A 112,833-nucleotide genomic window follows, 5' to 3' on the forward strand; every position below is an offset into this window, starting at 1 on the left:
TGAGGCGGTTGCCGCGTCTATGAAGTGGAGCGAGGAGTACAGGAGGGCGTTGAAGAGCGCCACTCCCAACAAGCCTGAGACGGCTAGATCTTTCAACTGCCCCTTGTACCTGGGGAGGCCGGCCATCAAGAAGAGGACCGGCGTCGCTATGGCGAAGCGGACAAGCGTAAGCCCGAGGGGATCCACGCCGGCCGTCCCCAGGGCTCTGCCGACAAGGTAGTTAGTGCTCCACGCCGCCACCGAGAAAAGGCCGTAGCCGACTCCCTTGAGGTCGATGTTGCCCACCACCGCCCCCTATGTTACACCGGCCTTCCCTGGGCCGCCGGGGCGTCCCCAAAGCCGCAACCTTGGGCGAAAAGGCATCCGGAGAACGGGCTCGGCGACCGGCCAAGTCCCCAAGGCCTGTTGGCACATGGGCGGAGGGACTTACGAGTTTAAAAGCGTGGTGGAGCAGAAAAACGCTGAGAAACTGACCGGCCTTGGAGATCAGCCGGCCGCCGAGCCTGTCCGCACGGCCGGTTGTAAACCGCACCCCGCGGCCCCAGTCGCGATTGCGCTGGAGCCCCCAGGTAGACCGAAAGCCGAAAAGGGGGCTACTGGACAAGCGGAACTTTTGCCCTCCTCATGAGCTCTCTAAAGTCGTCGAGGTCAAGCCCGCTTATCTGCTGCGCCCTCCTCAAGTCGCCTGTCTCGATGTAGTACACAAGGGCCGCTCTAAGTCTCGGGGGCAGGCTCTCTATGAACTGCCAGTCCGCGTGCCTCCGCCTGAGGTCCCTAGCCTCTTCTTCAGACTCCATACATATTCCCAATCTCTCCTCCTAAATAAGTGTAGCGTCTCCCGCTCGTATCGCCTGAGCTCTTCCTCTATGTCTCGCACTAGACCTCTTCTCCAGCCCTCGACTAAGACCTCGAAGGCCCGCCATACTGTGACGTTGAGGTTTAATACCTGCGGCGCAAAGTAGGCGCCGCCGTTCTCTGTAAGCACAACATAGCCGTACATAAGCCCGGCGGCTAAACACACCGCCTCTGGGTAATCCACCGCCTTAAGCGGCCTCCTTCTGCTGGCGGCCATGACCTCCCTTGCCCTAGCCTCCACCTCCGACGTCTCGGTGAAGAGGGCGAGGGCCCCCTCGGCGAGCTTCTCCGCCACCCAATCCACGGCCGGCGGGTGTTTTATCTCCCTAAGGACCGACTCCGGTATGTGTACAACGTCGAAGATGCGAAACAGCAGATCTCTGCCTCCGTACCTACTCCAGTCTATTAGGAAGGAGGCGTCCGCTATGGCCTCCATTAGGTGACGCTTGGAATCCTCGCTCTGATCCTCAGCTCGTTGAACTCGTCCACCGTCATGCCTGCTATTCGGGAGGCGACGTATATATCGCCGGTTTCCACGTAGTATTTAAGAGCCGCCCTCAGCTTAGGCGGCTGGCTCTCTATGAACTGCCAGTCCGCGTGCCTCCGCCTGAGGTCCCTAGCCTCCTCGAGGGCCTTTAGGGCCTCCTCCACGTGTTCTCCACCGCGCGTGTCTTTAATTCTTTTGTCTGGAGGGCGAAGTCGTAGCCGTCTACGAGGGCCTTTATGGACGCCATGACTATGTTGCTGGAGACCCCCACCGTCCGCCATATCCTGTCGCCGTTGCCGAACTCCACGGTGACTCTGACGATGCTCTCTGTGCTCTTCACCGAGCTGGGGAGGACCACCCTGTAGTCCCTTAGGGCCACCGGCCTTAGCTCTGGGAAGGACACGGTGAGGGCCCTCCTCAGGGCTACGTCAATGGCGTGGACCGGCCCCACGCCCTCCCCCGCCTCCAGCCTCTCCTCGCCGTCGACCCACACCTTAACTATGGCGTAGGCCGCCTCGCCCGGCCCAGTCACCACCCTCCACTCCACAACCCTGAACCTCTCCCTGTAGAGGCCTAGGTGCCTCATGAGTATGAGAAGGGCGGAGGCGGGGGCTAGGTCGAAGGAGTAGCCCTCCCTCTCCAGCCTCTTTATCTCTTCCAGCGCCTTCCTCACAGCGTCGTGCCGCTTGTCCAGGGGGATCCCCAGCTCCTCGGCAGCCTTCACCACCACGCTCGCGCCCCCGGCCACCTCGGACACCACGAATACCCTCCTGTTGCCCACCAGCGCCGGGTCTATGTGTTCATACGCCCTCGGCACCTTCATGACGGCGTCTGCGTGGACGCCCCCCTTGTGGGCAAAGGCGAACTCGCCTATGTACGGCTGGTAGGGGTTGGGCTGCGCCCCCAGCGCCTCGTAGACAAGCCTAGACACCTCCCTGAGGCGGCTGTACTTCACGGGAGGCGGCTCGTCCCGCAGAACCCTAAACCCCATCTTGAGCTCCAGCGTTGGGAGGACGGCTGTGAGGTCGGCGTTGCCCGTCCGCTCGCCGACTCCGTTGACGGTCCCCTGGACGTGTCTAGCGCCGGCGGCCACGGCCATGAGGGTGTTGGCCACGGCGCAACCGATGTCGTTGTGCATGTGGGCGCCCAGCGCCATGGCGGGGAACCTCCTCCTCACCTCGGCAGTGATTCTGTACACCTCATGCGGCGGGGTGCCGCCGTTTGTGTCGGCGAGGACCACCACCCTGGCGCCGGCTCTCCACGCCGCCTCTATGGAGGCGAGGGCGGCCTCGGGGTCCTCCTGGTACCCCTGGTAGAAGTGCTCGGCGTCGTACACCACCTCCATGCCGTGCTCCCTCAGGTACTCCACGCTCTCCGCGATCATGGACAGGTTCTCCTCCCAGGTGGTCTCCAGCACCTTCTCCACGTGGAGGGTCCAGCTCTTGCCGAATATGACAGCAACAGGCACGTCGGCCTTAACGATGGAGTTGAGGCTCTCGTCGTCTTTCGGCCGCACGTTTTTACGCCTGGTGCTCCCGAAGGCCGCCAGCTTCGCCCGCGTGAGGGAGTACTCCCTCATAGCCTTGAAGAAGTCGTAGTCCTTGGGGTTGGAGTAGGGCCACCCGCCCTCTATATAGTCCACCCCCAGCTCGTCCAGCTTAAGGGCGACCCTTATCTTGTCCTGGAGGGTGAAGGAGACGCTTGCGCCTTGTGAGCCATCTCGGAGGGTCGTGTCTAGAACTTCTACATAATCCCCGGCATAGCTATAGAGAAAAAGTGGGATATATAAACCTTTGGAAAAAGGGGGGGTTACTCCACTGTGGGCACCTCGGCGAGGAACCTCCTATATAGGGCGTAGAAGGCGGCAGTGGTGAACACCACTATCGCCAGAACTAGAAAAGCCAGTATTACGTTGACGGCGGGCATCGGGATGTCCATGTAGAAGTTGGCGAAGAGGTCGGCGGGGAGACCCTTGTCGCCCACGATCACGAGGTTGGGGTAGCGGGCGCCGTCGTTGAGTATCTCACCGAGCGCCACCACGAAGAGGGCCAGGGGGCCGAGGAACTTCACATGCGGCGCGACTGCGCCGGCCTTAGCCGCCCTAAGCGCCGTGTATCCCAGCGCCAGTAGGGCAACCACGGCGGCTAGCTTCACGGCGAAAATGGGCAGGAAGGTGGAGTTGACCGCCTGGTAGAGAAGCGGCGAGTAGACGCCGAGGGAATACCAATACAGTGGCCCGAATAGGAGCTGGGCTGTGAGCAGGCCGAAGCCGAATGTGAGGCCGACCTTCACGCCGCGGGGGTCCTTCTCAAGCGCCATGAGGCTGGCCACCACGAAGCCTCCGGTTGATATGACGGCGGCCACCGTATGTAGGTAGAGCGTCCAGAAGAGCGGATTGCCGTAGGCCATCCAGCCGGGGTTTGCCCCAGTCTGGAGGTAGTAGCCGATGGCCTGTGGATGGTTGATCTCGGCGAATATGGCGCGGAAGCCGAAGGGAATGCCGAAGCCGGATAGAGCCATTATCCACATGACGATGGAGTGGGACCTGGGGGATATCTTGCCCCATGTGTACCAGCTGATGGCGATGGCGGGTATCCTCACCATTATGGAGGCTATCGCTATGGAGATGGGTATAAACAGCGTGTTTGTAGCCAGAGTGGTGACGGCGGTGAAGAAGCCGGCGAGGAAGACCGTAATTATGGTGCCCCACACGCCGCTGAACAGCTCAGACACTATGAGCACCTTGAAGGCCTTCCTGGCGAACAGCTCGGCCCACGCGTCGTTGTTCTTGTACGCGATCCACCTGTACAGAGCCGCGATTATGCCGGTGCCGAGCGTCATCGCGGTGAAGATTATATGTAGCGTGACGGACAGCCCCAGCCCTACGAACCCGACAAATACCGCCTCGTTCATGGGCTCTGCCCGGCGCCCTTCTTCAGAAGTTCTAGGAACTTGTACTCCCTAGTGGCCACCAGATACATGGCGTACAAGCCGCCAAGGTTCACCGCCAGGACCACCAGGTATAGAATAGCCAAGAAGCCGGGGCTTGTGGCGTAGGGCACCGGCGTCACCAGCTCAGAGGGGTAGAGCAGGCCGTATACCGTCCATGGCTTGCGGCCGATCTCTCTCACCGCCCACCCAGCCACAGCCGGGATGACTGTGCCGAGGACCAGCAGGAGGGCCAGTATAAACACCCTCCTCCTCTCGTCTCCAAACAACTTGGCGATGGCTGTGGCTATGGCGGAGAGGCCCGGCACTCTGTAGAAGTAGAAGAAGAGGACGGCGGCCGCCAAACCGCCTATGATGGCGAATGCTACCTTTGTGTAGTACGTGGTGTGGATTAGCGGCATGTAGGCCTCGGCCCTCTGGACGTCGGCGAGGCACAGGTCGGCCAGCTTGACGGAGGCGACTCCGGATAGGTCGATGGACTTGCCCGCCAACTGTAGCGTCGAGGGTAGGCCGAGCGCCTTGGCTAGATCGCCCACAGTCTTGTTGCCGTGGCTGAGGCACGCTTGTTTAAACTGGTCGAAGCCCACGATGGGCTTGTTGGGGTCGCCGTAGGCGATGAGGCCGAGGATGGGGTCGGTGAAGGTCTTCTCGGCGCCCTCCATAAGCGCGAACTTGGTGGGGTTGTACTCCACCACCATCTCGCCCATGAAGTGGGCCACGATCGGAGCCTGGATAACGAACAACACGGCGAAGGCCCCGGCGAGCGGCTTCACAATCTTCAGGTACTTGGCGTCCCCAGTCTTGAAGTACCTATAGGCCCAGCCGGCCGTCGCCACTGCCATGCCTATCAAAATAGCCGCCAGGATGTTGTGGAAAACCGATGCAAGGGCGTATGGGCTGTACATAGCCACCATCGGGTCCTTGAGCACTATGCCCACCTCCTTAGCCACGCCGGGCTTCTCAACTATGAGCGAGATGGGCTGGCCCGTGGCCACGGCTGCGAGCTTCACGGCCACGAGCTTGGGCACGTCCACGGCGGTGGGGCCGTACTCCGGCATGAAGGGATACAGCGCCTTCGCCACGGGGCCTGTGCCCCAGGGCGCCTGCATCCAGCTGTTCACAGCTGTGATCAAGACGCCGGAGAAGTAGGCGAAGGCCGCATACAGGGCGAGGATGGCCATGCTGACCGGCGGCCTCACCCTGCCCAGCGTAACTATAAACAGGACCAGGAAGGCGATCTCGTTGGCGAAGGCTATAAGCTCAAGAGCTAGGGGGGCGAAGGCGAAGGTGGCTATCGCCAAGTTTACGCCGGGCCAGATCTGGACAAGCCCGAACTCCACAAGGGTGCCCGTGATGGCGCCGAGGGCGAAGTTTACGCCGAGGACTGCGGTCATCAAGCGGGCCGCCTTGTAGTAGTCCTTGTCGCCGGTCCTCCACCACTTCCAGAGCATTATGCCGATCGCCACCGGCAGGCCAAAAGTCAGCGATATAAACACGCCGTGGAAATATATCCCCAACGCGCTTACATGTAGAAGCGGGTTTGGATCCGGCATGTATAAAGAAATGAACGGTTTTTTTAAGTTTTTCCAGGAAAATGTTCAGCGAACTCGGCAGTCTTCACCACTCTGGACAACCTACTCATCACAACAGAAGTGAGCATATGTGCCTTATGAACAGTTGTAGAACATCCTGGCATCAAGAAACGGCATCTCCCTTTTCCGTGGACGCTGGCAAAGGGCTTGAACAATGCCGTATGCCTACGGCGGTGGGGGGCACCCCGGGAGGCTGGCTTTGCTCCCCACGCCTGAGACATCTTGCGCGCAGATAGGGACGTGGGCGATGGGCCTCAATACGCGTGGCGACAAATACGGCCTGGATAGACGGTAAGACTTAGCGAGATCTATGCCCTGTCGCCTAAGGCTTTTCTGTTTTCCATAGCCGCGTGTCGCACGGCCACGCGTCGCGGCGGGCATCTATATAAATCCGGCGTCTCATGGTGGCGTGCAGGTGGTTGAGTCGGGCGAGTTCGCGGTTGGCAAGCCCCCGGAGGAGGTGGTTAAGGTCCTTAGCGACCCGGCGGCAGTGGCCCGCCTTATCCCGGGCGTTGGCGAGGTGAGGGAGGCAGGGGGGGAGTATGTGGGGGAGGCGGCCGTGAGGTTGGGCCACCTTTCTGGCAAGATGAAGGCGAGGTTTAGATATGCCGAGGTGAGGAGAGATGGTGTTGTCGTCGTGGGGAGGGCGGAGGGGATGCAGACCACGGCGGATTTCAAAATCGCAGTGGACGTCCAGCCAGGCGGGGGCGGGGGGTCGCTGGTGAGGTGGCGCTTCGAGGGCAGTGCGAGGGGGCTCGCCGCCTCCCTCGCGCCCTCCCTCGTCAGAGATGCGCTGAGGAGGATCGCCGCCGAGACGGCTAAGAACCTGGCGGCGGTCCTCTCGTAGCCATTTATAAACCTCCTCTTCTTGCGGAACGTGAGCGTCGATTGGATCTCCAAGCTCCGAGAGATCGTGGTGGAGTCTCTCGAGAGGAGCTGGCTCCCCTTTCCCGTCGAGGGGGACATCTGCGAGGGCTGGAAGAGGGGGCTGGAGGTGGGGGGTGGACGCTCCACAGTCCTCTACACCTCCTGTATGTACCACCTAGCTCCCGTGGTGGAGAAGGCCGTGGAGGCCCTGGAGAAGTACGGCGCGGCGAGGGGCGGCGTTAGGAGCTCCCTCGCGGCTTTTGCGGCTAGGGCCTTTGGGGGCCTCCTCCTGAAGCCGGAGAGGGAGGAGGTGGAGAGGGCTGACGCGGTGGTGAGGAAGATATATGGGCTCTTGAGGAGGAGCGGGGTGGAGTTCGGCCTCCTTGACAGGGAGGTCTACTCGGGGGCCCTCCTCTACGAGCTGGGGCTGGTGGACGACTTCGCCGCCTATGCGAAAAAGGTGGCGCAGTACTTCAGGGAGCGGGGGGTGAGGAGGGTCATCACCGTGGACCCCCACACCCACCACCTCCTGGAGAAGGTCTACCCCCAGTATGTGGACTTCGACGTGGAGGTGGTGAGCTACATCGACCTCGTGAAGCCGGTCGGGGTCACGCAGAGGGGGTTCGCCATACACGACTCGTGCCTCTACGCGAGGTTTCTCGGGAGGTACGACGCCGTTAGGAAGCTGCTGGCCGCCGGCGAGCCCGTGGAGGACCCCTATGTGACTGGGAGGGAGACGGCCCAGTGCTGCGGGGGGCCTATCGAGTCGCTTTTTCCGGAGGTGGCGCGGAAGATAGCGGAGGCGAGGGTTAGGGACCTCTCCCGCCTGTCCAACAAGGTGGTGGTCCAGTGCCCCATCTGCTACATAAACCTGAGGAGGGCCTCCGGCGGGCGGATAGAGCTGTACCACCTAGCTGAGGTGCTGGAGTGATGGAGCCCAGGGCGGAGGCTACGAGGTGTGTACACTGCGGCTTCTGCGAGATGGTGTGCCCCACCTACCGGCTGTACCGGATGAGGCACTACGGCCCCCGGGGCCGCCTGCACATAATCGCCAACTCCGACGGGCTCCTCTCGGGGGAGGCCTACAGGTCTGTCATGACCTGTCTAGCCTGCGGCGCGTGCGACACGCAGTGCCCCGCCGGGATAAAGATAGCGGAGGTGATCCGCGGCTTCAAGGCCGAGCTGGTGAAGAGGGCGTTGAGGTAGCGCCGTGGAGGCTTGGCGGAGGAAAGCCGCCGTCTTGGAGAAGCTCGCCGCTCTACTGGAAGACGTGGGGAAAGCAAGGCGCGACCACCACGCGAGGAGGCCGCCGAGGCCCTGCGGAATCACCGTCCACACCGGGGTTGGGTGCCCCCTGGCCTGCGCCTACTGCTACATCTACGACATGGGCTTCCCCGGCTCCGTCAAGCCGTACCCCCTCACGCCTCTGGAGATGGCCTACGCCATAGCGGCGAACCCCCACGTCGCCGTGGGGGAGCTGGGCACTCTAGTAGCCGTGGGCTCAGTCACAGAGCCCTTCCTCCCAGAGACAAGGGAGCTGGCGCTCGGCTACATCGCGGCCTTCGTGGAGCACCTAGGCAACCCCGTCCAGGTGGCGACGAAGTACCCCCCTCCCCCCGAGCTGGCCAAGTACAGGGCGGACGTCTTAATCAGCGTGACCGACGTGGAGGGGAGGCTGGAGCCGAAGGCGCCTAAGCCCGTTGAGAGGATCAGAGGAGCCGGGGAGCTCGTCAAGAGGGGCGGCTCGGCCACCCTCTTCGTGAGGCCTGTGGTGCCGGGGGTCACCGACCGCGGCCTAGAGCGGCTTCTGGCCTTGGCGTGGGACGCAGGAATTAGGCGCGTGGTTTTCGGCACGCTACGGGCCACGCCGGCTATAGCCGCCAGGCTCAGATCCTTCGGCGTAGACATCACGCCGTATGTACGCAGGCTGGAGGAGGGGAGGCAGATCCCAATCAGGTACCCCAAGGGGAGGCTGGCTGAGGCCGCGAGGAGGTGGGGCTTCGAGGTGCTCCCCGCCTCCTGCGCCTCCAACGTCCTCGCCCACGGCCAGAAATGCGCCCTGTGTAGCTGGGGCCCATGCGGCGGCGTCCTGGAGGTAGACGTGGAAGACGTGCGAGACTTCCTAGAGCACAGGGGCTACAGGGGGGCCGACCCCCACTTCGACGGCCGGCGGGTCGCGGTTAAGGTCAAGCTTAGGCGGGAAGACAAGATCTTCCTAGAGCAAGCCCTCAGAGTGCCGGTGGTCAGCCAGGGGAAAGCACGTCACCAGTCATAAACGGGTCGCCTCATCACAACTAGCTGGTTAGAGCTTTTCGTACTCCCTCCCTAGGAGGAGCAGTATGTCCATCTCCTGGGCCTTTCTGCGTAGGTACTCGGCGACGTCTTGGCTTGCGAACTCGACGGCGAGGACCCTCATGTAGGTCTTTCGGCCGGTGAACCTCTCCGCCGCCCTCTCCGCCTCAAGCAGTTTTCCAACCTCCCTCTCCGCCTCCTCTATGCTCCTCACGGCAACCGTCACCTCGCCTACGACCAACGGGTCGTAGCATATCAGATCCACCTCCTTAAAGCCGTCGATAGGCAACGTCACGTTAACTCTGACGTCGCACTCCACCCCCCTCTCCCTAAGCAGTAGGCCAACGACCCTCGCCGTGTAGTACTCAAAGCCGCCCCCCAAAGCCCTCCGGATGTCGTCGAGGGCGCTCATGAGCCACCTAAACTTGTTCTCCGCCTCCTCCCACCTCCTCTCCTCCATTTCAACGAACTTGTTGAAGTCTTCCCTCAGCCTCTTCAGCTCCAGCTCGATGGCCTCAAACCTCCTATACGCCTCCTCCCACCGCTTGTTGTTTTCTTCCCATCTCCTGTTGTTCTCCTCCCATCTCCTCTCGTTTTCCGCCCACCTCTCCGCCTGCTCTTTGGTAAACCTGTTGAAGTCCTCTCTCAGCTTCCTAAGCTCCTCCAAGACCGCGCCTAGCCCGATCAAGCCGGCGACTGCCAGCCTAAACTCCTCATCGCTCCTCAGCAGATCCAGCACCACCCTCTTCAAGACGTCGCGGTCAACAGACATCACACTTTGGCGTTGGCTCACGAATATAAATCGTTTTCCCCACCCTCAACAGCACCGCGCCTGAGGGCGCCCTGGGGGCAGCTTGCCCGAGGCGCCCAGGCCAAGCACCCGGCCCCAGACGGCTGGCTTCGCCCCCCAACTCCTAGAAGAGTAGTGTAGGCAACGAGTGAAGTGCGGTGAAGGGGTTGCCGTCGCGTAGGATTGCGCTGGCACGCGGCGGGAGATCTCAACGGGCCCTCTCCGCCCTCGGCTGGGACATCTCCAGCGTGTAGAGGGCCGCCGGGGGCGGTCGGTGGGGCGTACTCGGCGAGTAAAGCACTGCGCTTTCGACGCAGGCGGTTTGTAGATGTGTGCATTTACCGACGTGGTGGGGGCGTCTCACGAGGCGCCTCGGCATGGTTAGAGGCGGGCCGTGCGCCGCCGGCCAAAACCCCAACTGGGGTATCTTGCTGTGGGGACGTGGGCGAGGGGCTTGGGCGTGGTGGCGAGGTACATACTGCTATGGGGGCTCCCCCTGCTTCTGGTATATGCGCCTTAGTAGGTCTAGGTAGCGCCTTACGATGCCCCTCCCCTTGTCGGTGATCTTCGCTACGGCTCTGACTCCCCTCTCGGTGATAGCCCTCCTGTACTCTATGTAGCCCTCCTCGGCTAGGATCTGGAGATGTTCGTGGAGGGTGCTCTTGGGGAGGTCGAGGGCCCTCTGGAGGTCGGAGAAGGTTATGTAGCCGTCTACCACGTACAGAGCGATCAGTATTCCCAGCCTCACGCCGCTGGAGAGCGCCCTTGTCCCCAGGAGCCTCATCAGCTCGTCGAACTCGGTCATTCCATCGCGTCGAGGAGGGACTTAACGCCGGCGTAGACCCAAATAATTCCGATGACGTAGTAGAGCGCCACGACGTATACGCCGAGTGGGAGAAGCGCCGAGAAGGATATGAGGGCTAGGTGGTCGTACCACCTGGGCTCCGTGGCGTTGCTCCGGAAGAGGAGATACGTGAGGAGGGCTACGCTGGCGGCGTATGCGGCTGCGGTTGCGAAGGCCAGCGTTTTTATGAACGCCATGGCGAAGAGCAGGACGGCGAAGTAGGCTAGCATCATGATCGACCACGCGATCCCCCCCTTGCGGCGCCTCGATGGGAGTCTCATGGCCTTGAAGAAGGTCGCGAAGATCCTCCCCGTGAGGACAATGTAGGGGACGGCGGCGGAGAGCGCAACTGCGGATTCGGGAGCTCCAGCGACTAGTTTCTCCACGACATAGTAGAGAACCACCACGGCCATTGGGTAGGTGCCCCACGCCGCATAGTAAAGCCCCAACGCCTTCCTCAGCTCCCTTCTGAGGATCTTCCTCGACACCGCCAGGCTCTCCTCCAGAATTGCTCTTGTGGCATCCACCTCTCCAGGTGGAGCTCTATTTATAAGCGCCTTGCCTGTTCATAATTCTGAACTTCCGAGAGCTGTTTATATCGCCTTGTTCTCACTACACATGATCGAGATTAGGGGCGTGAAGGTGAGGGCGGGGACCTTCGAGGTCCTCGCGGAGGGGGCCGAGGTGGTGGGAAAGGCGGTGCTACTGGGGCCCAACGGCTCTGGGAAAACCACCTTGTTGAGGGCTGTAAGCGGGGTGATCCCCTACGAGGGTAGCATCAAGATCGACGGCGTTGAGGTGGACTCCGCCAGGGGGCTCCACACAGTTTCGTCGAATCTCCCCGAGATATACCGCATTGCCTACGACGTGGCGGGGCTCCTGGAGGTGTTTGAGGACTTGAAGGGCGTTGACCGGGGCGAGTTCGAGGCCCTCATGGGGCGGCTGGGGCTGGGGCGCGAGGTCATGAGGAGGCCGGTGCACGCCCTCTCGGCCGGCCAGTGGTCTCTTGTGAGGCTCGCCCTCGCCCTGTCCTCTAGGCCGAAGACCATCTTGGTGGACGAGCCCTTCGAGAACGTGGATCCCGCGAGGAGGAGCGTCGTGTTGAAGCTTCTGGTGGAGCGCGGGGAGTCTGGAATCGTCGCCACCCACGACCTCGACGCCCTCAAGGCCATGAGGGGCTGGGACGCCTACTTCATGCTGGAGGGCAGACTCTACGGCCCCGTCTCAGTCGACGATCTGCTGGCCTCGGGGCTGGTCAGAGGGAGGGCCGGCGGCGCTCTCCTAACGCTTAAGGTGGGCGGCGTGGAGTACTCGGTAGTCAAGGGCGCCGGGGTTAAGTTCGGCGAGATGGGCACGGTGAACAGGATCTACGGCCTGGCGGAGTAGCCATGGGCCTCGCCAGATATCTAGTGGTCAGGACGTTGAAGAACAGGTGGGTGTTGCTGTGGGGAGGTCTCTGGTCTCTCTTCTGGGTGGCGATGGGCGCGTTTATCTTCACCAAGGGCATCGCCAAGTCGCCCTACGCCGCTCAGTACGCCAGGTCCTATGTCGCAGGCTGGCTCGACAGCGTTGTGATCACGGTGGTCGCCGCTGTGTCCGTAGCCCTGTTGTACTCCATGATCTACAGCACTGCGGCTGTGCCCTATCTGCTCCGCTTCGGGAGACTGAGGCCGTTGAAATACGTGGCCTCATACTACGGCGCGATGTTTACCACAAGCCTCATCTTGGTGGCGGCGGTTGGGACGGCCAACTGGTTGCTCATGTGGCGCGGCTTAAAAGACAGCGGGATCTCGGTCTCTTTAGCCGACGTAGCTCCAAAGGACGCGCTGGCTCTGCTCCATACGGCCGGGGCGGTGGCGGTGTTTACCGCGTTTGCGGCGGCTCTTCTCTTCCTCCTATCTCTCCTCGCGTTGAAGGCTGTTAAGGCGGCCAGTTGGCTCCCCTTCACCCCGCTGATCTTCAACATGCTCTTCTACTATAGCTATCTCTATGTGGAGCACAGCCCTCTATCTCTTGCGGCCAACCCATTCACGGCGGCCCAGGCCCTTATTATCACGGCATACGCCGGGCTAGAAAGGCCGTACGCCGCCATCACGAGCTCAAACGCCTTAGATGTGCCCGCCTGGGCGCTGGCTGTGAGCATCTCGGGGTGGGCCGCCGCGTTGAGCCTAGCCGCGGCGCTTTTGGTCTCGAAGGTGAGATACGCCCCTCCCGATCTGTTGAGAGAAGGGATCTGACCCTCCGCCGCCTGGCTGCCTAGTCGCTAGGTAGAGGCCGATATTCCCACCCTCTTTTTCATGCCCCTCTCTATCTCAGGGTCGGCTATAGCGTTGACGAGCGCCATGAGGAGCCGCCTAACAGCCACCGCCAGAGCGGCACCGCGTCGACTCTAAGGCCGCCCCGCGCGATATGGCCCTCTAGGTCCCAGGTGATCAACAGCGGTCTTCCCCCAACGGCGGCCGCGGCCTCGGAGAGGGCATCAAGCTCTCTTCTGTCGACCTCATCGGGCGCCGAGGCGTAGGTCACCTGAATCAAGAGGGGCGGCTCGCCCTCCACCACGAAGTCCACCTCCCTCCTCCCCCTGTAGTAGTAGAACTTCGCGCCCCTCCGGAGGAGCTCCACGGCCACCGCCGCCTCCATCTTTCTGCCGATCTGCCCCTCGGGTATGTAGCCGGGGTCCACTGGGTAGATCTTGTGGGGCTGCGTCAGCGGCGTCTTGCCGGGCCCCCACTTGGGGACGGCCACCACGTAGAAGGCCTCCTCGAGGTACTTTAGGTAGTTGGCCAGCGTCTTCTTGCTCTTCTCCAGCCCCAGGGAGGCCAGCCTCCTGTGGGCTGAGGATATCGAGAAGACGTTGCAGAAGCTGGACTCCACCATGGAGAGAAAGACCTCGAACCCCCTGGCGTCTCTGACCCTGTGTCTCTCCACGACGTCGCGGTAGACCACCGTGTCGCGGTACGTCCTCAAGAGCTCCCGCGCCAGCTGAGGCCTTAAGACGGCCTCGGGGTAGCCGCCCCGCTCCAGGTAGTCCCTCAGCGCGCCCAGTAGCCTGCCTCGGGAGGCCGGGGCGTGCCCCGCCGACGCCGGTATCCCCACGGCCCTCAGATACTCCCTAAAGGAGAAGGGCAGTAGGAGGCGGGATAGATACCTCCCCCTCAGCTCCGTCGGCACCTCCCTGGCGCCTAGTTTCGACGTCGAGCCGGCCACCGCCACCAGATAGCCCCTATCCAGCAGAGATCTGACCCACCTCCCCCAGTGGGGGACGTTCTGCACCTCGTCTAGGAGCAGGAGCTGGAAGCCCCCTCGCTCCGCCAAGATCTTCAGAAACGCGCTGAAGTCCCCCGGCCTCAAGCCCACGAATCTCACGTCTTCGAAGTTGATGTAGAGCGCCCCCCCGCGTCTCGCCGCCAGCTGGTACAGGAGATATGTCTTACCCGCCCGCCTCGGCCCCACCACCGCCGTGGCCAAGCCCGCCTCTAGAGGAAGCTCCAGCTCCCTCTCCACCATGGGGGGAGGCCTCCAGCTGAGCCACTCCTCCACCACCTCTCTAAAGACGCGCTCCACGTAGTAATATACACCCTAAAATTTGTTTCTCGTGAGAAACAGATATAGCGGAGAACTGTTTCCTATAGGAAACAGAACACGCCGATGTGTATAAGCAGAGGCGCCCAAACCCGCCGCACCTTAAAAGCTCACCTTAGGCGTTCGCCAGGACGAGGCTGAGAGCCGTCCGGCGTTTTCTGTATCACCCCCGCCGATCTGCCTCACGAGCGTCTTCCACAGCCGCCGTCTCGCGTGAGGCGCGGCTTTAAGGGGGGCGCCGGGGCTGGCTCCGATGCTCCTTTGCGGCCCCCTTTTTAGCCTAGGCTAAGTTTTTATAGGGAGGACGGCTCTTAACCTGTGAGAGGTCTTCTCAGGCTGATAGGGCCGGCCACCATCGTGAGCGTGGCCTACATAGACCCAGGCAACTGGGGGGCCAACATAGCGGCCGGTAGCCGCTTCGGCCTTGACCTCCTCTGGGTCGTGTGGCTAAGCGGAGCCATGGCGATATACTTCCAGTACCTCGCCGGCCTCCTGGGGATAAAGGAGGGGGGCCTCCTCGAGCTTTTTGAGACAAGGCTAAAGAGGTTCAAGCCGGCGCTGGCCCCGCCCCTCGTCGCCGTTGTCCTAGCCACAGACATGGCCGAGTACATGGGCCTCATCATTGCGCTTCACATACTCCTGGGCCTCGGCTTCGCCGAGGCGGCCCTCCTCGGCTTCGTAGACGTGGCTCTTCTGGCCCTCATCGCCGACCGCCGCGGCCTCTATTCGGCCGTAATCGGCGGCATGGTGGCGGCGGTCGGGCTGAGCTTCCTGGCGGAGCTGGCCATCGTCGGCGTGAACTGGGGCGAGGTTCTGAAACACAGCGTCACGCCCCAGCTGGACAACGGGGCGGGGGTCGTGGCGGCGGCCATACTGGGCGCCACGGTGATGCCCCACGCCCTCATCCTCCACTCCCACCTCGCCAAGGGCCTCCCCAGGAGGTGGCACAGAGACCAGACCGTGGCCAACCTGGCGGGCGCCTCGCTGATAAACGCGGCGATACAGATAACGGCGGCGGCCGCCCTAGGGGGAAGAGAGGTGGACCTAGCCGCCGTCCCCAACGTGCTGGCCCCCCTCTACGGCCCGGCGTCTGCGGTCCTCTTCTCCACAGCCCTACTCCTGTCCTCCCTCTCCGCCTCCGCCGTCTCCGCGGAAGCCGGCGCCCTAGCCGCCAGATACATAACGGGCAGGAGGCTCGAGAAGTGGCAGACGAGGCTAGCCGCGAGGGCCGTCAACGCCCTGCCCGCCGCCGCGGCGCTCGCCGCAGGAGCCAGCCCCCTAGACCTCCTAGTGTACAGCCAGTACGCCCTCTCCCTAACCCTACCCCTCTACCTCGCCCTAATAACCGCCTGGACCTGGAAACACCTAGCCCCCGCCGGGAGAGCCGCCGCGCTGGCCGCCACAGCCGCGGCGATCGCTCTCGACCTCTACTCCCTTTAACACCTCCCCAAGCCTCCTAAGCGCCTCAGACAGAGCCTCGATCCTCCTCACCACCACGGGGCTCACCACGTGCTCAAGCTTCTCCGCCTCCTCCTCAGCCACCTCAGGCGGCACGCCGATCAGCTTGAAAAACTCGGCGAGAGCCGCGTGGACCCTATTCATCTCCTCAACCCTCCTCCGCCCCTCCTCAGTCAACCGCACGCCCCCCGCCCCCTATACACCACCAGACCCTCCGCCTCAAGCTCCCTCACCACCTTAAGCGCGCTACTCGGCTTAACCCCCAACATCCCCGCCACCCTAGAGAGGCTCGCCCCCTCGCCCAAGATGTATATCGCCTCCAGGTAGTGCTCCCGCCTAACACGGAGAGGGCCGTGGCCCCTCACGCCCAAAAACAAACCACCTAGGTTAAAAATCTACACCGCTGGGCTATGACAAGCGCCGGTCTCGGGCTCCTCTTCTTCCCCAAGACTTCGAGGGCAACCTCTTCGCAACGGCCTCCAGTGGATACCCCCACGCAGAGGTATACCCTCTCGGGGTTGCAAACCTGGGCCAGCACCTGGCCCACCTCCCCCAGCCTATCCCCCATCATGAATATGACCACGGTGTCGGCCTTAACCTCCCTCAAGACGTCCGCCGAGAAGTGGGGATAGGAGAGGAGGGCTACGTGTCTAAGACTTTCGCCGTCTGTAAGCTCAATCTGGAAGAGGGCGGCCGCGGCCGTAAAAGAGCTGACGCCGGGTACAACCTCGCAGGGCACCCCCCTCTCCTTCGCCGTTTTACATATCTTGACCCCCCTCCCAAATATCGTCGGATCGCCGTTTTTCAAAATCACCACGGTGCTCCGCCGCGCCTCCTCAATCAGGGCGTCCACAGCGGCGTCGTGCTCCACCCTCCTATGGCCTATCTTTACAACACGCGCCCTCCCCGCGATCTTCACCACCTCCTCCGGCACGAGATCGCCGTATGCCACCACGTCAGCCTGCTCAAGTAGCTCCCTAGCCCTCACCGTCAAGAGCTTGGGGTCGCCTGGGCCAGCCCCCACTACGTAGAGCGGCATAGCGCCCTCAACACGCTGTAGGTGTAGGGATGTATGTGGAGATACTGCGCATGCATGTTGCCCTTCACAACGCCGTCTATACCGCCGCCAATTCCAACCCCCCTCTCCAGCCTAATGGCCGTCTCCACTCTCTCCCTCAACACGATCTTGGAGTAGTGGAACTCGTGCCCCACGAGCTTGGTCCCCACCGGCGCGACGGGGGTCCTCCCCTCCACAACCCCCCAGGCGTACCCCTTCCCCACCGGCCTCTTCAACATGACCGTGACGGCGTCTACGGCGCCCACCATCTCGTACTCAGACCCCCCAACCACGATGGAGGAGGTGAGGTACATAAGGCCGCCGCATTCGGCGTACAGCTTGCCGCCCCGCTCGACGTATCTCAAGAGGGCGGATCTAAAGGCTCTGTTTCTCTCCAGCTCCTCGGCGGAGGTCTCGGGGAACCCCCCGCCTACGAAGACCACGTCCACCGGGGGCAGCTCCTGCATATTTAGCGAGTCTAGAAACACCACCTCCCCCAGCGACTTAGCCTCCTCGAAGACCTCGGGGTAGTAGAAGGTGAAGGCCCTATCGAAGACGATGCCGACTCTACACGTCCCCCGCGGCGTCTCGCCCCCCTCGTCGGCGTCATAGGGCAGATCGCCCGCCGATTTCGCCAAGGCCACGACGGCGTCTAGGTCTATGTTGGGGAGGACGTATTTCACGAGAGCTTCCACTATGTTGGGGACATCGCCTCTCTCGCCCACCGGCGTGAGGCCGAGGTGTCTGTAGGAGAAGACCTCCGCCAGCTTCTCGCTCTTTGGCACAGCCCCCAGCACCTCCACCCCCTCCTCGGGAAGGGACTTCTTCAGCTTCTCCGCCTGGCTCCTCGTCACGTTTGTCAAAATAACGCCGGGTATCTTGACCTCTGGGTCAAACTGCCTCAGCCCCCTCACCACGGCTCTAAGAGTTCTGTTTACCCTCTCCCCATTTAGCACAAGCACCACGGGGGCCTTAAGAAGCTTAGCGACCTGCGCCGTGGAGCCCAGCTCAGAAACGCCGTCGAAGGAGTCGTAGAGACCCAACACGCCCTCCACAACGGCTACGTCCGCCCCCCTTGAAAATTTCACAAAACGCTCCACCACCCCCCTCTCTCCCATCAAAACCACGTCGAGGTTTCTGCTGGGCCTCCCAGCAACCGCCGCGTGGTAGCTAGGATCGATGTAGTCGGGCCCCACCTTGAAGGGGGCAACTCTAAGCCCCTGCCTAAAGAGGCCATATATCAATGCAAGAGAGATAATAGTCTTCCCAGACATACCTCTGAAAGATGAGATGACTACGCGCGGGATCACATAAACTCCGAGGACTTCTATTATAAGAATTTGTTACACTGACTGCAGTAACAACAGTTTCATAAATTTGTGTAATAATATTTTTATTTAAAATAAAGAGAGTTTGTCATGTCATATAACATAGAATCAATAATGCTTTATATATCATATGTAACATTCACAATATTTATAATAGGCATCATACATAAATGGAGTCGTTGGGCCTCTATGCCTATTCATCTCAGATGGGAGCTATATCCAGTTTCACATGAAAAAAAAGCTGAATACGGCGGTAGCTACCTAGAAGAAGTCGACTGGGCTAAAAAAACACGCGAAGTTACAAAAATAGGAGAGCTAAAAGAAATGTTAGAAGAAATGCTCTTTATAAAAAGAATATACCTAATGAATAAGAGACTATGGTTTTTATCATGGTTTTTCCATTTCGGAATATACTTAATATTAGTGTGGTTCCTTGCGCTTTTCCTCAGTGCGATAACTATGTCGCTAGGTGTGCAAATACCTTCAAGCAACCCCTGGGCGTACTTCTTATACTATGCCACGTTGATAACCGGCGGTCTAGGCGCCATAATGACAATAATAGGTGGCATAGGGCTTCTCATTAGAAGACTGTCAGATCCCGTGCTGAGAGACTATACAACTTGGCCCGATTATTTAAACACAGTCCTAGTGTTAATAACTGTAGCCACAGGCCTAGCCGCTTGGATTTACGACCCCGCCTTTGACTTAGCTAGAAAGTTTATGCTAAGCCTAGTTACATTTTCACAACCCCCGCCCCTACCCACTATAACAACGGTGAATATAGCACTAATACAACTACTTCTCATATATATACCGTTTTCTAAAATAACACACTTCATAGGAAAATACTTCACATATCACAAAATTCTTTGGGACGATGAGCCTAACACAGGCCAGTTAGACGGCAGAATAAGTGAACTTTTAAGACTCCCATTGAGGTGGTCGGCGCCTCACATAAGGTCAGGAGAAACATGGGAGAAAAACGCAGCAGGGCTATGAGCCGTAAGGAAGTAGTTAAGATTAACGATATAAGCAAACCGGTCAAAAGGCTAGTTCAACTAAAGCTAGGAGATCTAATGCCCCTCCCGCCGCCCTACGACAAGCCAAGCTCAGAGCCCCCCTTAACAACGCCAAAGCCAGAGTGGGAAGAAACCTATGTAACAGAGCTCGACGGCTATATCGCTATAGATCTGCCGTGGAAGCCGAAGACTAAAGAAGAAGAGGAGAGACTTATACAGAAGTTTCTCGAAGGGCTGAAAAAGCTGACTTCTAGAGAGAGCAACTGGACGTTTCTCCAACCGCTACTCTTATCACTAGAATACTGTGCAAAATGTCAAAACTGTGCAGAGGCATGCCCCATATATATAGCCAGCGGCAGGAAAGACATCTATAGGCCGACATATAGAGCAGAGGTTCTGCGGAGGATATACAATAAGTACATAGCTAAAAAACCCGGAGGAGATATAGAACTAAATATATTCACCTTGATGAGACTTGCTGAACTGGCATATAGATGTACCTTATGTAGACGTTGTGTCCAAGTGTGTCCGCTTGGCATAGACAACGGCTTGATCGCAAGAGAGATAAGAAAATTATTCTCCCAAGAACTTGGCATAGCTCCGAAAAATCTCCACGAAAAAGGCACAGTACAACACCTAAAAGTAGGCTCATCAACAGGAATGACTCCCAAGGCGTTGTTAAAAATGGTAAAATACTTAGAAGACTTCATATACGAAAAAACCGGCAAGAGGATAAAAATACCCGTTGACCAGAAAGGTGCAGACATATTATTAATCCACAACGCCGGCGAATTTCTATCCTGGCCTGAGAACGTCGCTGCCTTCGCCATAATATTCGAAGAGGCGGGCTTAAGCTGGACGTTAAGTAGCGAGCCTCTGGGATACGACGTAGTTAACTACGGCGCATGGTATGACGACGTACAGTTAGCTAGAATAGCTCTAAAACACATAGAAATCGCCCGCAAGCTTGAAGTTAAGAAGATAGTAATAGGAGAGTGTGGACACGCCGCTAAAGTTCTCGTTGTGGTTGCAGACAGAATACTCACAGACGAGAACAGAATACCGCGGGAAAGCGCTCTGCCGCTGTTGAGAGATATCGTCATGAGCAACAAGCTGAACTTAGACCCCTCGAAAAACAACTTTCCTGTGACTCTACACGACCCATGTAACATGGTGAGGCTTTCAGGTATTGTAGAGCCGCAGAGAGAGATCTTAAGGAAAATAGCACCTATGTTTAGAGAGATGGAGCCACATGGCGTGTATAACTATTGTTGTGGCGGTGGGAGTGGGTTTGCGATAATGCAGTCGTTAAACTTCCCCGAATGGAGAAATAAAGTTGCCAGCAGGATGAAGTTTAAACAGATACTAGAAGCGTTCAAAGATGTATTAGATCCAAAAATACCGAAGTATGTATGTGCGCCTTGTTCCAATTGTAAAGGCGCTATCAGAGACGTATTAGCTCACTACAGAGCCACCGAGCTCTATAATATCCATTACGGAGGCTTAGTAGAACTAATAGTAAACGCCATGGTTGACTTAAAAGAGCCCTATCTAGACTTTCTTAAAGAAAAGAAATCTTAGCTTTTTTGAATCTCCAAAAATTCTCTCACCGCCAATTTCAACTTACACATTTCAAGTCCACAGTTACTATACCTACATGTACAAATCTCCGTGCCATTCCTTTTTACATACACCATATGCGGCGTCATTACTAACGTAATACCCAAAATGCCCGAGAGCGCCTTTAAAAATTTAGCTACAACACTATTTTCACAATGTAGAAGACTCCATACAAACAAATCGTAAATATCTTTTGGAGTTGTACCACCGTCTATAATAAGTGAGAGAAGTGTTTTTGCATCTCTCAAATCCATAGGAGGAGAGCCAAAACCCAGCTTTCTAAAGAATAGATACACATACTTGTCGTAGTCTTTTACAACTTTTAGAAAAGCTAACAACCCGCCAACTGTTGTCGAACATTTTTTACCTCTCCCCGCCTCTTTACAGACTAGATAGTTACGTCTTTCTAAGACTTTGATATTTTTATAGAGGAAGGAGGGGTACAGTCCAAGTTTCCGCATTATTTGATATGGCGTTACACCCGGCTCCCCCCTAAGCTCCTCGCTAAGTACAGTGTCTAAAATTTTAATTGTAAAATGGTCGGGAGCTTCATATGCCATAATGCCGCTAAATAATAGAGCTACAAATATCTTATTCTTATGTTGCTTGTTGAGAAAGATAAAAAAGTATTCGTTGTGTACAAAATGTATACTAAATTACAAGTGCTCTATATACTAGATCCATCAGCCCGCCATATGTTATATTACGTCCATACATTTTGTTAAGATCGCCAATTATACCATTTAAAGTACCTTTACACATCGAACACGGTCTTACGACGTGTTGTGCGCCTGCGTTAATGACGCACTCGTACCACAGCCTTCCGTACTGGAGCCTCAGAGGCTTCATCTCGTCCGCAAGCATGCCTGCCTGGCCGCCGCAACACCAGTTGAGCTGGCGGTTCTGCGGACACTCGACCCACCTCTTTACTACGCGGCTTATAATAAACCGCGGCTCCTCGTAGAGGTCGCCGCCTCTGCTATACTGACATGGGTCCTGGTACATATACACTTTATCTCCGTTGGCCTCAGGATCCAGCTTTATTTTGCCCTCCTTAATAGCCTTGACAACGAGATGGTGTATATGGTAGACCTTGATGCCATCCTTCTCAAGCCTCGGAGCCACTACGTTTTTAAACGCCCTCCAGCCGTGTCCGCACTCGCCGAATATCGCATATTTTGCTCCGAGCTCTTTCGCGGCGTTGTAGTATATGTTGCCGATGTACTCCATGTGTTTCTCGTGAGTCCATAGCCCGAAGTTCGCCACCTCAGTACATCCGGTGTGGACGGCAAATCTTATTTTTACAGCGTTTAGAAATGTGAGATAGCCTTTGAGAGTCTCTGTGTTGAGGAAGAGATCTGCAGAGGAGGGGAAAAGGATCGCTTCGGGCCACTCGGGGCTGTCTCTAGGTATTTCGCCCACTGCGTTTTTGCCGACAAACTTTATCATCTTCTTCTGGTCGTGGCGGTATACATAGTAAGTAACCTCGACGCCTTTCTCGGCCTTTATCTCTTCTGCGAAGTAGTTCAATATATTAACTGCAGCCGCCGGCGTTATCCTCATAGCATTGCCGCTAGTCTCGTGGGCGTCTATCGTCATAGCCGCAAATCTGTTTACCATCCCAATTTCATACAACACGCCACGGACAAACCTAGTGATATCCGCTTGATCGATGCCGAAGGGACAGACATAGCCGCACCTCCTACAAGTGAGACACTGCCAGTAGTAGGTGTAGATCTCCTCAAGGTCGGCGTCTGTAACAGAGCCTTTCTTCAATACACGTCTAATGAGCTCAGCACGTCCCACAGGCGAGTTCTTCACATCTTTGGTGGTTAAATAGGTGGGACAAGCGTCTATACATGCGCCGCAGTGTACACATGTATCTACGGCGATTTTGATATTTCTATTCTTCCTATACTCCTCCCTAAGTCTACTCAGGAAGTATGTGTGCTTATCCTCAGGGATTTTAAGCCCGATGCGTTCGTGGAGCTTCTTAACTAAAGACTCCGGGGCTTTAAGAGGCTTGATAGCTGAGGTATCTCCCAGCTTGAACTCTGCCGCATGCATAATTGAGACCACCTATTCATTATTTCTTTATTCTTATTCAACTACGAGAAACTATATCCCAAATAGCCTATAGCAAGTTTTACAGACATCTGGAGGCTCACCTATGGTGCCAACATCCATGTTGTACCTCCTATATTCAAACATTGACCTAAACTCCTTTGCTTTCTTTGAATTTATTATTTTTTTCAAGCTTATCATTTTTAAGTTTCCCCAACACGTCTTGGGGATCATATAAAAACGCATATTAAACAACCGGGGAATCTCAGGCAAGGGAAGCCCAAGGTAGACGCATGGGCATATATCGCCGTCGGCGGTTATAAAAACGGCCTTAGTCGGCGTTTCGGGGCACTCCGCCAGTTCAAATGGCGCTATGTTATCTGTCACAAAGCCGACCCCCACCTCCCTCGCGATCTGTTGTGCCTGTGCGAGAGCTCTCTCGATCTCTCTAGGCTTCTCCCACCTGTCTGAAAAAGCTTTTAACGATGCCACGTCGACGTTGAATAGATAGTTTAGGTTGCTTACTTTTACCCGGTCTACCCCGAGTCTAGCTGCCATTTTTACAAACTCGGGAAGCTCCCTGTAGTTATCGCCAAGTAGCATATATACAGCCACCGCCTCCGGCTTCTCATGCCTGATTCTTAACAAATATTCTACATTCTTAAAGACCACGTTGAAGTCGTTTCCAACTCTATATCTGTTATGAGTTTCGGCTCTAGCCCCGGCGAAAGTGACAGCGACGAGATCTATGGGGATCTCTACAAGTGTGCGAGCCACCTCCTCTCTCAGAAGCGTTCCATTTGTCGTAATTCCGACATTGGCTATCTTTTTTGCAGAAGCCGCCATTTCTATAAGACGCGGATGTAAAAGCGGCTCGCCCCACCCCTGCAGATGGATATATTCAGCCTCTTCTACCTCGGCAAGAAACCTCTTGTAGAGGTCAAAATCCATGAGCTTCACAGGCCAGAGGCCCCTCTGCCTAAAGTAGGAGACTGGGCAATATACACAGTTGGCGTTACATGCCGTAGAGACCTCAACCTGGTATATACGAGGTTTATACACGAGATATTACATCGGCTACGATATCTATTTTGTTACTCAAAAGTGAAAAACAAGATAATAAAAGAGATGTGTAAAAATGTAGTATGCTAGACGCCGTGTTGTTCATAGGCGTCCCATATCTCGCACTAGTAGTACTTATTATAGGAGTTCTAGCCAAGATAGGCGCCTGGATTTCGCCACGTGGGCTAACCTCTCTAGCCTCCGTAGCTGTAGTTTCCTACAACTGGAGCGCAGGAGCTAGAGCTGGAGAGGTGTTAAAACGGATATTGACATTCTACACACTGAAATACACCAACGACAAGTTGCTCTACTGGGGTGCGCTCCTCTTCCACTGGGGTATATTTCTAACTCTCTTACTAGGCCACACAGCTCTCTTCTTCTCCCCTGAGCAGCTTGCGGCAATGGGCATAGACCCATCCACTAGAAAAATAATAGCTATAGGCCTAGGGACGCTATTTGGCATTGTGGTAGTTATAGGATTAATCTTGCTCTGGGCTAGGCGGCTGACAAAGCCTGAGGTAAAAAGCTTTACCTTCGCCGACGATTGGTTTGCACTAGTCTTAATAACGGCGATAGTACTCGTAGGCCTAGTTAACACCGCAGTCATACATCCACATTATGACAAAACAGTTACGCCGTGGCTACAAAATCTACTGACAGGCAATGTAGCCGCGGCGTTAGAGGCCATAACTAAGGCGGAGCCGCTGGTTAAATTACACATATTCCTCGCAGAGGTGCTAATGATATACGTCCCATTTGGAAAAATGATACACCCATTTACAATATTCTTTGAACCTACAATTACATCTGCACCATATAAAGTATCTGGAAGCGAAGTTATTTTTTCAAAGTAAGTAATAAGGCTTATTTAAGACTAGACGTTTTTTCCACATGGCTGCACCCCCAAATCTACCGCCGCCAGATAAACTGCTCGAGATGGCTGAGCAATACCTCAAAGAGCTAGAGAAGGGGCCGTGGCCAAGCCACGTGGCGGAGATAAGGAAAACAGGCTACCCACTCCACGTATATGGCGTTGGTCTAGTCGCTAGAAAAAGCCCGTGGGGGCCTAGCGCGGTAAAGGCAAAGCGTCTAACGGGAGTATTGGCGAGAATTGCTAGAGATTGGGTGCCGAAGGGCGGAGAGGAGGTACACTTCAGAGTCTTCCACACCCCCGGTAGGTTTCTACCAACGAGCTACCTAAGGGGAATTATAAAAGTGGCCAGGGAGTACGGAATCGGCCTTGTGGAAGTGGTAGGTCAGACGGGCGCCATGGTGATTAATGTGAGGAGCAAAGAGGTGGGAGACGCCATGATTGAGGCGTTGAGGCAGGTTGGTACAGACGTAGGCGGTAGCGGCGACGCCATTAGAGAGCTGAATACATGCGTAGGCCCCGCCCTCTGCGAATTTGCGCTCTACGACACTCTGAAGTGGTTTACGGAGTTTAGAAAAGACAAGAAGATCCACGACGCAATTGCAGTGCCGGGGTTCCCCTACAAGTTCAAGATTAAATTCTCGGGGTGCCCCATGGACTGCGGTAGAGCAAACAGAGCAGACCTCGGCTTCATTGGAACATGGAAGGGCGCCCCCGAGGTAGACCAGGAGCTACTGAGGAAGAAGATAGAGGCGGGCGAGGTGGACCCCAACGACCTCGTTTCTAAATGCGCCGGGGGGGCGATAAGTTGGGACGCCGAAAAGAAAGAGCTGAAAATAGACGGCTCTAGGTGTAAGAAGTGTATGTACTGTATTAGGAAGGCGTACCCGGCCATCAAGCCAGGGAAAGAGAGACGTGTGGCTGTGGTGGTAGGTGGTGGATCAAAGGGGAGGTACGGTCCTAAGCTCGGCTGGTTTGTGGGGTACCTGAAGCCAGACGAGGTGCAGAAAGGCATAGAGTTGGTGTTTAAAGTTATTGAGCCGTGGGATAAGGAGGCGCAGGCCAAGGTACGCGTAGGAGACTACATCCTAATGACTGGGCTTTACCAATTCATAGAGAAGACAGGCATACAGCTAGAGGACACTCCGAAGCTTGTCGAAAAGTTGCCAGACAATGTGCCGTACCGCGTCTTGCCGGAGGAGGAGCGTAAGAAATATGCCCAGTTTGCAGAAGAACTAAGACGGGCGGTGGGGATATGAGCGCGATACAGTTAAACATACCCAACGAGCTCGACAGATTCTTGCCGGATATAGTCAAGAGGAACTACGGCAAGTGGAAAGAGAGGAAGTTCCACGGCCCCGGCATTATAGAGCACGTCTCCGAGACAGGCGAAAGGGTGTTCACCGTGAAAGCGGCTCTGCCGCCTAACGCCAGAGTTAGCGTAGACACGTTGGAGAAGTTTGCGGATATCGCCGATAAACTGGGCGTAGGCGCCCTGCGTATAACTATTGCGGGCAACGTCGAGTTTATCACAGACTCGCTTGAGAAAGCGCTGAAGATCAGAGAGGAGCTGGAGAAGCTGGGCTTCCCAGTGGGAGGCTGGGGAGGAGCGCTGTGGGGCATTAACACATGTACCGCGTTTCTCACATGTCAAATCGCGGTGATAGACGCGCCGAGCATCGGCAAAGCGCTTGGAGACGCCCTCAAGCCCTACTTCACGGGCGAGGAGAAGCTTCCCGCAAAGCTGAGGGTCTTCATATCTGGCTGTCCCTCGGGTTGTGCAGGAGGCACTGCTATTGACATAGCAATTGTCGGCATGTGGGGCGCCCCGCCCAAGATAAGAGAGGAGGTACTGCCGCTGTGTATGCCTCCTCCCAAAGCCCTTGCTAAAATACCAGAGAGCCAGGTATTCCTAGTGCAGGTGTGTCCAACCGGCGCGTTGACGCTAAGGAGAGAGGGAGAGAAGATAAAGCTTGTATTAGTGGGCGAGAAGTGTATCAACTGCGGCCGTTGTAAGGACAACTGCGACGCGTTTGACTACGACCCGAAGGACGTAGGCGCGGCCATATTGATAGGCGGCAAGATGGCGAATACAGGAGTTGGGCCTAGACTCGCCAGAGTACTTATACCGTGGATTCCTGCAAATCCGCCGAGATATGATGAAATAATCGCGGTTGTGAAAAAGGTTGTTGATGTGTGGAAGAAGCATGGCAGACCTGGAGAGAGACTTGCAGACTTCGTCGAGAGAATAGGCTGGGCAAAGTTCGTCGAGTTGGTGGGTGCGCCGAAAATGGCGGCGCAGTATCTATGGTGGCCAGACGCCGCAAGAACCTACCTGACATACAGGGCCAGGGGCGAGGTTATATTCAAAGGATTCAGAGATGCGCCATAGGGAGATACCCCCTGGAACACTACCCTTTTTCCTTGCCTACCAGACAGAAAATAGAGAGTTTTTCCACATCCCCCACTTCAAGATGTATGTAATTTCAGACCTCTCCCCCTCCTCGTACACGCTCAGTTTTATATGGTACGGAGTGAAGATACAGGGAGAGAAAGAGACCGCTATAGAGTTCACTGCGGATAATATACCGTGGGTTGGTAGAAAGACAAAGTTTGTACTTGTGCTCTTCCCCACAGAGGGGGGTTACCAACCGCTTCTCCGCGTTGAAATACCGCTAGGAGATGCCATGTTTCACTGGGACCGCATAGCTTATGCAATACTACAGGAGAGGCTACACAACCTCCTAGGCGATGGATATATAGTTTCTCAGATTTAAGTAACTAAATTTTTTATTTCATATAGTGATTAACGACATGCCGGTAAAATGTCCAGGGGAGTATAAAGTAGACGATGTAACAATAATATTAGACGAAGAATGTTTTTTATCAAATCCCGAGGTGTGGAATGAAAAAGTTGCCGAGTGGATGGCACGGGAGCTTGAGGGCATACAGAAGATGACCGAGGACCACTGGAAGGTAGTTAAGTACCTTAGAGAGTATTGGGAGACCTACGGCGTGTGTCCACCTATAAAGATGTTGCTAAAGGAGACTGGATTTACTCTTGAGCAGATCTACCAGCTATTTCCCTCGGGGCCTGCCAACGGCGCTTGTAAAGTAGCAGGAGCGCCAAAGCCAACAGGCTGCGTCTAGTCAAAACTTCTCTCACAATCGTCCACCAGAACCGTTTTTGGCGGCCTACCGGTATACAAAATGTACACTGCGTATTCTATCTGAACAACATGTATTTCATATGTACATTTTGTATTTGTAAAATTTATCTATATGTTACAGAGAGCTAGGTAATAAATTACTTAAATCTATCAATGAGAGACAGTTCATGTCTCAGCCAAAAAAGATAGACTGGTCCTCTCTATATAAGAAGGAGGATTGGTGGGCGTTGTGGCTAGGGCTGGCGCTCTTTTTCTATGCGTTTATAGGCTTCTACGCGTATAGAGACGCCCTGGGTTGGGTGCCGATGTGGAAGGTGTGGACAGATATCTCGTCGCCTGTGGCTGTGCCCAACCCCAAGTTGGTATTTGGCTCGCCTTGGGTAAACCTCATAGTGGCTTGGATAGTGATGATGTTGCTATTGATGGGCCCCGCCAAGCTAATTGGCATAAAGCCACTGGACTGGGTAAAGGGTTTCACTGTGATTTACTGGCTGTGGTGGATATGTGCAATAATTACAGGCTACAAACCTATCGCCAGTGTAGTGACTACTGAATTCGCTTTTACACTGGCATTGTTCATAGGCATCTTAATTGGCAATCTGCCCAAATTGCCACAGTGGCTGTTAGGGTCGGCGAGGGGCGAGTGGTTTATAAAAACTGCAATTGTCCTCCTGGGTGCTAAGATCCTTTTCACAGACTGGATTAGATACGGCGGCTCCGTCCTCACAATGGTCCTAATGGGGTTCCCCGTGTTTATGTTATTGGCCTTCCCCATATTTAGACTCTTCACAAAGAACACAGACTTAAGCGTTGTTTCAGCTGTCGGCGTTGGCGTCTGTGGAGTCTCTGCTGCTATAGCGGCGGCGGGCGCCATAGGGGCGCCTGCCATATACCCCACGATGGTTTCCGCTGCCATACTTATCTACGCTGCTGTCGAGTTGATAATACTGCCTATGGTTGCGATAAGTCTTGTTAAATCTGGTGTAATATCGGAAGCTGCCGCAGGCGCTTGGATGGGCCTTTCTGTGAAGACTGACGGTGCGGCGGCCGCTTCGGCAGAAATTGTCGCAAGAGGTATAGGCTCAGACACGCCGCTTAAAATAGGCGTAATGAGCAAAGTGCTCATCGACATCTGGATCGGCACAATCGCCTTCGTGCTTGCGCTAATTTGGGTATTCCTAGTCGAGCCTAGACGCGCCGCAGTAGCAACACAGAGGAAGCCGTCGCCGCTGGAGCTGTGGTTTAGATTCCCCAAGTTCGTCCTGGGGTACTTCTTCACTAGTCTCGTGGTCTCAGCGCTTATCTTAAGCCTTGCGGGCTCTGTATATGCAAAAGCGGCGAATCCCGTCGATGAGGCCACAAAAGCTGTTGTCCCCATAGTGGTAGGCCGCGGCACCGACCCGTTTAGAGTTCTGCTCTTCGGCCTCACATTTGTAGCTATTGGAATAAACACACGCTTCTCGCTGATGAAGCAGTATAAGGTGTGGAACCTCTTCATAGCCTACGGCATAGCGTTACTTGTAATAATAGGCGTTGCCTACCTCCTAGCCACTTCCTTCTTCCCCAAATAATCCCACTTTTTTCAATACCTTTTTCCAATTACACATAAACAAGTAAGTTATGTTAAAATACGTTAAAAGAAACTAGCTATGCCAGAAGTAAAAGGCCCGTATCTGGGGATGAAAATTCCGGAGGATTTATGTTTTGATACAGACGCCGGGAGGAGGTGCTTCCGCGACTACAAGGGCAGGTGGCTGTTGTTGTTTAGCCATCCCGGCGACTTCAGACCGGTCTGCACGACAGAGTTTATCGCGTTTGCGAAGAAATACGACGAGTTTAAGAAGAGGGGCGTCGAGCTACTCGGCCTTAGTGTAGACACCGTCTATAGCAATGTAGAGTGGAAGAGGCAGATAAAGCAGCTGTGGGGCGTCGAGATTCCATTTCCAATAATCTCTGACGTGCCAGATTTCCAAGTAGCAAGTTTGTTTAACGCAATTCCACCAGGCACGACAGTGACGGTGAGAGCCTTGGCGTTGATCGACCCAGAGCTAAAGCTAGTTTGGTTCGCCCTATATCCACTTGCAGTTGGTAGAGGCGTCGATGAAATATTACGTGTAATTGACGCAATACAATTTAACTATAAACATGGCTATCTGGCGCCTGTCGATTGGAGGCCAGGCGACCCAGTAATAGTCCCACCGCCTCAAAGATACGAGGGCGCTGAGAAGAGACTAAAGGAGACCGGAATCGAGTGCAAGACCTGGTGGTTCTGTACAAAGAAGTATGAAGAAGTAGTGGGATAGTTTTCTACTTCACGACTATAGGAAGAGTTTTTTCTTTTTAAGTCTCTGTTGTTTTTACCGACTCCCCAAAGGGTTCTTTGGATTGTCTTAAATTCTTTAGCGCCATTTACTTGGTATATTCGGGAACGTTGTCTAAGAAAACCATATCTCCCTCTACTCTAACTTTGTATCCAATGCCCTCTAGTATACCCCTTAATGTTTCTCTAATTGTTGCATTGTTAACACGGAAGGCGTTCGGCCCTACTCTATTTGCGTGAAATACCTTAGGCCCGACTCTTGTTAGTATTTCAAGAAACTCCTCTGGGCTGTAGTAGGCTCTTAGGAGGACTCCAGCCTCTTTGCCAACTTCATAGCCGCCTCGGCCAAGGCCTAGACTTCTCGCTAGGCGACATATGTGAACCATATCTATGGGGTCTACGCCGTGGTTTATTGAATCTACTGCGGCTTGTATTATAAACTCCAATACTTCGCTAGGTTTTCTCCCCAAGTTTTTCACTGCGCGGTAGAATTCTTCGGCTAGGTCTTTCCTGAGTGCAAGACGTGAATATTCTCTAACCATGTCAGAAATTGTACAGAAGTTATAATGTTTTTCCCTGACATTCTACTTCTACAGCAATTACTGGATTATATTGCGTCTTTGTTACACATCCAAACTGCTTGATTACCTCTTCGGCGAAGCGGGCGAGACACCTAGCTGAAAGGGGGCCGGCTGGTGCAAAATATATTCTCCAAACATTGCCTGTTTTATTAATTGTAAAACGGGCGGTGGGAAATTGTGCAAAGAGAAGAGACGCTACTCTTATAAATTCGTTAAAGTTTTTAAACTCTGAGAGGAGAGTTTTGCCAAATTTCTCCCCAGTTTCTTTCAGATAGTGTTCTATCTCAGGGTCGTTACAGATATCCCACTTTTTAGCTAGAAGTTCGAGGAAGGAAAGGGAGACTGGCACTACGTCAAATGCTATTATTTTTTCAAGTAGTTTATACATCTCAAGAGCGTTTACCGGTGTTAGACCTCGTTTCATCAACTCCATAGCTAATTTAAGAGAGTCTGTAGCTAGTCTAACAACCGAAAATCCGTGGCTTTTTGCTAGAGACGCCACTTCTCTAGCTACATCTCCCTCTACTGGTACTGTAGATCTAGACACGATCAGGAATGAAAGTTATTATTTATATCTACTACAGCTGTGGTGTGTCCCTTCTGGAAACTTTAGTAGCGGTCTAATCGTTTCTTCTACCGCGGGAGGTAGCCTCAGCCGGTCGAGCTGAGTTATTATATAGGCTTGGCTGGCAACCCAGTCGCATATATATGCTTCTCTTATAGTAAAGCTCAGCTTCTGTATTGCGGCTCCAAGCGCGGCTAGGTAAAACGTTGCGGCTGTGTCGCCTAGTCCTACCCCCCAGATCTTTCTAACTGCGTCAAGCCAGCGGGGGTCTTCCTCTTCTACAAGGAGGGCTATGGCCCCCTTCACTGTGGCTTGGTAGCCTCTGCCTGCCGGGAGGATCAAGCGATTTTTGGCGAGGGCATAGACGGCGCGGTAGACGGCAGAAGTGCTTAACTCCACCTCTTTTGCCACGGCGTATGGGGTAAGCGGCTTGGGCCAACGCTCTACGTATCTCTTCAGTACGGGGCGCCACCCCTCCGGCAGAGGCGGTGTGAGGTCTTGCCAAAAATATCTAATGAGTCCAAGCATAGGTTAATTTAGCTCTTTATATAAATCCTTTTCGTTTATACGTATTGTACAGTTTTTATATCTCTTGTACTCTTTATTTATATTTTGTAATTGATATATAACTTATGTACACTATTCTTTCGGATATAAAAATAATAAATTTTTTAAAACTATGACAACCATCTTTTCCAATGGCGACCAATAGGCGCGACTTTATAAAACTCTCTGCGACAACTTTAATTACAACTTCTACACTTGGCGTATTTACATATGGAAGTACACATGAGACAACTAGCTCGTTGACTTTTGAAAAAGTAGTTCCCGTTATGTGTGGGGCATGTGGCGCAGGTTGTGGTCTCTTATATATAGAGCGGGGGGGCCGCCGTTATTTATTACCCAACTCTGGACACCCATCGCCTGGCCTATGCGCAAGAGCGGCTTCGGCACTTCAGATGTGGAACCACCCCCTCCGTCTCAAGAGGCCTCTGAAACGTGTCGAGAGCGGCTTCGTGGAGGTCGACTGGGACACGGCCTTGAACGAAATCGCAGCAAAGCTTAAGGACATCGTTTCGAAGTACGGCCCCGAGAGCGTAGTGATCACAAGACACGACGTCCACTCCTGGTTCCTCCCACTCTTCGCCGCGTTGATCGGAACGCCGAATCTCATAGGCCACGAGGGGACGTGTCACTCCGCCTCGACGGCGGCGAGAAGGGCTGTGTTAGGTGCGAGCGGGCCTCCGACGGTAGATCCCGATTATAGAAATGTAAAATATCTAGTGTTGCTAGGCCGTGTTTTAGATGCAGCTATGGGACATGTGAGGAGTTTAGCCAAGGCTAGAGAGAGGGGGGCAAAGATCGTTGTTATAGATCCTAGAGCTCCTAACATTGCCTTTGGCGCTGTGGAATGGGTGCCGATTATTCCTGGGACCGATGCTGTTTTTCTAGCCTCTATGGCCTATGTGATAATTTCAAAGAAGTTGTATGATGTAGAATTTCTTAAGTTTTATACGAACGCGCCTATGTTAATAAAGCCAGATGGCAAACCTCTGAGAGGCAAGGAGATAGGTGTTGAGGCAGACTACGTCGTGTGGGATAACGCGACACAAGCACTGGCGCCGCTTGGAAAAGCAAAGGACCCCGCTCTTGAGCTTACAGACGAGGTAAGACAGAAGCTAGGCGGGGCTAAGACCGTCTTCGAGCTGTTTAGAGAACGTGTTTCTAAATACCCGCCCGAGAAGGCTTCTGAAATTACAGGAGTGTCGGCTGAGGTAATTACTAAAATTGCAGAAGAGTTTGCAAAAAACAAGGGCGTTATTGAAGATGGATGGTTTACCTCAAGAAATGGCAATGAATTTGATACATACCGCCTAGTCCTCATCTTAAACGCCTTAGTTGGCAACATAGATAAACAAGGCGGCCTTTGTTTCCAAGAGTCAGCTAAGTACCCAAATGTGTGTGACCCCGTGGGACCTGACATTATGACAGTTACCGGCATGAAAATACCTACGCCGACTGCCAAGAGAATAGATACATCAAAATACCCGCTAGCTGTTTCGACGTTTAACGCAGTGTATGACGCAATTTTAGCTGGAGAGAATATAAAGGCGCTGTTTATAGTTGGGACTGCCCCTCTACAGAGAGATACCAACTACCAGAGGGCGGTGGAGGCGTTAAAGAAATTGGAGCTGGTAGTTGCGATCGACATCTTTCCGCATGACCATGTGGACTACGCCCACTACATCCTCCCCGATCTTATGTTTCTAGAAAGGGAGGAGGTGGCGGTCGTTAAGTGGACTCTCCACGCTGCTATCCAGATGTCGCATAAGGCTCTCGACCCGCCGCCGGGCGTAGACGCCAGACATGCTCCATGGATCTTGATGGAGATCATGAGAAGGGCCTTTCCGGAGAGGGCTAAGCTTGTTGGCTACGACGAGAGATATGCCGACCCCCACGCCTTTGAGGAGTGGGAGAGGCAGCTGGTGGAAGCCGCACTGAAGAAGGTGGCCGACGCGTTTAAGATGCCGCTGGACGAGATCAAACGGCAACTAGAGGAGAAGGGGTTCGTGGTGCTGAAGCGCAAGGAGTACGGCGTTAGGCCCTACAAGACGAAGCTCGGCACGCCCACTGGCTTGGTGGAGATATACTCTTTCACTGCGCTTAAATACGGCCTCGACCCCCTCCCCGACTATAGACCTCCGCTGTATACCCCGCCGAAAGCTCCCAACGAGTTCTACCTAGTCAACGGGAAGGATCAGGTGGTTTCTGCACACTTCGCCTTTACGCCAAACGCCAGGTTCCTCGCCGATAGATCTGTCTGGATGAATCCAAAAGATGCGGAACGTCTGGGTATAAGAGACGGCGATGTGGTAGAGCTCGAGGGTATCGACACAGGTTTTAAAGCTGTGGCTAGAGTCAAAGTGACAAATAGAGTTAGGGAGGGGGTTCTCTTCACGTATTCCTTCATAGGAGGCAGGAGATCTGGCTTTATTAACGGCGACCTCGCTTGGCTGAGGGAGGGCGTTAACCCGCAGTGGTTCGCCACTGGGAAGATAGAGCCGGTGGTTGGGTCCGCCCCCACCAACGCCACGGTTAGGGTGAGGAGGCTATGACGCGGCTAGTCCTCCTCTGGGATCGCTCAAGATGTGTAGCTTGTGGCGCTTGTGTTGTAGCATGTAACGCCGCTAATTATAATAGTAGTGGCGAAATGAATAAAATGTGGGGGTGGCTTAAAAGCAATATTAAAATGGTCGAAGTTAAATCAGGGCCTAAACCAACGTTATATCTTGTCTATTGTCAACACTGCGATAAGCCGTATTGCGTTGCAACATGTCCTACAAATGCTCTGTATAAAGATAGAGATGGCTTAGTAAAACTACGGGAGAGCTCTTGTATAGGCTGTAAATACTGTTTAGCCGCTTGTCCATATGGAGCGGTGTGGTGGGATGAGAAAAATAACAAACCTGCGAAGTGTGTGGGGTCTGAATGTTTAAGAAGAGTATCAGAGGGGTTAAGACCTGTATGTGCAGAGGTCTGTCCCTCCGGCGCGTTGGTATTTGGAGATATAGAGAGTCCCTCTAGTGAGGTATCACAGAGATTTACTAAGGGAGAATACATTAAGCCGCCAGAAGACGAGGGGACAAAAGCCGTTATAGAGACGAGAAGTACGTTAAAATCATTAACTACAGCAGGAGGCGCGGCGCTCGCTGGCGCCCTCGCCGTGTTGGGCTTAGCCGCCTGGCGGCGGGAGAGAGTACAGGAGAAAAAACAATAGAAAAGTTTTTAAACTTCTACCTAGCTATTATACATGGATAAAGTAGAAGTTGTAAGTATCGGGTATAGGATAGCCCACCACTGGAATTTGCTTTTGTTTACTGTGTTGGCGATAACTGGGGGCGCCCTATTCGCCATCGAGGTGCTGGCCCCGCTGGTGTACGCCGTGGGCGCCCCCCTGGCGGCGGCTGTGGGCACCGACGCCGTCACGGCGGGGGCGCAGCTACTGAGGACATCCCACAGATTTCTGGGGCACATATGGGGGGCGTTGCTCCTGGTGTACGCCGTCAATCTGCTATTCTTTAGAAAGGTGAGGATTTTCGACGCCCTCCGCAAGCCGCTTGGCCGGCAGATTAGGGAGGCTAAGGCGCTGGCGGGGCACTACCTCCTCGGCAGGCCGCTTCCCGAGGACGTCAAGGCGTCTATGGAGAGGCACAACGTGTTCGTTGCCTACATGGCGCTTCTGCTTATCGCGTCCGTGGTCCTCCTCTCCATAAGCGGCGTGGCGCTTGTCTATAGAGATGCCCTTGGCCTATCTGTGGAAGAGGCGAGGCTTATGCTGTTGCTACACGACGTCGGCTTCGCCCTTGGGCTACTCTTCGTGGCGCTCCACGTGTTCGCCGTGTTGCACCCCGCCAACAGGCCGTTGCTCAACGCCATGTTCGGCGACGGGACCATCCCACTAGACTGGGCAAAAACACACATGCCAAACTACCTGAGGAGACGTGGAGCCGCTGTGTAAATAATCACTTTTTCCTATAGTTTTAATAACGTGCCCCGCCTTTTAGGCGGGGTTTCTCCTCACGCCTCTCTTCATTGAGGGCCAAGTCTCTTCCACGACTTCACGTCCGAGCTCCGGCCGGCCCTCTCTAAGACATCGCTCATTTAATCAACACGCGGGATTAGCAGAGTGAAGCAAGTTCTATTGTAGAGGTGTGTCCCGCCGGCGACATCAACGATCAGTCTCGCGGAGACTGGTATGTGGCGAAGGCTACTGGAGGTCAAGGGCCTAAGTACTTTGTGGACGGTGACATATTGGAAAGAACAAAGAAGGAGGTGGAGAGTGGAAAAGCCTTATCGTCGGTGAAATGATTGTTTTAAATATGGGCGGAGAGGGTCCGTGGTCGTGGCGGTCTCTGTCAAAGCCAGGGTGGCATCCCCGTGTCTCCTCACGGGCTGGTCCGGGTCGCTGGTGTACAACTTCTTTCTAACTGCCATTAGGAGGTCTGCTGAGCCCAAGGGGAGGGTCTACGCCCACCCCCTCTACTACGGCGGCGCGCCCGTCCTCTCGGGGCTGAACGGGTCCCAGAGGGCCTTCGAGCCGGGGGCCGCCTTCGAGCTCCGGGCCCTCCTCTCCGACCACGACGCGCGGCTTCTTCTGGACTCCCTCGCCGCAGAGCCCAGGGTGGAGGCCGGCTGCGTGTTCGAGGCGGTGGGGGTCGACATCGCGCCGGCCGACGGGAAGCTGGAGGAGGGCCACGGCATGGCCGCCGTCGACGTGGCGTTTTACCCCACCGCCTTCATGTTCCACGGGAGAGACGTCCTCTACCCCTCACCCCAGAGGCTCGCCTACAGCCTAGCCAAGACTTACCGCCAGCTCTACGGCGTTGATCTAAAGGAGTTGGCTGACCGGGCCCCCACGGCGCTGGAGCTCGTCGGCATGCGCGTCAGAACTGGGTGGCTTAACATAGGCGAAGCTAGGAAGGTGCCAGTATTCCACGGAAGAGCACGCCTAGCCATATATGGAGACGTCGGCAAGTGGCTATCCCTTCTAAAGCTGGGCGAGCTAACCGGCGTAGGAATTTCAAGAGCAATAGGGCTCGGCAAATACAGAATTGAAAAGGTGGAGATCCTCATATAATTTTTAACCCCCCAGATGTCCCCATGCTGATGGTCACATGGCGGAGTATAGCGTAGATGCCGCCGGACGCGGGACGCCGTAGCTAGCCCGGCGCAGGGCTTGCTCTAGAGACACCGCGGCGTGTGTGGCGGAGAAGAGTTATATAGGGACGGCGTTTTTCGGCCGTGCCGGTTCTGCTCAGGGCTAAGGCCCACGGGCTTGTTGTCACTGGGAAGAACCTTTGGTACGAGGGGTCGCTGACGTTGGGAAGAGACATAATGGAGGCCGCCGGGTTCTACCCCCTGGAGAGGGTGGAGGTCTACAACGTGACAAACGGCGCTAGGTTCTCCACATATGTTATACCGGGCGCCGCGGGGGAGGTGGTGCTCAACGGCGCCGCGGCGAGGCTCGGCGAGGTGGGCGATGTGCTCATCGTCGCCGCGTACGACTGCGTAGAGGACCCAACTGCCCACGTTGCGACAGTAGCCATATTCCAAGGCAACAGGCTGAAGGAGGTGAGGAAGATTCCGACGGGGGTCCCCTAAACACAAACATACATAAGTAACTCGATTTGTATATACAAAGATGGATATAGAAAATTTTATATGTACATATCAAGATTTGGTATATGAGGTGTAGCAAGGCGGGCATGTGCGTAACGCCCCTCGGCCTGGGGACCTTCGGGGTGGGGGGCGACTTCTGGACAGAGGATAGGGGGCGGGACTACGAGGCCGTCACAGCCCTGAGGAGGGGCCTCGAGCTGGGCGTCGGGCTTGTGGACACTTCGGAGCTGTACGGGAGAGGCCACGCCGAGGAGCTCGTCGGCGTGGCCGCCGGGGGGCTAGCCGGCGTTGTAATCATCACGAAGCTACAGCCCACCTCCGTCACGCTGGACGAGGTGGTGAAGAGGGCTGAGGCCTCCGCCAGGAGGCTGGGGAGGAGGCCCACAGCCGTCGCCATCCACTGGGTGCCCCCCAACGTCTCCGTATGCGACGTGGTTAAGGTGCTGGAGGCGGCGGTGGAGAAGGGAGCCGCCGACTACTACGGCCTCACCAACGTCACAGCCGGCATGCTGAAGACGGCGCTCGTGTGTGCAAAGAAGACCCAGCCCGCCTTTGTACAGAACAGATACAGCCTGCTACATAGACGCGACGAGATAGACGTGATCCCCCTGGCCAAGAGGGAGGGCCTAATATACATGGCCTACAGCCCCCTGGAGAGGGGGGCCCTCGCCCTCGACTCCTACCTAGCCCAGGTGGGGCAGAGGTACGGCAAAACCGCGGCCCAGGTGGCTCTGAACTGGTACATAAAGGCGGGGATAGTCCCCATAGTAAAAGCGGCCAACGTAGAACATGTGGAGGAGAACGCCGGAGCCCTCGGCTGGGCCCTCTCAGACAGAGACTGGGAGGAGATAAACAAGTTCTACATACAGTACCGCTACGTCAACGAATAAGATATAAAACCGCATCCTTTTTCCGCGGTGGTCCGCGTTGTAGTGGTGGGCGGCGGCATTGCCGGCATATACTTCACATACAAGCTACTCACTCTCACGAAGAAAGCCGAGGTGGTGTTGGTGGAGCCGAACCCCTACCACAACTTCGTAATCGGCGTCCCAATGGCCTACGCCGGCTTGATCAACTTCTCCGATCTCCTCTTCCCACTCTCCTCTCTAAAGAGGGTGAGGCACGTCCGCGACCGCGCCGTCTCTCTAGACGCCGGCCCCTCCATTAGGCTTGAAAGAGCTTTCACGCTTAGGGGGGACTACATCGTGTTGGCGCCGGGGGCATACAAGGTGGGCACGGCGGACTACTGGACGGTGGAGGGGGCGGAGGCGCTGTATCAAAAGATCGTGAGGGCCCCCGCCGTCAGGTTCGTGGTAAGCGAGTTCACGCCGGTTATGGGCTTCCAGGAGCTGGCCTACTCCATCAAGACCCGCTTCCCCGAGAAGGACGTGTCTATACACCTGGTCTATATATCTGACGACTACCTCTTCCTCCTGGAGCCCTGGCGCGCGTCTGCGGCGAGGGTCGGCGTTCAAGTGTCTATGGACCCCCCGCCCCCCGACGGCCTACACATCTCGGTGCCAGCCGTGAGGCCCCACCCCATCGCCCACGACCTAGAGGTCAACCCGGCTACTATGGAGACGCAGATAGAGAGGGTCTTCCTGATAGGGGACTCCTCCCTCCTCCGCCTCGGCCTTCCCCCGGTGGGCTGGGGCGCCCTCTGGCAGGCCAGCGCCGCCGCCCAAGCCATCGCCAGCGAGGTGGAGAAGGGCTACATAGAGGTGGAGGCTGAGGAGTGGAGCGCCAAGGACCCCGACAAGTTCAGGCAGTGGCTAACCTACCGCATGACCACGGGCACCCCCCTAGCCCACCTAAAAGGCCTCTACGACCTCTGGAAAAAGCTGTTTTCAACCCTATAACTAGAACCAGTTTCGTTTCAGTTTTAACTTTGACAAAAAGACTTTAATATTCACATTGTTAATAGCGCTATGCCGAGGTACGCCCTGGCGGGGCCGGCAAACGTGGGGAAGTCTTCGCTTTTTTACGCCTTGACTGGGATATATGTAAGAACTGCAAATTACCCAGGTACCACTGTGGAGATAAGAAGGGCGTTGATAAGGCGGGGAGGTGTTACAATTGAAGTGGTAGATCTCCCAGGAATTATCAATATAAAGAGTCCCGTGGATGAAGATGAAAGAGTTGCGTTCCGCGAGGCGTTTGAAGGGAATTACGACGGCGTTGTAGTGGTGGCGGCGCCACATGCAACAAAAGAGGCGATTGAGCTTGCGAAGTTGGTAAGTCAGAAGAAGCCCGTGATCTTTGTCTACAACATGGTGGACTTGGCAAAGCCGCCTTGGACCGAGGAGGAGCTATCTAAAACACTCGGCGTGCCCGTGGTATTTACATCTGCCGTAAAACGCGTTGGCATAGACAAATTAACCGAGTTAATGGCAAGGGGGGTGGGGGGTAAAATTACGGGAGATGTCCACATAGAAGTGCCGGCGGCCGTGGCCCTAAAAGCCGGCATCATCGCCAGACCCCCCTTTGCCGTTGCTACCCTACTGTTGCTCGGATTGGCCATGTTGTTTTTCCTACTCGCCTTCATGGAGGGGGTGACGCCCTTTGGCGAATTTCCATATGCGTTTATCCCCACGTGGGATTCCATTAGCGAATCTGTGGCCGAGGCGATTAAGGCGTCTGTCGGCGACCCCGTCCTCGCCTCTCTGTTGGCGGACGGCCTCTGGGGAGCCCTCTCTACCGTGGTGTCTATCTCGGTGTACGTCCTGGTGGCGCTCGCCCTAGTTCTGTTTTTTGAGGACAGCGGCCTCATAGGGCTACTGACGTACAAGCTGGAGAGGAGGTTGGCGGCACTGGGCATACCGCCGAGGGGGTTGGTGTGTCTCCTCGTGGGGGTGTCGTGTAACGTCCCGGCTGTCTCCACGGCGAGGGTGCTCTGGGGCCATGGAAACAGGCTGTTGACAGCCCTCCTCGTTCCCTACGTGCCGTGCGTGGCTAGGTTGGCGATATTTACGGCAGTGGCTGTCGCCGCTTTGACAAAAACGCCCTACTTAATCCCCCTGGCGATCTTCCTGCCCTACGCCGCCGCCTTTGCCGTATTATGGGTCGCCTCAGCTGTATATAGGTTAATGTCTGGCGTAAAGCCGGTGCCCGCCGGAGAGGTGCCGCCGACGCCCCTCATGTTGCCAAACGGCCGCATATATCTGACGAAGCTGGCTATCTCCATGAAGGACTTTTTTACAAAGGTGGGGCTTCTAATCGCCATATTTGTCGCCGCGCTGTGGCCGCTGACGCACTTCGGCCCCGGCGGATACACGGAGGACATGGCCGCGTCGTATCTAGCGGAGCTCGGCAGGGCGATAGAGCCCCTCTTCGCCCCCCTGGGCCTTCCGTGGAACGTGGCGGCGAGTCTAGTGGGGGGCTGGGTGTTCAAGGAGGTGGTGCTTGGCCTCATGGAGGGGCTCAAGGCCCTGGACGCACTGGTTGCTCTGCCGCTGCCCTCGGTCTTGGCCTTCCTAGTCTTCTCGGCGTTCTACTCCGCCTGCGTCGCCACCCTAGCCGCCGTCTACAGAACAGCCGGCGCAAGGGCGACCGCGCTGTCGGCGGCTGTCCAGCTGGCCTTGGCCTACGCCGCCGCCTATCTAACGTTCGTCGCAACCTCTGCACTGATGCGCTGAGTAGAGGGCCATGTCTATGTACACCTCGGCCGAGTTCTCGAGGTAGTCCAAAACCCTAACCGCGTGAAGAGTCTCCCTCTCCCCCCGCGCCGCCTCCAGCGCCATGTGCCGCATGCCCCCCAGCCTTCTGAGGTACTCCAGAGCCCCCTCCAGATCCCCCCTAGCTCTCTCGAGCCCCTCAGCCGCCTCCGCCAGGAGCTTAAACAGCCGCCTGTCCGCCTCCTCCGCGGCGAGAGCCGCCAGGTGGTCGGCGGCCCGCTCGAAGTACCTAGCCAGCTGGATGTAGAAGGGGCAGGTGGGCGTGGGCCACCTCACGCAGAGCCTGCTCATCCTCAGCCTGTGCCTATCCACCTCCTGGTCCAACGCCGATATCCCCCTGGGGCTGGCGGCCCCAGCCGCCAGGGCGTCCGCCATGTACCTCACAGCCCTAAGCATCATCTCCGCCACCGCCCCCTTGTCCACCAGGCTGTCGAAAAAATCCACCCTAACCTCCCCGCCGGTCTCCGCCGCCCGGCCCTCCACCACCTCCAGAGCAGGCCTAAGCGCGTCGAGAGCCCCCGGCGGCGCCTCCGCCAAGACGACCGCGTCGAAGCCAGACGCGTAGGCCCCAACCACCACCTTCTCCACCCCACCCCGCCACGTAAACCTGGCGGTTCTCTCAACCCCCGCCGGCTTAACCCCCAGGAAGGGCCCCTCCCAGTACACCACCACCTCCTCAACCCCAAAACGCGATATGTACTCCTTAGGCAGATAAACCACGTAGGACCCCCTCACCCTAATCAGCCTCCTGTTGGCGGACCTCATAGAGAAAACGCGGTAGAAAAATATTGCCCCATGTCACCCGGCAATCGCCGTCGACGCGGCCCACGCCTGGGGTCCTCGCCGGCGCCTCGGGCGGGGCCGGCGGGGAGGCTACCCCCTCCGGTCGCGGCCCCAGCCGCCGCTGTAGGCTTGAAAGCCGTCTGCCTGCGCAAGGGGTGCAGATTTGAGCGCGTAGGGGCCCGCCTACCCAGTTTTCGTATGAAAGGGGCCGCGCCGCCTCCCACCGCCGCGGGGGCCGAAGCCGCATGGATCATATGCGCCAGGCATTAAATCCCCCGGAGGAGGGCCCGCCATGGAGAGGAAAATCCTCTACATCGGGGCCGTGTTGGCGTTGGCAATCGTCGCCGCCGTGGTTGGGCTCTACCTGGGCCAGCAGACGACGCAACCAGCCACGCCGACCCCCGCCCAGCAGACACAAACCACGCCGCAACCTGCCCAAACAACGCCGGCTACTACGCAAACTCCACAGAGCTCTCCTCCGCAGACGTCAACTCAGCAGCCTCAAGCCTCTCCGCCCGGCTGCGGCGGGGTTAGTGGGGAGATCGTGGCTGGGGGCGCCACATTCCCCGGCCCCCAGTATGACGCCTGGATTAAGCAGTTCAGCGAGATCACGGGGGGTAGGGTGAAGATCACCTACAACTACCTCGGCTCGGGCGCCGGCCAGGCGGGCCTTATAAAGGGCGAGCTGGCCTTCGCCGGGTCGGACCTCCCGCTGGCCCCCGCCAGGTACCAGGAGCAGAGGGGCAAGATACTGCAGTTCCCCGTGGTGATGGGGGGCATCCTGGTGGTGTACAACGTGCCCGAGGTGGCCTATGAGAAGACGGGGAAGAGGCTGAACCTCACGGCGGAGATAATCGGCGACATATACATGGGCAAGATACGCTACTGGGACGACCCCAAGATCAAGGCCGTCAACCCCGCCCTCGCTGACCGCCTCCCGCACCAGCCCATCACCCCGGTACACAGGTCGGACGCGTCTGGCACAACCGGCTGGTTCACCCTCTTCCTAACAAAGGCCTACCCGCAGTGGAACCAGACGGTGGGGTGGGGCCTATCTGTTAACTGGCCCGTCGACCAGATGGGAGTCGCCAGAGCCGGCCAGGGCAACCCCGGCGTGGCGCAGCTCGTGTTGAACACGCCCTACTCCATAGGCTACGTTGAGTACAACTACTGGGTCACCCAGCGGCAGAAGTTCGACGCCGTGGGCGGATACGCCCTCGTCCAAAACGGCAACGATGGGAAGTTCTACGACCCCACGCCGGAGACCATTGCGGAGGCCGCCTCCGAGGGGCTGAGGCAGGTGGCGGCTAAGATGGGCGGGTTCCCCAGCGCGTCTGACAACTGGTGGCAGGTGGTGCAGCTGTTCGCCTACCCGCCCAGGGGCTACCCCATTGTGGGGCTCTCCTTCGCCATGATAAGGACGGACTACAGCGGCTACCCAGACCCGAACACAGCCGCCGTGGTGAAGTGCTTCTTCCGCTACGTCCTCACCGAGGGCCAGAAGCGCCTAGTCGAGGGCTACCTCCCCCTGCCCCCGGAGCTGGCGCAGGTGGGCCTTAAGGCGGTGGGATGACGGCCGAGGCGTTGATACTCCTGTTTTTCCTATACGCCGCCTCCGCCCTCTTCCTCTTTTTCACAAGACTTCGGGCGGGCCTCAGGCTGCTCGCCCTGGCGGTGCCGGCGGTCGTGGCGGCGATGGTGGCGGTCTTCCTCGCCGGCGCTCTGCCCGCCCTCTCTAGGGAGGGGCTCTCCCTCTTCACAAGCTCCCTCTGGTCCTCCAGCGACGAGCGCTACGGCCTGCTGGGGGCGCTGTGGGGGACCTTCATAACGACCGCCGTCGCCCTCCCCCTGGCGGCGGCTATGGCGGTCTCCTTCGCGGTGTTTGTAAACGACATCGCGCCGGCGGGCCTCAGGAGGGGGCTGTCGGCCTTCATGGATCTGACGGCCGCGGTGCCCACGGTGGTCTACGGCCTGTGGGGCGCGGCCTTCCTCACCAAGTTCATACCGCCGAGCCTCCTAGCCGCCTCTCTCCTCCTAGCGGCCATAATTACGCCGTATGCCGCCGCCGTGATTAGGGAGGGGTACGCCTCTGTGCCGAGGGAGATCGCCGAGGCGGTGTACTCCCTCGGCGCCACCAAGTTCGAGGCGGCCCTTGTCAAGCTCCGCTACATTAGAAACTACGTGCTCGGCGGCGTCTTCCTGGCGCTGGGGAGGGCGGTGGGGGAGACCGTGGCCGTTTCGATGGTGGTGGGCGGCAACCCCAGCTCCGGCGTCACCCTGAACCTCCTCAGCTCCGGCGTAACGGTCTCCTCCCTAATCGCCCTCCAGATGCCGTACGCCGACGCCACCGCCTACATGAAGCCCGCCCTCATGGCGGCTGCCCTGTTGCTGGCCGCGGCTGGACTTGCCATAAACGCCGCGGCGGTCTACCTCCTGTTTAAGAAATGAGGAGGGCGGTAAACGCCGCAGGCCTAGCCCTCTTCGCCGCCCTGGGCCTGCTGTCGCTGGCGCCGCTGGCCCTCGTGGTGGGGGACGTCCTCTACAGGGGGCTCGCCGCCATGTGGAAGCTCGGGCCCGGGTTCCTAACCGCCCTGCCGCCGACTCCCCTCGACGAGAGCGGGGGCGTGGGGCCGGCGCTGGCGGGCACCCTCTACATGACGGCGCTGGGCGCGCTGGCGGGCTTCCTCCTGGGGTTCCCCATCGGCGTATACATCGGCGAGTACAGGTGGGAGCTGGCGGCCAGGCTGGCCAGGGTGGGGGTGAACGTGCTGGTGGAGTTCCCCACCATAACCATAGGCCTCTTCGTCTACAGCCTAAGCGGTCTGCTGACCCCCGCGCTTAGGGCTCTGCCGCGGCCCCCGCCGCCCCTCGATCTATTCGTGGGGCCTCCCTCTGTCTTCAACGCATACGCGGGGGCCGCGGCGCTGGCGTTGATCATGACGCCGTACGTGGCGCTCTTCACCGCTTCGGCCTACGCCTCTGTGGCGGCGGGGCTGAGGGAGGCGGTGTACTCCATCGCCGGGGACGAGAGGAGGGCCCTCTTCGTGGCGATGAGGAAGGTGCTCTCCCGCGTCATAACGGCGGCGGCTCTCCTGGGCACGGCCAAGATAGCCGGCGAGACCGCCCCCCTCCTATTCACCGCGGGGTACAGCAACTACTACGGCCCCTTCACGAGGGAGACTGCCTCCATCCCGGTGCTGATATACAGGTCGGCCTTGGCCCCCTACCCCATATACCACGAGGTGGCCTACGCGGCGGCAGCCCTACTGCTCCTCCTGGTGCTAGCCGCCTACGCCCTTGCCCAGCTGGCGGCGAAGAGATAAAAAACGGAGCGCCCCCGGCGTGTGCAGATCTTCCGCCCCTACAGAGACCACGCCAGAAGCGCCGCCTTTCTAGACGACAAGCGGCTGGGCAAACAGAGGGTTGAGGCCAAGCAGGTGATCCTCGCAATACTGAGGCGGAGGGGGGTTCTGCGAGACGGGAGGAGGGGCTGGCTGAACCACCCCATCGTGTTGATGTACGACGCGGGGCCCTACATAGACGACCTTGTGGCCTACTTCCACGCCGTGGTGGAGGAGTGGAGGCGCAGGGGGCGCCGCAACTCTCTGTCTCTAGCCGACGTGCAGCACCTCATCGCCCTGCTCCCCTCGGCCCCCGGCACCCCCATAACCCACACCCACGAGGTGGAGTACAGAAGGGTCCTCCTCCTCAAGGACCCGTGCCACTACCTCGGCAAGCTGACGGAGGAGGAGCTGGCCGAGGTGCTGGAGACCGACCCCACCCCCATACCCGGCGTAAACACCTGGATCTTCCAGATATGGGGCCGCTACAGGCAGTTCGTAGAGGCGCTGAGGAGAGGACAGGTTGACTGCAGAGGCATATTCCCGCGGGATAGGTGACGCGACGGGCCCCGCCGCAGGCGCGGGGTAGCCCCGGAGGGGCGCCGGATAGCAGAGAAACTTAAAAACTTTAGAATTTCTGCATGCGCCTCGTAATTACCTGTATGGACTACCGCCTAAGCGAGGAGGTCCTCAGGAGGGTCGGCCCAGGGGACCTCGTGGTCAGGACCGCCGGCGCCAACGTAAGAGGCGTGGCGAGGTCTCTCGCGGGGCTCCCCGTCCAGGAGGTGCTCTACCTACCGCACACAGACTGCGCCGCCTTGAAGCTAGTCTACTCGGCCCTATCCCAGGGCCAGCCCGCCGACCCCCTGGTGGAGGAGGCTCTGGTGTCTCAGTACAGAGGCCGCCGCCCCGCCGACCTAGAGGAGCTGGAGAGGCTACACGTGGAGACCCAGGTGGCCATCCTCAGAACCCTCTTCCCCCACGCCAGGATCACCGTCGAGACAATAGACGTGTCCAAAATAAGGTGGCCCCCTAGGAAGCCCGTCTACCACCTCCTCAAGCCCCAGAGCCGCTACACCCAAGACATGATCGGCGCCTACATAATACAGGCCTTCAGGAGAGAAGACGTCCAGCCCGACATCAAGGTGGCGCAGACGCTGGGCCTCGCCCCCGGCGTCGCAGAGCTCTAGCCACACGGCGGGGCTCCGGCGGGCCGGACTCAAGCAGTTCCACACGCCGGGTAGGCCGATAGATGGCGGTGCCTAGGCGGCCGTAGCTGGTCCAGGGCCGTGTGCCGGCTTTGCTTCAGGTGTTTACTTTCAGTCTACAATGTTTTTAAATCTCTGTGGAGTCTGAGTACACATGATCGAGGAGCAGAACCCGTGGTGGATCTCGCCGGAGTTGATCAAGGAGAACGCCTACTACAGGAGGTATCTGTCCTCGCCCGTGCGTTGGGACGTGGAGCTGCCGGTCTCTCTCAAGCCCTACTCTCTAAACATCGTGTTTGGGCCGAGGCAGGTGGGCAAGTCGACTGCGCTTATTCTGCTCATAAAAAGGCTTCTAGATGGCGGGACCGACCCCAGGGGGGTCTTCTACTTCGCCTGCGACAAGCTCGCCGACTATAGAGAGCTGGACAGGGTCTTGTCTAGGTACCTCGAGTTCAGGCGTAGAGCCGGCGTGAGCTCGTCGGTGATTGTGCTGGACGAGGTGACCTACCCGCGGGAGTGGTACAGGGCTGTCAAATACCGGATAGACAGGGGGGATTTCGAAAACGACGTGCTCATACTCACCGGCTCTCTGACAATAAGCGCCAAGGGGGAGGCGGAGACCTTCCCCGGGAGGAGGGGCCTTGGGAAAGTCCTCGTGATGCACCCCCTCCCCTTCTCCATGTTTGTAAGGCTGTTCGGGGTGGAGGTCCCCACCGGCGACTTGAGGTTCGTCGTAGACAACTTCCACAGATACCTCGGCCTACTGCCGAGGCTCTCCGAGCTGTTTAGATACTTCCTCGCCGTCGGGGGCTTCCCCAACGCGGTCAGGGACTTCTTCACGAGAGGCGCCGTTTCGCAGGAGACGGAGTTCGACTTCGTCGGCAGCATCTCCAGCGATATCTACAAGCTACGGAGAAGCGAGACGTTCTTCAAGCTGACGGCCCGGGCCATAATCGAGAGGGCCTCCTCGGAGTTCAGCTTCCACACCATCTCGCGCGACTACGGCGTCGGCACCGTCAAGACGGCGGTTAGCTACGTCGGCCTCCTGGAGAAGCTCCACCTGCTGAAGACCGTCGAGGCCGTGGATCCAAACACGGGCCTCCCCATGCCCAGGAAGCTGAGGAAGTTCTACCTCCTAGACCCCTTCATATACCACTCATTCTCCAAGTGGGTAGGCGCCGCCCCGCCGGACGAGGCGAAGATGGCGGAGGCCGCCGTGGCGGCCCACCTGGCCCGCCTCTACAAGCTCTACTACCTAAAGCTCAACGGCGAGGTCGACCTAGTGGCTGAGGTAGACGGAGAGCTCTGGGGCGTCGAGGTCAAATACGGCAGAGTTAGAAAAGGCGGAAGGAGGGCCGTCGGCAGAATCAAGAGGTTCATATACGTCAGCAGAGACGAAGCCGGCGACGACGTCATCCCAGCCCCCCTATTTCTGGCGATGTTGAAAACCCCCCACGCCGTGGAGATCGGAACGGCGTAATCCCCAGCTAACGTCGCGCGAGGTGACGCCGTTAATGCACGAGAGCCAGAACCGAGGCCAGTACTATTATGCGTGCCGCCAACGCGATAGAGAGCCCGATGGCTCCTCTGGCTAGCCCCACCCGCGGGCCAAATATGGCGACCCACTGGGGGATGTACACCCTTAGGTAGAGTAGCGGTAGCATGAAGACGCTTGCGAGCAGTAGCGCCGCCAGCGCCTCGACCTCTCCCACCACGCCGGTTTTCACCAGCTGGCCCACGGCCGCCATGCCCGCGGTGGGGTGAAGCACGTATATTCCAACGGCAGGTAGTAGCTGTGGAGAAATGCCCATCGCATAGGAGGAGAGAGGGGTTGCGAGATGTTGCAGAACCCCGTATCTCAGGAGAAGCTCCACCGTGGTGACGGTGGCGGCGAAAACCACGGCGGTTTTCACAAACCTCCTCAGCCCCCTTCTCAACGCCGCCTTGTAGTTCCTACCAGGCTTCCTCGCCATCTCCTCCACAAGGCCTGTCTCTCTCCGATTCAGCGCCAGTCTCCCGGCCGCCACAACTACGGCGAAAGACAACGCTCCATTGAGCCACATCGCCGACATATACATGAGACCTAGCCTAGGGCCTAACAGCGGTATCACCACGGGCAGATACACCGTGAAGGTCTCGTAAAACGGCACCGCGGCGGCGTTTAACAAAGACGCGAGAAGCACCTCCCTATCGTTTAACACGCCCCTATCTCTTAGGCTTTGCAACATGGCGTTAGACGCGGCAGGCGACACAAACGCCGTGGCGAAGGTAACGCCGCAGACGTCGGGGAGGTTGGCCAACCTCGCCACGCGGCGGAGAAACGACAGCTTGTACAAAACGCCGTATTCCAGAAGCACCTCCGCCGCTAGAAAGCCCAACAACATAGCCAGGAGAACCCCCGCTACCTCCTGCACCACCATACCGCCGCCTCCTTCACCTTATACTTGAAGACCACACCGCCGTCCCCCCGCCTCCCTAAACGCGGCAACGCCTCCACGACCCTCTCCACCTCGACTCCAAGATCCTCAGCCGCTTCTTCGACGCTTGGGTACTCTCTAACCACGTCTCTCTCGAAGATTCTGACGTTGGCGTAGACCCCCCTCTGGAGGAGGAAGTTGTAGAAGGCGGTGAACCAAGGGCGGTGGGGCCGCTCTACGCCCAACGACCTGTAGAGCTGGGCCCAGCCAGGCACGCCGACGTGTAGAACAACGCAGACGCATCTAGCCGCCTCCTCCAACTTCTCCACCGCCCCCCTGAGGTCCTCCACGAGAAGGGAGTGGGCGGCCAGAGCTAAGTCGTGGCGGCCGACCTCCTCAAGAGAGACCTCCTCCCACCTCTTCTCCACTACGTCGACTTTAACGCCCTCCTCCTCGGCGTATTTCCTCAGGTATCGGGCCATCTCCCTAGAGGGCTCCACGGCGACGACGCGGCTCACCCTCTTGGCGAGAGGCACGGCGTAGGCCCCCGCCCCAGCCCCAACCTCAAGCACGGAGCTCCCCCCGCCGAGCCCCAGCTCCCCGAGGAGCCAGTCTAAAAACCTCTCCACCTCGACCCTCCTCCTCTTCGCAGATCTGTAGAACCTGGGGGCAGCCCTATCCCAGAAATCCGGCGGGGTCCTAACCTCCCTCCGCCACGCCGCCCACACCTCAGCCCAGTCTATATCCATACCAGGGCAAGGATGAGAGCTGTTCTCACAGAGGTGGAGATAGCCATCAGGAGGGGCCCATCTCTAGGGCCAAACACGCCTACGTAATACGGCAAGATAGCCCTCAGCGCTGTGACGAAGGAGAAGGCGGATCCCAACAACATGGCTTTGACAGCTCTCCACCCGTCCAACAGCCCCGCGTTGATCAACGCAGCTGCAGCGGCGGCGCCTGCGGCGTAGTTAACCATGGAAGCCACGGCGACCCCCAGCTCTTCTGCAGACAGGGGGAAGGCCGACATGGCGGATTTCACATAGCTATTTAACACGCCAAAGAGGCCGAGAGAGGCGGCGAGCTCCACAACTGCCAAAGCGGCGGCAGAGGTCGCGAGGATCTTAACAGCCCTCCTCAACGCCCTCTTTAACGCGTTAAGCCCCCCGCCTCCCCCCACTACGACGGCGGACACGCGGCCGCTCCCCGCGACTAAAAGCCTAGATAACAACGCGAAGAGGAGCGTTTGGGCTAAGCCAACGAGGAGGAAGCAGGCGAAGTAGAGAGCGCCCCAGAGCCCGAGGAGAGCTAGAAGAGGTGGAAGCATAGAGTCCCAGTGTCTCACGGCGGCTGGGAAGGCGTTCATAAGAGAGGCCAGATACATCTCCCTCCGGCTAAGCCTACCCTCCCTATGTAGCGTGACTAGAAGAGCGTTTGCGCTTCTTACGTCGAAAAACGCAGTGATAAACGCCGCCGCGGCCTCGGGGCCAAGCCCGCTGAGTTTTACAAAAGGCGCCGCGAGAGGCCTCAACTTGTTCAACACGCCCCTCTCCATTAGAAAAGCGGCGAGGAGAGAGCCCCCGATTACGCTAGGCGCGAGGAACAAGACCTCGCGTAGAAGAGCCGCCGGGTTAATCATGGGGGAGCACCACCACCCTCCCGTCTACCTCAAGCACTTTAACGCTTACGCCGTAGACCTCCCCAATTACGTCGTCTTTAATTACATCCCGGGGAGCCCCCGCCGCCACCACCCTACCCTCTTTCACCACTATGATCTTGTCCGAATACGCCGCGGCGAGGTTGGGGTCGTGGAGAGTCATCAAGACGGCCACGCCGCTGGCTTTCGCCAGCCTCCTAACGGTGGAGAGAACCCTCAGCTGGTTTCTAAAATCTAGGTGGGCTGTGGGCTCGTCTAGGAGGAGGACCTGAGGCTCTTGTACAAGCGCCCTAGCTATGAGGACAAGCTGTAGCTGGCCCCCGCTCAGATGGGTGTAGGGCCTCTCGGCGAGGCGCTCTATACCCAAAAGCCGTAGCTTCTCCAGCGCCTTCTCGTAGTGCTCCCTCCCCGGGCTCTGGAGGAGGCCAAGCCGCGGGGCAAAGCCGGTGACCACCACGTCGATCACCCTATAGGGGAAGGGCGGGTGGTGGCTTTGCGGCACATAGCCAGCGAGTTGAGACCTCCTCCTAAAGGGCAGGGAGTGGAAGTCCGCCCCATCAACGTATACGCACCTCGCCCTCGGCTTCAACAACCCGTAGATAGCCTTCAAAATTGTGGTTTTGCCGCTGCCGTTTGGCCCCAGCAGAACCGCCACCTCGCCCTTCCCCACGGAAAAGGTCACGCCGCTGATTGTAAACTCGCCGTAGCTAAACTCAAGCCCTTTTACCTCAAGCATGCCACCTGCCGCCCGTCTTCCTCAGGAGGTAGATGAAGAAGGGCACCCCAAGCACCGTGGTTAAAATACCCACGGGGATTTCAAAAGTGGCTACAGTCCGCGCTAGGGTGTCCGCGGCGCCCATAAAGGCGGCGCCCCCCGCGATAGTCAGCGGCACTAGACCTCTGTGGCTTGGCCCAAAGGCCATCCTCATTATGTGCGGCACCATGAGCCCAACCCAGCCGATGATCCCGCTGTAAGCCACAGAAACCGCCGTGAGTAGAGTAGCCACGAGGACAAAAAGCGCCTTCAGCTTCTCCACATCTACGCCGAGGGTCTTAGCCTCTTCCCCAAAGCTAAGAACGTCGAGGCGCCACCTCAAGAGATACGCCAGAGCTCCCAGCGCTGAGATTACGGGAACGGCGACAACGACGGCGTCCCAGCCCACCCCCGAGAAGCTACCCATTAGCCAATACACAGCCGCCGCGAGTCTGTTATGCTCCATCAGAAACTTGAGGAGAGACGTCAACGCCGTGAAAAGCGCGTTGACGATAATGCCGGCTAAGACGAGAGAGACGGGGGTGACGGAGCCTCCAATCCTCGCCAGGCTGTAGGTCATGAAGACGGCCAACAAGGCAAAGACAAACGCTATGGGAGTCACGCTGGCGACAGCCAAGAAGCCTATAGCCAACGTGGCCCCGAAGGCCGCCCCGGAGGAGATGCCCAAGATGTAGCTATCGACAAGCGGGTTTTTAAACATGGCTTGAAGAATCAAGCCGGAGAGAGCCAACGCCGCGCCCACCGCCATAGAGAAGACAACCCTCGGCATCCTAATTCCAACGATAACAACCTCATAGGTCGTGGGGTAGTGCAGATTCACCGCAGGCGAAACGACGCCAAATGTAACCACGCTGACGGCGGTGGAGAAAAGAGAAGCCAACTTAGCCGACACCACCATAACCACGTCGTATATAGGTATGGGGTACGCGCCCACCGAGATACTCACAAGAAACACCGCCAGGGGTAGCCCGTAGACGAGATACCTCACCCACATATCAACCCCTCGCCCACGTATGTACACGACACGTTATAGAACCTCCTCAACAGCTCCGCATGTATAGGTCTCCAATCTGGATAATACTCTGGATATATGGCGCGGCCAAAGGCGTATATGGCGCTTACGAACCTAGGGCCGTAGATCTCGGGGAAGTTTAAGCTATATGCAGATAGGACAACCCCGTAGACCCTCCCCTCTCTCACGGCCTTTATCGCCCTCCACCTCGGATCGCTCAGGATAGCTTTCACCGCTTGCGCAGTTCTGTTGTAGTCAGACCACGCCACGATCAAGACGTCGGTTTTGTTTCCAAATAGGGCGATGAGCTTCTCCAGGTCAAACTTGGGGTACTGCACCGTGAAGTTGTAGTCAAAAGCCACGTTGTGCCCTCCCACCAGCTCCACGGTCTCCGCGTAGGCAGACCCCCTGTAGGACACGGAGATAGGCCCCCTCTCCAACACGCCTGTGGGGTAAATCACGAGGACATTTCTCCGCTTCTCCGGCGGGATCCCCCTCGCGATTTCAAGAGCTTTTTTGTACTCCCTCTCTAGAAAGTCCGCAAGAGCCTCCGCCTTCTCGGTGACGTTAAACACACGGCCGAGCGCTCTGATGATCCTGATGTTTTCATAAGGCATCTTCGTCCCCGTCTTATTGACATCGGTGATGCCGAACGCCAAGACCTTATACCCAAGCTCCCGCGACTTCTCCAACACCTGTCTCTCGCCGGGCTCAAAGCCGCCTTTCCAGCGGCCCATGATAATTAAGTCGGGCCGTAGAGCAGCCACTGCCTCCCAGTTTATACCCGAGAAGGTTTCGCCCACTGCCGGAGCGCCCCTGACCTCCTTAGGTAAAAACGACGCCCTGGCCACAGAGGGGCTGATCCCCACGACCCTATCTACGACCCCCAATACATAAAGCGCCTCGGCCCAACCGCTGTATAACACGATAACTCTCCTAGGCGGCGACTCGAAAGTCACCTCCCTCCCCATGGAATCCATAACTGTAACAGGGTAGAGTTGAGCCACGTTACACCTAAGCCCGCCCTCTACGTGACAAGACATGTTGTAGAACCTCCTGAGCAACTCTACATGTAGAGGTTTCCAGTCCGGGTAGTACTGTGGGTAGATCAAATGGCCTAGCGCGTAGATGGCGGAGATAAACCTAGGCGAGTATTCGTAGGGGTAGCTGAAGTCGTAGTATGAAAAGTTCACCCCGTAGACCCTCCCCTCTCTCACGGCCTTTATCACCCTCCACCTCGGATCGCCCAAGATCCTCTTGATCGCCCTATCGACGTATCTCCCCCCGTGCCAATCCCTCACTATTACGACATCTGTCTTGTTTCCAAATAGGGCGATGAGCTTCTCCAGATCCAGCTTGGGGGTCTGGCTCAGGTTGTAATCAAAAGCGACGTTGTGTGCGCCTACAAGCTCCACGAGCTCGCCGGAGGCGCTACCTCTCCCCGACACGTAGATATCGCCGCTTGTGGCGAGGGAGTAGGCCGAGATCACGAGCACGTTTAACCTCTTCTCCGGCGGGATCCTCATCGCGATATCTAGAGCCTCTCTATACCTCTCCTCAAGCCAGCTGGCCAGCTCCTCGGCTCTATCCCGTACGTTGAAGACCTTGCCGAGCACTCTGACTATCCTGATGTTTTCATACGGCCAGGAGCTGTTTACGCCGGGCGCCACATATCCAAAGGCGAGGACTTTGTATCCCAGCTCCCGGGACTTCTCTAAGACCTGTTGTTCACCGGCGGCGAAAACCCCGCCCCAGTAGCCCATCACCACCAAATCCGGCTTCAAGGCGGCGACCGCCTCCCAGTTTATCCCGGAGTAGGTATCTCCCACGACGGTTCTGTTCCTAAGCGAAGCCGGCAGAGAGACCACGTCGGCGACGGATTTCCCAATCCCCACAACCCTATTCCACACCCCCAACACGTAGAGAAACTCGGCGTGGGTCAACGCCACCACCCTCTCGGGAGGTTTGTCAAAAACTACCACGCGCCCCGCAGAATCCACCACAGAGACGGGGGAGGGCCCGGCGGCTCTAGGCGGAGCCGTGGCGTTGGAGACGCCGCCCCCCGTGGGGGGTTTTGCCAGATAGAGGGCGAAAACAGCTAGGATTACCGCCAGGAGAACCCCTATTACAACTCTTGTATTCATAAAATCCAGAAGTAATATTACAGATTTAAAGTTTTAAGGCCGGAAGAAGCGCGGAGGATTTAGGCATTAATACTTAAATAGAAGTAACGTAATACAGCTATGCTCCGGCTGTCTTTTATCGTGGGCTACGGCGGCTCTATGTTGCCGGTTTTAGCTAAGGTGGCGGAGGAGGAGGCGAAGAAGTTGGGTTTTGAATACCTCGTGACCTCCGACGCGGCCGCCTCTGCCCACGCCGATTTTTTAAAGGAGAGCGACGCCGTGTTGATCTATACACACCAGCTTGCCCCAGAGGTGGAATCTGCCATAAGAAGGTCCAGGGCTAAGGTCGTGGTTTCTCTAAACCCCGAGTACCACCCAGACATCGTAAGAGGTAGGCCGGACCTCTGGATCGAGGCTAGGCGGTACTTCGTAACCGGGGGAGAGAAAAACCTTCGAAACGTTGTGCGTCTCCTCCTTAGGGAGCTCGGCGTGGCTGTGGAGGTAGAGGACGTGGAGCCCATCCCCTGGGACGGCATCTACCACCCGAAATACGGCGTTTTCACAGACCTAGAGGAGTACATGAGGAGGTACGAGAAGAGGGGGGAGGAGACGGTGGGGATACTGTTCTACAGGACAAACTGGCTCTACGGCAACACAAAACACGTAGATAGGCTCATAGAGGAGTTCGAGAAAGAGGGGGTCAACGTCATCGCCGTCTTCACCTACGGCTTCCGCGACGACATATTGAAGGCGCCTTCCAAGGAGGAGTCGGCGGCGAGGTACTTCATACGCGGCGGCAGACCTGTTGTAGACGCGGTGGTGAACCTGACCTCCTTCTTCATCCTCGACAGAGGTAGGTGGACTCTGGATCCCAACAGGATGAGGGTGGCAGACGGCGTTGGTCTCCTGAAGATGCTCAACGTCCCCATCATTACGCCCGCCCAGTCCTCGCGCCAGACTGTGAGGGAGTGGCTAGACAGCCCCGAGGGAATCGACTATATGAGCCAGGTTTACTACGTCGTTATGCCGGAGGTGGACGGCGGGATCGAGCCCTTCTTCCTAGTCGGCACTAGGGTAAACAGAGATGGGGCTAAGGTGGCGGACGTCTACGAACCCCACGTGTCCTACCTCGTCAGAAGGGTGAAGAGGTGGATAAGGCTCTCCAGGAAGTCGCCTAGCGAGAGGAAGATCGCCATAGTGCTCATAAATCCGCCGTGTAAAGGCCTTGAGGCCAACGTGGGGGTTGGCCTAGGGCTGGACGTGCCCGAGTCTGTGGTGAGGTTGTTAAAGAGGCTGAGGGAATTAGGCTATATCGTAGGGGGGGAGATCCCGGAGAGCGGGCAGGCCTTGATAAAGCTCATCCTCTCGAGGAAGGCAATCAGCGAGTTTAGGTGGACCTCCGTCGAGACTATAGTCAAGTCGGGCGGCGCCGTGGGCTTCGTCGACTTAGACACATACATGCGGTGGTTTAACGAGCTTCCCCCCGACGTGAGAGAGAAGATGGTGAAAGACTGGGGCCGCCCAGCCGACGTCTTAGGCGGGAGGTTCAACAAGCTGTTTGTGGGGATGGTCTACCAAGGCAAGTTCGTAATACCCGGCGTGGTCTTCGGCAACGTGTTGATAATGCCTCAGCCTAAGTTCGGCTGCGCAGGTCCTCGGTGCGATGGGAGAGTCTGTAGAATCCTCCACGACCCAACCATCTCCCCGCCGCATCAGTGGCTAGCCGCGTACCGCTGGGCCACCAGAGTCTTCGGCGCAGACGTGTTAATACACTTCGGCACACACGGCGCTTTGGAGTTCCGCCCAGGCAAAGGCGTAGGCCTAGACGTCTCAAGCTGGCCCGAGATAAGCGTAGACGACGTCCCCCACCTCTACGTCTACGCCTTCACCAACCCCATGGAGGGCGTGATTGCAAAGAGGAGGAGCTACGCCGTGATTATAGACCACCTCTACCCGCCGATGGACACGGCAGAGGTGTTTGAACAGCTGGAGAAGTTGGTCAACGACTACTGGAGAGCAAAGCAGAACGGCAACTACGAGCAGGCCAAGATCCTGTACGCCAAGATTAGGGAGGAGGCGGAGAAGGCCCACGTCAAGCCCAGGGTGAAAACCGACGACCCAGACGACTACGTGGAGGAGGTCCACAACTACCTACGGATGGTGAGCGACACCGAGATAAACCTGGGGCTCCACATCTTCGGCCACCCCACAAGCGACGTGGAGAAACTCGCCAGATATGGCACCACCATATTCCTCAAGGACACGGCGAGGTACCCCTCGGTCGTGAGGGCGTTGGCTGAGTACCTCGGCTTCGACTACGACGAGCTTAGGAGGAGGCCCGGAGAGGTGAACAAACTCGGTATGACAAACGACGAGCTTCTCAAGAAGTTGAAGGAGATGGCGTATGCCGTTTCGAAGAGGCTAGTGGAGAGCGGATACACAAGCGCGGGGCTAACAGAAGAGGCGGTGGTGAAGGCGGTGGAGGAGGTGAGGACGGCCTTTGGGCTATGACCGAGGCCAAGGCGATCTCTAGACAGGCGCAGAGGCTCGCCGAGGCGTTTAAAAACGTGCTTAAGGCTGTGGAGCTCGTTAGAGAAAGCGGCGAGGCGGAGTACGGAGGTTTTCTAAACGGGCTGGAGGGCGGCTTCGTGGAGCCGGGGCCCGCCGGGTCGTTGACCCGGGGGAAGCTCGAGATCCTCCCCACCGGCCGCAACTTCTTCGCCGTCGACCCAACCCAGATGCCCACCCCCGCGGCTTGGGAAATAGGCGTACAGTCCGCCAAGAAGCTCCTCGAGTACTACCTCAAGGAGGAGGGGAGGTATCCCGAGTCCGTGGGGGAGGTCCTCTGGTCGAAAGACGCGTATAGGGCAGACGGAGAGCAGTTGGCCCAGATCCTCTACCTAATTGGGGTAAGGCCTGTGTGGGACTCCGGCGGGAGCGTGAGGGGGGTCGAGCCCATCCCTCTGGAGGAGCTGGGGAGGCCGAGGATAGACGTGTTGGTTAGAATAAGCGGCATCGTGAGAGACACCCTGCCCAACTACGTCCACCTAATAGACGAGGCGGTGGCTAAGGTCGTGGCGCTGGACGAGCCGCTTGAGGTGAACTACGTGAAGAAGCACTACCTGGAGAACCTGCTGAAGCTCAAGGCGGAGGGGGTAGAGGGCGACGTGGAGGAGATGGCCAAGGCGAGGGTTTTCGCCGAGCCTCCAGGCGCATACGGGGCGGGGGTAAACTACGCTGTGGAGGCCTCGGCTTGGAGGACAGACGAGGATTTGGCCAAGGTCTGGATCCAGTGGTCGAGCTATATGTACACCAGGAGGAGCTACGGGAAGCCCGCGCCCGAGGCCCTGATGTTGAACCTCCGCTATGTCGACGTGGTAAATAGAAACCACGAAAGCGACGAGTTCGACATATTCGGCTGCTGTTGCTACTACTCCTACCACGGCGGTTTCTACAACGCCGCCAAGGCGGTAAGCGGGAAAAACGTGAAGATCGTGACCGTCGACACCCGCGACGTCTCTAACGTAGAGGTGAGAGACATGAGGGAGGAGGTGGAGCGCGTGGTGAGAGCTAAGCTCCTCAACCCCGTCTGGATCTCCGAGATGAAGAAACACGGCTACAGAGGCGCCAACGAGTTCCAGAGGAAGATACTCCACCTCTACGGCTGGTCGGCCACGGCCAAAGTCGTCGAGAAGTGGGTTTTCGACGAAATCGCCAAAACCTACATTCTAGACCCAGAGATGAGGAAGTGGTTCCTTGAGAACAACCCATGGGCGGCTGAGGAGGTCGCGAGGAGGCTCATAGAGGCGGCCCAGAGAGGCCTGTGGAAAGCCGACAAGGACTTGCTGGACAAGCTGAGGGAGGCATACGGCGAGATAGAGGGCGTTCTTGAGGAGGAGGTGGGGGAGGGGGAGGTGCAGGGAGGCTCCATAGAGATATACACGGCGGAGGACGTAGACGTGTGGAAAAACCAGGAGACGGTCAAGAAGATAGAAAAACTGTGGATAAAGCTGAGGTGATGGAGGAGGCGAGGGAACGCCGGGTTGTCTACCCCTTCGCCGCGATTGTAGGCCAAGAAAAGGCCAAGCTGGCTCTGCTGGCGGTCTCGGTGAACCCCGCCATTGGCGGGGTCCTCCTCGCCGGAGACAAGGGGACGGGCAAATCGACTATGGTGAGGGCGCTCGCCGACCTCCTCCCCGAGATAGAGGTGGTAGAGGGGTGCCCCTTCGGTTGCAACCCACACAACCCGGCGGAGATGTGCGACGAGTGCTACCTGAAGTGGAAAAGAGGCGAGATAAAGGTGGCGAAGAGGAAGATGCGCGTTATAGACCTCCCCCTAAGCATCACAGTGGATAGGCTGGTGGGGACGCTCGACATAAAGAGGGCGCTCGCCGAGGGGATAAGAGCGCTTCAGCCGGGCCTCCTCGCCGAGGCCAACCGAAACATACTGTATATAGACGAGGTAAACCTGCTAGACGACTACATAATAGACGTCTTGTTAGACGCTGCGGCGATGGGCTGGAACATCGTGGAGAGAGAGGGCATATCTGTGAAACACCCAGCCCGCTTCATATTAATCGGTAGTATGAACCCAGAGGAGGGCGAGCTTAGGCCCCAGCTGTTAGACAGATTCGGCCTATATGTGAAGGTGGAGGCCTCCATGAACCCGGAGGAGAGGATAGAGATAATCAGGAGGGTCGAGGAGTTCAACAGAGACCCAATAGCCTTCTACAGAAAGTGGGAGCCCGAGCAGAACAGGCTTAGGGAGGCTATATCTAGAGCTAGACAGATAGTCAACGACGTCCAAATAGACGAAGACCTCATGAAGTTCATAGTCAAGACTATAACAGACCTAAAGATCAGAAGCCACAGGGCAGAGATTACGGTTGTTAGAACAGCCAAGTCCATAGCCGCCCTCGACGGCCGCCTCAAGGTCAACCTAGACGACGTGAAAAAGGCCATGGAGCTCGCCCTACCCCACCGCCTCAGGGCAACACCCTTCGAGCCGCCTCCGCCGCCTCCCGCAAGCTCTCCGCCATCTCCCCAGCAGAACGACGGCGGAGGCGACAGAGGGCCGCAGGGAGGCGGAGGGGGACAGGGAGGGGGAGAGGCGGGCGGCGGGAGGGGAGGCGGGGAGAGGCAGTTCGGCGAGGAGAAGCCCCCCTACGAGCCCCGGGAGACGCCCGTCCGCCTTAGGGGGGAGGAGGAGGGGGGCGGCGGGAGGCGGGCTAGGAGAGCCTACGAGCTTAAAATCGGCGGGAGCCACGGCGTAGTTACAACCTACGCGATCCCAAGGGGGGAGGCGGCGGATATACACATCACCGCGACGTTGACAGCCGCAGCGCTCAGAAGGCTAGGCGCCGGCCTCCCCCTCGCCGTAGATAATGAGGATCTTAGAATAAACGTAAGAAGAGCCAGAGTGCCCGTCCTCCGCGTCGTCCTGCTTGACTCAAGTGGGAGCATGGCCGCCTTGAGGAGGATAGCGGTGGCGAAGGGGCTTGTGAGAAAGCTAGCGGAGTCCTCCTACAGGGGGAGGGAGTACATCTCGTTGATCGTCTTCAGAGGAGGCGGAGCCCAGGTGGTGGTGCCCCCAGTGAGGAAATACGAGGAGGTCCTCGCCGCCTTATCCGCCGTACCCACCGGCGGCAGAACGCCGTTGCCCCACGCCCTGGAGACCCTCTATAGGATAGCCAAAAGCTTCAGGGCTAAATATAGAGACGCCAAGGTGGTGGGGGTCTTGATAACAGACGGCAAAGCCAACGTCCCACTGTATAGAAACGTAACAGAGGACCTAGAGAGGCTCTCCCACCTGTTAAAGAAGGCGGGTGTGGAGCTGGAGATATACGCCACCAGAGGCAGAGGCTTCGACCCAGCCCCCACCTACATAGACCTAATAGCGAGCATCACCTCGGCCAAGGTAGTAGAGGTGTGAAGATAGTAGTTATCTCCACCAAGCCCTCCCTTCGTACGCTTTTTGACGTGGCGAAGGAAGTAGAGGCAGAGGCCGGCGTATCCATAGAGCTACAGACCTACTATATACACAGCTCTGTGGACTATGCCGCTGTTGAAAACGCCGACGTTATCCTAATAGACGTGAGAGGGGATGCGCCTAGGGAGCTTATAAATGCCGTGGAGAAAAGCAGAGCTAAAGTAGTCATCCCATTGGTGGGCGGCTCGCCTGGAACACTTGCGCTTTTAAGACTTGGAGGCTTCAGCGGAGTTGAAATAGCGAAGAGAGTGCCGGAGCAAGACTTCGACACAGACCGCGTAGACTTCTCAAAGATCTCCAAGGTGTTATCCGCCGTAGAAACTGCGGGCAGGGTGTTGCCAGTGGGGCCGTTGAGACATCTAAGAAATTGGATCTGGGCCACGAAATACTGGGCCTACTGGGGTAGGGAAAACTTAGCTAATTTGTTCAAGCTTATTCTCGCCGAGTATTTCGGCGCAGGGGTAAAATACGGCGAGCCTAAGCTAGTGGGAGAATTCGCAGTGTATACCCCTGGCATAGGATTTACATATGAGCCACCAGAGACGAAAGGGCCTGTAGTGTTGATATTTACCTACGCAGGTATGCACTTCGATGAAACTCTGCCCGTAGCCCTCAAACTAAAGGAAGAGTTGGAGAAACTCGGCGTAAATGCCTTTATTGCGACAGGAGGAGTCACAGATGGGCTACTTAAACAACTGGAAGCGTTGAGGAAGTACACCCTCGTAGGGGGGAGGTCTGTAGACGCCGTCATAAACCTCCAGTGGTTTGTCATAAACGGCGGGCCCTACGGCGGGTCTCCGGAGCCCACCCGCGAGCTGTTTAAAGAAAGGGGGTCTCTCCTCTTCAACGGCTTGGTCGCCTATACGCGGAGGATTTCGCAGTGGGAGAAAGATCCCAGAGGTCTCTCTCCCGTGGAAGTTGTAGGGGGCGTCGCCCTCCCGGAGATAGATGGGGCAATAGAGCCTATTATCTCGGCGGGTTTAGACGACAGCATATATGCAGAAATGGTAGTCTTAGAGGAGAGAGTGAAGAAAAAGGCTAGGAGAGTGGCTAACTGGATAAAGCTCAGGCAGAAGCCCCCCTCAGAGAGGAGGGTGGCGATTGTGATATACAACTACCCACCGGGGGAGCATAATGTGGGCAATGCCGCATATTTAGACACTTTAGCTAGCCTTGCTGTAATTCTAAAGGCGTTGAGAGAAGCCGGCTATAGGACCCGGGCGTTAGATAAAGAGGAGCTTCGACGTCTTATAGCAGAGAGGTTTTTAGTCAACTCGCCGCAGTGGGGAAGCCATGGCGATGTGCCAAAGTTGCCGGTGTCTGAATACTTAAGGTGGTTTAACACACTGGCCAACAGAGACGAGGTTATAAAAACGTGGGGCGAGCCCCCAGGCGGTATAAACGTAGAGGGGGACAGCTTTTTAATCCCCGGCGTAGTACTCGACAACGTCTTCATCGGCGTGCAACCCCCCAGAGGCTTCCACGAAGATCCATCTAAACTGTATCACTCAAAGGACATACCGCCTCACCACCAGTACTTGGCCTTCTACTACTGGATTAAAGAGGTCTTTAAGGCAGACGTAATAATACATGTAGGTACACACGGCACGCTTGAGCTTATGCCAGGGAAAGAGGTGGGGTTATCGGATAGGTGTTGGCCTGATATTCTCATCGGCGACACCCCCCACATATACATCTACCATGTGACAAACCCGTCTGAGATGACTATCGCCAAGAGGAGGAGCTACGCCTATATTATAACACACGGCACTCCGCCGTTTACACAAGCAGATCTCTACGGCGAATATGTGGAGCTTGAGGAGCTCCTAGAGGAGGCCGAGAAGGGGGGAGAAGACGTGAGGAGGTTAATAGAGGAGAAGTGTAGAAAACTAAATATCCCCTGCGGCGACTTGGAGAGATTACACGACTACCTAATGGAGATGAAACGGGCGGTGATCCCGCGGGGCCTCCACGTCTTTGGCAGTAGGTGGAGTGTAGAAGACGTAGTGAACTACATAGCCTTTGTCCTTAGGAGAGAGGGGGATGTCCCATCGCTACATAGGCTAATTCTAGAGGAGAGGGGGGTCAACTACGACGGAGTGGAGAAGGCGGGAGGGGGGAGGTTGCTTGTAGAGGCGGAGGAGGAGGCGAGAAGGATGATTAAAGAAGCTCTCTCGGGGGGAGACCCGGCTAAGTATTTCAAAAAGAGGAGGGGAGAGGCCGAGGAGGTGTTTAGATATGTACGTGATTTAGCCAAGAGAATTCTAGAGTCTGACGAAGTGTCCTCTTTACTAAAGGCCTTAGACGGGAGATATGTAGAGCCTAGAGTCGCCGGAGAGCCGTTGAGAACGCCAGAGGTTTTCCCCACAGGCTCCCACGGCTACGCCTTCGACCCCAGGCTTATACCTACGAAAGCCGCGTATATACGCGGGATAAACCTCGCCGAGGAGTTGGTAAAGAGGTATAGGGAGAAGTACGGACGTTACCCAGAGAGCGTCGCTGTCGTCCTATGGGGCTTTGAAACTGCGCAGACCAGAGGCGAGACGGTAGGCCAAATCTTACAGCTCTTAGGCGTGAGACTTGTGAGAAAACACGGACCTTGGGCTCCCGAGCTTGAGCCTATTCCTCTGGAGGAGCTCGGGAGGCCGAGGATAGACGTGGTTGTAACAATCTGCGGTTTCTTCCGCGACATGTTTCCCAACCTCATCTCTCTCATAGATAGAGCGGTGAAGCTAGTTGCCAGCTTAGATGAACCGCTTGAGATGAACTACGTGAGAAAACACTACCTTGAAATAGGCCGCATCACTAGGATATTTGGCCCTAAGCCGGGGACATACGGCACCCGTCTCCCCGAGTTCATAGAGAGCTCTAGTTGGAAAAACGAGGGGGAGCTCGTCGAGGTGTACGTGGGAGACATGATGTATGGATACGGCGATGATATCCACGGCGAAGCTATGAGAGAGCTTTTCGTACAGCTCCTTAAGAAGGTAGAGGTGGTGAGCCAAGTGAGAAGCGCTACGGAGTACGACATAGCCGACCTAGACCACTACTACGAATTTCTCGGCGGGCTTAAAAAAGCCGTGGAGACTCTAGCCGGAAGGAGGGTGGAGGCCTATTGGGTAGACACCACTGGAGAAAAGATGAGAGTTAGGACGGTAGAAGAGGCGGTAGACTTCGCCCTAAGGACAAGATTACTAAACCCCAAGTGGGCTGAGGAAATGCTTAAACACGGCTACGACGGGGCGCGGGAGATCGCCAAGAGGGTGGAATATGTGCTAGGGCATGCCGCGTTAACAGGCACGGTGGATAGATGGTTTTGGCGTCAAATAGCTGAGATGTATGTAAAAAATGTCGAGATGAGAGAACGAATCAAAACAGTAAACCCATGGGCGCTTTATGAAATTATAAAACGGCTAGAGGAAGCCCACAGAAGAGGCTACTGGGAAGGCGACGAAGAAATTAAGAAAATTGCAGAAGAGCTAGAGGGCATATTAGAGGAGTAATACTTAAAACGTATTATTATCATAGTCGTATGAAATGGAAAATAATTTCCCTATTGGTGGTAATACTGGCGGCTATTGCCGCAGTATACCTCCTTTTGCCAAAGGGGCCGTCCCCCGCTCAGACGGCGCCTACGGCGGCTGTCTCGCCTACGGCTTCTCCCACAGCAGTCGCTACGCAACCGCCTGCTCAGACCCCGGCGGTCTCCCGGCAGATCGTCGTCGTTGATTTCCGAGGTAAGAGGATTGTTCTTCCTAAGCCTCCCGAGAGGATCGTGGTGCTCAACTCCTACTGGGCAGAGGTGTTGGTGGCGTTGGGGGCTGGGGATAAGATCGTCGGCATCGGGAGATACGTAGACGCCGACGAGTATCTGCCGCCGGAGGTGAGGAAGAAGCCGGTGGTTGGGGATCTATTCGGCGGGGTTAACGTGGAGGCGGTGGTGGCTCTCAAGCCTGACGTGGTGGTGACAGACTACGGCTATGGAAAAGCAGACGAGGTGATAAAGAGACTTGAGGAGGCGGGCGTCCCGGTCGTGGCGTTGTTTATGCGGGGGACTCCAGACGAGTTGAGGGCTGTGGAGGTGTTGGGCAACCTCACGGGGGCTGTGGATAAGGCGAGGGAGCTGGAGGCCTTTATGGCCAAGAGGTTTGAGGAGCTGAGGGCCGGGGCGGCGAAGATAAAGGAGAGGAAGAGGGCTGTGTTGATCTTCGGCAGTAGCATACTGGCCGGCGGCCCGCTGTCTTTAGCCGCCAACTCGTCCTTCGGCATGGCGTTGGTTGAGGCCGGCGCTGTAAACATGGCGTTGGAGCAGTTCCCAAACCAGGCCTGGCCTAAGATAGACATGGAAACGTTGATAAGGTGGGACCCCGACGTGGTTTTAATAGCGGCGTCTGCGGAAGACGCCGGGAGGATATTCGACAAGATCAGATCAGACGAGAGGTGGCGCGTCTTAAAGGCGTATAAAAACGGCGAGATATACCTAGTCCCCTGGGGGTCTAAGATAGGGGATATATTCAACTGGGGGCCCCGGGACGTAGTCGGCAGGGAGTACATCGCGGAGGTGCTCTATCCCGACGTCTACGCCTTTGACTGGCGGGGAGATCTAGAGCGCCTAGGAGATATGTACGGCGTGTCTATCCCGCCGCAGACCTACGCCGTGTACAACATAAACTGGAAGGAGGTGGTAGACCTGGCGGGGAACGTGGTTAAGATCCCCAGCAGGGTGGAGAGGTTTGCCACTTTTGTCGCATATCAACTCCCCATCGCCTTCAACGTCACCTCTAGGCTCGTCGCCGTGGGGAGAGACGCTGTCCAAGGCGTCTTCGCCCCTCTGATGAAGGCGGCTTTCCCCGCCGTGGTAAATCTGCCGACGCCTGGAGATCGCTTCAAGGTAAACGTCGAAGCTCTCGTCCAGCTGAAGCCGCAGGTGGTGTTTAACTGGGCGGTAAACCCCGACGACGTAAGAACAATGCAGAGGGCTAACCTAACCCTGGTACAGGTGGTGGTTAACAACTTCACAGACGCCGAGAGGCTCGTCTGGCTATACGGCGTGGTCTTCGACAGATTGCCCAGGGCTAGACAGATCGTCAACGACATGGAGGACATAGTGAAGTTTGTCGCCAACAGAACCGCGTCGGTGAGAGAAAAGGCGAGGGTCCTATACCTCTGGGTAGACCCGCTGACGGTGGCGGGAGGCGCCTCCCTCTTTAGCCAAAACATAGAGCTGGCGGGCGGGGTAAACGTAGCCGCGGCCGACTACCCCACCATGAACACCGTGAAGGTGGACCCCGAGCGGATACTTAAGTGGAACCCAGACGTGATAATCATCGCCTGGCAGGCGAGATACAACGAGTCTGCCGTCTTGAACAACCCGGTATACCGCGGGGTAAACGCCGTGAAAAACGGCAGAGTATACAAAAAACCCATCCTCTCAGAGATGACCCCGGACGCCGCCCTCTCGGTGTTGTGGACAGCCACAAAGCTCTACCCAGACCTCTTCAGAGACGTAAACTTCACCAAGGTAGCCGACTACTACTACAGGAGGTGGTACGGCGTATCCTACACACAGGTCTGGGGGTAACGGGTTCTTAACCCCCTTTTTCGCCTCCGCCGGAGTAGGCTGAAAATTTCGATCCAGCGTCCCAACTTATTTTAAACGTAAGATATAAATATGGGAAATTTGTCCCCTATTTATGCAGGAGATGATCCAGAAGTACCTGGCTTGGAACTCCCTGGAGGTGAACGAAAACGCGAATAGGTACCCAAGCCCAACCGGCTTTTTCTCCTACCTACTGGAGGAGCACATGCCCGTGGATCTACCCGCCAAGGTAGCCGAGGCGCACCAGGAGGGGCTTATCTACGTACACAAGCTCCCCTACTCGGCCTACCTGCCCTACTGCTCTGGCCACTCGATAAGTAGGCTGTTGAAGCAGGGGTTGGTCACGCCGATAATCGCCTCGCGGCCGGCGCGGCACCTCGACACCTTCGTAGACCACGTGGCCAACTTCCTCTCCACGGCGCAGCACTACTTCACGGGGGCCCAGGCCTTCTCAAGCGTTGAGTGGTACGCCGGGCCCTTCATCAGAAACGACAAGCTGGACTTCAAGGCGGTGAAGCAGAGCGTCCAGAGGCTAGTCTACAACCTAAACTACCCAAGCAGGGTGGGGTTCCAGACGCCCTTTACCAACTTCACAGTGACGATGAATGCGCCGAGGAAGATGTTGGACGGCGACCGCGCTGTGTACGACGGAAAAGAGGTCGAGCCGCTCGGCGTCTACGAGGAGGAGGCCAAGCTCTTCCTAAAAGCCCTAACCTCGGTTCTAAAGGAGGGAGACGCCGAGGGGAAGCCCTTCACCTTCCCCATACCTACGCTCATGACCACCGCCACCTGGCTCTGGGAAGACCCGGAGATCTTCGAGGCGGTCTTCACCACCGCCGCCAAGAGGGGGAGCTTCTACTGGCTTAACACAAGGGTTGTCGACCCGGACGGGTCCTTCGCCATGTGTTGCAGGATAAACATAGACAGGAACGAGCTCATGTACGCCAAAGGTGCACGCATCTCCCTCAAGAGAGATGTGAAGTTGGCGACTGAGGACCTCTGGAGCCGCATGGAGAAGCAGAGGTTCGGCGGCGTCTGGGCCCTCCCCGACGTCACGGGGTCGGTTGGCGTGATAGACGTCAACCTCCCCCGCATAGCCCTCGACGCCAGAGGAGACGACGGGAGGTTCTGGGAGCTCTACGGGGAGAGGCTGGAGCTTGTCAAGAGGGGATTGGACTGGCTCAGGGAGAGGTACGTCAAGCTCCTCAAGACGGAGATGTACAGCTTCGTCAGGAGGTACCTGCCCGAGTTCCCCACGTCGCATTTCAACACCATAGGCATAATAGGCCTCCCGGAGGCCGCCGCCATATACATGGGCAAGCCCGACCTTTGGACAGAGGGCTCCCACAGAGATTGGGCTGCCGCGGCCGACCTGATGAAGAAGATGGTGTCCTTCGCCGTAGAGAAAGCTAGGGAGTGGATGTCGGAGGAGGGAACGCCCTGGAACGTGGAGGAGGTGCCGGGGGAGAGCGCCGCCGCCAAGCTGGCGATTAAAGACGCCAGGAGGTACCCAGAGCTGGCGCAGTACCTCCCAGACCTCATATACAGCACCTCCGTAGCCCCTTACTACGCCCCCATGGAGCTGTGGGAGAGGGTGGAGGTGGAGGCCAAGGTGCAGAGGGAGTTCACCGGCGGCGTCATGATGCACATATTCCTAGGGGAGGAGCCGGACCCCGAGGCCTTGGCCAAGCTAGCCAGGAGGATAACAGAGACAGAGGTGGTCTACTGGAGCTTCACCCCAGCCCAGACCCACTGCCCCCGCTGCGGCAGAACCTACACCGGGCTCTACAAGAGGTGCCCCTCCTGCGGCTACGAGGGCGTGGAGGTGTGGAGCCGCATAATCGGCTACTACAGACCTCTCAAGAACTGGAACCCCTACAGGAGGAGGGAGTTCTGGCTCAGGAGGCATTACTAATGCTGGCCGCCGGTTGGAAGGGCATATCTACAGTTGACGTCCACGGCGCAGTGACCTTCACCCTCTGGCTCTGCGGGTGCAACCTAAGATGCCCCTTCTGCCACAACTGGAGGATAGCCGAGCGGCAGAACTGCGGCGAGCTAGACGTGGAGAGGCTCCTGGACGAGCTCGCCCGCGCCAAGCCCTACATAGACTATCTACACGTCACAGGCGGAGAGCCCCTGCTACAGGCGGAGGAGCTGAGACACCTCTTCAAAAGGGCTGGGGAAGCCGGCGTAGCCAGAAGCCTCAACACTAACGCCACCCTCACCAAAGCCCTAGAAAAAGTCATAGACGAGATAGACCACCTAGCCACAGACCTAAAAATACCGGACCGGATGTACGGCGTTCCACACTGGCAACAGCTGTGGCAGAACTTCCTCACCTCTCTAAAAACCGCCTCAAGTAGAAAAATCTCCATCGAGCTCAGAATCCCCGCCGCAAACCTCCCCCTAGAGACCTACGCAAAAAGGATAGAGGAGGTGAGCAACGCCCTAGCGGAGACCGAGGTCACGGTGGTGATACAGCCGCTCCTAGGCCCACCCACCACAGACCCAAGAGACCCCCAGTGGTGTAGACAACACTGCAACCCGCCCCCAAGCCACCTACAGCAACTAGCTAAACTGGCCGCCGCCCTGGGAAAAGTGGTGATAAAGAACTACGGCATCTTCACCAACTAAGCCTCAAATTTTAAAAAATTCTTGACCTCTATGGGTATCCGAACCGTAACAATCCTTATCTTCGTGATAATCTTCCTCATGGTGTCCATACTGTTCCACCTGCCAGTCTCGGTACGCTTCTCGGTAGGTAAGGCGCCGCCGGGGACTTGTAAATTTGTGTTCAACAACACGATGCTGAACTATACTATGTATGTGGAGTACTGGAACGGGAGCTTGATATATAGGGGACGCGGGTGGTATCTAGTAGCCACGGGGGCCAGGGACTTCGCCATGGGGGGACTGGAGCTGGAGTACAGCAACGGCACGAGGAGGTCTGTGGAGATAGCGGGAGTAGAAAAAGACGGAGCATTCCTGATGACCGGCTACCATCAACCACTCATTTACACGCTTGACGTTGCCTGCGACATCTATCTACAGTATCTCAGGGGGCAGCTACCCACACCTTACGAGGTGAAGAGGGAGGGCGGCAAGGTGGTGGTAGTTACCAGGTACTCCTCCAGCGGCTACGCAAGATACGAGTGGAGCGGAAACGTGCTGACACGCTTCATCTACGACGTAAAATACCCCAACGGGGTCAGGATCGTGGAGGAGCTAACTCTACACGAGCAGAAGCCATACGACGAGAAGCTCTACGAAGCGGTCCTACAGAAGCTGGGCAGGTAGCGCTCCAAGGTCGCCAGCCTCGGCGGTCCAGCCGCTGGGAGTTCTCCATGTTTCGAGGAGGCCGCGGCGTTCCCCTCTACTTCCTCCTTTCCGGGGGCACAGGTCTTGACTCGGGCACGCTGGGGCTGGGGGACCGCCTTCATCTTCTGTATCAAATCGCTTTATATGTGACATGGCCGTCTGCGGGGTGGGCTTACTTATTCGCTTAGTTGCCCGGCGGCGGATTCTGCCTCTGACACGGCATGTTCTATGGTTCTGAGCTCCTCTTCGCCTGGCTTCCAGTAGCCACTTCTGTAGGCCTCAAAGAGCTTCTCGGCAATGCCCCCAGCTAATCATAAACCTCGCGATCCACTTCCTAGCGCTGAACCTCTCCACGATATATGTGCCGGGGATTTCCAATATGAAGTAGCCTATGAACAAGATCCCAGCCGCAAGGCCCAAGTCTGCGTCGCTGAGGCCCAACGTCTCCCTCATGCCCAAGGCGGCGACGCTGAGGTTCACCCTGTCGATAAAAGCCCAGAGGTAGGCGATCCACACCACCGGGATTATACGCCTCCACTTCTTAGCAAGAACTGTACCTCGAAACCCCATACCTAGAAAAACTATTCTTCATATGAACTATTATCTAAATTATAATTGTATGAAATATGGAGATGTGCCCCTCCGCTTCGACGTTTGCCCCAACCTTTTTGCCGATCATAATCCGGAATTCGAGGCAGAGCCCGGCGCGGATTATTTAAGTAGTGGATGTGGGCATATTGTGGTTAGGGTTAAGCTTAGGTTTGCCGGGGGGCTCCAGGTGGTTTTTAGCGACAGGGAGAGGGCGTTGAGACAGGTGGAGGAGCTGGCGGAGAGGGGGACCCACAAGCCCGTGTTGATATACGGTCCGGAGGGCTGCGGAAAGACGGCGCTTTTGAGGCAGGCCTTCGAGATCTTGAAGGAGTGGGGCTACGGCGTGATCTACTACAGCCCTGCGGAGTGGGCCGGCGGGCGGCTACTGACCACCGAAGATCTGAGGGAGCTCGCCAGAGGCGTTGCCGAGGTGCTGAATTTACCCGCGGCGGTTTTAGACAAGCTACTGGAGCTCGCGGCGAGGGCGGTTAGGCTGGGGAGGGGGAGGGTGGCGGTGCTTCTCGACGACGTCTTTCAGGCGGTGGGCGTAGATAGGGCGGAGCACCTGGTGAAGGCGCTTCTGAACTTTATCGAGTATCCGCCGAGGGACTACGAGCGGGTTGTGGTGCTGGCGGCGTCAAGTGAGGGGACGACCCGCCGGAGGGTCGGCAGACACAGGTGGGCCGAGCTGAGAGTTATGTGGAACATGCCAAGGGCTGGATTTGGGGAGCTCCTCAGCCAGATACCTCCCCCCAAGCCCGATTTAGACACGGCGTGGAGGCTCACCGGCGGCAACCCAGACCTAGCCGGCGAGCTCGCGGCGGGGGGCTGGGACGTAGGCTGGGCCGTGGCGAAGATCGCGGCGGAGAGAAGGATACGGGAGCTGGCCGCCTCGCTTAGCCAGAGGCAACGCGCCGTTCTCCAAGAGGCCTTGGAGGACCCAGACGCCGTGGAGAAACACATGGCCGAGGAGGGGGCAGAGGCTCTGAAGCTCGTGGAGGCGCTGGTGGACCGAAACCTCATCATCGACTGGCTACCGGAGAGGGAGGGCCGCCTCTGGATAGACGAGCCGCCCCCCGAGAGGGACCCAGTCATCGGGGTGGGGAAGAGCTTCGCCTGGCAGACTCCCCTCCACAGAGAGGCCGTGAGAAAAGCCCTCACCCCTTGAGCTTGAGCAACCTACGCGGCGGTCAGAGCTAGCTGTGTGGTAACGAGCTTATGGCGCTGATTTGGGAGCGGGTCTTCGCTGTTATCGCCATGTGGCGACTTCTCAATGTAGATGGAGTGGGTGCATAGCGGGCGGGTGGGGTGGTGCGGTGTTGTGTAATTTATCACAAGTGGCCTGCCGCATAGAAAGCTTATAAATATGCGGCTTGGGAAACTGTATGAGGGGTTGGTGGTTTCTTGCGTGTGTTCTTGTGCTTGCGGCTTCTGCGGGTGCGCAACTGGTTGCCCCCAAGAACCCAAACATGGCCTATGTAGAGTATAGATTCTGGGTGGGCTCTGTGCCGTCTTATGTGGTGATGTGGAGCGCCGGCAATCAGAGCTACAATGTATACATTTTTACCGAGGATCAGTACCAGATCTGGCAGAGCAAGCCAGCTCAGGCAGCGTACTACGGGACGTTGCAACCTGGCGAGCTGAAGGCGGTGCCGTTGAACCAAACCGGCGGCTACCGGCTTGTAATAGAGGCCGGCAGAGGGCGCTCTCCCCAGGTGGGCTTTAGAGTTTTTGAAAAAGGCCTCACCACAGGCGTAGTTAGCTATCCCAGGGGGGAGGTGAGAACCCGGTGGGTCATGGGCTACTTCAACATCTCGGACATAAACACCAGGTCGGGAAGCTGGGCGGTGTTTCTAGGGCTACCAGTAGAGGTGCGGTTGGTAAACGGGACCGCAGTCCACTACTGGGCCGTGGTTTGGATAAGCAAAAGCGATTGGGAGGAGGGGGCAGAGGTCTACTACTACTCAAGCCGCGACAGCACTCCCTACTACGGGGGGTACGGCTACCAATACTTCCCCAGCGCCGACTACCAAGTCTACAGAAGTGAAGATGCGGATTTCGACAAGGTTGTATCTTTTAGATCTCCGAAGATGCCTCTCGCAGGTTATTTCGTCGGTGCAGTAGGCGTAGATAGGGGAGTGGTGTGGATAAACTTCACGATGGTCTTCATTAGAAGCGGGGGCTACATCCCGCCGACGGTGAAGAAATACAGCGTTAAGGTCTTTCCGCCGGCTCCGGCGCAGTCTGCCGACATAGTGGCAACCGCCAGATATCTGAGCAGGTCGGGCGGGCCGTTGTTAGTTGAGTTGGGCATAGGGGAGGTGGGGAAGTACTACGTCACCACCTTCTACTCCCTCAAGGCGGAGATGGCGCTTGTGTTTTGGGATGGAAGCGCTTGGCGGCCTTTCCCCGATCTCTACAGCTTTGGTGTTAACACGGGGGGCTGGCCTACGAACGTGGTGGTGAGCTACAGAGGCGGCTATGCCTATCTAAACGCGTCGGCGGGGTTGAAGCCCCAGAGGCTTGTCAATAGCCCGCCGCCGCCCCGTCTCTACCTCACCTACGTAGCCTACAGCAACCCACTCACCGGCTCCTCCTACGGCGTCTACATAACGGCGCCTGTCACCATAAGAGAAAACCAGACGCTCGTCAACGCATCAGACGGCAGATATGTACTCGCCGGCTACTTAGTAAATGGGAACTTCACCAGGGAGCCGCCGACGTTGAAGCCGAGCGATAGGTGGTTTACCACATACGTAGTAGAGCCTAAATACGTGCTGATATCTCCAACTCCGACGACAAGCCCGTCGCCCACCTCCACGGCTACATCTCCGCAGTGGCCTACCTCCACCCAGTCTACACAGCCGCCAACACAAACAAGCGTGGCAACAACTACCCAAGCCACTCCAACGTCGACGCCCCAACCCACGAGCCCCACGTCTAGCGTCTATCCACCACCCCCAACAAGCCAAATCTTTGACTCCATGCTGATTGTTTTTGCCATCATTGCTATACTTGTTATAGTTATTGTAGTTGTCATTATCGCGTGGCGGAGGAGGTCGGGTGGAGGAGGCGCGTCGGTCGTACTCGTCAAGACCGCTACTGTGGGCGGAGATCTAGGCAAGGGGTTGAAGGAGTTAAGAAGTGGTGTCCTTGAACTGATCTTTACCGCGCTCTTAGGAAGCGTTTTCATGTGGTTTGCCAGTATGTTGACGGGGGTGTTGGCAATCGTGTCAACATGGCGCGGGTTGTCGGCCCTCAAGGAGTATGTGGGAAGTATCACCCTGGGCAAGCTTGGGATCATCTTGTTAGCATCTACTTTTATGTTAGGTGGCGTCTCCACGGTGATGGCTATACCATACGTCATAGGGGGGCCCTTGTTCGGGGTTCAGATCTATAGAATTGGGAAATTCTTCAACAACAGTCTAATAAAGGTCGGGGGCATCCTTACAGCCATACCGCTTGCCATACTTGCGCTTATACCCGCCGCAGGTGTTATAGGACCTATCCTGATATACATAGGTCTCGGAAAAATACAGAAAAATTTAGGGCTTTCCAAATAAAGGAAAGGATCAAATTTATTTTCTAGATTCCAATATCTTGGACCATCCCAGGTATCGACGCTTTCGAGTCCCCCGTTTACGGTTATTTGCCTCATGAGAAGACCAAGAGGTTTCCCTCATAAGAGTACACCCCACATGCGGATTGATACAACTCCATTAATTAGTTGACTGGTCGTAGCTGTTAAAGTTTATATTGGTGGTCAAGTTCCTACATGGGGAAGTGGCTGTTGAGGATTCTCAAGGCTTGGGTCGCGTTTGGGGCGCTCCTCCTCATATTTATCGGCGTTCTGCTATTCCCCTTTACTCTCCTTCTGGGGGCCGTTAGCTTCGCCGCCGGCTGGTACATACTGCTATACGTCGTTTTCTCGGGGAGCGAGGGCTTTCGGCGGGGGTTCGCCATTGGGTGGAGATGCGGCGCGGGGGATAGGGAGGCTTGTGAAGAGTTTAAAAAGCTGTTTGAGTCGGCGAGGGGGAGGGGGGCTTAAACTCGGCGATTTTTCTCCCCACGACCGCATATGTCTTTAGACCTGCGCAGTCTGGGCAGTAGTGGCGGCCCCCCACGACGACCGCCCTTTCTGCTAGGGTTGCGACGCCGCATCTCTCGCAGAGGGTCCAGCTCGGCCTTGTTCTTTAGAGGGTCGAGGATGGGGTCTGGGGGCACCTCCTCTACCTTGAATATGGCGTCTGGAGCATCCAGCACCTCTTCCGAGGCCTCCTCCATCAGGCTCCGGATTGACGTTCCTCCTCCGTGAGCTGGGGTAGGCGGCTCCAGTAGTCCCGGTATCGGGGGTTCTCCATGGTTGGGGTGGAGAGGCGGCCGGCGAGCGAGATCCTGACGGCTTAACTGTCGACGAGGATAAGGGCAGATATGACCGCGTCTCTGAAGATAAGCTGTTGCCCGGCGCCGAGCCGTTGAGCTCCTGGACCCCGTCTGCGAAACGGGTGTTGTCGGCTAGAGCGATTATGTCGGCGCTGTCGGCTGGCAAGACGCCTTGCCTCTCCAGCGCCTCGCGCCTGTCTTCACGCCTAGTGCCAGCCCTACGCACATGTGGCCGTGTAGCTCCGCCGCCTTGTTTAAAAGCCCCAAGAGGTCTCTCCTCTGGAGGAGCTCCCATCTGTTTCCGAAACCTCATACGTTAACGCAGGACACGTATTATTAAGAGTTGCCGCTGGGGCATTGCTTTTAAGGCTGTGGCAACCATCGGCCATGTCCTCGGGGGAGGCGGTTGTGCCGCCTAGTCTCAAGTGGAAGACTGTGGACTTCTCCCTCTATTTCAAGCTCTATGGGGAGAGCGTGAGAGATGTCTTCCGCTTCTGGATGGGGGAGGCGGGGCGGCTTGTGTGGAGGCGGCCGCCGTCTAAGGCGTATGAGGGGGGAGTGTGGTTTCCAGATGGGGAGCTCTCTCCCTACGAGAACGTGGTTGGGAGGCATAGGGGGTCTTGGGTGTGGGATAAGGTGGCGCTGGTGTGGGAGAGCGAGGAGGGGGAGGTGAGGGCGTATACATACGGCGATTTGGATCGGCTTGTGGGGGAGATGGCGGGCGTGCTGAGGGGGCTTGGGGTGGGGAGGGGGGACTGGGTGGTTTTCTACGCCCCGCCTACGCCGGAGGTTGTGGCTTTGATGCTCGCGGCGGTCAGGATTGGGGCGCCCTTTGAGCCGGTCTTCACCGGCTGGGGGTGGTACGCCCTGGCTAGGAGGGTCGCCAGCAGGCGGCCGAAGGCTGTTGTGACGGTGGACGCCTTCCCCAGGCGGGGGAGGCCTGTGAGGGTGAAGGAGGCGGTGGATAAGGCCGTCCCCGAGGAGGTGAGGGTTCTGGTGGTGCCTAGGATGGGCGTGGGGGTGGCTAGGCGCCGCAACGACGTCTTACTAGAGGAGGTGGAGCGGGCGCCGTGGGAGGAGGCGGTTGTCCCCAGCGGCCACCCGCTCTTCGGCCTCCACGCCGGCTACCCCGAGGGGCCGAGGCCGCTTACCCACCGGGCGGGGGGCTATCTGACGCAGACCTACGCCACCACCAGGTGGCTGGGGGTTAGGCCGAGGGACACCTACTTCTGTACGGTCCTCCCGGGGTGGATCACGGGCGTAACCTACGTCCTCTTCGGCCCGCTGATGGTGGGCTCGTCTGTGGTGGTGTACGAGGGGGGGCCGGACTACCCCCACTGGGATAGGTGGTGGTCTATCATAGAGAGGTACGCCGTGACGGTGTTCGTCACCACGGCCGGCGCCCTCCGGTACCTCTCCAGGCAGGACCCGGAACTATTGAAGCGGCACAACCTGGACACCCTCCGCCTGATTATAACCACCGCGGAGCCCATGGAGGTGGAGATCTGGCGGTGGACGTACCAATACGTGGGTACTGGGACGGCGCCCACAGTCGACTCTCTGCCGGAGAAGCTCAGCGGGAGGATCCCCGTGATACACAGCTTTATACAGACGGAGTTCGGCACCTTCGTGACGGGGCCTCTGCCGGACTACGTCTTCACGCCGCTGAAGCCCGGCTCCGCCGGCCCGCCCATGCCTGGCTTCGCCCTAGACGTGGTGGACGAGCTGGGCAACCCCGTGAGGGGGAGGCCGGGCAGGCTCGTGGCGAAGGCCCCCTGGCCGGCCACGCCGGCGGAGCTGGAGTTCTCCGGCGTATACGACACGGGCGATCTGGCGGTAATGGACGGCGATCTCTACATATTCCCGATGGGGAGGAGAGACGGAGTGCTTAAGGTAAACGGCTACAGGATAAGCCCCGGGGAGATCAAGGAGGCTCTGTGGAGGGCGCTGGGCGCCGAGGCGGAGGTGGGGAAGGTGAGGGACCCCCTGAAGTTCGAGGCCCCGGTGGTGAAGGTCAAGGGGGGCCACAGAGCAGAGGACGTCAGAAGGCTTGTGCGGGAGATGGTGGGCCCCATAGCGGAGCCCGCAGAGGTGGTGGCGGAATAGCTTATATCTGTATGTGAGGTGGCCGTGTGGCTTAGGAGAGGTCTCTGGATCAGCACAATCGCCGCCGTCGTGATCCTAGCCCTGTTGCCCTCCGTATCGTATCTCGGCCTGCGCCACCCGGCGAACCTAGCCGGGATGTACCTACTCACGGCGCTGGCGGCCGGCGCGCTCTACAGCTTCTCCAAGGCGCTTGGGGAGCGCCTCTTCCTCCTCCTCGGCCTTCTGGTGGTCCCCACAGCGGCGGCCGGCGTGGCGCTTCTCTCCGCTGGGTGGGAGGCCGGCGGGTACCTAATCGCGGCGGCCTACTGGGGGGAGCCCGTCATGGGCTACTTCATATATCGGAGGCTGGCGGGGAGGTGGAGGGGGGTTTTCCTAGCCTCGGCGGCGGCCTACGCCTACAGCCTCCCCCTCACGCTGTTTGGCCTATGGCTTGTGCCGGCGGTGGCGGATGCCGTAAAGCTCGCCGCGCTGGTGAATCTGCTTAGGGAGCCGGTGAGGTTATAAAACCTGTCTTTTTGTATTACGTGCTTGTTAGGAGGGTGGCGGAGTACGTCTCGCAGATGGCGGAGGGCCTGAAGGTGCTGGACTACTGCGTATGTCTCTCGGGCGTCTACGTAGTGGTCGAGGGGCCGCGGGGGAGGGCGCTGGGCTTCGCCCACGTACCTAGGGAGGACCTCCACGAGCTAGGCGAGGTGAGGCCACCCGCGCTGGAGGAAATGGCCGAATTCGTCGTGGATCTACACCCCATAAACAGAGCGCTGGGCGTGGCGATGGTAAACGCCGTCTCTCAGTACCACCTCGGGCCTGTGGAGCCGGGCGACTTGATGAAGTACTACGCGGGGGACCCCGTGTGTCTAGTAGGCAACATGGGGCCGCTCGCCGAGTCCCTCAGGAGGAGGGGCCACCAGGTCTACGTATTCGAGAAGTCGCCCCACCTCAGATTCGGCGCGTACTCCGAGGTGGAGGAGAGGATCCTCCTCCCCCGCTGCAGGACGGTCATAATCACCGGCATGACCCTGCTGAACTTCACAATCGACGACGTGTTGGCCGCCTCCCGGGGGGTAAACATACTCACCGGCCCCACGGCAGGTGTGCACCCAGACGCGCTGAGGGGCACCGGGGTACATGTGGTGGCCTCCATGAAGTTCAACATTGAGCCGACGATACGCCACCTCAAGCTGGGCCGCTACATCTCCCTAGCGCTACACAGAGACCTAGGCACCCCCTACGCCCTATCCGTTAATACTTAAATACACATAACATACTACGGCCATGAGGAAAGCCATCTATCTGGGAATCGCCGCACTCATAATCCTAGCTCTTTTAGCCTACTATCTCTCCCAACAGCCGGGGGCGCCGACCGCCGCTCCCCCGGCTCAAACCACGGCCCCTCCACCCGCCGCGACTGGCGTTTCAACGGCTACGCCGCCTCCCACCGCCCGTGCTGTGGAGGTGGTGGATGTGTTGGGGCGGCGGGTGTCTGTGAAGGCGCCTGTGTCTAGAGTTGTGGCTTTGGGGCCGGGGGCGCTTAGGCTCGTGGTATATCTCAACGCCACAGACAAACTAGCCGGGATAGAAGAGATAGAGAAGAGGCCACCGCGGGGTAGAGACTACGGCTACATCCTCTGGGCAAAAAACCTCACCTCGCTCCCGGTGATCGGCCAGGGCGGCCCCGACAGCCCCGTCAACTTTGAGGCTGTTATGAAGGTGGGCCCCGACGTAATCGTTATGTCTCCGGTGCTGGCCAACTCCCCCGACCAAGTACAGGAGAAAACCGGCATACCCGTGGTGGTGGTCTCGTACAGCAACGCCGTGGGCGGGGTAAACTTCACCACTCTCTTCCAGTCGCTGAGGACGTTAGGCGTCGTGTTGGGTAGAGAGGAGAGGGCTGAGGAGCTGGTTAGATACATGGAGGATTTGATCAAGGATCTCAAGAGGCGCACCGCCAACATAACCCAAAGGCCGAAGGTGTACGTAGGCGCAATCTCCTACAAGGGCGGCCAGCCCTTCGAGAGCACCATGTCGAAGTTCCCGCCGCTGGTCTTGCTAAACACGCCGGGCGTCGCAGATAAATACGGCATACAGCCGGGGGCCAAGATCGACTGGGAGGCGCTCTTGAAGGAGCAGCCAGACGTGATCTTCATCGACTTGGGGAACTACGCCCTGGTGGCGCAGGACTTTAACAAGAGCCGGGATAGGTACTGCTCTCTTAAGGCCTTTAGAGAGGGGAGGGTATACGGGATACTGCCCTTTAACCACTACTGGAGCAACATCGCTACGCTCTTTGCTGATGCCTACTTTATGGGTAAGGTGCTTTATCCGGAGGCGTTTAGGGATGTGGATCCTGTGGCTAAGGCTGACGAGATCTATAGGGAGTTCCTCGGCGCGCCCCTCTACACGGCGGTAGCCAAGGATTTCAAAGGAGGATTTAGACAGCTGACGGAGTTCAAATGCGGGTCTTAGCGTCGTATCTCCTGTTGGTTGGGGTGTTGGCGGCGCTTTTCCTCTACTCGCTTTCTGTTGGAGCGTACAGCTACGGCCCTCTGGATGTGCTTAAGGCGGCGTTGTGGGGGTCTGGGCCTGAGGCGCTTGTGGCGAAGATGCGTCTGGCGAGGGCTGTGGCGTCTGTGGCGGTGGGGGCCGCCCTCGCTGTGGCGGGGGCCGCTCTACAGGCGGTTTTGAGGAACCCCCTCGCCTCGCCCTTCACCCTCGGGATCCCCCAGGCGGCGGCCTTGGGCGTGGCTGTGGCGGTGATGGTGGCGGGGGCGGGGACAGTGACGCGCGGTCTGCTGGACATATCCAACCCCTACCTCGTCGTGGGGTTGGCCTTCCTCTCGGCTCTCTTGAACGGCCTCCTCGTGCTCTTCCTCGCCTCGTTGACCGGCTTCAGCGTGGCCTCTGTGGTTCTGGCGATGGTGGTGGTCTCCTCTGTGTATCAGGCGGCGCTGGCCCTCCTCCAGTACCTCTACCTCAACGATATACAGACGGCGGCTGTGGTCTTCTGGACTTTTGGAGACGTGGGGAGGCCCGGCTACTGGGAGAGCTTTATGCTTCTCGCCGTGGCGGCCGCCTCAGCTCTCTACTTCCTCGCCAACTCGGCGGGGTACAACCTGGTGGCCGTGGGGGAGGAGGTGGCGAAGACCTCGGGGGTGGACCCCGCCAGGCTGAGGTTGACCACCCTCGTGGCCGTGACGCTGGTGGTGGCGGTGTTGGTGTCCTTCACGGGGGTCATCGGCTTCGTGGGCCTGGCGGCTCCGCACATAGCGAGGCTCTTAGTGGGGGGGAGCCACACGAGGCTTATCCCCGCCTCCGCGGCGGCCGGCGCCGCCCTTGTGCTGGGGGCAGACGTCGTGGGGAGGCTGGCGAAGCCTCCCGTGATAATTCCGGTGGGGATCACCTTGAGCTTCGTGGGGGCTGCCTTCATACTGGCTCTGCTCTTTAGGCTGAGGAGGTATGGTGAGTATTAGGATAGAGGGGGTTGAGTTCAGCTATCCCTCGCGGCAGGCGCTTAGGGGGGTCACCGTGGAAATCCCGCCGAGGTCTTTTACGGCGGTGCTTGGGCCAAACGGGGCTGGGAAAAGCACCCTCATGAAGATCATGGCGTCTGTCCTAAAGCCCAGGAGGGGGGCGGTGTACTTCGACGGGAGGATTCCGCGGAGGGAGGAGCTGTATAGGACGGTGGGCTACGTCCCGCAGAGGGCCGCCCCAGGAGGCCGGCTGAGGGTTATCGACCTGGTGGTGAGCTCTAGGAAGCCCTACTTCCGCTTCTTCCCCACCGCCGGGGACTACAGAGCCGCCGAGGAGGCCCTCAAGCGCGTTGGGGTTAGCCACCTAAGGGATAGGTTTCTGGAGGAGCTGAGCGGCGGCGAGTTCCAGCTGGTCCTCCTGGCTAGGGCACTCGCGGTGGAGCCGAGGGTCCTCCTGCTGGATGAGCCCTTCAACAACCTAGATCTGAGACATCAGCTGGAGGTGGCCTCGCTGTTGAGGAAGCTCTCCAGCGACGTCACCGTGGTGGCTGTTCTACACGATTTAAACATGGCACTGAGGTACGCCGACTACGCCATATTTATGTCCCGCGGGGAGGTATACGCCGCGGGGCCTACCAAAGCCGTCTTTAGAGAAGACGTCATATACGACGTCTACGGCGTCAAGACGAAAATACTTTGGGAAATCCCCGCCGTCATCCCCCAGCAACCGCCGGGATAACATATACCGTAATACATAATTAAGATGTATTTATTACAATGAAAGTATTTATAGGTGCGAAATCACCCTCTTATGCATATACCGGATGGGTATCTAGACCCCATCTCGGCCGGCGTGACCTGGGCGATAATGTTAATCTACGGCTTTTTTGCGTATAGGAAGGCGGCGCTTGGGAAAAACCTGGAGGTTGTGGTTGGGCTAGCCGCCGCGATTTTTATAGCGCAGATGTTTAACTGGCCTATCCCCGGCGGGACCTCTCTCCATCTCGTCGGCGGGGCGCTCGCCGCTATTATGTTGGGGCCCTTCGAGGCGTTTTTCGTGTTGCTCCTCGTCCTCCTCGCGCAGACGTTGGTTTTCCACGACGGGGGGATCACAACGCTTGGGGCCAACGTGATAAACATGGGCGTGGTCGCGCCGCTTGTGGGCTGGGCGGCGTGGAGGCTACTCTCCAGATACAACAAGCCGCTTGCGGCGGCTGTGGCTGGGTGGGCTAGCATCACCGTGGCGGGGATGGCGGCGGGGTTTGAGATCGGTGTGAGCCCCTACTTCCCCTACGCCTGGACAATCAGCGTGCCTGTGATGACCACGTGGCACGCGCTGTTGGGCATAGTAGAGGGGGTTATAACGGCGGCCGTGGTGGAGTACCTGCTCAGGAGGGCTCCCCAGTACGTGAGGGTATGAAGAAGCTGTACATATTCCTGGCGTTGATGGCGCTTGTGTCGCCGGTGTTCGGCGTGTGGCTAGCCAACTTGATTGGCTACCACGAGCCGCTTGACGTGGCCGCGGACATGATAAACGAAGTGGCTAACGAGACGTTGCACAAGGTAATACTGCAGGACGTCAGCGACCAGATGAACTGGACCCCACTGAAGGACTACACGGTGCCGGGGCTTCCCGACTGGCTTGGCTACATCATATCGGCGTATATAGGCCTCGCAATATTTATAGCCCTCTGGCTGGTAGCTAGACGTGTTAAGAAAACTCGTTGAAGATATTACTGAGGCCGTCGCGGCGTTTGAGAGGACGCCCAGGGTGGAAAACACCCCCTTTTCTATCCTCCTCCTCGTCTCCACCGCGGCGGCCTCCTTCTCCCCCTCGGTCCACACCGCCGCGGCGTTTTTCGCCCTGGGCCTTCTCTTCGCCGCCGCGGCTAGGGAGGTGAAGCCGTGGGCTCTAGCGGCTTTCTTCTCCCTCTTCTTCTCGGGGCTGGTCTCCCTACCGGCCGCCCTAGGCCTGCTCCCCAGCAGGACAGACCCGCTCCTCTTCGTGACGAGGACGGTCTCCGCGGCGTCGGCGGCCACGGGAGGCCTTCTCCTCACCGGCTGGTGGGGCTTCGTGAGGTCCCTCAGGCTGAGGGGGGACTTGAGGCGTATGTTCGAGCTTATGCCGCTGTCCGTCATAGCCATTGGCAGGGCGGCGGTGGTCATAGCGGCGGCTAAGGAGGCTAGGGGCGAGGACAAGAGGGCTGTGGCGGCGGCTGTAGGCGACGTTTTGCTATACGGCATACAGAGGGGGGTAAGCCTGAGGATGGCCTATGAGGCGCGAAGTGCTTAAGGCCGTCGACGTCTACTTCGGCTATTCGGAGGACGTGCTGACGGGGGTTAGCCTATCGGTTGGGGAGGGTCAGTTCGTGGCGGTGATGGGGCCCACCGGCTCGGGCAAGACAACCCTCCTCCTGGTGCTGGCCGGCCTCCTCAAGCCGCGGAGGGGGGAGGTGTACTTCATGGGGGAGCCCCTGGAGGGGCAGCTCCAGGCGGCTAGGAGGCAGATGGGGGTGGTGTTCCAGAACCCAGACGACATGTTCTTCAACCACACTGTGAGGGACGAGATCGCCTACACGGCCGTGAGGATCTACGGCAGAGAGGAGGGGCTTAAGCTCGCCGAGGAGGCGGCAAAGGCCCTCGGCATAGAGGGCCTCCTAGATAGGCCTCCCTACAAGCTCAGCGGGGGGCAGAAGAGGCTTGTCTCCCTGGCCGCCGCCACCGCCCACAGGCCTAGGCTACTCCTGTTGGACGAGCCGACGACTTACCTAGACGAAGACGCGTACGAAGTTGTAGTTAACTATCTCGCGAAACTTAAAGCCGGCGGCGTCTCTGCGGTAATTGCCACACACGACGAAGAACTTGCCGTCAGACTTGCAGACTCTGTTTATAAACTACGCGAGGGGAAGCTCACTCCATATACGCCGCGTAGAAAGCTATGTTAAGACATAGAGAGTTTTCTCCTTAATACTCCTCATAAGCGCCTCTTTCGCAGTGCCTTTCATAGTTTTCGCCTCTGTATATCTTTCAAGAAGTTGTGCAAATTCTGTTGCTATGGCCTTTGCCTCTTCTCCCTCTGCAATAAGCTCTGCCCTAGGCGGCGGCCTCTCGCCAACTCTCCATATAAGCAGTCGTAAATTTAAAGAGAGCCAAGTCTCTTCTACGTATATATATATCTTCTCGCCGTATGTATATATTTTGCCCCCCTTCTGGGCTAAAAGGCGGAGCGCCATGTTTTTACATCGGAATTTTAAATATATAACCCACTACTTTTTTCTCCGGCGGCTCTCTAGGCAAGCCAAAAGAGACGTTGAATCTATCTATTGGCTTGCCGCCGGGGGCTGGGAATAGGAAGTGGTTCTTGGGGTTGAAGGGATCTCTTAAAGCAACTACGGCAGGGGGAATTCTTGCAGGTATGTAGTGGAGCCTGATATATACCTCTTTCACCTCGCCGTCTCTATATCTAAAATACAGGGGCTCGTATTCATAAATGCCGCCGTCTCCCCTCCATCCGAAGAAGAGAATCCCCTCTAACGCCCCGGCTATCCACTTCGCTGAATAGTACGCGACATGGGGCTCGTCGCCGCCCAGCCTAATTTTTGAAAGCGGCTCTTGGTTCAACGCGGCTGTGGCCGCTAGCTTTCTATCTATTCTATCTATGGCTCTGTCCGGCGGAACGCCCCGCCTCAAGAGCCTGCCTAACAACTTGGGGAGCCCCCATCTACGCGCCACGTCGATTAGGTAGATGCCGGGTCTCACGCGGCTGTCCCCCACGCCGCATATCACCACCGCCTCTTTCAAGCTGACCACTGCCCCGTCTATTTCAACTTCTACCGTCCCCCCGCTCTCAGCTAATCTATACGCGCTGTTTTTAACCTCGCCGTCTCCGCCCTCGTAGCGGAGGGGGATGCCGCCGCAGAGCAACCTATATTCCAAGGTGGGCAAGGTAGTACAGCTGGCCGAGGGCTATGCCTCCGTCGCCAGGCGGCGTCTTCGACGGGAGAGCCGCTCTTCCACATACCGACTCCAGCCCGGCGATTATGTAATCATTTACGGCAACTCCGCCTCCGACCACTATATGTCTTACGCCCTTCCTCTCCGCCGTCTCGCAAGCCCACTTGCCGAGGATCTGCCCCAGCTTATACTGGGCTGTATATGCAAGGTCTTTTACATCGGCGCCTCTTAGGTAAAGCTCCACAAGGCGGCCGAACAGCTCCACCTGGTCCTCCGCGTCGAGCTGGAGAAGCCTCCCGCCGGACGCAGCCGCCTCAAGCCTAATCGCCGGCTCGCCTTCGTATGTCCTCTCCCACGCCACGCCGAGGGCCGCCGCCACCGCGTCTAGGAACCTCCCCACGCTGGAGGTGTATATCCGGGGGCTCTTGATCTCCCTCGCCGCGATCTGGGCCTCGGCTAAGCCGCCGGGGAGCCTCCCGGCCAGCTTCAGCCTCTCCACGAGGCCCCAGTCCTCGCCGAAGTGTTTAAACAGGTAGGCCAGCGCCATCCGGGCCGGCCTCACGGCGGCGAGGTCGCCCCCCGGCATGGGGACGTAGGTCAGGTGGCGGACCCGCTCGTACCTCGGCCCCTCTACGTAGAGCACCTCGCCCCCCCACGCCGCGCCGTCTTCTCCAAGCCCCACGCCGTCTATGGCCACGGCCAGGAAGGGCTCGGCCACGCCTACGTCGGCCGCGGCGGCTAGCGCGTGGGCGTGGTGGTGCTGGACTGTGTACACCTCGGCGTTTAGCTCCCCAGCCCACTCCCTACACAGCCTGTGGGAGCTGTAGGCCGGGTTTAGGTCGCAGACGAGGGCCGGGGCCTCGGCCCTATAAGCCTGGGCCAACCAACGGAGCTCCCGGTCGAGGTCCTCAAGCGCTCTGAAGCTGTCTAGATCGCCGATGTACTGGGTCAAGACGGCCTTGTCCCCAACCCCCACGGCGCCCGCCGTCTGCAGATCGGCGCCGAAGGCCACGGCCGCTCTGCCGAGGCGGAGGGGCATCTTCACCCAGACGGGCGCGTAGCCCCTCCCCCTCCTCAGCAACACGGGCCTACCCGCCGTGAACCTCACCACGCTGTCGTCCACCCTGTGGACGATCTCGAGGTCGTGGTCCAGCACGTAGTCGGCCACGCCCAGCCTCAAGACGCACCTCCGGTCTGTACACATGGGCTCGCCGTGTATGTTCCCGCTGGTGGCTATGGCGAACCTATCCCTAATCTCCGACAGGAGGAGGTAGTGGAGCGCCGTGTAGGGGAGGAAAACCCCCTCCCTGTCTAGGCCGGGCGAGACCAGGGGAGAGGCGGGGCTGCCGTCTCTCTTGGGCAACAGGACCACCGGCCTCCTAGGCGACGTGAGTAGCTCCGCGGCCGCCCCGTCGACCACGACGAGCCGCCCCGCGGTCTCTAGGTCGAGCGCCATGACTGCGAAGGGCTGGCTGGGCCTCCTCTTCCTCCTCCTAAGCTCCGCCACGACCCCGTCGTCGCTGGCGAGGGCGAAGATGTGGAACCCCCCGACCCCCTTCACAGCCACGATGCGGCCCTCCTCCACCAGGCGGGCCGCCTCAGATATCGGGTCCTCCGCCTCCACCGGCCTCCCAGCTGAGTCGAGCAACGTGAGCCGAGGCCCGTCGTTTCTACAGGAGATGCCTTGGTAGAAGAAGCGCCTCACGCCGCCCACCTCAGCGCTACTGTACTCCCTGGCGCACTCCTCACACATCGGAAAAGCCGACCAGCTGGTGTTCTCCCTGTCGTAGGGCAACCTCCTGATGACGGAGAACCTCGGCCCGCAGAAGCTACAGGAGTTGAAGGGGTACCGCCCCCGCCTCCCGCCTCCCCCCAACACCTCCCTGAGGCAGTCCTCACATATGGCCAAGTCGGGGGGGATCATGGAGGGCGTCTGCACCTCCTCCGAGCTCTTCTCGATGACAAACGCCCTAGCCCCCCTGGGCTCCACCTCCACGGCCTTCACCTCCTCGATGTAGATGGCCTTAGGCCGCCCGTTTAGAAGCGCGTCCAAGAACTCCCCGCTCCTCTCCCCCTCGACGTATATCTCCACCTCCCCCCCGCCGAGGTTCTTCACATAGCCGCCGAGGCCCAGCCGGTCAGCTAGGATTTTGACGTACGGCCTAAAGCCGACCCCCTGGACTATGCCAGATATGTGTATGAGGTACGCCTTAGGCAAGCTCCTTCAAGCCCCGGCTCACCCCCTGCCTAACCTCCTCGGCGATCTTCAACACCCTCCACATCTCCTCCTCGATCACCTTAGCCGCCGCGTCTGGGTCCTCGCCCGTGGAGGCGGCCAGCTCCCTCGCCATCTGCTTCCACATCTCCATGCTCTCCTTCAGCGACTCCATGTCCACCTTCGCAATTATCACCCCCGCGTGGACCATCACCAGGTCGCCCACCTGGAGTTGCCCCTCCTCTATTCCCACCACCGCCGGCCTCTCAACGCCGTCTCCCGGGTCCACGAAGGCGATGCCGCCCTCGATCCTCTTAACGACGGAGGGTACCGCCCAACACATACTAAGCCAGCCCAACCTCCTTCGCCACCTCCAGCGCAAGCCCCCCGCCGCCGAACCTCGCCCAGATGGCGCACGTCCCCTCCACAGACACCATACAGGGGCCGACGGGGTGGTCGGGCGTACACGCCTTCATGAAGAGGGGGCAGTCGGTGGGCTTGGCCTTGCCTAGGTTGACCTCGGCGCATTTACAGCCGGGCGGCAGATCGTACCGCCACCTCTCCGGCGTTAGATCCGGAATTCCGAAGTGTGCGAAGGCGTCGTACTGCTTAAACTGCTCCCTCAGCGCGAGGCCGCTCTTGGGGATGTAGCCGATGCCGCGCCACGCCGTATCCACGGTCTCAAACACGGTGTTGATGGAGGACTGGGCCTTGAGGTCGCCCTCCCACTTGACAGCCCTCGTGTATTCGATCACCACCTTGTGCTCCCCGTTTTTTATCTGCTTCAGTATCTCCGCAACCGCCGTCAAGACGTCGTTTGGCTCAAAGCCCGAGACGACAACCGGGATGCGGTACTGCTCAGCCACCGGGGCCCACGCCTTCCCCCCGACGATCGTAGACACGTGGCCCGGCGCTATGACGCCGGAGATGGGGTAGTCGGTGGGCTTCTCCTTTACCATATCCAGCGCGTAGAACATGGCGGGAGGCGTCAGCTTGACCAGAGACATCAGCTTGAGGTTGGGAGGCACGAGCCCCCTCAGGATGGCCTCGGAGTAGCCAGGCGCCACCGTCTCAAAGCCTATGCCCAGGAAGAGGGAGGGCTTGTTGTGCTTCTTGGCGTCTATAGCCGCGTGGAGGAAGGTGTGTATAAGCCTCACGTCGGCCCCCATCGCCTTAGCCTCAGCCAGCGACCTGGCCCCCCTCACCCTCTGGAGGGCCGGGAGCCTGAAGACGTCTCCGTATGTATACACGACCACCCCCTCAAAGGCCAGCTTGATGGCCTCCTCTAGGTAGTAGGAGGGGGTGACGCAGACGGGGCAGCCGGGCCCCGCCACAAGCTCCACGTTGTCCACACCAGCCATCTCCAGGACGCTCCTGAGGCCGAAGTGGACGATGGTCCACTCGTGGGTGCCGCAGAAGTCCATGATCTTGTATACGTAGTCCCCATCCCTCCTCTTGAGCTCCTCGGCGTATTTCCTGATGTACTGAACCAGCATGCCCGTGATCTTGCTCTTCCGCCTAAAGGCCAGCTCAAGGGCGGCCATCTCCTTACGCATCATAGAACAGTTGAAACAGTCGATGGAGGGCGCTGGGCCAGGAAACTCGTTCAGAGATAGGCAGGACATGACCTAGAGATCGATTCTATTTAAAAGCTTGAGGGGGAGGTCTCCAGATGCACCACCTGCGTGTAGGGCTGGGAGATGTCTCTAAACTTGATGTAGGGCCGCGCCCCCTCGAAGTGGATAGGCACCGCGATCTTTGGACGAATGAGTTTGACAGCCTCGGCGGCCTCCTCCGCCGTCATGGTGCCGTCTCCGCCGATGGGCGCCAGGAAGACGTCTGCCCTAATCTTCGCCATCTCCCCGATGAGGTCGGTGTCCCCCGGGTGGTACAGCGATACGCCGTCCGCCTCCACTAGGTACCCCACGCCCGTCCCCTTGGGATGCGCCGGGGCGCCGCCCACCAGCTTCGTGACGTTGTACGCCTCCACTACGGACACGGCGAAGGGCCCCAGCTCAAGCCTATCCCCCGGCTTTACCGCGGGGGGCGCCAGGCCGCCGGCGCCGCCGTAGTGCCTCGGGTGGAGGTGGGTGTAGAGGACGTGTCTGCAGGCGGGCTTCAACACGTCTATACAGAGCGAGTCGCCGCCCGCCGATATCTCAACCCCGGCGTAGTCCCGCCGCACCACCGCCACCCCCCTAAACAGCAGCCTCAGCATATCCTCGGCACGATGTCGCCCCTGGGAGGCTCCAGAATCCTAAGCCCGCCCGCCACCGTCTTCAGCAGGACGTATCCCCTGTGTTGCCTCGCCTCTCTAAACTCGCCCACCACCCGCGCGTTTTGGAACCCCAGCCCCCTCATGAACTTCACCACCTCCTCGGCGACGGCGGGGTCCACCGCCAGGACGGCCGCCCCCTCGCTCGCCAGGTAGAGCGGGTCTATGCCGAGCATCCCGGCGTACGACGCCACCTCCGGCCTCACCGGGAGGCTCTCCTCCTCCACCACAATCACGCCGCCGCCGGCCTTAGCCCAGTCGTTCAACACCATCGCGAGGCCGCCCCTAGTGGGGTCCCTAGCCGCGTGGATGTACTCGCCGTATTTCTCCACCAGCGGCACCATGAGCTTAGTAAGCGGCTTCACGTCGCTCTTAAGCTGTAGCTGCTCCGGCTTGTCCACGTCCCCCATCTGAAGCATGAGGATGACGGCGCCGTGGTCCCCCACGAAGTCGCTCACCACGATCTTGTCGCCGTGCCTCGGCTTATCCACGATGATCCTATCCGCCACCCCTATCCCCACCGTCGTAATGACGATCTTGTCAAGCTGGCCCTTGGGCATGACCTTGAAGTCCCCGCCTATGAGGGCCACGCCCTCCGCCTCGAGTACGGATAGGAAGGACTTGACCACTCTGTCAAGCGTCTCGTAGGGGAGCCCCTCCTCGGCGATTATGGAGTCCAGCATCGCCAGGGGCCTACCCCCCAGCATCAACACGTCGTTTATAGAGCCTGAGGCCGCCAACATCCCGATGTCCCCCCCGGGGAAAAACGGCGGGTTGACAGTATATGCGTCCACAGTCACCACGAGGTACCGCCCGTCGGCCATCGGTATGGCGGCGGCGTCGTCGGGGAAGTCGAGCCCAAGCCCCCCCGCCACCTTCTTAAGCCCCTCGGGCAGACGTCTGAGGAACAGCTTTTCGACGATCTCCGACGTCTCCACCCCGCCGGAGCCGTGAGACAGCTTAATCACAAGGGGCCACAACCCCCTATTTAAAAACGTAGAAGGATAAAGGATATATGCCCGTTCGAAGTGATACATATGCGCGTCTTAGTCGGCTACATTGGCTATCTTTTTAAGGGCGACTGCGCCGTTGGGCTCAGGGCTGGGGAGCTGCTCCGCGGCCGGGGGGTAGAGGCGGTGGAGTTGTCGGGAGACGTCTTCACGATGGTGGACGAGCTCATGAAGCTGAAGCCGGAGAAGCTGATCTTGGTGGGCGCCGCCCAGAGAGGCCGCAGACCCGGCGCCGTGGAGGTGTACAAGTTCACGCCGAGGAGCTTCGGCAGCCCCCTGGAGATAAACGACGCCCTGAGGCCCTCGCTGGAGGGGAGGATCTCGCTGGAAGACCTCCTCATCGGCCTCAGCGTCTTGGGGAGGCCCACCGACGAGATATACGTCGTGGAGTGCGAACCGCCGAGGCCCGACCCCGTCGTCGGTCTCTCGCCCGAGGGGGAGAAATGCGCGGAGGAGCTGGCGAAGAGGGCGGAGGAGCTCTATGTGCAGGCTTGAGGAGAAGGACCTGGACATTCTGAGAGTCGCCTTCTACAAGAGGGGGGCAAAGTTCTACGGCATATATAAGGAGGTCAAGCTCCCCCTGGCCACCGCCTGGAGGAGGACAAACAAGCTGTTGTCCCTCGGCTTCCTCGCGGAGAGAGACGAAAAGCTCTACGTAACCGACAAGGGGCTGATCGCCCTGGCCTACGCCGGAGACACCGCGGCGTTGGGCGAGCTGGCGAGGCACTACGGCGAGCCCCCCGAGGCCGTTAAGTACCTCATAGACGAGGTCTGCGGCTCGGTCGCCCTGGAATACATCCCGCTGGAGAAGTTCTCCGAGGTGGCCAAGCTTTTAGACATCGGCAACCTCTACCGCTACAAGGGGACCGTTGCCGAGAGACTCGTGGCGAAGATAATGCTGGAGTTCTGCAGGCCCTGCCGCGTCGACACCGAGGAGGGGTCCTACGTCCTCGGCAACGGGTTCATAGTAGCGGCCCACTGTAGGCTCTGCAACGGCGGGAGCTACGAGCTGCTGCCCGACTGCACACGCATGGCGGAAATTTTCTCCAACGTGAAAAAGGTGTTTATTAAGAGTGGGGGGGAGGGGAGACATGAAGATAACAAGACGCGATGTACTTAGGGCGGGTTCCCTAGCGGCGGCCCTCTCCGCTTTAAACTGGCCAGCGCTTGTAAAAGCGGCGGGGGAGGCTGTGAAGGACGGCCTTGTAAACATCGTTTGGTTCGAGGCGCAGGACTGCGCCGGCAACACAACCGCGGTTATCCAGGCCACAGACCCGTCCCTCCTAGACGTCTTGCTCGGCACGACGCCTCTCGTGGGCCCCGGCACAGTGCGGCTGATATTCCACGAGACCGTGATGCCCCAGTGGGGCACCTACCACGTGAAGGAGGCCACAGACGTGGCCGACCACAAGATCCTAGAGAACTACCTCCAGACCCAGCCGCCGCCCGGCGATGCGATGAAAATACTTGAGGAGATAGCGGAGGGCAAATACGGGCCGTACGTGTTGGTTCTGGAGGGGAGCTTCCCGCAGGAGTACGGAATATCCGGCACAAACATCGAGCAGAAGGGCGGCTACTACTGCCTAGTGGGCCACAGGACGTGTACAGATTGGGCGAAGCTCCTCTTCAAGAACGCACTCGCCGTAGTGGCAGTAGGCAACTGCGCCGCCTACGGCGGCCTCGTGGCGAACAAGGTGCTGGAGCCCCCGCCCGGCTTCAAGTTCCCCACGTGGTCCCCATCGCCGACCGGCGCCGTCGGCATGTTCGACGACCCGGTGAGGGGTATAAAGGGCATGATACACATCGACTACTTCCAGCCTGAGGTGGAGCCGTTTAGGAAGTACATAGACGAAGGCGGCGTGCCCGACTTCAAGACTATGAAGCCCGCCGTGGCGGTGCCCGGCTGCCCCGCAAACGGCAACGGCATACTGAGGACCCTCGCGCTTCTGACGCTTGTCGCCGCCGGGTTGCTTAAGCCGGACGTCCTGGAGAGAAAGGCCTTCCTAGACCAGTACGCCAGGCCGCGCTTCATATTTGAAAACACAGTTCATGAGCAGTGTCCACGCGCCGCATCCTACGCAGCTGGCGACCTAAGGCCCTACCCGGGCGCCGGCGACTACAAGTGCCTATTCGGCGTCGGATGCAAGGGGCCGATATCCAACTGCCCGTGGAACAAGGTGGGTTGGGTCAGCGGCATAGGCGGACCTACGAGGACGGGAGGCGTCTGCATTGGCTGCACCATGCCGGGCTTCACCGACGCCTTCGAGCCCTTCTACGCGCCGCTCAACGCGCCTAGGTTGCCGACGACGGAGACGCTGGGGGTTGCGCTGGGCGGCGCCGCTCTACTTGGCGTCGCCGGAGCATACCTAGCCTCAAAGGCGGCTAAGCCCAAGGAGGAGAAGAAATGAAGGAGCTACTTGAGCTAGCTCTCTGGGTCTTCTTCCCTGTTGCGTTGGTGATTTTCGCCTTCGGAGCCGCATACAGAATACTGCGCTACGTCTTCCTCTACCAGAAGGGCGTCTATGTACACAGAAGCACCGGGGCTGGGGCGAAGATTAAGGGGCTAGTCATGACCTTCCTCAACCCCATAATATTCAATATTAGGACAAAGCCAATCGACTTCTTTGCTGGGCTGTTGGCGCTTCACTTCGTAGGCCTTATCCTCCTGATATTCCTACTGGCGCAACACGTGGCATATCTATCGGCATTTATACCGTTCTACTCCCTGCTCTGGCCTTTTGCGCTTCCAATAAGCTCAATAACTGGAGCTCTAACTGTGACATCTCCCATAGGGGGAGAGATCAGAGTTAGCCCCATATGGGGTCCGCTGACTGTGGTACTAAACGGCGACGTCCTCACCATCTTCTCGCTGATTGGCATTGGCTACAAGATCGTTGAGAAGCTCTGGGAGAAGGCCCACGGCGCTAAGAACGTCCGCGTGGGCGATCTCCTCATATGGCCTCTACTCTTCGTCATCGTGGTGACTGGGTGGCTTGCGGCCCACCACTACCCGCCGGGCATCGAGAACTACAGGTTGGTGCTTGGTCTCCACATAGCCGCCTCTGCCTTGTTCGTGGCCGTGTGGCCGTTTACCAAGTTCTTCCACTTCGTGTGGGGGTACTGGTACGGGAAGCTCCACGAGTGGTACGACGTTGTTATAAAGCGGGGGGCCCACTAATTTCGCTTTTATGAAAACTGTATTTTTTTAACTCTCATCACTTCTACCCATGCTTGCGGTGCCTAAGCTGAATTCTGTTACGCTCCACTATTTTGAAAACTGTGTAGGGTGCGCCGCATGTGCCCCCTCCTGCCCCTATTTCTACGTAGATGAGCGGTACAGCCCTGTGGAGAAGGCTGAGTTCTTGAGGGAGATGCTCAGAGCTAGGTATACGCTATCGGGTAGGCTTTTCGGCCGCCTCGTCGGCGCGAGGATGCCAAAGAGCGAGGACGAGATGTGGAAGATCCTGGAGTTTGCCTATAGGTGTACCAACTGCGGCCACTGCTATGTGACATGTCCCTTCGGCATAGACAGCGGAGCGATGGTGCGCCTCCTGAAGCAGACGCTGTATTCTGCCGGGGTAGCGCCGACTTTGATGAAGCAGTTTGCGGGCTTCGAGGGGAGCGGCCAGTATCTACAGCACCCGTCGGTCAAGGGCGTGTGGGATGCCTTCATGGCCGAGGCCGCTAAGCTGGGCGCGCCGGTGGACAAGAAGGGGGCGCGGGTCCTCCTCATGGTTTCGTTTATGGACGTGGTGCTGATGAGGGACACGGTGTTGAACACCATAAAGATCTTGAAGAGGGTGGGCGAGGATTTCACGATCCCGTCGCGGCCGCTGGGCGTGAGGCCGCCCATTGGGGCTGTGGTGGGAGACCCGGCGGCGCAGAGGGCGGCGGTGGAAGATGTGGTGAAGTACGCGGAGTCTATCTCGCCGCAGATCCTCGTCACGATAGACGGGGGCTTCGTATACCCCAACCTCAGGTTCGAGGCTACAAACCTGCTGAGGAGGAAGTTCAGCTTCAAGGTTTACCACGTCACGGAGCTCCTCGCCGAGTACCTCAGGGAGGGCAAGCTGAAGCTCAAGAAGACGGGGGCCAAGGTGACCTGGCACGACCCGTGCCAGCTGGGGAGGAGGGCCGGCGTGTTTGAGGAGCCGAGGGAGGTGCTGGAGGCGTTTACCGACTACCGCGATCTTCCTCACAACAGAGCTAACAGCCTTTGTTGTGGCGGCGGAGATGGCATAAACTGTCTCACGAAGGAGATGCACATGGCCATGGGCAAGCTCCTGGGGATGGACATATGGGGGATGTTGAGCGCCCGGGAGAAGGAATTTGTAGAGAAGAGTGAAGATGCCTATAAGAAGGCCATAAGGAGGAAGATGGACGACGTGAGGAAGAGCGGTGCGGAGGTTGTCGTCACCGCTTGCCCAGTCGGTATAGAAACTATTAGGTTAGGCACACAGCTCTACGGCGTAAATGCCAAGGTAGTACACATCGTAGACCTAGTCGCCGAGGCCCTGGAGTAATGCCCTTAATTTTTCACAGTTGAGAAAACTAGATTTTTTAAAGCCCCCTTCGAATTGTCCTATGTCTACGGTAAAGATCTGGATTGACCCCATTACGCGTATTGAGGGACATCTAGCTTTATACGCCGAGATAAACTCGGCCAGCAGAGCTGTGCAGACGGCTAGAACTACCGTCATGATGTTCCGCGGGTTCGAGGTCTTCCTAAGGGGGAGGCCACCCGAGGACGCTCCCCACATAGTTTCTCGTACATGTGGCGTCTGCGGCGCGGCCCACGCCAACGCGTCTGTGAGGGCATGCGACGTAGCCGCCGGAATGACGCCGTATCCCATGGGAAACGTGTTGAGGACTCTGGCCTACGCCATGACCGACTACACCTACGACCACCCGCTGATTTTGAACATGTTGGAGGGGCCGGACTACAGCGAGGCTATCGTCAGCAAGCTGACGCCGTCGGTGTGGAAGATCGCCCAGGAGACGCCGGCTCAGTACTCCGCCATTCACGGATACCGGACGATTGCAGATATCATGAAGGATCTGAACCCCATCACCGGCAGGATATGGCAGTTGACTGTGAAGTACCAGAGGATCGCGAGGGAGGCCGGCGTCTTGATCTACGGCAGACACTCCCACCCGTCTACGTTGATTCCGGCGGGCATTTCGACGGACATCTCCAATCTGCCGTCTCTCATCCAGGAGTACTATGCGAGGCTTTCGCAACTTACCGCCTGGGTTAAGTTCGTCTGGGCTATCTGGCAGGACCTCTACGAGTTCTACCGCGACCACGTAACTACGCCGGATGGTAAGCCCTACGCCACTACCCAAGGCAAGACCCACGACCCGCCGGTGATGCTCGCCGGCGGTTTTGCAGACGACCCCGAGGTGTACAGCAACATAACCGACGAGGCGAAGGGCGACTGGAGGGAGCTCTACGCGAGGCTTGACCAGGCCTACAACGCGAGGGGGGAGAAGCCGGGCTTCGCCATCGGCCACGATATATACAGCAAGAACCCGACGGAGATCCAGCTCGGCTATGTGGAGTTCGCCGACTCTTCCTTCTACGAGGACTGGGTGAAGAGCAACGTGGCGCCGCCCACCGGCTGGATAAAGGAGGACCCCATCGGCCGGCCGTTGGTAAATGGAACAGAGCTCTTCAAGTACCACATGTGGAATAGGACCACTATCCCGAAGCCCGGCGCCATCAACTTCGCTGAGAAGTATAGCTGGGCGGCTGAGCCTAGGCTTGTGCTTAAGGACGGCCGCATCGCGCCTATTGAGACCGGCCCCATCTCGCAACTGTGGCTTGACACGCTACACGCCACGAAGTTTGAGCTGGCCGGCTTCAAGGCCTGGGAGTCCAACGGTAGCCAGATGAAGATCTATCTCCCCGGCGGGACCGAGGCGCCCGACCTGCCGCCCGGCACCAAGGACGAGCTCGTCATTACGTGGAATCTGCCCAAGTACTCAACGACGTTTGAACGTCTGCTGGCCCGCGCGGTTCACCTCGCCGTGGTGAACGCCATCGCTTGGGCCAACCTGCTGTATAGCCTACAGCTGGTGAACGCCGGCAAGATACAGACCTCTAGGCCGTGGAGCTACGGCAAGTGGCCCGACTTCAGCTACAGCTTCGGCTGGTGGCAGGTGCCGCGTGGCAACTGTATGCACTGGCTCGTGCAGAAGGGCGGGAGGATCGTGAACTACCAGTACGAGGCTCCGACGACGCCTAACGTCAGCCCGTCTAATAACCGCTGTACTGACCCGTGGAAGGGCCAGTGCGCCGGGCCCTTCGAGATGTCTGTAAGGAACAGCGTGGTGACGGAGGAGCTTCCGCCTGACCAGTGGACTGGCCTCGACCAGGTGAGGGCAATCAGGAGCTTCGACCCATGTCTCGCCTGTGCGGTGCACTTCGAGGCCAAGGGCGAAGGGGGCAGAGTTATGAACGTGATTGAGAAGGTGATCTGGAATGCCTGCGCCATTTAATGCTGTTGGTTGTTGGGTTGGGCAACGTAGTCTACGGGGACGACGGCTTTGGTAGCTGTCTGGCGCAAGCCCTCTCCCAGTACAACGATTTTGTTTTTGACGGGAACGCCCACGGCATTGGGGTTTTGGGGACTTTAGCCGACTACGACGTCTTGGTCTTCCTCGACATAGACGTGAGGCTTCCGCCGGGGGCTGTGGCCGTCGAGAGGATAGAGGGCTCTCTTACCCTTAGGGAGACTAGGCTTGTGGATGCCCACAGGGCGCCGCCTTCTCTCCTGGTGGGCTACCTTAGGGCGATGGGGCGGGACCCGAAGGCCTACCTGATCGCGGTGGGGCCTAAGACTCTTGACCCGCTTTCTCCGCCGTCTCAGGAGGTGATTAAGGCGGTGTCTACGGCGGTTGAGGAGCTGAGGAAGTTGCTGGGGCAGTTCGGCGTAGATTTGAAGGTCGGGGGGGACGTGGTGGAAGAGTTTAAAAACTGCTACCGGAGAGCTCTGAAGTATGAGCGAGTTTAGGGAGCTGGGGAGGGCGCTTGGCCTTTTGAAGAGGGAGCTCCTCGGCCCCGTGGAGGAGGCGTTGAAGCCTGTGGAGGACTTGGCGTCTTTTCTCACGAGGCCTGTGGAGGAGGCCTTCAGGGAGGCGGTTGGAGATGTGCTGTATAGGCAGCTGACCAACCTGGGGGAGGCGCGGCGGCTAGAGGCCGGTGTGGACCCGGCGAAGTTGCTCGAGGCCGTGAAGCGGCAGCTGGGGGTGGTATGACGTTTAGGATGGACGACGGGATTTCGCCTAGGGATCTGAAGATTGAGGCCATACTGGAGGGGCTGAGGGGGATTAGGAAGATGTATCTCGAGTGCGTGTCGCGGGGGAAGCCGGCTGTGTGTTACGCCAAGGCGGCTGGGGAGCTCATCTCCATGTTTGGCTCCCTTATGCCTAACGTGTGGCACGACCAGGAGCTTAGGTTCTACATACTGAGGGGGGCCGACGGGGCGCTTCTCTTCTACGACGCCGAGGCGGATAGATACGCCCTTGTGGACATCGGCAAGGCCGTGTCGTCGGTGCTGGGCCATGGTTAAGAGGATCTCCATCGTCCTCGACGACGATCTGTACAAGGAGATGGAGAGGCTGATGACGGAGCTCGGCGAGGTCAACCGCTCCCGCTTCATCGCCTCCGTCATCGCCGAGAAGATCGGCGAGGCCTCTAAAACGCCTGTGGCCTCCCTCGTGGTCATCGTCTACGACCACGAGGTGGGGGACGTGGCGAAGCACTTGACTGAGGTTCAGCACGACTTCAACGACGTGATTAGGGTGACCACACACGTGCATCTAGACGAAAGGAACTGTATGGAGGTTATCCACGCAGTGGGCGAGGGCCAGAGGATTAGGGAGCTGACCTCCCGGATTTCCAGGATAGGGAGGGGTATCCGCTTCTTAAAGGTTATCAACGTCCCGAAGGAGGCGCTGTAATACTTTAATAGACCAGACGTTTTTTACCTATGCATGAGTGGTCTCTCGCGCTTTCGGTTGTCCAAACGGTGGACAGGTGGGCTAGGGAGCACAACGCCGAGGTGAAGAGGGTTGTCCTCTCGGTGCCGGTGGTATCGCAGCTGGACCTCTCCATCTTGCGGGAGGCTTTCGACATGTTGAAGATGGATTCTAGGCTGGAGAAGGCTACCCTAGACGTAAAGGTGAGGTCTCCAAGGTACAGATGTAGGGCGTGTGGATACGTATTCGGCCACGAGGAGGTCTCGTCCCAGATCGAGGCGCTGGTTGGGAAATATGGGGAGGAGTACCCGCTCCACCTCGTTCCCGAGCTTCTGCCGGCCTTTGTTAAATGCCCCAGGTGCGGCTCCCACGACATCGAGGCGGATCTCGCAATACAGGTGGAGGAGATAGAGACGATATGAGGCCCCTGCTGGAGAGGGCTAGGGACAACCTCCGCGGCAGGGAGGTGGTGGCTGTGATGAGCGGGAAGGGCGGCGTCGGCAAGTCCACCGTGGCGGCTCTCCTGGCTGTGGGGAGGGGCAACACGGCGCTGGTCGATCTGGACATATTCGGCATGTCTACGCCGAGGCTCTTCGGCGTGGTTGGGAGGCTACACGAGGTGGAGAAGGAGGGGATTAGGCCTTTCGAGGTGGGGGGAGTTAAGCTGTTTAGCCTCGGCGGTGTGGTTGGAGATAGGTATGTGGTTCTTCCGGGGGCTAACGAGGGCGGCGTGGTGGAGGCCATCCTCGCCTTCGCGGACCTCCGCGGCGTTGATAGGGTTGTGGTGGACATGCCGCCGGGCATGGGCGAGGCCCTCCTGGCGCTTGAGAGGGTGGCCAGGTTCAAGCCTGTGCTTGTGTCTACGCCCTCCGCCATGTCTGTAAAGGTGGTGTCTCACCTGGCTGAGTACCTCGTGGAGAGGGGGGCGAAGCCGGCTGCCCTCGTGTTAAACATGGCCTATGTGGAGTGCGGCGGGGGTAGGGTGTACCCATTCGGCAGAGGAGATGATGCGAGGCGGCTGGCGGAGCGGCTGGGGGCGGCCTTGGTGGAGCTCCCCATAGACCCGGAGCTGGAGAGCTACGTTGGGAGAATCGGCGAATATAGGGGGCCCGCGTATAGGGAGCTCCTCAAGGCGGGGCTGTGAGCTACGGCGCCTCCTACTACTTCTGGGCCATATACGGCACGGAGATAGACGTACCAGCTTTCTTAAACAAGCTGGTCGGCCTCGGCTACGAGGTTGGGAAGGCGTACTACAGGTCGGGCTCGGTCCAGGTGGAGCCCCTCCCGGGGGGCCACGCCGCGAGGAGGGTGTACGAGGAGGGGGAGGTGAGGGTTTATGTGGACACGGCTAGGTGGGCGGTTGGAGTATCCGGCGAGGGGTACCACCTCACGGCGAGGGGAGTAGCCGACGTCTCAAGGGCGTTTATGGAGCTGTCTTTCCCCGAGCCTCCCCGCGCAGAGTTCCACGTGTCTCTGGGCTTCTCCGGGGAGAACTGCAGGAGGGGGGTGGTGAAGATAGCCGACCTGGAGATGGCCGTCGACGGCTTTGTGCTTACGGCGGGGTCGCCTCAGGGGGGCGAGGGGGTCTACGCCGCCGTAAACCCCGCGGGGGGCGGGAGGTACATACTCTACGTCGTGGTGGGGGGCGGCTGGAGCTACGTGGTCACCTATATGAAGAGGATTGGAGATGTTTTAAACGGGATAGTGCAGTACGTAACCTGCAGATAATTATAATTCGCTAGAAATCTTTAAATTCTAGAGTCGGATGTTTCCTATGAAGGCGGGGGACATAGCCAGGAAACCGCCTGTGACGGTCGCCCAGACGGCCTCCATAAGAGAGGCGGCGAAGCTCATGGCCGAGGCGAGGGTTGGGCTTGTGGTGGTGGTGGACCCGGGGGACCCGGGGCGTATACTTGGCGTCGTGAGCGAGCGGGATGTGATAAGGGCGGTGGCCTCCGGCCTAGACCTATCGCGTCCGGTGAGAGACGTCATGTCCTCTCCTGTGGTCGCCGTAGATGCTGAGGAGCCGGTGCAGAACGCGGCTAGGGCTATGCGGAACCACAACGTGAGACATGTGGTTGTGACAAGAGGCGGCCGCCTATACGGCGTTATCTCCATCAGGGATCTAATCGCTGAGCAGGACGTGTTAAAAAGCCTGGTTGAGGCCGCGGAGCCCGTGGAGAACCTACCCGCGGCTGACTAGCCGTAGAGGGCCCTCAGCACGTCTCTAATCGAGACGACGCCCCTCAGCTCCCCGAACTTGTTCACAACGATGAGGTGTCTAATGTTGTACTTCAGCATGAGCTCGGCCGCCTTCCCCACCGGCTCGTCTTCGTCTATCGTGATGAGGTCGGTAGAGGCGAAGGCCTCGACGGGGGTGGAGAGGGGCATGTGCATGCTGATTGCCCTCACGACGTCGCGCTCCGTGATTATCCCCACCGGCTTCTTGGTGTTCTGGGGGTTCACCACCACCAGAGCGCCTATGTTGTTCGTCGCGAGTTTCTCCGCCACCTCCACCAGCGTCTCCGTCGGCAACGCGACGATGGGCTCCTTCTTCACCAAGTCGGCTACTCTTCTGGCGGCGGCCACCATGCCCTATCTCCAAGCGTCTTCAGCGCCCGGTCTTCTACCAGATCTCTGATGGAGAGGACGCCGGCCACCGTCCCGTCTTCGTTTACCACCACTACGTGGCGCACGCCGCGGCTGCGCATGGCCTTGATAGCCGTGTAGATGTCCTCGTCTTTCTTGACCGTTAGGATGTTGCCCACGGTGCCCACCTCCTCCACCTTGGCGTCTAGCGTTCTGCCGGCGGCCACAGCCCTTATGATGTCGCGCTCAGATAGTACCCCCACGGGCCTCCTCGCTTGATCTGCTATCACCACAAGGCCGACGTTGTATTGCGCCATAATTTTGACGGCCTCCCTCAGCGTGGCGCCCGGGGGAACCGTGATAGGCTCCCGCCTTATGTAGTTCCCCACCTTATCCATATATTGTATAATTCCCTACTTTATAAATCTACCCCAGGAACTTTCTAAATTTGCCCATGGCGAGTATGTTAGACTCGTTGCGGTTCATCCTGAGGAGGGATAGGTAGGTGCCGCTGGCTCTGGCGTTTATGCCTAGGTAGTCCATGGCCTCCTGGACGGTCTTGACAAGCTCCTCGGAGGTGTACTTAGCCGCCGTCTGGGGGTCGAAGAACTGGGCGTCGTACTCCCACTCCCTCTTTAGGGTGGGCAACGCCCTGAGGACCACGTCGAGTTGGTCGGACTTGGCCAGCTCCACGACGGTGGGAGCGTCGAGGAATATGGGCGGGAGCCCCATGGCGTACCAGGTGGAGGTGTAGACGATGGCCCTTGGCATGTTCACCACCCTGTCCTCGGCTGTGATGTTTCTGCCGTAGACGGCCCAGCTCACCCTGTCTCTTGTGCCGGGGACGAGCCTCGCCACCTGCACCACCCTCTCTGCGTATTTCACAATGAGGGATCTGTAGGTGGAGGAGGCCTTCGTTATCAGCCCCTCCACCTCGGGCGTATCTATATCTCTGCTGGGTAGGCAACAGGCGTTTAGTATGGACTCCCTCACCCGTGTGTATTCGTCGTACGACGTGTCGTACCTCACCGCGGACTGTATGGTGGCAGTGTAGTAGCCCGCGTACTGGATCACCTCCAGGTGGGAGAGGGTGGGGTTGTTTATGGCGCCTCTAAACGGGGGCGAGCCCATTCCGAGGATCGGGTATATCTTGACGCCCAGCTCCCTCTCCACCGCCTTCACCTTCGAAAGCGTTGCGACTATGGCTAGGGCGGAGGCGATGTGGCCGTGTTTAACGGCGGAGTCGGACTTCCCCAGGAAGAGCCTCAGGTAGCGGGGCGGTTGGGACATCTGCTTGAGCAGGCCTCCGATGAGCTCGTCGGCCTTGAGCTGGGCCACAGCGTCCTCTATAAGCGGTATCAGCTCGGGCGGCTCCAGCTTGACGCCGGTCTCCCTGGTGTAGGCCTCGGTCTTGTGGATAAGCATCCTGTAGACGAGGCCGAGGGTCTCCACGTCCGCCACCATCGGCAAAACCACCCACCTGATGGCCTGCCTACCAGTGAGCTTGGCCGAGAAATAGTTGGCGAGTATGGCAGCCTCCAGCGTCAGCATAGACCTCTCGAACTCCTCCAGCCTGGGGTTGGGCATCCTGGGCGTGAGGTAGAACTTCTCGCCCAGTGGGAGGCCGGAGTCGTGCGCCTTCACCGTGATGTCCTTGGGCTGGGCGTAGGGCGTGGTCTTGCCCTCGTAGTCGATCATGACCTCGTCGCATCCGTATGCTGTATACGCCACGATCGCCTCGTCTACCTCCTCGCTCGCCGTTACCTTAACCGTGGCGTCTGGGTGCTGTGTACACATTAGGCGGGGGATCATTATCTGCGTGATTAACCCTACTTATAAGCGTTACTCCACTTTAAATTCCACAAATTATTATTATAAAAACATTTCAACTGTAAAACTTTAAAACTATGTAAAACACCTCTGGCATGAAGGCGGCTGTGCTAAACCAGTACAACAAGCCGCTGGAGGTTGAGGATCTCGACGTCGAGAGGCCGCGGGAGGGGGAGGCGCTTGTGAGGATAAAGACGGCGGGGGTCTGCCACAGCGACCTCTACGTGCTGGAGGGGGCCACCCCCGTGCCCACCCCGGTGGTCCCCGGCCACGAGGCCGTGGGCGTGGTGGAGGAGGTGGGACCGGGGGTCAAGAGCCTGCAACCGGGCGACTGGGTGGTGACGAGCTTTGTCTGGCCCTGCGGCCGCTGTAGAAACTGCGTAAGGGGGAGGGAGAACCTCTGCGAGACCTTCGCCCAGGTTAGGCTAAAGGGGACGCTTCTAGACGGCACTACAAGGCTTAGGAAGAGGAGCGGCGAGGAGGTGAGGGCGTTCCTCGGCGGCACGTGGGCCGAGGCGTCGGTGGTGCCCGCCACGGCGGTGGCTAAGCTCCCCGAGGGGCTTAGGGGGAGGCAGGAGCTCGCCATGTTGGGTTGCGCCTTCTTGACGGCGTACGGCGCCGTGGTGAACTCCGGCTCCGTCTCTCCCGGCGACACCGTTGTGGTGGTGGGGACCGGGGGCGTGGGGCTCTCGGCGGTGCAGGTGGCCAAGGCCGTGGGGGCGAGGGTCATCGCCGTAGGCCGCAACCCCGACAAGCTGAAGGTGGCTGCGGAGCTGGGGGCGGAGGTGGTGAACACGAGGGAGGGGGACCCGGTGAAGGCCGTGAGAGATCTGACGGAGGGCAGGGGGGCAGACGTCGTGGTGGAGGCCGTCGGCAACGACGACACGATACAGATGGCCGTGGACATGGCCGCGCTCGGCGGGAGGGTGGTGCTGGTGGGCCTCATGCCGGTTGGCCACAAAACCCCCCTGGGCCTCGCCAGGGTGGTGCGTGGGGGGATCCAGATAGTGGGGAGCTACGGCGCTAGGCCGAGGGTAGATCTGCCGGCTGTTGTAGACATGGTGAAGAGGGGTCTTCTAAAGCCGGAAAAGCTGGCCGGCCCCACCTACAGGCTGGAGGAGATAAACCAGGCGGTGGAGGCGTTGAGAAGCGGCAAAGCCATAAGGCCTCTAGTCGTACCCTAACGGCCGGCCCCCATGGGGCCTACCCTTTTTAACAGCCGCTGGGAAAGGCGTTGACGTAATAGATAAAGGCTTTTTCAAAAACGTGTTAAAGACGTTTGGCGGTGTTTAGCCGAGTTTTTTCCTTAGCTCCTCCAGGGCCTCCTCGTCTTCTAGGGTGCTTAGGTCGCCTACGGGTTGCCCGGTGGCCATGGCCCTCAGCACCCTCCTCATGACTTTGCCTGTCCTGGTCTTGGGGAGCTTATCCAGTATCGCGACTTTTCCAATGACCGCCACGGGGCCGAGGGAGTTCCTGAGGTGTTTAACCACCTCCTCCTCCGTGATTTTCATGCCTTGTTTGGGCACCACGAAGACCCCCAGCACCTCGCCTCTGACCTCGTCTGGCACGCCCACCACGGCGGCTTCGGCTACGGCGGGGTGGCTGGTGAGTATGTCCTCCACCTCCCTGGTGGAGAGCCTGTGGCCGGCCACCTTTATCACGTCGTCGGAGCGGCCCATTATGTGGAGGTGGCCGTCTTGGTCTATGTAGCCGAGGTCGCCGGTGTAGTAGTAGCCTGGGAAGCGGGACCAGTAGGACTTGACGTATCTCTCCGGGTCGCGCCACAGGGTGTGTAGGAAGGCGGGGGGCAGCGGAGGCTTGGCCACCACGTGTCCCTTGGCGCCGGGCGGAAGCGGCTTCCCATCGTCGTCTAGGATCTGCAGGTTGAGGGTGGGGTAGGGCATGCCCACCGAGCCGTATTTGTAGCGGAAGCCGCCTAGGTTCATGGAGCCGGGGGCTGTGACGAAGCAGGCGGTCTCGGTCTGGCCCCATATGTCGGCTATCTGACAGTCGGGCCTCCCCCTACATACCTCCCGCCTCATCCAGTTGTAGGCCTCCTCGTTGAGGACCTCGCCGGTGGGGTAGAGGGCCATTATGCTGTCTAGCTTGTACCTCCTGGGCCACTCGTCGCCGTATTTCATCAACAGCCTGATGGCGGTGGGGGAGAACAACATGTGGGTGACCTTGTAGGTGTCGGCGATCTCCCACCAGATGCCGGGGTGGGGGTAGTCGGGGGCGTCTTCATACCAGAGGACGGTCAGGCCGTTGAGGAGGGGGCCGTGGACGCCGTAGTGGTGGCCGGAGATCCAGCCTATGTCTGCTGTGGAGAAGAAGACTATGTCCTCTCTGAAGTCCCTCTCGGCTCCGGTGAGGTGGTTGAAGGCGTACCAGATCCACACCATGTACTGGCCGTGTAGGTGGAGTATGCCCTTCGGCTTGCCGGTTGTGCCGGAGGTGTACAGTATGAAGAGCGGCGCCTCCCCGGGCACCCACTCGGGCTCTATGTAGGTGTTTGGGGGGATCTTGGCTATCTCCTCCTGCCACCAGAGGTCTCTGCCCTGCTTCATGGGGACCTCGACCCCCGTGTGTTTGTACACCACCGTGAATATGTCGTTGCCCACTATCTTCAGCGCCTCGTCTACCGTGGGCTTCAGGGGGATCACCCTGCCGCGCCTCCTCATGCCGTCTGCGGTTATCACCACCTTGGCCTCGGCGTCTTTTATCCTCTCGGCGAGCGCCTGGGGGCCGAAGCCGGAGAAGACCACCGTGTGCACAGCCCCTATTCTGTTCACGGCCAACATCGCCACCATGGCCTCGGGTATCATCGGCATGTATATCGCCACTCTGTCGCCCCGCTCTACGCCGAGGCTCTTCAGAAGCACGGCGAAGCGGTTGACCTCCCTGTAGAGGTCCCAGTACCTGAGCACCCTGGTGGCGCCGTCTGCCGAGACCCAGATCAACGCCGCCTTGTTGGCCCTCCCGCCTTTAACGTGCCTATCTAGGGCGTTGTAGGAGATGTTGGTCTTGCCGCCTACGAACCACCTGTAGAAGGGGGGGTTGGAGTCGTCGTAGGTCTTCTCCCACCTCTCCCTCCAGTACAGCCTCTCCGCCTGCTTCTCCCAGAAGCCGATGGGGTCCTCCAGCGACTTCCTGTATACCTCTACGAACTCCGCGGACATATCAAAGCCCGAAGACGAGGAACTTGGGCTCTGTGTAGTATATCATGGTCGACCTCACGCCCTCTCTCCAGCCGAAGCCCGACATCTTAACGCCGCCGTAGGGAAGGGCATCGAACCTCACCCTGGTGCTCTCGTTTATCATGACCGCCCCCGCCTTTATGCCTCTCGCCACCCTAAGCGCCTTCCTGTAGTCCGAGGTGAAGACGGCCGACTGTAGGCCGTACTGGGTGGCGTTGGCGAGGCGGACGGCCTCCTCCTCCCCCTCGAAGGGCACCACGGGCAGAACCGGCCCGAAGACCTCCTCCCTAAGCGCCTTAGCCTCGGCGTCGCCGTCGAAGAGGAGGACGGTGGGCTCGTAGAAGTAGCCCCTCCTGTTCATTCTCCTGCCCCCCGCCGCCAGCTTAGCGCCTTTCTCAAGGGCGTCTTTCACTACGCCGTCCATGGCCTTCACTATCTTCTCGGAGATGAGGGGCCCCATGTCCGTGCTGTAGTCCATGGGGTCGCCCACCCTTATGGCTTTCACATAGCCGAGGAGGAGCTCCACGAACCTGGGGTAGACCTCCCGCTCCACGAAAACCCTCTTGGTGGCGTTGCAGTTCTGGCCCGCGTTTTCGTACCGGGCTCTGGCGACGATCCTAGCCGCCGCGTCTAAATCGGCGTCTTTAAACACCACGGCCGGGTCGGAGCCCCCTGGCGCTATCATGAACTTCTTCCCCCTGGAGGCGGCCTTAGCCGCCACCTGTAGCCCTACCGCTGTGCTACCGGTGAAGTTTATCCCAGCGACCTTGTCGCTCTGGATAAGCTCGTCGAAGACCTCCTCCCCGCTGCCCACAACCACGTTTACCACCCCCTCGGGCACCCCAGCCCTCTTCATAATCTCCAGGAACTTGAGGGCGGTGAGGGGGGTGTAGGAGGAGGGCTTCACGACGACTGTGTTCCCCGCCGCGATGACGGGGGCCACCTTGTGGGCGAAGGTGGAGGCGGGGTTGTTGTAGCTGAGGGCCCCCCCGACGACGCCCACGGGCTCCCTCACGGCCACCACGAGCCTGTTTTCGTTGCCGATTGGGTACTCGTAGGCGTCTACCCTGGGGGCGGACCCCTCCAGGATCAGTTTGGCCTCCTCCGCGCTGGAGCGGAAGATGTCTATCGCCCTCGTGATCTCCGCCTCCGCATCTCTGATGGGCTTTCCTGACTCCGCCACCAGCGTCTTGAGGAGGTCCTCCCTGGCGGCCTCGGCAAGCTCGGCGGTCTTCAGCAAGACGCGGGTCCTCTTCCTCAGGGGGAGAGCCGACCAGCTGGCGAAGGCGTCCCACGCGGCGTCTATGGCCCTCCTCACGTCTTCTCTCGTGGCTTGTGGGAGCTCGGCGATTGCCTCCTCGGTGGCTGGATTAACCACCACTAGGTTTGTCATATGGCGCCCACCTCTCTTTTTTAAAAAGCTTTTCTACATACAATATATATGAGAATCTTTGTAATTATTTAACATTATGAATATTCTAAAAAGCTTTAAATAGGGCTGTCGGCGCGGTGTCATGGGGCTACGGACGGGAGATCAGTACGTTGAAGGCCTCCGCAACAGAAAACACGTCAAGGTTTACGTGATGGGGAAGAGGGTTGAGGACGTAACCACCAACCTGTTCATGAAGCCCTCCCTCCTCTCCTTCAAGGCCACCTTCGACGCCGCTTTCCAGGAGGACACCCGCGACCTGGCCAGGGCCTACAGCCCCTTCATAAACGAGGAGATAAACAGGTTTGTACACATACACCAAGGCCCTCAGGACCTCGTGGCCAAAGTCAAGCTGCTCAGAGCCCTCAGCCACAAGACCGGCTCGTGCTTCCAGAGGTGCGTGGGGTGGGACGGCTTAAACACCATGTACATCATAACGGGCAAGCTCGCCGAGAAGGGCAAGCCGGTGTATAGAGAGCGCTTCCTCAAGTACCTAGAGGAGGTCCAGAGGAGGGATCTCGCGCTGGCTGGGGCGATGACGGACGCAAGAGGCGTGAGGTCTCTAAGACCCCACGAGCAACCCAACCCAGACGCCTACGTCAGAGTGGTGGAGGAGAGAGACGACGGCATAATCGTCAGAGGGGCGAAGGCCAACATCACCGGCGTAGCCCTAGTCGACGAGGTGATCGTGATGCCCACCAGGGCTATGACTGAGAAGGACGCCCCCTACGCCGTGGCCTTCGCCGTGCCGCTGGACAGCCCCGGCGTCACGGTCGTGGTGGGTAGGCAGATAAACGACGTGAGGAAGGCCGAGGGCGACATCGACGGGTTGCCGTATATGTCCCACCACGAGGGCCTCATAATATTCGAGGACGTGTTCGTGCCCTGGGACAGGGTCTTCCTCTACCAGGAGTGGCAGTGGGCGGGCCCGCTGGTGGAGGTCTTCTCCGCCTTCCACCGCCAGGGCTACGCCGGATGTAAGTCGGGGCTGGGCGACGTGATCATAGGGGCGGCCTACAACCTGGCGAAGCAGATCGGCGTGGCCGACAAGCCCAACATCGTGGATAAGCTGACAGAGATGGTGTTTCTAAACGAGAGCATGTACAGCGCCGGCCTCGCCGCCAGCTGGGAGGGGAAGAAGCTACTGAAGGACGGGGGCTGGTGGGTGAACCCGATGTACGCCAACGTCACGAAGCACTTGGTGTCTAGGTTCCCCTACGAGATCTCCCGCCTCTCTCACGACATAGCCGGGGGCATAATCGGGACGGCCCCCAGCGAGTTCGACCTCAAAAACTCCGAAATTAGGCAGCTGGTGGAGAAGTACCTCCAGGGCGTGCCGGAGTTCACGGCTGAGGATAGGCTGAGGATGCTCAGGTTGCTGGAGAACGTAAGCGTCAGCGTGGGCTTCCTCATAGAGTCGGTACACGGCGCGGGGTCCCCCGCGGCGCAGAAGATAGTCTTCTCTAGGCTGTACGACTTCCAGGGCGCTGAGGCTGTAGCGAAGAGGCTGGCGAGGATGAGGGGCCCCGAGCCGCCGGGGACGCCCGAGCCGCACAAGAAGTCTGACGTGGAAAAGTAATTATAGAAAATTAACATGTTTTTCTTCTTCAGTAATTACAAAAATTGTTTTTAAACCCTAGAGCAAATCGGCGTATGGATTTACTTACATATGACGTGGTGGTGGTGGGCAGCGGCCTTGCCGGCTTGAGGGCCGCGGTGGCCGCCGCCGCCCGGGGGGCCTCGGTGGCCGTTGTCACCAAGACCTCGGGCCCCCGGTCCCACAGCATCTCCGCCGAGGGGGGGATGGCCGCGGTGGTGCACCCGGAGAAGACCGGCGACAGCCCGGAGCTCCACGCCTACGACACAGTGAAGGGCGGGGACTTCCTGGTGGATCAGGAGGCGGCTATGGTTCTGGCGAGGGAGGCCCCCGCCGAGGTTAAGTTCCTGGACTCCATCGGGGTTCCCTGGAGCAGAGACCCCGACGGCAGCTACAGCTTGAGGATGTTCGGCGGTATGTCTAAGCCTAGGACTGTGTTTGCCAAGGACAAGACGGGGTTCTACATAATGAGCGCGCTGTATAGACACGCCCGGTCCTTCCACAACATCCACTTCTACGAGGAGCACATCGTCACGAGGCTGGTGGTGAAAAACGACGTCTTCTACGGCCTGGTGGCGCTGGACATGAGGAGGGGGGAGCTGGTGGGGTTCGTGGCCAAGGCTGGGGTCATCGCGGCGGGGGGCGCGGGGAGGCTCTACCGTATGACCACCATGGGGTGGCTAAACACGGGCGAGGTTCTGGGCTACGCGCTTAAGGCGGGCGCGGCGCTGAGGGATATGGAGTTCGTCCAGTGGCACCCAACGGCGCTGGTCCCAAGCGGCATACTGATCAGCGAGGCCGCCAGGGCCGAGGGGGGCTACCTCGTCAATAGACACGGCGAGAGGTTCATGAAGAGGTACGCCCCCGAGAAGATGGAGCTGGCGCCGAGGGACGTGGTGTCTAGGGCGATAATCACCGAGTGTATGGAGGGCAGGGGGTTCCTCCACGACTCGGGCCTCTGCTACGTGGGCCTCGACGTTAGGCACATAGACAGGAAGAGGCTGGAGGAGAGGCTACCCCTCCTCCTGGAGCTCTCCAAGACCTACGCCGGGGTTGACCCAACCACGGAGCTGATCCCCGTGAGGCCGGCCGTCCACTACTTCATGGGGGGCATATATACGGACGTCCGGGGGAGGGTGCTGAACCACAGGGGTGAGTGGATCCGGGGGCTCTGGGCGGCTGGGGAAGCCGCCTCCACCGGCGTACACGGGGCCAACAGGCTGGGCTCCAACTCCCTGTCTGAGTGCGCCGTCTGGGGGAGGATCGCGGGGGAGGAGGCCGCGGCCTACGCGGCTGAGAGACCCGCCCCGGGGGCCACCGCCGTGAGGCTGGAGATGCAGAAGGAGGAGGAGCACATCGCGAGGCTGTCTAAGAACGAGCGCGGCGGCGAGAGCCCCCCCAGCCTGAGGAAGAAGCTTCAGGACATCATGGAGAGGGGGGCCGGCATAGTTAGACACGGCAGCGCGGCGTCTGAGGCCATGCAGAAGCTCAACCGGCTCTTCAACGCGCTGGAGGAGATGAGGATTACGGACGGGGGGAGGGTTTACAACATGGAGCTGAGGGAGGCGCTTGAGCTGGAGGGGATGCTCTACGCAGCCCAGGCCGTTTTGACGGGCGCCCTGCTGAGGCAGGAGTCAAGGGGGGCGCACTACCGGCTGGATTTCCCGAGGCGGGACGACGGGTGGCTTGTCCACACGGTGTACTACCTCTACGGCGGCGCTATGCACGTCTCAACGGCGAAGGTGGAGGTCACCAGGTGGATGCCCGAGGCTAGGAGGTACTGATGAGGGTGAAGGTACACGTTAAGAGGGGTAGAGAGGGGGCGCAGTACTACCAGACCTACGAAGTGGAGGCGCCGGAGAGCACCACGGTGCTGGACCTCCTCCTCTCGATTAGGGAGACGCTGGACGGTAGCCTCTCCATGAGGTACGCCTGCAGGATGGGCGTCTGCGGCGCCTGCACCATGGTCATAAACGGCGTGCCGAGGCTCGCATGCGCCGTAAAGATCTCCGACTTGAAAACAGACGAGATCTTCGTGGAGCCTCTACGGGGGAAGAAGGTAATTAAGGATTTAGTTACTGAATAATCATGTTGAAAAGGTTGATATAGAAGTTTACACAGGTTGAGCATGAAGACAGTGGTAGTGGTGGGGGGCGGCACTGCCGGGGCGACTGCCGCTTCCAGGGCCAAGAGGCTGTGCCCCCAGTGCAGGGTGGTGCTGGTGGAGGCCTCTAGGTACATAACCCACGCCCCCTGCGCCATCCCCTACGCCATCGGGGGCTTCGCCCAGGGGGAGATCTGGCTATACAGCGAGGAGGAGTTCGAGAGCGAGAGGGGGGTGGAGGTGTATACGGAGACCCGGGCCGTGGACGTGGCGGGGGACAAGGTGTTTCTGGAGGGGAAGCTGGGGGGCTCCCTCAGATTCGACGTCTTGGTGGTGGCCGTGGGGGCTAGGCCGGCGGTGCCCAAGGTGGAGGGGGTGGAGCTGGAGGGGGTTCTGCCGGTGAGGGGGGTGGAGGTGGTGGATAAGGCGAAGAGGCTCCTCCAGGGGGCTAGAGACGTGGCGGTGGTTGGGGCGGGCTACATCGGGGTGGAGATGGCCGACGTCTTGGCCCAGATGGGCAAAAGGGTGGTGCTCATAGACGGGAGCCCCAGGCCTCTGGCCAAGTCGCTTGACCCGGACATGTCCGCGGTGGTGGCTCGGTACATGGGGGAGAGGGTGGAGCTGAGGCTGGGGGAGAGGCTTGTGAGAATCGGGGGTGAGGGGGGCAGGGCTAGGTATGTGGAGACCGACGGGGGCCGCTACCCCGCCGACGTTGTGTTCCTCGCCACGGGGGTGAGGCCCAACGTCGACCTCGCCCTGAAGGCCGGCGCGAGGCTGGGCCAGACGGGGGCTGTGGAGGTGAACGAGTACATGGAGACGGCGGCGCCCGCCGTCTATGCCGCAGGCGACGTGGCCGAGGCGAGGCATGCGGTGACGGGGGAGCCCGTGTGGATACCGCTGGCCATCTACGCCAACAAGATGGGGTGCGTCGCTGGGACAAACGCCGGTCTGGGGAGGAGGGCCATCTCCTTCCCGCCGGTGGCCGGCGCCTCGGTGACCAAGTTCCTCGACATGTACATTGGATCCACCGGGCTCACCGAGGAGGAGGCGAGGAGGAGGGGCATCTACGGCAACTCCATCTCCATCTCCGCGACGGACAAAGCGAGGTATATGAAGGGCGCCGTAGACGTAACCCTAAAGGCGGTGGTGGATAGGGAGGGCAGGCTGGTGGGGATGCAGATCGTGGGCCGGACCCCCTCGGTGGGCGGCCTGGTGGACCTGGCCACCCAGTTCCTGGGGAGGCCCGTGGAGGATATGTTCAAGGCCGAGTACTCATACATGCCCTTCACCGCCTCGCCCTGGCATCCCTTCACCATAATCGCAAGGCTCTACCTCAGGGAGAGGCTTAGGTAGCCTAACGGCCTGGAGCTTGGGGGTGCCCTCCAGCCACCCCTCGGGGTGGTACCAATCCCTCACCACCCTGAAGCCGCAGCTCTCCAGGTGCCGCCCCATCCTGGTCTCGGCCGGGGGTACGCCGGCCGCCAGCTGGCGGGCGGTCTCCCTATCGTCCAGGTACTCGACGTAAAGCAGGTCCCCAGCCTCCATGTACCTGGCAAATAGGCGGTACAGCTCCGCCTCCACCGGCGTCCCCAAGACCCGCAGGTTGAAGAGCTCCGCCCAGGGCCCGTAGTAGGGCGGCCTCCCGAAGAAGATCTTGGCGTAGGCCACCACCTCGCCGCCCCTCATCACAACGGCGTTTACCTCCTCGGCGAAGCGCCCCCTCCACACCCGGAAGGAGAAGGCCCCGTCGTTGAAGAGGTCGCGCAACACGGCCCACCCCGAACCTCAAATAAAAACTCTACAGTTGGCTTAAAGGCGGTGGATATGCGTGGACATCCTCAGGGCGATCACGGGGGCGTTACTCCCCCGCCGCGAGCCGCCTCTGCTGAGGAAGCTCGGCGAGGGCGCCTTCCCAATATACGGAGCCGCCCTCCGCCTACTGCCCCGGATCCCCCCGGAGGCGGCTGCGGACCTCAGACTCCTAGGCGTGATAGATGGGGCGGGCCGCGCCACGCCGCTGGGGGCCCACGCCGCCAGATGCGCCTGGATAGAAGACGACGGGGCCCTCGGCGCGGTCCCCCTCGTCCTATGCCGCGTGAGAGGCTGGCAGATAGAGGAGGCCCACTACTGCCGGAGACTGCGCGCGAGGCCCGACAGGTGGCTGGCGAGGGCCGTGGAGCTCGCGGGGCCCCACCTCCTCTCCTGCCTCCCCTACGGGGCCGACGCCGGGGCGCTGGCTGATCTCACAGCTCGGCGTATCCCGCGATCCTGGGCTTCTTCGGCCTCGCGTTGACGTTTACCACTCTCCCCGCAACCGGCAACTTGCCGTTCACCACGTCCACCTGTGCCTTCCCCAGCTCTGCTATGAAAAAAATAGATACCGGTTTTAACCCCCCCCCCCAAAGGGCGAGGCTTTCGGTTGTAACGTTGGGCCCTAGGACAACGGGCCCACCTAGTTCCAACACGGGCTCAGCTTTTAGTATGAGGCTCGATCTTGACCTTGCATGTTGGAAGTAGCCGGCTGTCGGCTCTCCTTAGTATTGCTTTCCGTTAGCAATCTGCATCTAATAGCTCTGGCGGACAGATCTGATCATAGTGAGGAACCGTATTTAAGAGACAGATGCGGAGATATTCTTAAGTTGCTTTAAAAAGTAGAT

113 protein-coding genes (1 of these 113 running past the window's edge) are annotated in these 112,833 nt (G+C 58.5%); 71 read left to right on the forward strand and 42 right to left on the reverse strand.

Going from position 1 to position 112,833, the window contains the following annotated elements; all coding sequences use genetic code 11:
- From TNEU_RS01575 to TNEU_RS01605, 7 genes are all read right to left on the reverse strand, one after another.
- On the reverse strand, positions 1–288 hold the 5' end (the start) of the coding sequence (locus TNEU_RS01575) for a DMT family transporter (protein ID WP_148682269.1). It extends 561 nt beyond the left edge of the window; 288 of the gene's 849 nt are visible here — the first part of the coding sequence; its start codon is at positions 286–288; the stop codon falls past the left edge of the window.
- A 305-nt stretch (positions 289–593) separates the two neighbouring features.
- Entirely contained in the window at positions 594–797 is a 204-nt protein-coding gene (locus TNEU_RS01580; protein ID WP_012349689.1) for a hypothetical protein, read from the reverse strand.
- On the reverse strand, positions 737–1,291 hold the full coding sequence (locus TNEU_RS01585; protein ID WP_012349690.1) for a PIN domain-containing protein: 555 nt from the start codon (positions 1,289–1,291) through the stop codon (positions 737–739). Before TNEU_RS01585 ends, TNEU_RS01580 begins: the two co-directional genes overlap by 61 nt.
- Positions 1,291–1,506, reverse strand: coding sequence for a hypothetical protein (locus TNEU_RS01590; RefSeq protein ID WP_012349691.1), 216 nt, complete (start codon positions 1,504–1,506; stop codon positions 1,291–1,293). The genes TNEU_RS01585 and TNEU_RS01590 overlap by 1 nt, the downstream gene beginning before the upstream one ends.
- A complete protein-coding gene (cimA, locus tag TNEU_RS01595; RefSeq protein ID WP_012349692.1) occupies positions 1,491–3,125 on the reverse strand; it encodes a citramalate synthase in 1,635 nt (544 codons plus the stop codon). Before cimA ends, TNEU_RS01590 begins: the two co-directional genes overlap by 16 nt.
- A 26-nt stretch (positions 3,126–3,151) precedes the next feature.
- Positions 3,152–4,255 (reverse strand): cytochrome ubiquinol oxidase subunit I, encoded by a 1,104-nt coding sequence (locus TNEU_RS01600; protein WP_012349693.1) that lies wholly within the window; start codon positions 4,253–4,255, stop codon positions 3,152–3,154.
- Positions 4,252–5,844 carry a cytochrome ubiquinol oxidase subunit I gene (locus TNEU_RS01605; RefSeq protein ID WP_012349694.1) on the reverse strand — a complete coding sequence of 531 codons (1,593 nt, stop codon included), beginning with the start codon at positions 5,842–5,844 and terminating at the stop codon, positions 4,252–4,254. The genes TNEU_RS01600 and TNEU_RS01605 overlap by 4 nt, the downstream gene beginning before the upstream one ends.
- A gap of 448 nt (positions 5,845–6,292) precedes the next feature.
- On the opposite strand from TNEU_RS01605, the gene TNEU_RS01610 reads away from it, so the two are divergent.
- The 4 genes from TNEU_RS01610 to TNEU_RS01625 are packed head-to-tail and all read left to right on the forward strand — an operon-like array spanning position 6,293 to position 9,025.
- Complete coding sequence (locus TNEU_RS01610; protein WP_148682270.1) at positions 6,293–6,730, forward strand: SRPBCC domain-containing protein; 438 nt, start codon at positions 6,293–6,295, stop codon at positions 6,728–6,730.
- A gap of 30 nt (positions 6,731–6,760) precedes the next feature.
- Positions 6,761–7,681 (forward strand): heterodisulfide reductase-related iron-sulfur binding cluster, encoded by a 921-nt coding sequence (locus tag TNEU_RS01615; protein ID WP_012349696.1) that lies wholly within the window; start codon positions 6,761–6,763, stop codon positions 7,679–7,681.
- A complete protein-coding gene (locus TNEU_RS01620; protein ID WP_012349697.1) occupies positions 7,681–7,956 on the forward strand; it encodes a 4Fe-4S dicluster domain-containing protein in 276 nt (91 codons plus the stop codon). Before TNEU_RS01615 ends, TNEU_RS01620 begins: the two co-directional genes overlap by 1 nt.
- Before the next feature lie 4 nt (positions 7,957–7,960).
- A complete protein-coding gene (locus TNEU_RS01625) occupies positions 7,961–9,025 on the forward strand; it encodes a radical SAM family protein (RefSeq protein WP_012349698.1) in 1,065 nt (354 codons plus the stop codon).
- 27 nt (positions 9,026–9,052) lie between these two features.
- Here TNEU_RS01625 and TNEU_RS01630 read toward each other — a convergent pair whose 3' ends face one another.
- The 3 genes from TNEU_RS01630 to TNEU_RS01640 form a co-directional block, all read right to left on the reverse strand.
- A complete protein-coding gene (locus TNEU_RS01630) occupies positions 9,053–9,814 on the reverse strand; it encodes a hypothetical protein (RefSeq protein ID WP_012349699.1) in 762 nt (253 codons plus the stop codon).
- A 499-nt stretch (positions 9,815–10,313) separates the two neighbouring features.
- Entirely contained in the window at positions 10,314–10,637 is a 324-nt protein-coding gene (locus TNEU_RS01635; protein WP_012349700.1) for a transcriptional regulator, read from the reverse strand.
- A complete protein-coding gene (locus TNEU_RS01640; protein ID WP_012349701.1) occupies positions 10,634–11,203 on the reverse strand; it encodes a hypothetical protein in 570 nt (189 codons plus the stop codon). Before TNEU_RS01640 ends, TNEU_RS01635 begins: the two co-directional genes overlap by 4 nt.
- A gap of 91 nt (positions 11,204–11,294) precedes the next feature.
- Here TNEU_RS01640 and TNEU_RS01645 point away from each other — a divergent pair, with 91 nt between their 5' ends.
- Together TNEU_RS01645 and TNEU_RS01650 are read left to right on the forward strand one after the other, a co-directional pair.
- On the forward strand, positions 11,295–12,062 hold the full coding sequence (locus tag TNEU_RS01645) for an ATP-binding cassette domain-containing protein (protein WP_012349702.1): 768 nt from the start codon (positions 11,295–11,297) through the stop codon (positions 12,060–12,062).
- A 2-nt stretch (positions 12,063–12,064) separates the two neighbouring features.
- Entirely contained in the window at positions 12,065–12,913 is an 849-nt protein-coding gene (locus tag TNEU_RS01650; RefSeq protein WP_012349703.1) for a hypothetical protein, read from the forward strand.
- An 85-nt stretch (positions 12,914–12,998) separates the two neighbouring features.
- On the opposite strand, the gene TNEU_RS01655 is transcribed toward TNEU_RS01650, so the two are convergent.
- The gene (locus TNEU_RS01655) at positions 12,999–14,240 is read right to left on the reverse strand and encodes an ATP-binding protein (protein WP_012349704.1); all 1,242 of its coding nucleotides are present in this window, start codon (positions 14,238–14,240) and stop codon (positions 12,999–13,001) included.
- 336 nt (positions 14,241–14,576) lie between these two features.
- Between TNEU_RS01655 and TNEU_RS01660 the strand changes: the two genes are divergently transcribed.
- Positions 14,577–15,698 carry an Nramp family divalent metal transporter gene (locus TNEU_RS01660; protein ID WP_012349705.1) on the forward strand — a complete coding sequence of 374 codons (1,122 nt, stop codon included), beginning with the start codon at positions 14,577–14,579 and terminating at the stop codon, positions 15,696–15,698.
- Here the strand turns inward: TNEU_RS01660 and TNEU_RS01665 are convergent.
- The 4 genes from TNEU_RS01665 to TNEU_RS01675 are packed head-to-tail and all read right to left on the reverse strand — an operon-like array spanning position 15,624 to position 18,083.
- Positions 15,624–15,899, reverse strand: coding sequence for an iron dependent repressor, metal binding and dimerization domain protein (locus tag TNEU_RS01665; protein ID WP_245521968.1), 276 nt, complete (start codon positions 15,897–15,899; stop codon positions 15,624–15,626). The genes TNEU_RS01660 and TNEU_RS01665 overlap by 75 nt on opposite strands.
- The gene (locus TNEU_RS10385) at positions 15,890–16,081 is read right to left on the reverse strand and encodes a helix-turn-helix domain-containing protein (protein ID WP_012349706.1); all 192 of its coding nucleotides are present in this window, start codon (positions 16,079–16,081) and stop codon (positions 15,890–15,892) included. Before TNEU_RS10385 ends, TNEU_RS01665 begins: the two co-directional genes overlap by 10 nt.
- Positions 16,082–16,098: 17 nt before the next feature.
- A complete protein-coding gene (locus TNEU_RS01670) occupies positions 16,099–16,755 on the reverse strand; it encodes an SAM-dependent methyltransferase (protein ID WP_012349707.1) in 657 nt (218 codons plus the stop codon).
- Positions 16,740–18,083: a cobyrinic acid a,c-diamide synthase CobB gene (locus tag TNEU_RS01675; RefSeq protein WP_012349708.1), complete on the reverse strand. Its 1,344-nt coding sequence runs from the start codon at positions 18,081–18,083 to the stop codon at positions 16,740–16,742. The genes TNEU_RS01670 and TNEU_RS01675 overlap by 16 nt, the downstream gene beginning before the upstream one ends.
- 108 nt (positions 18,084–18,191) lie before the next feature.
- Between TNEU_RS01675 and TNEU_RS01680 the strand changes: the two genes are divergently transcribed.
- Both TNEU_RS01680 and TNEU_RS01685 read left to right on the forward strand, forming a co-directional pair.
- Positions 18,192–19,100, forward strand: coding sequence for a respiratory nitrate reductase subunit gamma (locus tag TNEU_RS01680; RefSeq protein ID WP_012349709.1), 909 nt, complete (start codon positions 18,192–18,194; stop codon positions 19,098–19,100).
- Positions 19,097–20,701, forward strand: coding sequence for a (Fe-S)-binding protein (locus TNEU_RS01685; RefSeq protein ID WP_012349710.1), 1,605 nt, complete (start codon positions 19,097–19,099; stop codon positions 20,699–20,701). Before TNEU_RS01680 ends, TNEU_RS01685 begins: the two co-directional genes overlap by 4 nt.
- Here the strand turns inward: TNEU_RS01685 and TNEU_RS01690 are convergent.
- The 3 genes from TNEU_RS01690 to TNEU_RS01700 all read right to left on the reverse strand — a co-directional run bounded on the left by TNEU_RS01690 (position 20,698) and on the right by TNEU_RS01700 (position 23,866).
- On the reverse strand, positions 20,698–21,300 hold the full coding sequence (locus TNEU_RS01690) for a hypothetical protein (protein ID WP_012349711.1): 603 nt from the start codon (positions 21,298–21,300) through the stop codon (positions 20,698–20,700). The two genes, TNEU_RS01685 and TNEU_RS01690, sit on opposite strands and share 4 nt — an antisense overlap.
- Positions 21,301–21,391: 91 nt before the next feature.
- Entirely contained in the window at positions 21,392–22,807 is a 1,416-nt protein-coding gene (locus TNEU_RS01695) for a (Fe-S)-binding protein (protein ID WP_012349712.1), read from the reverse strand.
- Between the two features lie 51 nt (positions 22,808–22,858).
- Positions 22,859–23,866, reverse strand: coding sequence for a radical SAM protein (locus TNEU_RS01700; RefSeq protein WP_012349713.1), 1,008 nt, complete (start codon positions 23,864–23,866; stop codon positions 22,859–22,861).
- An 83-nt stretch (positions 23,867–23,949) separates the two neighbouring features.
- On the opposite strand from TNEU_RS01700, the gene TNEU_RS01705 reads away from it, so the two are divergent.
- The 7 genes from TNEU_RS01705 to TNEU_RS01735 all read left to right on the forward strand — a co-directional run bounded on the left by TNEU_RS01705 (position 23,950) and on the right by TNEU_RS01735 (position 30,210).
- Complete coding sequence (locus TNEU_RS01705; protein ID WP_012349714.1) at positions 23,950–24,720, forward strand: respiratory nitrate reductase subunit gamma; 771 nt, start codon at positions 23,950–23,952, stop codon at positions 24,718–24,720.
- 37 nt (positions 24,721–24,757) lie between these two features.
- On the forward strand, positions 24,758–25,996 hold the full coding sequence (dsrA, locus tag TNEU_RS01710; RefSeq protein WP_012349715.1) for a dissimilatory-type sulfite reductase subunit alpha: 1,239 nt from the start codon (positions 24,758–24,760) through the stop codon (positions 25,994–25,996).
- Positions 25,993–27,129, forward strand: coding sequence for a dissimilatory-type sulfite reductase subunit beta (gene dsrB, locus TNEU_RS01715; RefSeq protein ID WP_012349716.1), 1,137 nt, complete (start codon positions 25,993–25,995; stop codon positions 27,127–27,129). The genes dsrA and dsrB overlap by 4 nt, the downstream gene beginning before the upstream one ends.
- Positions 27,119–27,514, forward strand: a complete 396-nt coding sequence (locus TNEU_RS01720) for a hypothetical protein (RefSeq protein WP_012349717.1) — start codon at positions 27,119–27,121, stop codon at positions 27,512–27,514. Before dsrB ends, TNEU_RS01720 begins: the two co-directional genes overlap by 11 nt.
- Positions 27,515–27,551: 37 nt before the next feature.
- On the forward strand, positions 27,552–27,887 hold the full coding sequence (locus TNEU_RS01725; RefSeq protein WP_011761927.1) for a TusE/DsrC/DsvC family sulfur relay protein: 336 nt from the start codon (positions 27,552–27,554) through the stop codon (positions 27,885–27,887).
- Positions 27,888–28,074: 187 nt separating this feature from the next.
- A complete protein-coding gene (locus TNEU_RS01730) occupies positions 28,075–29,478 on the forward strand; it encodes a putative sulfate exporter family transporter (protein ID WP_012349718.1) in 1,404 nt (467 codons plus the stop codon).
- Between the two features lie 78 nt (positions 29,479–29,556).
- Positions 29,557–30,210: a peroxiredoxin gene (locus tag TNEU_RS01735; protein ID WP_012349719.1), complete on the forward strand. Its 654-nt coding sequence runs from the start codon at positions 29,557–29,559 to the stop codon at positions 30,208–30,210.
- Positions 30,211–30,316: 106 nt separating this feature from the next.
- On the opposite strand, the gene TNEU_RS01740 is transcribed toward TNEU_RS01735, so the two are convergent.
- Genes TNEU_RS01740 through TNEU_RS01750 form a run of 3 tightly spaced genes read right to left on the reverse strand, consistent with a single transcriptional unit; the run spans position 30,317 to position 31,901 of the window.
- A complete protein-coding gene (locus tag TNEU_RS01740; RefSeq protein ID WP_012349720.1) occupies positions 30,317–30,769 on the reverse strand; it encodes a hypothetical protein in 453 nt (150 codons plus the stop codon).
- A 19-nt stretch (positions 30,770–30,788) separates the two neighbouring features.
- Positions 30,789–31,355 (reverse strand): hypothetical protein, encoded by a 567-nt coding sequence (locus TNEU_RS01745; RefSeq protein WP_012349721.1) that lies wholly within the window; start codon positions 31,353–31,355, stop codon positions 30,789–30,791.
- An 18-nt stretch (positions 31,356–31,373) separates the two neighbouring features.
- A complete protein-coding gene (locus tag TNEU_RS01750; RefSeq protein WP_012349722.1) occupies positions 31,374–31,901 on the reverse strand; it encodes a hypothetical protein in 528 nt (175 codons plus the stop codon).
- A 170-nt stretch (positions 31,902–32,071) separates the two neighbouring features.
- On the opposite strand from TNEU_RS01750, the gene TNEU_RS01755 reads away from it, so the two are divergent.
- The 8 genes from TNEU_RS01755 (at position 32,072) to TNEU_RS01790 (ending at position 41,188) form a co-directional block, all read left to right on the forward strand.
- Positions 32,072–34,489, forward strand: coding sequence for a molybdopterin-dependent oxidoreductase (locus tag TNEU_RS01755; RefSeq protein ID WP_012349723.1), 2,418 nt, complete (start codon positions 32,072–32,074; stop codon positions 34,487–34,489).
- Entirely contained in the window at positions 34,486–35,151 is a 666-nt protein-coding gene (locus TNEU_RS01760) for a 4Fe-4S dicluster domain-containing protein (protein ID WP_012349724.1), read from the forward strand. Before TNEU_RS01755 ends, TNEU_RS01760 begins: the two co-directional genes overlap by 4 nt.
- Positions 35,152–35,184: 33 nt before the next feature.
- The gene (locus tag TNEU_RS01765) at positions 35,185–35,892 is read left to right on the forward strand and encodes a cytochrome b/b6 domain-containing protein (protein ID WP_012349725.1); all 708 of its coding nucleotides are present in this window, start codon (positions 35,185–35,187) and stop codon (positions 35,890–35,892) included.
- Positions 35,893–36,270: 378 nt separating this feature from the next.
- Entirely contained in the window at positions 36,271–37,011 is a 741-nt protein-coding gene (gene cas6 / locus TNEU_RS01770; RefSeq protein WP_012349726.1) for a CRISPR system precrRNA processing endoribonuclease RAMP protein Cas6, read from the forward strand.
- A 164-nt stretch (positions 37,012–37,175) separates the two neighbouring features.
- Complete coding sequence (locus tag TNEU_RS01775) at positions 37,176–37,535, forward strand: aspartate 1-decarboxylase (RefSeq protein WP_012349727.1); 360 nt, start codon at positions 37,176–37,178, stop codon at positions 37,533–37,535.
- 83 nt (positions 37,536–37,618) lie between these two features.
- Positions 37,619–38,443 carry an aldo/keto reductase gene (locus tag TNEU_RS01780; RefSeq protein WP_012349728.1) on the forward strand — a complete coding sequence of 275 codons (825 nt, stop codon included), beginning with the start codon at positions 37,619–37,621 and terminating at the stop codon, positions 38,441–38,443.
- 27 nt (positions 38,444–38,470) lie between these two features.
- Positions 38,471–39,412 carry an NAD(P)/FAD-dependent oxidoreductase gene (locus tag TNEU_RS01785; protein ID WP_012349729.1) on the forward strand — a complete coding sequence of 314 codons (942 nt, stop codon included), beginning with the start codon at positions 38,471–38,473 and terminating at the stop codon, positions 39,410–39,412.
- Positions 39,413–39,481: 69 nt separating this feature from the next.
- Positions 39,482–41,188 (forward strand): ferrous iron transporter B, encoded by a 1,707-nt coding sequence (locus TNEU_RS01790; RefSeq protein WP_012349730.1) that lies wholly within the window; start codon positions 39,482–39,484, stop codon positions 41,186–41,188.
- Here TNEU_RS01790 and TNEU_RS01795 read toward each other — a convergent pair.
- Complete coding sequence (locus TNEU_RS01795) at positions 41,153–41,992, reverse strand: hypothetical protein (RefSeq protein ID WP_012349731.1); 840 nt, start codon at positions 41,990–41,992, stop codon at positions 41,153–41,155. The genes TNEU_RS01790 and TNEU_RS01795 overlap by 36 nt on opposite strands.
- A 310-nt stretch (positions 41,993–42,302) precedes the next feature.
- Between TNEU_RS01795 and pstS the strand changes: the two genes are divergently transcribed.
- From pstS to TNEU_RS01825, 6 genes are all read left to right on the forward strand, one after another.
- The gene (gene pstS / locus TNEU_RS01800; RefSeq protein ID WP_012349732.1) at positions 42,303–43,583 is read left to right on the forward strand and encodes a phosphate ABC transporter substrate-binding protein PstS; all 1,281 of its coding nucleotides are present in this window, start codon (positions 42,303–42,305) and stop codon (positions 43,581–43,583) included.
- Positions 43,580–44,458: a phosphate ABC transporter permease subunit PstC gene (pstC, locus tag TNEU_RS01805; RefSeq protein ID WP_012349733.1), complete on the forward strand. Its 879-nt coding sequence runs from the start codon at positions 43,580–43,582 to the stop codon at positions 44,456–44,458. The genes pstS and pstC overlap by 4 nt, the downstream gene beginning before the upstream one ends.
- A complete protein-coding gene (locus TNEU_RS01810) occupies positions 44,455–45,333 on the forward strand; it encodes an ABC transporter permease family protein (RefSeq protein ID WP_012349734.1) in 879 nt (292 codons plus the stop codon). Before pstC ends, TNEU_RS01810 begins: the two co-directional genes overlap by 4 nt.
- A 21-nt stretch (positions 45,334–45,354) precedes the next feature.
- Positions 45,355–45,909 (forward strand): pyrimidine dimer DNA glycosylase/endonuclease V, encoded by a 555-nt coding sequence (locus TNEU_RS01815; protein WP_012349735.1) that lies wholly within the window; start codon positions 45,355–45,357, stop codon positions 45,907–45,909.
- Between the two features lie 83 nt (positions 45,910–45,992).
- The gene (locus TNEU_RS01820; RefSeq protein ID WP_012349736.1) at positions 45,993–46,541 is read left to right on the forward strand and encodes a carbonic anhydrase; all 549 of its coding nucleotides are present in this window, start codon (positions 45,993–45,995) and stop codon (positions 46,539–46,541) included.
- A 172-nt stretch (positions 46,542–46,713) separates the two neighbouring features.
- A complete protein-coding gene (locus TNEU_RS01825; protein ID WP_012349737.1) occupies positions 46,714–48,039 on the forward strand; it encodes an ATP-binding protein in 1,326 nt (441 codons plus the stop codon).
- Between the two features lie 31 nt (positions 48,040–48,070).
- Here TNEU_RS01825 and TNEU_RS01830 read toward each other — a convergent pair whose 3' ends face one another.
- The 6 genes from TNEU_RS01830 to TNEU_RS01855 are packed head-to-tail and all read right to left on the reverse strand — an operon-like array spanning position 48,071 to position 54,561.
- Positions 48,071–48,979 carry a nucleoside recognition protein gene (locus TNEU_RS01830; RefSeq protein WP_012349738.1) on the reverse strand — a complete coding sequence of 303 codons (909 nt, stop codon included), beginning with the start codon at positions 48,977–48,979 and terminating at the stop codon, positions 48,071–48,073.
- Entirely contained in the window at positions 48,961–49,725 is a 765-nt protein-coding gene (locus TNEU_RS01835; RefSeq protein WP_012349739.1) for a class I SAM-dependent methyltransferase, read from the reverse strand. The genes TNEU_RS01830 and TNEU_RS01835 overlap by 19 nt, the downstream gene beginning before the upstream one ends.
- The gene (locus TNEU_RS01840) at positions 49,716–50,612 is read right to left on the reverse strand and encodes a nucleoside recognition protein (RefSeq protein WP_012349740.1); all 897 of its coding nucleotides are present in this window, start codon (positions 50,610–50,612) and stop codon (positions 49,716–49,718) included. The genes TNEU_RS01835 and TNEU_RS01840 overlap by 10 nt, the downstream gene beginning before the upstream one ends.
- Positions 50,605–51,366 carry an ABC transporter ATP-binding protein gene (locus tag TNEU_RS01845; RefSeq protein WP_012349741.1) on the reverse strand — a complete coding sequence of 254 codons (762 nt, stop codon included), beginning with the start codon at positions 51,364–51,366 and terminating at the stop codon, positions 50,605–50,607. The genes TNEU_RS01840 and TNEU_RS01845 overlap by 8 nt, the downstream gene beginning before the upstream one ends.
- Positions 51,359–52,399 carry a FecCD family ABC transporter permease gene (locus TNEU_RS01850; RefSeq protein WP_012349742.1) on the reverse strand — a complete coding sequence of 347 codons (1,041 nt, stop codon included), beginning with the start codon at positions 52,397–52,399 and terminating at the stop codon, positions 51,359–51,361. Before TNEU_RS01850 ends, TNEU_RS01845 begins: the two co-directional genes overlap by 8 nt.
- Entirely contained in the window at positions 52,390–54,561 is a 2,172-nt protein-coding gene (locus TNEU_RS01855; RefSeq protein WP_012349743.1) for an ABC transporter substrate-binding protein, read from the reverse strand. The genes TNEU_RS01850 and TNEU_RS01855 overlap by 10 nt, the downstream gene beginning before the upstream one ends.
- A gap of 99 nt (positions 54,562–54,660) precedes the next feature.
- On the opposite strand from TNEU_RS01855, the gene TNEU_RS10460 reads away from it, so the two are divergent.
- From TNEU_RS10460 to TNEU_RS01895, 8 genes are all read left to right on the forward strand, one after another.
- Complete coding sequence (locus tag TNEU_RS10460) at positions 54,661–57,051, forward strand: cobaltochelatase subunit CobN (protein WP_148682272.1); 2,391 nt, start codon at positions 54,661–54,663, stop codon at positions 57,049–57,051.
- The gene (locus TNEU_RS10465) at positions 57,048–58,559 is read left to right on the forward strand and encodes a cobaltochelatase subunit CobN (protein WP_148682273.1); all 1,512 of its coding nucleotides are present in this window, start codon (positions 57,048–57,050) and stop codon (positions 58,557–58,559) included. Before TNEU_RS10460 ends, TNEU_RS10465 begins: the two co-directional genes overlap by 4 nt.
- The gene (locus tag TNEU_RS01870) at positions 58,559–60,472 is read left to right on the forward strand and encodes an ATP-binding protein (protein ID WP_012349744.1); all 1,914 of its coding nucleotides are present in this window, start codon (positions 58,559–58,561) and stop codon (positions 60,470–60,472) included. Before TNEU_RS10465 ends, TNEU_RS01870 begins: the two co-directional genes overlap by 1 nt.
- A complete protein-coding gene (bchH, locus tag TNEU_RS01875; protein WP_012349745.1) occupies positions 60,469–64,032 on the forward strand; it encodes a magnesium chelatase subunit H in 3,564 nt (1,187 codons plus the stop codon). Before TNEU_RS01870 ends, bchH begins: the two co-directional genes overlap by 4 nt.
- Positions 64,033–64,061: 29 nt before the next feature.
- A complete protein-coding gene (locus TNEU_RS01880; RefSeq protein ID WP_012349746.1) occupies positions 64,062–66,110 on the forward strand; it encodes an ABC transporter substrate-binding protein in 2,049 nt (682 codons plus the stop codon).
- Positions 66,111–66,222: 112 nt separating this feature from the next.
- Positions 66,223–68,043 carry an anaerobic ribonucleoside triphosphate reductase gene (locus TNEU_RS01885; RefSeq protein ID WP_012349747.1) on the forward strand — a complete coding sequence of 607 codons (1,821 nt, stop codon included), beginning with the start codon at positions 66,223–66,225 and terminating at the stop codon, positions 68,041–68,043.
- Positions 68,043–68,762, forward strand: coding sequence for an anaerobic ribonucleoside-triphosphate reductase activating protein (locus tag TNEU_RS01890; protein WP_012349748.1), 720 nt, complete (start codon positions 68,043–68,045; stop codon positions 68,760–68,762). Before TNEU_RS01885 ends, TNEU_RS01890 begins: the two co-directional genes overlap by 1 nt.
- Positions 68,763–68,792: 30 nt before the next feature.
- Positions 68,793–69,425, forward strand: coding sequence for a hypothetical protein (locus TNEU_RS01895; protein WP_012349749.1), 633 nt, complete (start codon positions 68,793–68,795; stop codon positions 69,423–69,425).
- A gap of 300 nt (positions 69,426–69,725) precedes the next feature.
- Here the strand turns inward: TNEU_RS01895 and TNEU_RS01900 are convergent, their stop codons facing one another.
- Positions 69,726–70,016: an MFS transporter gene (locus TNEU_RS01900; RefSeq protein ID WP_148682274.1), complete on the reverse strand. Its 291-nt coding sequence runs from the start codon at positions 70,014–70,016 to the stop codon at positions 69,726–69,728.
- 169 nt (positions 70,017–70,185) lie between these two features.
- Here TNEU_RS01900 and TNEU_RS01905 point away from each other — a divergent pair, with 169 nt between their 5' ends.
- The 13 genes from TNEU_RS01905 to TNEU_RS01965 all read left to right on the forward strand — a co-directional run bounded on the left by TNEU_RS01905 (position 70,186) and on the right by TNEU_RS01965 (position 82,938).
- Positions 70,186–71,205: an ATP-binding protein gene (locus tag TNEU_RS01905; protein ID WP_012349750.1), complete on the forward strand. Its 1,020-nt coding sequence runs from the start codon at positions 70,186–70,188 to the stop codon at positions 71,203–71,205.
- Between the two features lie 217 nt (positions 71,206–71,422).
- Complete coding sequence (locus TNEU_RS01910; RefSeq protein WP_012349751.1) at positions 71,423–73,600, forward strand: thermopsin family protease; 2,178 nt, start codon at positions 71,423–71,425, stop codon at positions 73,598–73,600.
- A 212-nt stretch (positions 73,601–73,812) separates the two neighbouring features.
- Positions 73,813–74,085: a hypothetical protein gene (locus tag TNEU_RS01915; RefSeq protein ID WP_012349752.1), complete on the forward strand. Its 273-nt coding sequence runs from the start codon at positions 73,813–73,815 to the stop codon at positions 74,083–74,085.
- A 722-nt stretch (positions 74,086–74,807) separates the two neighbouring features.
- Complete coding sequence (locus TNEU_RS01920) at positions 74,808–76,526, forward strand: AMP-binding protein (protein WP_012349753.1); 1,719 nt, start codon at positions 74,808–74,810, stop codon at positions 76,524–76,526.
- Between the two features lie 24 nt (positions 76,527–76,550).
- Positions 76,551–77,030 carry a hypothetical protein gene (locus TNEU_RS01925; RefSeq protein WP_012349754.1) on the forward strand — a complete coding sequence of 160 codons (480 nt, stop codon included), beginning with the start codon at positions 76,551–76,553 and terminating at the stop codon, positions 77,028–77,030.
- Positions 77,031–77,050: 20 nt separating this feature from the next.
- Positions 77,051–77,776, forward strand: a complete 726-nt coding sequence (locus TNEU_RS01930) for a Rossmann-like domain-containing protein (protein WP_012349755.1) — start codon at positions 77,051–77,053, stop codon at positions 77,774–77,776.
- 22 nt (positions 77,777–77,798) lie between these two features.
- Positions 77,799–78,989 (forward strand): iron ABC transporter substrate-binding protein, encoded by a 1,191-nt coding sequence (locus tag TNEU_RS01935; RefSeq protein ID WP_012349756.1) that lies wholly within the window; start codon positions 77,799–77,801, stop codon positions 78,987–78,989.
- Positions 78,977–79,993, forward strand: a complete 1,017-nt coding sequence (locus TNEU_RS01940) for a FecCD family ABC transporter permease (RefSeq protein WP_012349757.1) — start codon at positions 78,977–78,979, stop codon at positions 79,991–79,993. The genes TNEU_RS01935 and TNEU_RS01940 overlap by 13 nt, the downstream gene beginning before the upstream one ends.
- Positions 79,980–80,732 carry an ABC transporter ATP-binding protein gene (locus TNEU_RS01945; RefSeq protein WP_012349758.1) on the forward strand — a complete coding sequence of 251 codons (753 nt, stop codon included), beginning with the start codon at positions 79,980–79,982 and terminating at the stop codon, positions 80,730–80,732. Before TNEU_RS01940 ends, TNEU_RS01945 begins: the two co-directional genes overlap by 14 nt.
- Positions 80,733–80,804: 72 nt before the next feature.
- The gene (locus tag TNEU_RS01950) at positions 80,805–81,413 is read left to right on the forward strand and encodes an energy-coupling factor ABC transporter permease (protein ID WP_012349759.1); all 609 of its coding nucleotides are present in this window, start codon (positions 80,805–80,807) and stop codon (positions 81,411–81,413) included.
- Positions 81,410–81,721, forward strand: a complete 312-nt coding sequence (locus TNEU_RS01955) for a PDGLE domain-containing protein (protein WP_012349760.1) — start codon at positions 81,410–81,412, stop codon at positions 81,719–81,721. Before TNEU_RS01950 ends, TNEU_RS01955 begins: the two co-directional genes overlap by 4 nt.
- Positions 81,702–82,286 (forward strand): hypothetical protein, encoded by a 585-nt coding sequence (locus TNEU_RS01960; RefSeq protein WP_012349761.1) that lies wholly within the window; start codon positions 81,702–81,704, stop codon positions 82,284–82,286. The genes TNEU_RS01955 and TNEU_RS01960 overlap by 20 nt, the downstream gene beginning before the upstream one ends.
- Positions 82,267–82,938, forward strand: coding sequence for an ABC transporter ATP-binding protein (locus TNEU_RS01965; protein ID WP_012349762.1), 672 nt, complete (start codon positions 82,267–82,269; stop codon positions 82,936–82,938). The genes TNEU_RS01960 and TNEU_RS01965 overlap by 20 nt, the downstream gene beginning before the upstream one ends.
- Here TNEU_RS01965 and TNEU_RS01970 read toward each other — a convergent pair.
- From TNEU_RS01970 to hypE, 7 genes are read right to left on the reverse strand one after another with little or no spacing between them, the layout of a single operon-like run.
- Entirely contained in the window at positions 82,930–83,226 is a 297-nt protein-coding gene (locus TNEU_RS01970) for a hypothetical protein (protein ID WP_012349763.1), read from the reverse strand. The genes TNEU_RS01965 and TNEU_RS01970 overlap by 9 nt on opposite strands.
- A gap of 4 nt (positions 83,227–83,230) precedes the next feature.
- The gene (locus TNEU_RS01975; RefSeq protein ID WP_245521971.1) at positions 83,231–83,929 is read right to left on the reverse strand and encodes a hypothetical protein; all 699 of its coding nucleotides are present in this window, start codon (positions 83,927–83,929) and stop codon (positions 83,231–83,233) included.
- A complete protein-coding gene (gene hypF / locus TNEU_RS01980; RefSeq protein ID WP_012349765.1) occupies positions 83,919–86,165 on the reverse strand; it encodes a carbamoyltransferase HypF in 2,247 nt (748 codons plus the stop codon). The genes TNEU_RS01975 and hypF overlap by 11 nt, the downstream gene beginning before the upstream one ends.
- The gene (locus TNEU_RS01985; RefSeq protein ID WP_012349766.1) at positions 86,158–86,505 is read right to left on the reverse strand and encodes a HypC/HybG/HupF family hydrogenase formation chaperone; all 348 of its coding nucleotides are present in this window, start codon (positions 86,503–86,505) and stop codon (positions 86,158–86,160) included. The genes hypF and TNEU_RS01985 overlap by 8 nt, the downstream gene beginning before the upstream one ends.
- A gap of 1 nt (position 86,506) precedes the next feature.
- Positions 86,507–87,787 carry a hydrogenase formation protein HypD gene (gene hypD / locus TNEU_RS01990; RefSeq protein ID WP_148682276.1) on the reverse strand — a complete coding sequence of 427 codons (1,281 nt, stop codon included), beginning with the start codon at positions 87,785–87,787 and terminating at the stop codon, positions 86,507–86,509.
- A 20-nt stretch (positions 87,788–87,807) separates the two neighbouring features.
- The gene (locus TNEU_RS01995) at positions 87,808–88,380 is read right to left on the reverse strand and encodes an MBL fold metallo-hydrolase (protein ID WP_012349768.1); all 573 of its coding nucleotides are present in this window, start codon (positions 88,378–88,380) and stop codon (positions 87,808–87,810) included.
- The gene (gene hypE / locus TNEU_RS02000) at positions 88,374–89,405 is read right to left on the reverse strand and encodes a hydrogenase expression/formation protein HypE (protein WP_148682277.1); all 1,032 of its coding nucleotides are present in this window, start codon (positions 89,403–89,405) and stop codon (positions 88,374–88,376) included. The genes TNEU_RS01995 and hypE overlap by 7 nt, the downstream gene beginning before the upstream one ends.
- Before the next feature lie 69 nt (positions 89,406–89,474).
- On the opposite strand from hypE, the gene TNEU_RS02005 reads away from it, so the two are divergent.
- The 14 genes from TNEU_RS02005 (at position 89,475) to TNEU_RS02070 (ending at position 99,633) form a co-directional block, all read left to right on the forward strand.
- Positions 89,475–89,942 (forward strand): hypothetical protein, encoded by a 468-nt coding sequence (locus TNEU_RS02005; protein WP_012349770.1) that lies wholly within the window; start codon positions 89,475–89,477, stop codon positions 89,940–89,942.
- Entirely contained in the window at positions 89,929–90,567 is a 639-nt protein-coding gene (locus TNEU_RS02010) for a hypothetical protein (protein WP_012349771.1), read from the forward strand. Before TNEU_RS02005 ends, TNEU_RS02010 begins: the two co-directional genes overlap by 14 nt.
- A complete protein-coding gene (locus TNEU_RS02015) occupies positions 90,539–91,855 on the forward strand; it encodes an NADH-quinone oxidoreductase subunit B family protein (protein ID WP_012349772.1) in 1,317 nt (438 codons plus the stop codon). Before TNEU_RS02010 ends, TNEU_RS02015 begins: the two co-directional genes overlap by 29 nt.
- Entirely contained in the window at positions 91,852–92,625 is a 774-nt protein-coding gene (locus tag TNEU_RS02020; protein ID WP_012349773.1) for a hypothetical protein, read from the forward strand. The genes TNEU_RS02015 and TNEU_RS02020 overlap by 4 nt, the downstream gene beginning before the upstream one ends.
- Before the next feature lie 49 nt (positions 92,626–92,674).
- The gene (locus tag TNEU_RS02025; RefSeq protein WP_012349774.1) at positions 92,675–93,970 is read left to right on the forward strand and encodes a (Fe-S)-binding protein; all 1,296 of its coding nucleotides are present in this window, start codon (positions 92,675–92,677) and stop codon (positions 93,968–93,970) included.
- Positions 93,971–94,031: 61 nt separating this feature from the next.
- A complete protein-coding gene (locus tag TNEU_RS02030; RefSeq protein WP_012349775.1) occupies positions 94,032–95,948 on the forward strand; it encodes a nickel-dependent hydrogenase large subunit in 1,917 nt (638 codons plus the stop codon).
- Positions 95,948–96,463, forward strand: a complete 516-nt coding sequence (locus TNEU_RS02035) for a hydrogenase maturation protease (RefSeq protein ID WP_012349776.1) — start codon at positions 95,948–95,950, stop codon at positions 96,461–96,463. The genes TNEU_RS02030 and TNEU_RS02035 overlap by 1 nt, the downstream gene beginning before the upstream one ends.
- Positions 96,450–96,707, forward strand: coding sequence for a hypothetical protein (locus tag TNEU_RS02040; RefSeq protein WP_012349777.1), 258 nt, complete (start codon positions 96,450–96,452; stop codon positions 96,705–96,707). The genes TNEU_RS02035 and TNEU_RS02040 overlap by 14 nt, the downstream gene beginning before the upstream one ends.
- Positions 96,704–97,021: a hypothetical protein gene (locus TNEU_RS02045; RefSeq protein WP_012349778.1), complete on the forward strand. Its 318-nt coding sequence runs from the start codon at positions 96,704–96,706 to the stop codon at positions 97,019–97,021. The genes TNEU_RS02040 and TNEU_RS02045 overlap by 4 nt, the downstream gene beginning before the upstream one ends.
- The gene (locus TNEU_RS02050; RefSeq protein ID WP_012349779.1) at positions 97,014–97,412 is read left to right on the forward strand and encodes a CopG family ribbon-helix-helix protein; all 399 of its coding nucleotides are present in this window, start codon (positions 97,014–97,016) and stop codon (positions 97,410–97,412) included. The genes TNEU_RS02045 and TNEU_RS02050 overlap by 8 nt, the downstream gene beginning before the upstream one ends.
- Before the next feature lie 29 nt (positions 97,413–97,441).
- Entirely contained in the window at positions 97,442–97,852 is a 411-nt protein-coding gene (locus TNEU_RS02055; RefSeq protein WP_012349780.1) for a hydrogenase maturation nickel metallochaperone HypA/HybF, read from the forward strand.
- Positions 97,849–98,574 (forward strand): P-loop NTPase, encoded by a 726-nt coding sequence (locus TNEU_RS02060; RefSeq protein WP_012349781.1) that lies wholly within the window; start codon positions 97,849–97,851, stop codon positions 98,572–98,574. The genes TNEU_RS02055 and TNEU_RS02060 overlap by 4 nt, the downstream gene beginning before the upstream one ends.
- A complete protein-coding gene (locus tag TNEU_RS02065) occupies positions 98,571–99,158 on the forward strand; it encodes a hypothetical protein (RefSeq protein WP_012349782.1) in 588 nt (195 codons plus the stop codon). Before TNEU_RS02060 ends, TNEU_RS02065 begins: the two co-directional genes overlap by 4 nt.
- A 46-nt stretch (positions 99,159–99,204) precedes the next feature.
- Positions 99,205–99,633 (forward strand): CBS domain-containing protein, encoded by a 429-nt coding sequence (locus TNEU_RS02070; protein ID WP_148682278.1) that lies wholly within the window; start codon positions 99,205–99,207, stop codon positions 99,631–99,633.
- Here the strand turns inward: TNEU_RS02070 and TNEU_RS02075 are convergent.
- The 3 genes from TNEU_RS02075 to ppcA are packed head-to-tail and all read right to left on the reverse strand — an operon-like array spanning position 99,630 to position 101,831.
- Positions 99,630–100,022, reverse strand: coding sequence for a CBS domain-containing protein (locus TNEU_RS02075; protein WP_012349784.1), 393 nt, complete (start codon positions 100,020–100,022; stop codon positions 99,630–99,632). The two genes, TNEU_RS02070 and TNEU_RS02075, sit on opposite strands and share 4 nt — an antisense overlap.
- Complete coding sequence (locus TNEU_RS02080) at positions 99,998–100,417, reverse strand: CBS domain-containing protein (RefSeq protein ID WP_012349785.1); 420 nt, start codon at positions 100,415–100,417, stop codon at positions 99,998–100,000. The genes TNEU_RS02075 and TNEU_RS02080 overlap by 25 nt, the downstream gene beginning before the upstream one ends.
- Before the next feature lie 28 nt (positions 100,418–100,445).
- A complete protein-coding gene (gene ppcA, locus TNEU_RS02085; RefSeq protein WP_012349786.1) occupies positions 100,446–101,831 on the reverse strand; it encodes a phosphoenolpyruvate carboxylase in 1,386 nt (461 codons plus the stop codon).
- A gap of 113 nt (positions 101,832–101,944) precedes the next feature.
- Here ppcA and TNEU_RS02090 point away from each other — a divergent pair, with 113 nt between their 5' ends.
- Positions 101,945–103,033, forward strand: a complete 1,089-nt coding sequence (locus TNEU_RS02090) for a zinc-binding dehydrogenase (RefSeq protein ID WP_012349787.1) — start codon at positions 101,945–101,947, stop codon at positions 103,031–103,033.
- 105 nt (positions 103,034–103,138) lie between these two features.
- Here TNEU_RS02090 and TNEU_RS02095 read toward each other — a convergent pair whose 3' ends face one another.
- Entirely contained in the window at positions 103,139–105,028 is a 1,890-nt protein-coding gene (locus tag TNEU_RS02095; RefSeq protein ID WP_012349788.1) for an acetate--CoA ligase, read from the reverse strand.
- A gap of 1 nt (position 105,029) precedes the next feature.
- The gene (locus TNEU_RS02100) at positions 105,030–106,439 is read right to left on the reverse strand and encodes an aldehyde dehydrogenase family protein (RefSeq protein WP_012349789.1); all 1,410 of its coding nucleotides are present in this window, start codon (positions 106,437–106,439) and stop codon (positions 105,030–105,032) included.
- A gap of 121 nt (positions 106,440–106,560) precedes the next feature.
- On the opposite strand from TNEU_RS02100, the gene TNEU_RS02105 reads away from it, so the two are divergent.
- From TNEU_RS02105 to TNEU_RS02120, 4 genes are all read left to right on the forward strand, one after another.
- The gene (locus TNEU_RS02105; RefSeq protein ID WP_012349790.1) at positions 106,561–108,054 is read left to right on the forward strand and encodes a 4-hydroxyphenylacetate 3-hydroxylase family protein; all 1,494 of its coding nucleotides are present in this window, start codon (positions 106,561–106,563) and stop codon (positions 108,052–108,054) included.
- 74 nt (positions 108,055–108,128) lie between these two features.
- Complete coding sequence (locus TNEU_RS02110; RefSeq protein WP_012349791.1) at positions 108,129–109,856, forward strand: succinate dehydrogenase/fumarate reductase flavoprotein subunit; 1,728 nt, start codon at positions 108,129–108,131, stop codon at positions 109,854–109,856.
- A complete protein-coding gene (locus TNEU_RS02115) occupies positions 109,856–110,158 on the forward strand; it encodes a 2Fe-2S iron-sulfur cluster-binding protein (protein WP_012349792.1) in 303 nt (100 codons plus the stop codon). Before TNEU_RS02110 ends, TNEU_RS02115 begins: the two co-directional genes overlap by 1 nt.
- A gap of 42 nt (positions 110,159–110,200) precedes the next feature.
- Positions 110,201–111,529, forward strand: coding sequence for an FAD-dependent oxidoreductase (locus TNEU_RS02120; protein ID WP_012349793.1), 1,329 nt, complete (start codon positions 110,201–110,203; stop codon positions 111,527–111,529).
- Here TNEU_RS02120 and TNEU_RS02125 read toward each other — a convergent pair.
- A complete protein-coding gene (locus tag TNEU_RS02125; RefSeq protein ID WP_012349794.1) occupies positions 111,449–111,946 on the reverse strand; it encodes a DUF1122 family protein in 498 nt (165 codons plus the stop codon). The genes TNEU_RS02120 and TNEU_RS02125 overlap by 81 nt on opposite strands.
- 58 nt (positions 111,947–112,004) lie before the next feature.
- Between TNEU_RS02125 and TNEU_RS02130 the strand changes: the two genes are divergently transcribed.
- Positions 112,005–112,469 (forward strand): hypothetical protein, encoded by a 465-nt coding sequence (locus TNEU_RS02130; RefSeq protein WP_012349795.1) that lies wholly within the window; start codon positions 112,005–112,007, stop codon positions 112,467–112,469.
- The last annotated feature ends 364 nt before the right edge of the window (positions 112,470–112,833 follow it).

Origin of the sequence: Pyrobaculum neutrophilum V24Sta (assembly GCF_000019805.1) — an archaeon.
Classification (GTDB): domain Archaea; phylum Thermoproteota; class Thermoprotei; order Thermoproteales; family Thermoproteaceae; genus Pyrobaculum; species Pyrobaculum neutrophilum.

Bases quoted from the DNA above. Each gene is read 5' to 3' on its own strand.
- TNEU_RS01725 (WP_011761927.1), top strand. From the start codon at position 27,552: ATGCCGGTAAAATGTCCAGGGGAGTATAAAGTAGACGATGTAACAATA.
- TNEU_RS01585 (WP_012349690.1), bottom strand. From the start codon at position 1,291: ATGGAGGCCATAGCGGACGCCTCCTTCCTAATAGACTGGAGTAGGTAC.
- TNEU_RS02015 (WP_012349772.1), top strand. From the start codon at position 90,539: ATGAAGATAACAAGACGCGATGTACTTAGGGCGGGTTCCCTAGCGGCG.
- TNEU_RS02075 (WP_012349784.1), bottom strand. From the start codon at position 100,022: ATGGTGGCCGCCGCCAGAAGAGTAGCCGACTTGGTGAAGAAGGAGCCC.
- TNEU_RS01735 (WP_012349719.1), top strand. From the start codon at position 29,557: ATGCCAGAAGTAAAAGGCCCGTATCTGGGGATGAAAATTCCGGAGGAT.
- pstC (WP_012349733.1), top strand. From the start codon at position 43,580: ATGACGGCCGAGGCGTTGATACTCCTGTTTTTCCTATACGCCGCCTCC.
- TNEU_RS01840 (WP_012349740.1), bottom strand. From the start codon at position 50,612: ATGATTAACCCGGCGGCTCTTCTACGCGAGGTCTTGTTCCTCGCGCCT.
- TNEU_RS01760 (WP_012349724.1), top strand. From the start codon at position 34,486: ATGACGCGGCTAGTCCTCCTCTGGGATCGCTCAAGATGTGTAGCTTGT.
- TNEU_RS01885 (WP_012349747.1), top strand. From the start codon at position 66,223: ATGCAGGAGATGATCCAGAAGTACCTGGCTTGGAACTCCCTGGAGGTG.
- TNEU_RS01765 (WP_012349725.1), top strand. From the start codon at position 35,185: ATGGATAAAGTAGAAGTTGTAAGTATCGGGTATAGGATAGCCCACCAC.
- TNEU_RS01915 (WP_012349752.1), top strand. From the start codon at position 73,813: ATGGGGAAGTGGCTGTTGAGGATTCTCAAGGCTTGGGTCGCGTTTGGG.
- TNEU_RS02090 (WP_012349787.1), top strand. From the start codon at position 101,945: ATGAAGGCGGCTGTGCTAAACCAGTACAACAAGCCGCTGGAGGTTGAG.
- TNEU_RS01600 (WP_012349693.1), bottom strand. From the start codon at position 4,255: ATGAACGAGGCGGTATTTGTCGGGTTCGTAGGGCTGGGGCTGTCCGTC.
- TNEU_RS01985 (WP_012349766.1), bottom strand. From the start codon at position 86,505: ATGTGTTGGGCGGTACCCTCCGTCGTTAAGAGGATCGAGGGCGGCATC.
- TNEU_RS01685 (WP_012349710.1), top strand. From the start codon at position 19,097: ATGAGCCGTAAGGAAGTAGTTAAGATTAACGATATAAGCAAACCGGTC.
- TNEU_RS01995 (WP_012349768.1), bottom strand. From the start codon at position 88,380: ATGCTGAGGCTGCTGTTTAGGGGGGTGGCGGTGGTGCGGCGGGACTAC.
- dsrA (WP_012349715.1), top strand. From the start codon at position 24,758: ATGGCTGCACCCCCAAATCTACCGCCGCCAGATAAACTGCTCGAGATG.
- TNEU_RS02080 (WP_012349785.1), bottom strand. From the start codon at position 100,417: ATGGATAAGGTGGGGAACTACATAAGGCGGGAGCCTATCACGGTTCCC.
- TNEU_RS02020 (WP_012349773.1), top strand. From the start codon at position 91,852: ATGAAGGAGCTACTTGAGCTAGCTCTCTGGGTCTTCTTCCCTGTTGCG.
- TNEU_RS01880 (WP_012349746.1), top strand. From the start codon at position 64,062: ATGAAATGGAAAATAATTTCCCTATTGGTGGTAATACTGGCGGCTATT.
- TNEU_RS02035 (WP_012349776.1), top strand. From the start codon at position 95,948: ATGCTGTTGGTTGTTGGGTTGGGCAACGTAGTCTACGGGGACGACGGC.
- TNEU_RS01750 (WP_012349722.1), bottom strand. From the start codon at position 31,901: ATGCTTGGACTCATTAGATATTTTTGGCAAGACCTCACACCGCCTCTG.
- TNEU_RS01795 (WP_012349731.1), bottom strand. From the start codon at position 41,992: ATGAGGTCCGCCAACAGGAGGCTGATTAGGGTGAGGGGGTCCTACGTG.
- TNEU_RS02025 (WP_012349774.1), top strand. From the start codon at position 92,675: ATGCTTGCGGTGCCTAAGCTGAATTCTGTTACGCTCCACTATTTTGAA.
- TNEU_RS01580 (WP_012349689.1), bottom strand. From the start codon at position 797: ATGGAGTCTGAAGAAGAGGCTAGGGACCTCAGGCGGAGGCACGCGGAC.
- TNEU_RS01695 (WP_012349712.1), bottom strand. From the start codon at position 22,807: ATGCATGCGGCAGAGTTCAAGCTGGGAGATACCTCAGCTATCAAGCCT.
- TNEU_RS01900 (WP_148682274.1), bottom strand. From the start codon at position 70,016: ATGGGGTTTCGAGGTACAGTTCTTGCTAAGAAGTGGAGGCGTATAATC.
- TNEU_RS01935 (WP_012349756.1), top strand. From the start codon at position 77,799: ATGAGGAAAGCCATCTATCTGGGAATCGCCGCACTCATAATCCTAGCT.
- TNEU_RS01950 (WP_012349759.1), top strand. From the start codon at position 80,805: ATGCATATACCGGATGGGTATCTAGACCCCATCTCGGCCGGCGTGACC.
- TNEU_RS01825 (WP_012349737.1), top strand. From the start codon at position 46,714: ATGATCGAGGAGCAGAACCCGTGGTGGATCTCGCCGGAGTTGATCAAG.
- TNEU_RS01895 (WP_012349749.1), top strand. From the start codon at position 68,793: ATGGGTATCCGAACCGTAACAATCCTTATCTTCGTGATAATCTTCCTC.
- TNEU_RS02100 (WP_012349789.1), bottom strand. From the start codon at position 106,439: ATGACAAACCTAGTGGTGGTTAATCCAGCCACCGAGGAGGCAATCGCC.
- TNEU_RS01690 (WP_012349711.1), bottom strand. From the start codon at position 21,300: ATGGCATATGAAGCTCCCGACCATTTTACAATTAAAATTTTAGACACT.
- TNEU_RS01890 (WP_012349748.1), top strand. From the start codon at position 68,043: ATGCTGGCCGCCGGTTGGAAGGGCATATCTACAGTTGACGTCCACGGC.
- TNEU_RS01970 (WP_012349763.1), bottom strand. From the start codon at position 83,226: ATGGCGCTCCGCCTTTTAGCCCAGAAGGGGGGCAAAATATATACATAC.
- TNEU_RS01965 (WP_012349762.1), top strand. From the start codon at position 82,267: ATGAGGCGCGAAGTGCTTAAGGCCGTCGACGTCTACTTCGGCTATTCG.
- TNEU_RS01790 (WP_012349730.1), top strand. From the start codon at position 39,482: ATGCCGAGGTACGCCCTGGCGGGGCCGGCAAACGTGGGGAAGTCTTCG.
- TNEU_RS01680 (WP_012349709.1), top strand. From the start codon at position 18,192: ATGTCATATAACATAGAATCAATAATGCTTTATATATCATATGTAACA.
- TNEU_RS01955 (WP_012349760.1), top strand. From the start codon at position 81,410: ATGAAGAAGCTGTACATATTCCTGGCGTTGATGGCGCTTGTGTCGCCG.
- TNEU_RS02060 (WP_012349781.1), top strand. From the start codon at position 97,849: ATGAGGCCCCTGCTGGAGAGGGCTAGGGACAACCTCCGCGGCAGGGAG.
- TNEU_RS01870 (WP_012349744.1), top strand. From the start codon at position 58,559: ATGGAGGAGGCGAGGGAACGCCGGGTTGTCTACCCCTTCGCCGCGATT.
- TNEU_RS01820 (WP_012349736.1), top strand. From the start codon at position 45,993: ATGCGCCTCGTAATTACCTGTATGGACTACCGCCTAAGCGAGGAGGTC.
- TNEU_RS01670 (WP_012349707.1), bottom strand. From the start codon at position 16,755: ATGCCGCTCTACGTAGTGGGGGCTGGCCCAGGCGACCCCAAGCTCTTG.
- TNEU_RS02105 (WP_012349790.1), top strand. From the start codon at position 106,561: ATGGGGCTACGGACGGGAGATCAGTACGTTGAAGGCCTCCGCAACAGA.
- TNEU_RS01740 (WP_012349720.1), bottom strand. From the start codon at position 30,769: ATGGTTAGAGAATATTCACGTCTTGCACTCAGGAAAGACCTAGCCGAA.
- TNEU_RS02115 (WP_012349792.1), top strand. From the start codon at position 109,856: ATGAGGGTGAAGGTACACGTTAAGAGGGGTAGAGAGGGGGCGCAGTAC.
- TNEU_RS01755 (WP_012349723.1), top strand. From the start codon at position 32,072: ATGGCGACCAATAGGCGCGACTTTATAAAACTCTCTGCGACAACTTTA.
- TNEU_RS01645 (WP_012349702.1), top strand. From the start codon at position 11,295: ATGATCGAGATTAGGGGCGTGAAGGTGAGGGCGGGGACCTTCGAGGTC.
- TNEU_RS10465 (WP_148682273.1), top strand. From the start codon at position 57,048: ATGACCGAGGCCAAGGCGATCTCTAGACAGGCGCAGAGGCTCGCCGAG.
- TNEU_RS02030 (WP_012349775.1), top strand. From the start codon at position 94,032: ATGTCTACGGTAAAGATCTGGATTGACCCCATTACGCGTATTGAGGGA.
- TNEU_RS01730 (WP_012349718.1), top strand. From the start codon at position 28,075: ATGTCTCAGCCAAAAAAGATAGACTGGTCCTCTCTATATAAGAAGGAG.
- TNEU_RS01650 (WP_012349703.1), top strand. From the start codon at position 12,065: ATGGGCCTCGCCAGATATCTAGTGGTCAGGACGTTGAAGAACAGGTGG.
- TNEU_RS01620 (WP_012349697.1), top strand. From the start codon at position 7,681: ATGGAGCCCAGGGCGGAGGCTACGAGGTGTGTACACTGCGGCTTCTGC.
- TNEU_RS01830 (WP_012349738.1), bottom strand. From the start codon at position 48,979: ATGGTGGTGCAGGAGGTAGCGGGGGTTCTCCTGGCTATGTTGTTGGGC.
- TNEU_RS01630 (WP_012349699.1), bottom strand. From the start codon at position 9,814: ATGTCTGTTGACCGCGACGTCTTGAAGAGGGTGGTGCTGGATCTGCTG.
- TNEU_RS02055 (WP_012349780.1), top strand. From the start codon at position 97,442: ATGCATGAGTGGTCTCTCGCGCTTTCGGTTGTCCAAACGGTGGACAGG.
- TNEU_RS01850 (WP_012349742.1), bottom strand. From the start codon at position 52,399: ATGTGGGTGAGGTATCTCGTCTACGGGCTACCCCTGGCGGTGTTTCTT.
- TNEU_RS01940 (WP_012349757.1), top strand. From the start codon at position 78,977: ATGCGGGTCTTAGCGTCGTATCTCCTGTTGGTTGGGGTGTTGGCGGCG.
- TNEU_RS02110 (WP_012349791.1), top strand. From the start codon at position 108,129: ATGGATTTACTTACATATGACGTGGTGGTGGTGGGCAGCGGCCTTGCC.
- TNEU_RS01705 (WP_012349714.1), top strand. From the start codon at position 23,950: ATGCTAGACGCCGTGTTGTTCATAGGCGTCCCATATCTCGCACTAGTA.
- TNEU_RS02120 (WP_012349793.1), top strand. From the start codon at position 110,201: ATGAAGACAGTGGTAGTGGTGGGGGGCGGCACTGCCGGGGCGACTGCC.
- hypD (WP_148682276.1), bottom strand. From the start codon at position 87,787: ATGTCCTGCCTATCTCTGAACGAGTTTCCTGGCCCAGCGCCCTCCATC.
- TNEU_RS02045 (WP_012349778.1), top strand. From the start codon at position 96,704: ATGACGTTTAGGATGGACGACGGGATTTCGCCTAGGGATCTGAAGATT.
- TNEU_RS01780 (WP_012349728.1), top strand. From the start codon at position 37,619: ATGAGGTGTAGCAAGGCGGGCATGTGCGTAACGCCCCTCGGCCTGGGG.
- TNEU_RS01920 (WP_012349753.1), top strand. From the start codon at position 74,808: ATGTCCTCGGGGGAGGCGGTTGTGCCGCCTAGTCTCAAGTGGAAGACT.
- TNEU_RS02040 (WP_012349777.1), top strand. From the start codon at position 96,450: ATGAGCGAGTTTAGGGAGCTGGGGAGGGCGCTTGGCCTTTTGAAGAGG.
- TNEU_RS02050 (WP_012349779.1), top strand. From the start codon at position 97,014: ATGGTTAAGAGGATCTCCATCGTCCTCGACGACGATCTGTACAAGGAG.
- TNEU_RS02095 (WP_012349788.1), bottom strand. From the start codon at position 105,028: ATGTCCGCGGAGTTCGTAGAGGTATACAGGAAGTCGCTGGAGGACCCC.
- TNEU_RS01810 (WP_012349734.1), top strand. From the start codon at position 44,455: ATGAGGAGGGCGGTAAACGCCGCAGGCCTAGCCCTCTTCGCCGCCCTG.
- pstS (WP_012349732.1), top strand. From the start codon at position 42,303: ATGGAGAGGAAAATCCTCTACATCGGGGCCGTGTTGGCGTTGGCAATC.
- TNEU_RS01910 (WP_012349751.1), top strand. From the start codon at position 71,423: ATGAGGGGTTGGTGGTTTCTTGCGTGTGTTCTTGTGCTTGCGGCTTCT.
- TNEU_RS01605 (WP_012349694.1), bottom strand. From the start codon at position 5,844: ATGCCGGATCCAAACCCGCTTCTACATGTAAGCGCGTTGGGGATATAT.
- TNEU_RS01855 (WP_012349743.1), bottom strand. From the start codon at position 54,561: ATGAATACAAGAGTTGTAATAGGGGTTCTCCTGGCGGTAATCCTAGCT.
- TNEU_RS10460 (WP_148682272.1), top strand. From the start codon at position 54,661: ATGCTCCGGCTGTCTTTTATCGTGGGCTACGGCGGCTCTATGTTGCCG.
- TNEU_RS01720 (WP_012349717.1), top strand. From the start codon at position 27,119: ATGCGCCATAGGGAGATACCCCCTGGAACACTACCCTTTTTCCTTGCC.
- TNEU_RS01635 (WP_012349700.1), bottom strand. From the start codon at position 10,637: ATGACCGAGTTCGACGAGCTGATGAGGCTCCTGGGGACAAGGGCGCTC.
- ppcA (WP_012349786.1), bottom strand. From the start codon at position 101,831: ATGATCCCCCGCCTAATGTGTACACAGCACCCAGACGCCACGGTTAAG.
- TNEU_RS02070 (WP_148682278.1), top strand. From the start codon at position 99,205: ATGAAGGCGGGGGACATAGCCAGGAAACCGCCTGTGACGGTCGCCCAG.
- TNEU_RS01945 (WP_012349758.1), top strand. From the start codon at position 79,980: ATGGTGAGTATTAGGATAGAGGGGGTTGAGTTCAGCTATCCCTCGCGG.
- TNEU_RS01835 (WP_012349739.1), bottom strand. From the start codon at position 49,725: ATGGATATAGACTGGGCTGAGGTGTGGGCGGCGTGGCGGAGGGAGGTT.
- TNEU_RS01845 (WP_012349741.1), bottom strand. From the start codon at position 51,366: ATGCTTGAGGTAAAAGGGCTTGAGTTTAGCTACGGCGAGTTTACAATC.
- dsrB (WP_012349716.1), top strand. From the start codon at position 25,993: ATGAGCGCGATACAGTTAAACATACCCAACGAGCTCGACAGATTCTTG.
- TNEU_RS02010 (WP_012349771.1), top strand. From the start codon at position 89,929: ATGTGCAGGCTTGAGGAGAAGGACCTGGACATTCTGAGAGTCGCCTTC.
- TNEU_RS02005 (WP_012349770.1), top strand. From the start codon at position 89,475: ATGCGCGTCTTAGTCGGCTACATTGGCTATCTTTTTAAGGGCGACTGC.